Below are 115,343 nucleotides of genomic sequence, written 5' to 3' on the forward strand. Positions count from 1 at the left end.
CTAAATCAATACAAAATTTCATAGAATCTTGTTCATAACCAGTAGGAATCTTAGCAAAAATATAAAAGGCGCCATTTGGACGCGCAACCTCAAACCCCAATTGAGTCATCTGTTCATAAACAAAATCGCGCCGTTTCCGATACTCTTCTTTCATAATTTCAGCATCATGCATTCCTTCGATTAAGGCACGAACAGCCGCTTTTTGAGACACTGTTGCAGCCGCAGTAACTAAATACTGATGAACTTTAATGATCTCCGCTGTTAAAATCGCTGGTGCAAAAATAAAGCCAATCCGCCAGCCTGTCATGGCATGTGATTTCGACAAACCGTTAATTAAAATCGTTTGGTCACGTAACATTTCAGCAATCGAAACATGACTCTCATCATAAGTTAACTCACTATAAATTTCATCGCTAATCACAAAAATGTCGTATTTTTTTAGAACATCAGCAATTGCTTGCAACTCTTGGCGGTTATAGGTGACACCAGTTGGGTTGCTAGGATAATTTAAAATAATTGCTTTGACTTGTTCCCCATGCTCGGCCATTGCCGCTTCAATCATTTCAGGGGTCAAGACAAAATCGTTGTCTCGTGTGTCCAAATATACCGGCTCCGCCCCCGCCAATGTAATAATTGGTTCATACCCTGGGTAAATAGGTGCTGGCAATAGCACTTTGTCACCTTGTTCTAAAATTGCTAATAACGAAGCTGAAATCGCTTCTGTTGCTCCAACTGTTACTAAAATTTCTGTCGCAGGCTTGTAAGTCAAATGGTACTTTTCTTTCATAAAATAAGCGGCTGCTTCACGGACATCTAACAAACCAGACATCCCTGTATAATGAGAAAAATTCGCATCAATTGCTTCTTTGGCTGCTTTTTTGACATGCTCAGGTGTGTTAAAATCCGGCTCTCCTAGCGTTAATTTTAAAATACCTTCAATTCCTGAGACTTGTTCGTCAAATTGACGAATTAAAGAAACAGCAATTTTATTTACTTGACGATTAAAACGATTGGTTAAATCCATTTAGCTTCACTCCTTCAGTTGACGTTATAGTAGCACAAATTGACCGTAAAATGAATGATTTTCTCATTGTTTCGCTAGATTTTTATTATAAATATCTCAAAAAAACGAAAGAGAAGAAAATAGGAGAACTTTGCCCTTTTCAACAAAGTTCTCCTATTTATTTATTTTTCGAAACGCCATGTCCGAATTTCAAACGGACGTAATGGTGCATCAACTTCTATCGCCGGTGTCAACGGTTCTTCTAATACATTTGTTAAACAAGTCGCTGGTTGTGTCTCTTTGTGAAGTTCACAAGGAATATTTTGCGCTGTTAGATTAAAGCCACGAACGACTAAATGATTCGTTTGCTCTTGACGTTTAACGGCTGTCCAACCAATTGGTCCTTCTACCGTTGTCAAATAGACATGGTTCGGTGCTAGTTTACCTTCATGACGCGCAGTAGTAGCTGCAGTAAAAGGAATTTGTGCACTATAGGCTTGTTGATACGTAGCAAAGCGTTCTTCTGGTTTTCCATGCAATGACAAACCATATTTAAAGGTATATTCTCCTTGGCATTGTGCTTCTGGTGTCGCAAAATAGCCCCAATCACCTAGTTCGCCAACACAACGAATTAATGTGACCGCAATGGTTCCATCTGCTAAGACTTCATACTCATTTAAGCCTTCATTAAAGATAGTCACGCCTTTGTTTTGGTCATGAACATTCACAAACGCTTGTTGGTGCTGCGGGTTTGTTGGATTTTCCCATGTGTCGCTTACTTGATTTGGTCGTGTCACGACTTCATAAATACTATCCGCTTCATGTGTTTCTGTGACCATGCCAGTTGGGAAAAGCACGCGTAAACGATGATCTTTGATTTGATTATTAATGGTTGTTTCAAAGAACAATTGGTTACTTTCTTTGATCATTGTAACCACTGTCGTTATTTCGAACGGGCGAAGCGTCGTTGAACGTTGTGCATGGCGTTCTCTAAACTCACGAACAGCCTTTTGTTCTTCTTCTAATCGTTCATCTGCTGCAACTGGTAACATGACGGTTTGTTTAATTTGATAACTTGCTTTTACAGGGGAATTTTCTTTATTCGTGATTTCAGCCGTTACATTTTCGGTTGTAATTCCTTGGTCTTCGGTCGGTTTGAAAAAGATATATTCATTCCCAATGTCGCCAGTATCTTCAAATGTTAACAATTTTGAAAATGTTTCTCCTGTTTTTTTGTCAGCAATGGTTAAGCTACCATTGTTTTCAATTTTCACTTGAATAAATTCGTTTTCCATTTCATTTGTTGCTGGTTGAGCCAAAAGACTTCCTTCAAAAGCTTTCGTTTCTCCTTGAATCAATGCAAAGCTATCCCAAGAGAATGGCGCCATTTCTTTGACAGATAATTCGACCGTTAAGTATTTGGCCATGTACGGTTGACGGAAGGCATCTTTAGGTAAATCGTAACCAAAACGAACATCTTCTTTGACAATACGGCTTGCAACGGCTTGTCCTGTTGGATCAATCACTTGATAATCTGGGGTGGCTTTTTGTTTTAATTCATGATAAAGATCTTCAGGTTTTCCTGTATAAAATGGCAATCGTTCAATCTCCACTTCCACAGTGACAACCTCCGTTTTCTGATAGCCACTAGTATTAAATAAAACAAACGGGTGCGCTTTTTCTGGGAAAACACTTGTATCAATTGCTTCTGTTAATTGTCGTGTTGCTTCATCTGCTAAGAAATGCCCGACATCATTGGCATTTTCAAAGCGAGTCATCATGCCTCGGTGAACCTCGTCGACAGAACAGCCACAAATACTATCGTGCGGATGGTTTTGAAGCAATGTTTTCCAAGCATAATCAAATTGGTCATGTGGGTAGTCGCCAGTTACTTCGTAAGCCATCGCTGCTAAAGGTTCTGAGATATTTTCTAATTGGCGTTGGACTTTTGTGTTCCACTGTTTTAAATAGACGCGAGCAGAAGAAGTATTGGCTAATGTGTACCAGCCATCCGTTTCTTGACTCGTTAATTCACCTGTTACTGTTCCTAAATCTTCTGGTAACTCCTCTTGAACAGCTTTCAAATAGTCATCGAAATTGGAATGAATAAATTCATATTCTGGGAATAGTTCATTGGCTAAAGCGATGGCCTTAGTAATATCTCTTTGTACCGGTTGGTGGTCGACCCCATTCATCATCAATAAATGGTTTGTGGAAGCGTAACGTTCCACATCAGCCAATTTTTGTTTCCAAAAAGCGATTGCCGCTTCTTTTTCTGAAGGAATTTCGTTCCCGTTACTATACCAGTTTGCAAAAAGCAAGCCGAAAATTTTGGTTTGGTCCGGACCTTCCCACCACATTTCAGAATATTGTGAGCTATAGTCGCTTTCTAAGACTTGATTATCAAAGCCAATCGGTTTCACCCCGCGTCCAAAGGCAGCCGCAGGCAGATTTGCTAATTGCATCATTTGAGGTGTTTGACCCATGTTACCAAATGTATCTGGGAAGTAACCTAATTGAACTGGTGCTCCCCATTTTTGACTTTCTAAATGCCCAATCAGCATGTTTCGAACATTGGATTCAGAGCTAATTAAAAAGTCATCTTGTAAAATATAAAATGGTCCGATTTTTAGTTTGCCTGCTTGGACAGCTTTTTTCACGGCTTCTTTTTTCTCTGGGCGAACTTGTAAATAGTCGTCTAAGATAATCGTTTGTCCATCTAAATGGAAACTGTTAAACTCTGGATCATTTTCAATTAAATCTAATACATTATCCACTAATTCAATTAAGCGCATATGATGTTCTTCATAAGGAAGATACCATTCACGATCCCAATGACTATGGGAAACAATATAGACTTTTTTCTTTGTCATCACTTTTCCTCCTATTTTTCCACTCGGATGTCAAAATAATCCATAACTAATTCACAAAACATCATATTAGCCCATGAAAACCATTCTCTTGTATAATTTTCAGGATTATCTACATCAAAACCTTCATGCATCAAATGAGTCCCCGCATCTGTGGCAACCAATAAATCTAAAATTCGTTCTTTTTCTGCTTTATCTTTGGTTGTCATTCCTTCCATTGCTAAAGCAATCGGCCACACGTAATTTTCTGGTGTATGCGAGCTACCAATCCCTTTTGCGTATTTGCCTTCATAGAAGTAAGGATTTTCTTTACTTAATAAGGTTTGACGCGTTGTTAAATATTGTTCATCCTCTGTTGAACAATAACCCAGATAAGGGGCTGCTACTAAATTGGGAACATTACTGTCATCCATCACGCTTGCATTGCCTAAGCCATCCACTTCATACGCATAAATCGTTTCGTTATTTTGATTTTTTGTTCGTCCAAATGTTTGAATGCCTTCTTCAATCTCTTCTTGTAATTTTTTAGCAATCGCCACAATCGTAGCATCTTCTAAAACATCCGAGAAAATTTCTTGAATATAGCCTAAAATTACGACTGCAAACATATTAGAAGGAACTAAGTAACCATATTGGCAGGCATCATCACTAGGACGGAAGCCTGACCATGTCATCCCTGTTTTGCCAACTGGCGTTCCTTTCCCTGCTTCAACCAACGTATCTTCTTGACGCCACGTATCTCGTTCAAATAAATAAGGTGACTGTGCGTGATCTTGTTCTGTTGTGAAAACGTTGAGAATTTTTTTGACGCCTTCCACAAAATCTGAATTAAATTGTTCGGTCATCCCAGTATTTTTATAAAGTAAATAGGCTAATTGGACCGGGTAACATAATGAATCAATTTCATATTTCCGTTCCCAAATCCAGCCATTCATTTCGGTCTTATCAGTTTGATGGCCTGCATGATTATCTGTTTCATTAAACGCATTGGCATAAGGATCAATGCAAATATAACGAAACTGGCGTTTAACCAAACCAGCAATCATTTGAGCAAGGTCTTCGTCTTCTTTCGCAATCACTAAATAGGGACGAACTTGTGCTGTTGAGTCTCTCAACCACATTGCTGGAATATCGCCTGTTAATAAAAAGGTAGTACCATCTTCTTGACGTTTCACTGTTGTTAGTAAAGTATTGGCAAAGGCCGCCTGAAAGTTTTTTGCCCAATCTTGATGTGCTTCACCGCATTTTTCTGTAATTGTCTCCATAAATGTTGCTACGGATTTTGGAACTTCTGTATAAACCATTCTCGTCACCTCTTAAATTTGATATATCATTTCACAATTGAATTATAGCGTTTACATTTCACTTTGTCTAGTGATTTCGATCATTTTTTTCATTTTAAAACCAATTAATTTATGGTAAACTATAAATAAGATATATCTTATTGTGAGGTGAAATGAATGAAGCAACCATTATATCAACAAATTATTGATTATTTACAAAATGAAATTGATTCAGGGCGATTGCCTGTTGGAGCGCAAGTGCCTACCGAAAAAGAATTATCGGCTCAGTTTAACGTCAGTAGAATTACGTCCAAACGAGCGCTAACTGAGTTGGAAACGCAAGGCGTAATCCAACGTCACCAAGGAAAAGGAAGTTTTGTTCAAGCACCAAAGCATCCTCTCCATACTTCTTTAAATAAAGTTCTTTTTTTATTGCCTTTTGCAGACGATTTATCAGTAGGAAATTTCTATAGCGGTTTGGCCCCTACTATTCAAGCAGCTGGTTTAGAAGTCTTTATGACCTCGCCTAATTTTTTGAGAGAAAAAAATGCTGCGGACATTGTGAATGAGTTTGCTGGGCTTGTCTATTATGCTGCTACTAGTAATGACTACCTCGACTTACTGTTTGAGTTGGCTTTGATGAATTTTCCAGTTGTTGTCTTGGATAAAAAGATCCATGATTTACCTTTTGCAACCATTCAATCAGACAACTTTGCTGGTGGTAAAACAGCAACCGAACGCTTAATTGGCTTAGGACATACGAAAATTGGATATATCCTTTCAGGAAGTCCGGCCCTACAATCCGTTCGGCAACGTTATTTAGGTTATCTCCAAGCTTTAAAAGAAGCCAATCTGGCGTTCCATACAGCAATCACAGAAACCAATCTCTTAGATGAACACAACTTTAAACAGTATTTTGAGGCACACCAACTCACAGCCGTGGTCTGCGATAATGACTTCAGCGCGTTACATTGTTTACGAAACTGTAAAAACATAGGTATTCATGTGCCAAAAGAATTATCGATTATTGGTTTTGACGATATTCAAGCAGCAGCATTTGTCGAACCGCCATTAACAACCATGGCGCAAGACTTTAAAGAAATGGGAAAACTAGCTGGCGAAGTGTTATTACAAACGATGCAACAGGATGTTCAAGTCATAGAAGACATTCAAGTGCCTGTCACATTAATTGAAAGAGAAACCATTTCTACTGTTTCAAAATGAGCCAAAAAAGAAGGAACTATCAGTCAACTCACTGATAGTTCCTTCTTTTTATTCCTTAGCGCTAAATGTTTTGGTATCTACCTCTTTTTTAAACAACGCTTTTAGTTCTTTGATAAAGTAGCGACCAATCGGACTGATTTCCCGATTTTTGGGAAAGAGTAAACAAATACGATTTTCCAAAGCTGGCGCCAATGGCACTAACCGAATTTCTTTCTTCGTAAAACCCGTTACGACTCCTGAACCAGAAGCATAAGCATTGGTTTCTACCAACAAATTCATCAAGGTTCCACGATCTGTAGTATGAATGACCGATTCCTGTTCAGGAATTTCAACTAAATCTTCAGAAAAATAGGAAAAATTGCTTCCTTCTTGATTAAAGCGGACTTGTGGATAGGGAACTAATTCCTCTAAATGAATTTCTTTTTGCTTGGCTAAAGGATGATGATTTCCTAAAAAAATGTGTGTATTAAAAGTACTAATTACCTCGTAGGCTAGATTAGCTTGTTCTAAATACCGTTCAATACTGACACTATTTTGTTCATTTAAATAAATAATCCCCAACTCACTGTGAAATCCTTTGACGTCTTCAATTACTTTTAAGGTCGTGGTTTCAAAGACACGAAAATCTTTATATTGATCCCCATACTTTTTAAGAACTTTGGCAATTACCTCACCTAAAAAATCGTAATGTTGCGAAGAGATGGAGAATCGTTCGCTGGTCACTGTCTCGCGATAGCGATTTTCCAATAACTCCATTTGAACTAAGACTTTCTCTGCTTGTTCTAAAAAAACCATTCCTTCTTCTGTTAAAAAAGCGCCCTTATTGGTACGTAAAAAGAGGGAAATCCCTAGTTCTTCTTCTAATTCCCGAATACTATTTGACAAGCTAGGTTGTGTAATAAATAGTTTTTTGGCTGCTTCCCGAAAACTCCCATTGTTAGCTATGGCAGCAACATACTTCATTTGTTGAATATTCAACACTTTTTCCTCCACACACTAATCATTTGAAAAATAAATCTTACGCCCATTCAACGGCTGAAGGGGCCGATTGTTAAAGGCCAACATTCCTTCCTTGATCTTATTTAAAAAGGCTTGATCCATTTTTTGAATGGTATCAAATACAAACCATTTCACTGGACCCTTAGTTGGCGGTGTTGTTAACGAGCCTACATAATGGTAGTGTAGACGCTCCTCTGGTAAAAAGATTGACGGATTAAACCATTGTTGGTGCGTGCCGTTTTCCCAGTCCATCGGATGATTCGCTTCTGAAAAACGATTTTCTTCCTCTGTGATGGTAAACAGGCAACCGACAACTAAATTTTCGCCAGCATCGTTCATATGAACCAAATGGAATTCTAGCGGATACTGCTTTCCCGATAGCAAATGTTCGCTAGGCATATGAAAATGGATATCGGTTAAATGATACGCAACATTTTCAAACATTACGTAACTTTCCGTATTTGGTGGTACAAAATGAAACGTATTTTTGAATTCCTTTTCAGTGAATTCTTCTTTTTTATAATGAAACGTAATCTGAGAATTTATTGTCTCAGCACTTTCTTTTTCTAAAGCAATTGGCGATTGATAAGCAAACTTAGCACCTTCTGCAAACCAGTCACATAGCGTATGCCAATGTTCTGGTCCATCGTTGCCTGTATAGCTCCATTCAACGTCCATATTTTTTATTTTTTTCATACACTCTTCCTTCATTTCCACATAGTAATCAGGTAAAACTCATGTTAAAACTCTATCCTAACATCTTTTCTACGTCAAACAAAAGAACTTAGATCATTACGCTCCTCGGCAAATGACCTAAGTTCTCCTACCGTTAAATCTGGTTACTTAAAATGACACTAAAAATCAGACGACAAGAACTATCTTTAGTTCAACGGTTATTTGCCCCAGTTTTCAGGATCTTTTTTCCATTCTTGTAATAAGGTAACATCTTTTTCTTCGATATAGTTTGCTTCTAATGCAGCATCAATTAAAGTTGAATAATTGGTTAACGTTAGTAACGTCATCTGTTTATCTGCAAAATTTGCCGTTCCTTTGGGTAACTCATAAGTGAAGATTGCCGCAACGCCTAAAACCGTTGCTCCTTCACGTTCCGCCGCTTCTGCCGCTTCTAACACGCTACCGCCTGTTGAAATTAAATCCTCGATAACTACCATTTTTTGTCCTTCAGAAATTCGGCCTTCAATTTGATTCCCTTTGCCGTGATCTTTGGCTTTACTGCGGATATAAACCATTGGTAATCCTAAAATATCGGCTACCCATGCCGCATGTGGAATCCCTGCGGTAGCTGTCCCAGCAATCACTTCGACTTCTGGGAAAGTCTCTTTAATTTTTGCCGCTAAGCCTTCTGCAATTTCTTTACGCACAGCAGGATAACTCATCGTGATACGGTTATCACAATAAATCGGGCTTTTTATGCCACTAGCCCAAGTAAACGGCTCATTAGGGTTTAAAAATACCGCTTCAATATCTAATAAATCTTTGGCAATTTTTTTTGCTACTTTTGTCATGTTACTTTCCGCTCCAGTCTTTTTTGATTTCTTGATAGGCTTCATAAGGATTTTCTGCTTGGGTAATAGGTCGGCCAACAACGATATATGTGGACCCGATTTCGCGAGCATGTTGCGGCGTAACGACCCGTTGTTGGTCACCTACTGCACTTCCTGCTGGACGAATACCAGGTGTTAAACAAATAAACGTCTGCTTGGTTGCTTCTTGAATACCACGTGCTTCTAATGCTGAACAAACCACGCCATCCAGACCCGCTTTTTCCGCACATTTAGCATAATGAATGACACTTGTCTCTAAAGAAACGTTGATTAATTGATCATGGTGCATCTCTTCTTCACTAGTAGAAGTCAACTGGGTTACAGCAATTAACTCAGGAACCTTAGCGCCTGGCTGAGTCCCTTTGATTAGACCTTCCTTAGCTGCTTGCATCATTCGAACGCCCCCTGCTGCATGGACATTGGTAATGGCAACGCCTAATTTTGCTAAATTTGTCATCGCTTTTTCCACAGTATTCGGAATATCATGTAATTTTAAATCCAAGAAAACATCGTGCCCTTGTTCTTTAAGCCAGCGAACAATCGCTGGTCCTTCTGCGTAAAAAAGTTCCATCCCCACTTTAACAAACAAGGCTTCTTCCTTAGGGAATTTTTCTAAAAAAACAGCCACTTCTTTTTGCGTGGGAAAATCTAACGCAATAATTGGTCTATCGTGCATTTTGCTGCTCCTCTCTCACTTCTTTAATTAATTGTTCCAACGATTCAATACCTAACTCTTCCATTCGCTTAGGTAATCCGTCAATCAACTTCGGACAAATGTATGGATCTGTAAAGTTGGCCGTACCAACCCCGACAGCGCTAGCACCTGCCATGAACATTTCCAAGACATCGTCCACTGTTTGAACACCGCCCATTCCAATAATTGGCAACTGAGAAACACTGGCGACTTGTCGGATTAAGCGAATAGCAACAGGTTTAATGGCTGGTCCAGATAGTCCACCAGTTTGATTGGCTAAAATAGGTTTTCTCGTTTTTAAATCAATGCGCATCCCTAGCAATGTATTAATCATAGAAAAACCGTCTGCACCCCCTGCTTCAATTGCTTGGGCGATTGGCACAATGTCCGTTACGTTTGGTGATAGTTTAACATAAATCGGAACAGAGGCGACTTTTTTGACTGCTTGTGTTAATTGAAAAGCAACCTCTGGATCTGTACCAAAAGCTATGCCGCCATGTTTCACATTAGGACAGGAAATATTCAGTTCAATTGCTTTGACGTTAGGCGCTTGCCCAATTTTTGCGCAAACAGCCACATAGTCCTCTTCGCAAGCACCTGCAACATTTGCGATAATCGGTAAGTTAGGGTATTTTTCTAATTTCGGTAATTTTTCTTGCATAACCACGTCTAAGCCTGGATTCTGCAATCCAATGGCATTTAGCATACCACTAGGTGTTTCAGCTACACGTGGTGTGGGATTTCCATATCGTGCTTGGGGCGTTGTTGCCTTAATCATAATTGAACCTAATTGATCAAGGTCATAATAGTTAGCATATTCTTCCCCGAACCCAAAGCAACCACTGGCGGGAATAATTGGATTTTTTAATGTTAAACCTGGAATTGAAACAGCTAAAGGATTTTTCATCATAAGATAACCTCACTTGCTTTAAAAATCGGACCTTCATCACAGACCTTGACACTTTTTGCTCCAGTAGTGTCTCCTTTTTTATGGCAAACGCAGGCATAGCAAGCCCCAATTCCACAGGCCATCCGTTCTTCTAAAGAAAGGTAAACGTGTGGATGTGTTGGAAATAAAGAATCAATTGCTTTTAACATACCATTCGCACCACATGCATAAACTGCATCAGGGATCCGTCCTTTTGCTAACGCTTCTGACAATAAACGGCCCACGTTGCCATGAGCGCCAAACGAGCCGTCATCTGTGGCAAAATGTGTTTCTCCTAATGCCATAAATTCTTGTTGGTAATAAGCAACCTCTTTTGATGCATAACCAAGAAAATGAATCACTTTCACGCCTTTTTCATTAAGTTGCTTTGATAATTCATACAATGGGGGAATCCCGATTCCTCCGCCAACGATAAAAGCAGTCTGACCAGCTGCTACGGTAGTTATATCAAAGCCGTTTCCTAAAGGACCTAAAATATCTAATTGTTCACCAGCCTTCATGGTGGCAAACACTTCCGTTCCAGCGCCTTCGACTCGATAAATCAAACGACAGGTTTCGTTCGAATGATCAATTTGGTTGATGCTAATCGGTCGCCGCAAAAGTAAATCTGCACGCGGAACCTTGATATGCACAAACTGTCCAGGTCGTGTCATCTCTTTCACTAACTCGCCTTGTAAGTCTAACTGATAAATCCGTGGCGCTAACTGTTTTTGAGCTACAATGGTCATCATTTCTTGCTTTCTCTGCATCAGTATCCTTCACTCCTTTATTCTCTGATTCCCCTATAAATGATTTTCTATTTCTTCGTAAAAGAATCTGGAACAGTCCTCCTCAGACGATTGTTCCAGATTTTTGCTTAAATGGCTTCTGTCGTAAAGTCTCTTGATTCTAAAACTTTTAAAATCGCATTTGCTGTGTCAAGTGAGGTAAACAATGGAATCCCATGTTCGACTGCTTCCCGACGGATTGAAAACCCATCTTGGTTGGCACTGGAACGATTTTTATCCATGGTATTGATTACCACTTGTGCATTCCCATTACGAATGACATCCAGCACGGTTTCCCCTTCAGGATTAGAAATTTTCGTCACTTTCTTAACAGGCAACTGATGCTTCGCTAAAAAGTCAGCGGTTCCTTCCGTTGCGACTAAACTATAGCCAATTGCTGAAAAACGCTTAGCAATTTCTAACGCCTCTTCTTTTGTTTCATCAGCAATGGTGAAAAGTACAGCCCCATAACTTGGCAAATGCAAGCCAGATGCTTCAAAGGCTTTATACAAGGCTTTTTCTAAATAATAATCACTACCCATAACTTCCCCAGTTGATTTCATTTCAGGCCCTAAGTACGTATCTACTTTTTGTAGTTTCGTAAAGGAGAATACAGGGGCTTTCACATGAACTTGTTTACTTTCAGGATATAATCCATCTTGATATCCTAGGTCAGTCAATTTCTCACCAAGAATCGCTTTTGTAGCAACTTGGGCCATCGGAATCCCTGTGATTTTACTTAAGAAAGGAACTGTTCGACTCGCACGAGGATTCACTTCAATCACATAAACACGATTTTCATGAATAACAAATTGAATATTCATCATACCTACACAGTTTAAACCAAGTGCCAGTTTTTTTGTATAATCGGCAATCGTTGCTTGAATTTCTTGAGAAAGATACTGCGGTGGATAAACCGCCATTGAATCACCAGAATGCACGCCAGCTCGTTCAATATGTTCCATAATCCCTGGAATTAGTACTGTTTCACCATCACAAATGGCATCAACTTCACATTCCTGTCCCAATAAATAGCTATCAACCAAGACAGGATGTTCTGGAGAAGCTTTGACTGCGTGTCGCATATAATCTTCCAAATCCTTTTGATTTTCGACAATTTCCATTGCACGACCACCTAAAACATAACTTGGACGAACTAAAACGGGATAGCCGATACGATCAGCAATCACGACTGCTTCTTCTGCACTTGTGGCCGTATCTCCTGGTGGTTGAGGAATCGCTAACTCTTGCAAAGCTTGTTCAAATAAATCACGATTTTCCGCACGATCTAAATCTTCAATCGTTGTTCCAAGAATTTTAACGCCTTGTTTTGTGAGCGGCTCAGCTAAATTAATCGCTGTTTGTCCACCAAATTGGACGATCACGCCAATCGGATTTTCTAAATCAATCACATTCATGACGTCTTCTAAAGTTAATGGCTCAAAGTATAATTTATCAGAAACAGAGAAATCTGTTGAAACTGTTTCAGGATTACTATTCATAATAATTGCTTCATAACCAGCCGCTTGGATCGCTTTGACAGAATGAACCGTTGCATAATCAAACTCGACCCCTTGACCAATGCGAATGGGACCAGAACCTAATACTAGTACAGAAGGCTTTTTCGAAACATTGCTTTCGTTTTCTACTTCATACGTGCTATAAAAATAAGGCGTGTGTGATTCAAACTCTGCAGCACACGTATCCACCATTTTATAGACGGGCACAATTTGATTGGCTTTGCGGAAGTCAGCGATGGCTTGTTCTGTTTGTCCCCAAAGTGCTGCAATTTTTCGATCAGAAAAGCCATTTTGTTTGGCTTCTTTCAAGACAGCTACGTTGTCCACGTGACTTTCAAGGGCCGTTTCAATTTCGATAATGTGTAAAAGTTTATCCAAGAAGAATAAATCAATTTTCGTTAAACTTTGTAATTCTTCGATGCTATATCCTCTACGAATGGCTTCTGATAAGTAGAACAATCGATCATCTTGCGCATGGACCATTTTCTTCGTTAATTCTAAATCACTGACATGACTTAGTTCTGCTAACTCGTTGTGATAAGCACCAATTTCTAAAGAACGAACTGCTTTTAATAAGGATTCTTCAATATTGCGGCCAATTGCCATGACTTCCCCGGTTGCTTTCATTTGTGTTCCTAGTTCTCGAGCACCTTTTTCAAATTTGTCAAAAGGCCAACGAGGAATTTTGGAAACAACATAGTCCAAAGCGGGTTCAAATTCGGCATAAGTGGTTCCAGTAACTGGATTTTTCATTTCATCTAATGTTAAACCAACAGCAATTTTTGCGGCTAACTTCGCAATGGGATACCCTGTGGCTTTACTAGCAAGTGCAGATGAGCGAGAAACACGAGGATTCACTTCTATCACATAATAATTAAAGCTATGTGGATCCAAAGCTAATTGAACATTACAGCCACCTTCAATTTTTAATGCACGAATAATTTTCAAAGACGCATCTCGCAACATTTGGTATTCATAATCTGATAAGGTTTGACTCGGAGCAAAAACAATCGAATCCCCAGTGTGAATGCCGACAGGATCAAAGTTTTCCATGTTACAAACCACAATCGCATTATCAGCCGAATCACGCATCACTTCATATTCAATTTCTTTAAAACCAGCAATACTTTTTTCAATTAAACATTGTGTAACTGGTGATAATTTCAGACCGTTTTCGGCAATCTGACGGAGTTCTTCTTCCGTATCGCACATGCCGCCGCCTGTTCCACCTAAGGTAAATGCGGGACGAACGATAATTGGATAGCCAATTTGTTTGGCAAAAGCCACGGCTTGTTCCACCGTATTGACAATTTCACTTTCTGGAATCGGTTGTTCTAATTCTTCCATCAATTGTTTAAATAAATCACGGTCTTCCGCTTGGTCAATCGCACTGAGCTTTGTTCCTAGCAATTCTACATTTAGCTCATCTAAAATTCCTGATTCCGATAATTCCATCGCCATATTTAATCCAGTTTGACCACCTAATGTTGGTAGAAGAGCATCAGGACGTTCTTTTCGCAAAATTCTTGAAACAAATTCTAAAGTAATCGGTTCGATATAAACATGATCCGCGATTTCTTTATCGGTCATGATGGTCGCTGGATTTGAGTTTACTAAAACAACTTCATACCCTTCTTCTTTTAGCGCTAAACAGGCTTGTGTGCCTGCATAGTCAAATTCTGCTGCTTGTCCAATAATGATTGGTCCTGAACCAATCACCATGATTTTCTTAATGTCCGTTCGTTTTGGCATTAGTTTTGCTCCTTCCATGCATCCATTAATTCCATAAATTCGTCAAATAAATGAAGACCATCGTGCGGTCCTGGAGCCGCATCTGGGTGATATTGCACAGTAAAAGCTGGATAATCTCGATGACGCACGCCCTCAACTGTTCCATCATTGACTTCCACGTGGGTCACAAGTAATTTTTCTGGATCAATTGTTGCTTCATCTACGGCATATCCGTGGTTTTGTGAAGTGAAATCAATGCGTCCTGTTGCAATTTCTCGTACAGGATGATTCAAACCGCGATGTCCAAACTTCATCTTATACGTATCCGCACCATTTGCTAATGAAAATAACTGATGACCTAAGCAGATGCCGAAAATTGGAACTTTTCCTTGGATTGCTTGAATCATTTCAATAGCTTCAGGCACATCTTTGGGATCTCCAGGCCCATTTGTCAACATGACACCATCGGGACTTAATTCTAAAATCTCTTCGGCCGTTGTATTATAAGGCAACACGGTTAAGTTGCATTGCCGTTTTGATAATTCTCGCAAAATACTATGTTTCAACCCAAAATCAACGACGACCACATTACGCCCAACACCCGGACTCGGATAAGGCTTAGTGGTGGAGACTTGTGCCACTTGATTTTTCGGCATGACTGTCGCTTTTAATTGATCAAACGCATGCGGCAAATCATCCACGGCATCAATGATGCTCCCTTTCATTGTTCCAGCTGATCGTAACTTACGAGTCAGCGCACGCGTATCAATTCCTGAAATTCCCGGAATCCCTTTGCGCTTTAAAAATTCATCCAAGGTCATTTGTTGACGCCAATTTGAAGCAACCCGCGCATGCTCTTTAACAATGACACCTTTACAGGTTGGTGCAATGGATTCATAATCATCTCGGTTGACCCCGTAATTTCCAAATAATGGATACGTAAAAGTAATCATTTGTCCATTAAAACTTTGGTCAGTAATTGCTTCTTGGTAACCTGTCATGCCAGTAGTAAAAACAACTTCTCCTACTACATTGCCTTCTGCACCAAACGCTTTTCCTTCAAATACTGTTCCGTCTTCTAAAATCAATAACCTTTTCAAACCTACTGCGCCTCCTCCGACCAAGCTAATGCTCCGTCAACAAATGTCATAAGTGTCTTTCCTTTGACTGTCCACCCTGTAAATGGTGTATTGACAGCCATTGATTCAAATGCTTCTGCATCAATTGGTGCAGCTGTTGCTAAGTCAAAAACTGCAATATCTGCTGGTGCACCAATTGTTAGTGTTCCTGCGTTTAATCCAAAAATTTCTGCCGGTTTCACTGCCATCCAATCAATCACTTGTTCTAATGTGAAAATGCCTGTTTCGACAAAGTTCGTATAAATCAATTGGAAGGCCGTTTCACTACCGACAATACCAAAAGGTGCGTTTAAAAATGATTGTTGTTTTTCTTCTAAACCATGGGGCGCATGGTCGGTAGCAATACAATCAATCGTGCCATCTAACAAACCGTCAATCAATGCTTGTCGATCTGCTAAACCACGTAATGGCGGGTTCATTTTCCAAAACCCTTCGTCACCAGGAATATCCTCATCGACTAAAATTAAATGGTGTGGCGAAACTTCGGCTGTTACGTGAATCCCTGCTTTTTTAGCATCCCGAATAACGCGCACGCTTTCTTCTGTTGAAACATGACAAACATGATAATGAACGCCTGTTTCTTTTGCTAAAGTAATATCCCGAGCAATTTGTGAAGCTTCCGTTGCACTTAAAATCCCTGGTAGGCCTAATTTCTTAGAAACTTCTCCTTCATGCATCACACCACCAAATAATAAAGATTCATCTTCCGTGTGCGCAACAAGTGCCATATCTAATGCAGCCGCTTCTTTCATGGCTAAGTACATCGTTCCTGCCGTTTGGACACCAACACCATCATTCGTAAATGCAAAGGCGCCCGCTTCTTTTAAGGCCTTCTGATTGGTTAAAACTTCACTCCGTAGCTCTTCTGTAATGGGGGCATATTGTAAAACTTTCACGACTGCATCTTTTTGAATTAAGTCGTAAACCTCACTTAATTTTTCAGCCGTATCTGGTACTGGATTCAAATTGGGCATTGCGCAAACCGTAGTAAAACCACCGCGAGCAGCAGCTTTACTACCCGTTTTAATCGTTTCTTTATACGTAAACCCTGGTTCTCTAAAGTGAACATGCACATCCACCAAGCCTGGCGTGATTAGTTGCCCGTTCGCATCAAACACTTGCTCAAAATCTGCTTCGTCAAACGATTCTCCGATTGCGTGAATCACACCATTTTCTAGCCAAAGTGCTGCCTCAATCAATTGATTCTCTTTTTTGATGATTTTCCCATTCTTAATTAACGTCTTCATTTCTCCACCTAGGCCTTTCCATGTAAAATTGCTTCTAAAATTGCCATGCGCATAAAGACTCCGTTACTCATTTGCGCGACGATTCTTGATTGCAGACTTTCCACTAATTCATCTGCCAGTTCAACATCCCGATTGACTGGCGCTGGATGCATAATAATTGCGTGTTTCTGTAAACGAGTTGCCCGTTCGTTGGTTAAACCATATTCCAAATGATAGCCTTCTTTTGAAAAACTTTCCTTACCATCATGACGTTCGTGCTGCACGCGAAGCAACATCATCACATCGACTTTTTCAACAATTTCATCTAATGGCACATATTGTCCATAGACATCAAACTGATGATCGTACCACTCTTCTGGACCTGAAAAATAAATTTCAGCGCCTAAACGGTTTAATAACTGCATATTTGATTTAGCAACGCGAGAATGTGTAATATCTCCCACAATCGCCACTTTCAAGCCTTCAAATCCACCAAATTCTTCATAAATAGTCATCAGATCCAATAAACATTGTGTAGGGTGTTGTCCACTCCCGTCCCCACCGTTAATAATAGAACATTGAATCGTTTTACTTTGAATCAATTCATCGTAATAATTTTCTTTACCATGACGAATGACTGCTACATCTACACCAATTGCCGACATCGTTAGTACTGTATCGTATAACGTTTCTCCTTTTTGAACAGAACTTCTACTTGCTTCAAACTCAATCACTTCTAAGCCTAATTTTTTCTCAGCTACCTCAAAACTTTTATGTGTTCGAGTACTATTTTCAAAAAACAAGTTTGTTGCAAAATATTGACGTTCTTCTGGGTGCCATTTTGCCCCCTGTTTAAATTCTCCTGCGCGACGGATTAACCCCATGACTTCACGGTCGGTTAAAGCCTCAGCAGTTAAAAGATGTTTTAAACTAATTCGTTCAGATGTAATAATCATTCGTCCAGTCCTCCTACTGTTCTTCGCTACGTGCGTTTTCCGGTAAAATTAAATTCAAAACAATTCCTAAGACGGTTGCTAATGCCATTGAAGACAATTCAAAGGTTCCTACTTTGAAGACTAAGCCACCAATGCCGATGACTAAAATTACTGAAGCAATCAATAAATTCTTTTTCTTATCAAAATTAATCTTATTATCGATTAAGATTTTCAAACCACTTGCGGCAATCACACCGAACAAGACGAAACTAATTCCTGAAATAACTGGTCCTGGGATACTTAGAATCAAGGCACTTAATTTTCCAACAAAGCCTAAAGCTACAGCGAACACCGCGGCTCCACCAATCACGAAGACACTGTGTACTCTTGTAATTGCCAGCACGCCGATATTTTCACCATAACTTGTAACTGGTGGTCCACCAACAAAACCTGCTACAATTTGCGCTAAGCCATCTCCCATTAAAGTTTTAGATAAGCCTGGGTCTTGGAAAAAGTTGCGCTTGGTTAACTTATTCAAGACCATTAAATGACCAATATGTTCTGTCATTGTTACAAAAGCAATTGGTGCCATTGTTGTAATGGCATTTAAATACAATTTCGGTTCATATTGAACAAAAGGTACTTCAAAATTCGGTAAAGCAAACCAAGCAGCTTCTTTAATAGGGGTTAAGTCAATAATTCCGAAAGCTAAAGCGACTAGGTACCCACTGACAATTCCCAAAAGAATTGGAATTAATCCTAAGAAGCCTTTGAAAAACATGTTGTAAAAAATGGTTAAGCCTAAAGTAATCAAGGCTACGGCAATATATTTAAAATCATAAACGTTGTTGTTATACATTGCGTTATTTGCGGCATTAGCTGCCAAGCCTAAACCGATAACCATCACGACAGGTCCTACAACGATAGGCGGTAAAATTTTATCCAACCAGTCAGAACCAATTTTTTTAATGATTAATGAAACGATTAGGTATACCAAACCAGTTGTCATAGCACCTTGGGCAATGGCTGGATAACCATCACTCTTCATTAACATCTGCATCGCTGCAATAAAAGCAAAGCTACTGCCAAGATAAGCGGGGATTTTTCCTTTTGTAGTAATCAGATAGACCATTGTTCCTAATCCTGAACTGACTAACGCAATCCCTGGGTCAATTCCCACTAAGATTGGTACTAAAACCGTTGCGCCAAACATCGTAAATAAATGTTGTAAACTTAGGCCAACCCAGTGAAAAGCTTGCGGTCTGTCTTTAATATCTAAGACTGCATCCTCATTTCGAAATTCTTTTTCTGACAACGTTGTTCACTCCTTTTTATTCGTTTCCTTTACTGATCATAATACGATCTGCGCCGTCACGCTCTTCCATTTCCACAATAATTTCCTCAGTTTTTGATGTTGGAATATTTTTTCCTACATAATCGGCACGAATCGGTAATTCCCGATGCCCACGATCTACTAAGACTGCTAAAGAGATTTTTCTCGGACGACCTAAATCCATAACAGCGTCCATCGCAGCACGAATGGTCCGGCCCGTGTACAAGACATCATCTACTAAAATAACTTCTTTACCTTCAATTGAGACTGGTACGTCAGAAGAATGTAATTCAGGTTCCTCCATATCTTTCACATCATCACGATACAAAGTAATATCTAATTCACCAACTGGCACGTCAATATCTTCTAATTGTTTTAAGCGTTCGGCTAGACGTTGTGCAATGTATATCCCACGCGTTTTAATTCCTACTAAAACAATGTCTTGAATTCCTTTGTTTCTTTCAATAATTTCATACGAGATTCGAGTAAGCGCTCGTTTCATTGTGACTGCGTCAACAACTTCTTTCTTTGGCATAATAATTTCCTCCTCATTTCTTTTTTATCTACGTCCTCGCTGTCTTGGGGTCAGCGATTCTTCCTTCAATTGAGCAGCTGAAAAATAAGTGGATTTTTATTGAAATTGTCCTGTTATTTTTTCCAACAAAAAATCCTCCTACCCGTATGAGGATAGGAGGATGTTGGTTACAGTTTAAAAAGGTACAAGGGTACCATGTAGCCCACACAACTTACTAACTAAGCGCACCTAGTGTTCTTTTGCATGATTCCTTCTTAGCCTCACGGGACTAAACTTAAAGGTTACAGTTATTTAGTTATTTTTCTTCTTAAAAAAGAGTTTACCTCTTCTTCAGAAAAAAATCAATGATTATTTCTTAATTGGTGTAAAGTTTTTTCAAAAACTTCTGGTAAAGGTGCTTCAAAGACTAATTGTTCACCTGTAGTAGGATGTGTAAAGCCTAATAACTTCGCATGTAAAAATTGTCCATTGCCAGGCAATGTTTTTTTCGGTCCATATAATGGATCTCCAGCTAATGGATAACCGATATATTTCATGTGAACACGGATTTGATGTGTCCGGCCTGTTTCTAGTTGTAATTCAACTAAGGTAAATGCATCAAAACGCTCTAAAACAGTAAAATGCGTGACTGCTTCTTTACCGCCTTCAATGACCGCTTGCATTTTTCGGTCAACCTTGGAACGACCAATAGGCGCATTTATCTCTCCCTTATCGTGAGGAATAACACCGTGGACCAAGGCGACGTATTTGCGTAACGATGTTTTTTCTTTTAGCTGTTTCGCTAATGATTCATGGGCTTGATCATTTTTAGCCACCATCAATAGCCCCGAAGTATCTTTATCAATTCGATGAACAATTCCGGGTCGCACCACATCATTAATCGCCGATAAGTGATCCGCATGATGAAGTAATGCGTTCACTAATGTACCATTGGGATGCCCTGCCGAAGGATGAACAACCATGCCTTGAGGTTTGTTGACGACAATCACATCATTGTCTTCATAAACAATGGTCAAAGGAATATCCTCTGCTACCATATCTAGAACTTCTGGTTCAGGAATTGTTACCACAATTTCATCGCCTGCTGTAACTTTGTAATTTGCGCGGACCGTTTCACCGTTAACTGTTACGTGTTTTTCTTTTAACCATTGTTGAATTTGCGAGCGAGAATGATTGGGTAAATGTTCACTTAATACTTTGTCAATCCGGCCTTTTTCTGTTTGAATCGTTACGTTAATTTGTTCCATTTTTGCCTTCCTTTGCTGCTTTTTCATCTAAAATCAAATAAATAAATATACAAATAACGCCGACCACTAACGTACTATCTGCAACATTAAAAATAGGAAAATTCATAAAATCCGTTTGGAGCATGTCCACCACGTAGCCTAAACGTACACGATCAATAAAATTCCCAATGGCACCTGCTAAGACAAAAGATAAACCTACAGAATACCAGATACTTTTTTTATAATTCTTAATTAATAAATAAATAATCACGACACTAACAATTACTGTGATGACATAAAAGAATATCATCTTTCCTTCTAATAAGCTCCAAGCAGCTCCGGTATTTCTTAAATGGGTCAGCGACAAAAATCCAGGAATGAATTCTTTTGTTTCACCCAAAGAAATGTTTTGGACCGTCAAATATTTGCTCCATTGGTCAAGCCCTACTAATAAGGCACTGATTAAAAAATATACTACTAACAATCGCGTCATTCCTTTTCTCTATGAATACTTGCTAAATCTCTTGGTCGAACAATGCCTACTAACTCACCATTAGGATGGCCACTTTTACTAATAAGCACAGCTTCTAAGCGTGGCTGCTCCCGAAACATTTGTTCAACTTCAAAAACGGTTGCTTCAATTGAAACAAATTGATAGTTGCTGCGTTTATAATTTGATGCCAACAATTCTCGCACCGTTCGGTTGGCAATGTGAACTTCGCCTTTGGTGCTCTCAATGGCAAACCATACACCAATCCCTCGAACCGTGATTAATCCTTTAAATACACCTTTTTCATAAATCGGAAATTGAGAATATTGTTTTTTTGCAATAATCGTTAATAACGTTTCTAAAGAAGTGGTGATTTCAAAAGCTGTAACACGTTTCGCAAATTTAGGCACTACTTTTTCTGGTTTTGTTAAAGCTTGTTCAATCGTTTCAATTCGTTGAACTGCCCATTCGTTTGGCTCTGCAATTACAAAATCATCAGCAATTCGCTCATGAACGATGGCATTTCTTAACTGAGCCATTTGAAGCAAATCCTCTTCAAATTGAGCAATCTGTCCTTTTTCTTTTCGGGAAAGACGTCTTGTCATTTCACTGAATCCCATATTGACAGGATTGTTCAGTCTCTCTCTCATCCACTTTTCAATGCGATTAAAGTGTGCTAAAAATGTATCTGCTCGTTCCCCCATAGTCGTTGCTCCTTATAATAAACTACGCAATAAATTTCCGTCATTATTTTTTATTGAGCTACTTTTAAGTATATACTAAAAATAGGTCTCAGGAAAGAGCGGCTTTAAAAGAGACCGCTCGCTTGACCCGTTTCGTCCACATCCATATTTAACGCAGCAGGAACTTTCGGCAAGCCAGGCATCGTTAAAATGTCACCCGTTAACGCCACGATAAACCCTGCACCGATTTTTGGAACTAGCTCACGAATCGTAATCGTAAATCCTTCTGGCCGTCCTAATTTTTGAGGATCGTCAGAAAGTGAATACTGTGTCTTCGCCATGCAAATTGGTAATTGATCCCAACCATTTTTTGTAAAGTCTGCAATTTGCTTTTGTGCTTTCGGAGAAAAAATCGCCTGTTCCCCGCCGTAAATCGTTTGTACAATGGCTTGAATTTTTTCTTCAATTGTTTGGCGAGGGTTATATAAAGGTTGAAACTGTTTTGTATTGGCTTCAATCTCTGCTACTACTGTTTTCGCTAGATTCGTGCCACCTGCGCCACCTTGCGCCCAAACACTTGTTAACTCGACGGGCACGCCTAACGCTTGGCATGCTTCTTTCAATAATTGAATTTCTTTTTCTGTATCCTGTGTAAACTCATTAATTGCAACAACTACTGGTACATCATAACGTTGCATGTTTTGAATATGTTTTTCTAAGTTGGCAAAGCCTTTTTGTAACGCTGGTAAATTTTCTTCTGCTAACTGATCTTTCGCCAAACCGCCATGCATTTTCAACGCGCGAATCGTTGCCACAATCACAACGGCATCGGGTGCTTTCCCTAAAGAAGGTACTTTAATATCTAAAAATTTTTCGCCACCCAAGTCGCCACCAAAACCTGCTTCTGTTACGACATAATCCCCTAGATGCAAAGCCGTTTTTGTCGCTAAAATACTGTTACATCCATGAGCGATATTGGCAAAAGGACCACCGTGAACAAAAGCTGGAGTTCCTTCAATCGTTTGAACTAAATTAGGTTTTAAGGCGTCTTTTAATAATAAAGTCAGCGCACCTGCCACGTTTAAATCTTTAACCGTCACCGGCTCTCTTTGGTCATTATAGGCGACAATAATCCGACTTAAGCGTTCTTTTAAGTCCGTTAAATTTTGCGCTAAACAAAGAATCGCCATAATTTCGCTTGCCACAGTAATATCGAAACCGTCTTCTCTTGGTACACCTTGGAAAGGACCGCCTAAACCAACAACGACCTGTCTGAGCGCACGATCATTTAGATCCACTGCCCGTTTCCAAATCACCCGTCGAGAATCAATCTTTAATTCATTTCCTTGCTGTAAATGATTATCTAGTAACGCAGCTAAGGCATTATTGGCTGTCGTAATCGCATGCATATCACCAGTAAAATGCAAATTGATTTCTTCCATTGGTAATACTTGTGCGTAACCGCCACCTGTTGCGCCACCTTTAATCCCCATCACAGGACCTAATGATGGTTCTCTTAGGGCAATAACTGTTTTTTTATTGATTTGATTTAATGCATCTCCTAAACCAATGGTCACGGTTGATTTTCCTTCTCCTGCTGGTGTTGGATTAATCGACGTAACGAGGATTAATTTACCTTCTGGCTTCGCTTCTAAGGATTGAAGCGTTGGAAAATCTATTTTCGCTTTGTATTTTCCATAAAGTTCGAGCGAATCTTCTGAAAGACCGATTGTTTCGGCAATCTCTTGAATAGGTTTTAATGTTGCTGCTTGTGCAATGTTAATATCTGTCTTCATAACGGACCCCTTTTCAATTCTTTATCGTCTTTGTGACACATTGTTTCTTTTAAATTATAGCTTGTATTGAATAGAATGGCTAGAATAACCTTTTTTAAACAACCCAACCATTGACGTTTGGTAGCCTTTTCTCGTATAATGAAAGTGTCTTTACAAATCTAAAAGGAGCGTGAATTGGATGCAAAAAGGAATTGTCAAATGGTTCGATAACAGAAAAGGTTATGGTTTTATCGTTTACAACGAAGAAGATGAGATTTTTGTCCACTTCACTGCTATAGAAGGTGACGGATTCAAATCACTTGATGAGAATCAATCTGTAGAATTCGAGATAATGGAAGGCAATCGTGGGCTACAAGCAGCACATGTCAAAAAAATAGATAACTAAAAAAGCTGAACCAACAGCGCTTAGCTCCAAAAAGTAAGTAAACGTAGCGTTTGTTTCAGCTGATTATTTTAAGATTTTGAGAGTGGGTCACCAGTCGTTTCGACTTATGACTCACTCTTGTTTTTTTCTTCTTTTTTATGAAGGCCCAAAGAATGATCTTCTGCTACCTTCAATTCAGGCTTTTTTACCTTAAGTGCCTCAAGAAATAACGGAATCGTTTTCTTTTTCATTAAAAAGACTTTTGAGCCTTCCTTAAATTCTGAGGAAAAAATTTCGATGCTTTTTTCATTGTAGGTTACTTTTTCTATCTGAGAAAGCGGAAGTGCTTTTTTGCGAAACCACAAAACATCTCTGACAATTAAAGATGTTTCTGTCATATTAAAAGACCGCGCAATTCCTAGATAAGCAAACACAAAAAATGGAACCATCACCAGATTACTAATCAAGTAAGGACCATTATTTTCCAATGCTAAAATTAAACTAATAAATAATATACAAAATGTGCAAGACCAGTAAATAATTGTTGATGCTAATTCTGGCTGCCAATAAAATTTCTGTTTTTTCATAAAGTGCCCTCACTACTTCTGGATCAACGCCGCTAAATTTAAATATGTTATAATAGTAACATACTTTTTTTAAGAACAAAAAGAAATTAGGAGTAATTTTATGTTAAGAATTTATGTAGATGCGGCAACAAAAGGCAATCCAGGTGAATCTGGCGGCGGTATCGTTTACCTCACCGACCAATCGCGGCAACAATTGCATGTGCCTTTAGGCATTGTTAGTAATCACGAAGCCGAATTTAAAGTGCTGATTGAAGCTTTAAAACAAGCGATTGCCAATGAAGACAATCAACAAACCGTTCTTCTCCACTCAGATAGTAAAATTGTTGTCCAAACAATTGAAAAAAACTATGCTAAAAATGAAAAGTACCAGCCTTATTTAGCAGAATATCAACAACTAGAAAAGAATTTCCCTTTGCTCTTAATCAAATGGCTACCTGAAAGTCAAAACAAAGCGGCCGATATGCTCGCACGGCAAGCATTACAAAAATTTTATCCCAATAAAAAGTAGCACTGTTTACTTAATGCTTTTCCTTTATTAATTTGATAATTAAACACGTGGAGCAAAAATCCCTAGTGATTTTTGCTCCACGTTTAAAAACAGATAAACGGTTCTGTCTCAACCTCTTCTTATAACCACTTATTCTTCTGTCGTTATTCCCGCAAATTGTCCATTGGTTAGCGAAAGGATTGCTTCAGGAGCTAATTCAATTTGCATGCCACGTTTGCCTGCAGAAACAATAATTGCAGAATATTGTTGAGCTTCTTCAGCTAAATAGGTGGGAAATTGTTTTTTCATCCCAATTGGTGAACAGCCCCCACGAATATAGCCTGTGGTTGCTTCTAAATCTTTTAAGTGAAGCATTTCTACCTTTTTGTTGCCACTAGCTTTCGCTAATTTTTTTAAATCTAATTCTTGATTACCAGGAATGACAGCCACGACTGGACCTGTTTTATTACCTACTGTAACCAAGGTTTTAAAAATTCGTCCTTTATCAATACCTAAACTTTCAGCGACACTTTCTGCACTTAAATGATCTTCACTCCAAGCGAATTCATATTCTTTATATGGTACTTTATGTTGTTCCACCATGCGCATCGCATTCGTTTTTTGTTGTGTTTTTTTCTTTGCCACTTTTTTCACCTTCTGAATCACTTGTTTTGTTCGAATGTCTTTAAATAATTTCTTAATACTTGTACGGATAGTTGGCCTGGTGCAGACGCTTGCTGGGCGGAGCCAAAAGTTAGTGCCGATCCGAACAGTTGACCTGTTACGCGACTAATCATCCCTAACTGTCCCATTGACATAGTAACGATTGGGACGGATGCATAATGGGTGTACATTTCATTGGTTGCTGAAAGTAACGTAAGTACATCTGTCGCATCTTGTGGCATCACAGCTATTTTACAAATATCCGCCTGACGCATTTGCATTTGGCGTAACCGTGCGACAATCTCCTCTTGCGACGGTGTTTTCTGAAAGTCGTGATTACAGAGAACAATTTTAATCCCCGCCTTTTTAGCTTCGTGAATTAACGTATCTGCCGCCAGCGGATTCGCAAATAATTCAATATCTAATAAATCCAACGCACCTTTTTTCACTAATTCATGATACAAAGCAAAATAATTTTCCTCGGAAAAAGCCATTTCGCCGCCTTCTTTTTGTGTACGAAAAGTTAACAATAACGGTTTTTGCCCCAACCGTTCCATTACTTGTTGTGAAAGATTACATACATCGGAAAAATCAGCGACATTTTCATAATAGTCTAAACGCCATTCCACCAAATCACAATCTAGTGTTTGGCTCGCCGTTGCTTCGGCCAAAATATCCTCGGCTGTTCGAGCAACAATGGGCACCACAATTTTGGGATTGCCTTCACCTATTCGCACATTTTTGACTATAACTGGCTTCACAGTTCCACCTAACTTCCTCGTTTATTTTTCTCTCTTCATATCATACCATTTCTCTTCTTTTTTGCAATTTAAAGAGCTACAAAGACACCTAGAATTAGGAATTTCCTAACACTAAATGCCTTTGTTTGGGTTATTTAACTCTTTCTGTTGTTACGTTAAACTTCCGTACTTTGTAACTGATACATATCCGCATAAAGGCCCCCTTCTGCCAGTAACGTTTCGTGCGTTCCTCGTTCTACAATCTGCCCTTTGTCTAAAACTAAAATCAAGTTTGCATCACGAATCGTCGAAAGGCGATGCGCAATCGCAATTGTCGTTCTTCCTTGTCGCATTTTGGCTAATCCTTCTTGAATCAATCCTTCTGTTTCTGTATCAATATTAGCGGTTGCTTCATCTAAAACTAAAATTTTGGGATCAGTTACAATTGTTCGTGCAAACGAAATTAATTGACGTTGTCCGCTAGAATAACTCGCTCCTCGTTCAATGACTTTCGCATGATAGGTATTGGGTAACGTGTGAATAAATTTATCCGCCTGAACAAATTCCGCAGCCTGTTTAATTTGTTCATCTGTGATGTTTGGATTCAGTAAACGGATATTTCCAGCAATATCTCCATAAAACATGAAAGCATCCTGTAATACCAAGCCCATCTTTTCCCGTAATTCTGTCATGGGAAAATCACGAATGTCACGATCATCAATTAAAATCTGCCCTTCATAAAATTCATAGAAACGCATGAGTACATTAATAATTGAACTTTTACCACTTCCAGTATGACCGACTAAAGCGACGGTTTCCCCGGGATTTGCAACAAAGCTAATATTTTTCAATACTTCGTTTTTGCCGTCATAAGAAAAAGTAACATTACGAAATTCAATTTTCCCGCGAATAATTTCCCCATTCGCACCTACTGATTGTTGCGGTGTTAATTCTTCCGTATCCATAATTTTTAAAATACGACTACCTGCGACAATCCCATCTGTAAAGATACTTAGGAAGTCCATCATTTGTGTCATCGGATTAAAAAAAGCTTGGACATACGTTACAAAAGCATAAATCATTCCCGCTTCTACAGGAGAATGTAAAGCATCGATGCCAAACATAGTTAAGGCCAATGCAATCGCCAACGTATACAACAAATTAATGATGGGACTTAATAATAACGAATTCATACGAATCATTGCTACTCGTGTTTTTAAATAGTCATCATTGGTTTCTTCAAATTCTTTTTCCAAACGTTTTTCTTGGCGAAATTGTTGAATGATTTGCATACCAGAGATGTATTCATTTAGTTTGGTGTTTAATTGACTTAATTTTTCCCGCATACTGCGATATAATTTTGAACTAAATTTTTGGTAATACCAAATTACAACTAATAAAATTGGCAAGAAAATTAGACAATAAAATGAAATTTCTGGACTGAGTTGAAACATTGCAAAAAATGACGAGATTACGGCAAAAATTCCTGTAATCACCATTAGGAATACATACCAGAATTCAAACAATGTTTCTGTATCGTTGGTAACACGAGACACCGTCGAACCCGCTGGTGTTTGATCAAAATAACGCATACCTAAAGTGTGTAATTTTTCAAATAATTTCACTCGTATATATTGATACGTTTTTAAAGAAGCCATCGAATACAAATACCATTGGAAAAACCAAACAATACTTTTGACAATGACACCAAAAAAATAAATAGCAGCAAAAGTTAGAATCACTTGCATTGTAGCAGTTTTAGGCGTTAAATAATTATCCATAAAAACTTGAATGACTCTAGGCAAAAGAATATTGATAATTGATAAGCCAAATGCAAAGAGAATAGCTGTGTAAAACATGCGTCGAAACGGTTTGGCAAAACGAAACAAACGCTGAACAATCGTTAATTGTTCTTTCAGCGGTAACTCTCTGGACCATTCGGATTGATACTTTTCTTCCATTAACTCTCACTCCCTTCAATTTTCGCTTCTAATTGCTGTTTTTCCCACATCCGCTGATACCAACCCTTCTGAGTCAGTAACTCCTGATGTGTCCCCCGTTCAATAATTTTCCCTTCATCCAACACTAAGATTTCTTTTGCATGCATGACACTACTTAAACGATGCGCTGTAATAATAGTGGTTTTTTCTTGGCGCGTTTCTTTTAGATTTGATAAAATCGCCTCTTCAGTCTTCGCATCGACTGCAGATAAGGCATCATCTAAAATTAACAATTCTGGTTCAACAATCAAGGCCCGTGCAATAGAAATCCGTTGTTTTTGTCCTCCAGAAAGCGAAACGCCACGTTCCCCAACCATTGTGTCATAGCCTTCAGGGAATGCTTTAATTTCTTGGTTAATAAATGCTAATGCTGCCGCTTGTTCAACTGCTGCTTGTTCTAAGTCTGGTTTAGCAAAACGAATGTTATCTCGTACCGTCATGGAAAAGAGAAAATGGTCCTGTGGCACGTACCCCATTGCACCCATCAATGCATCTAATGTGTAATTTTTAATGTTATGTTTTCCAAAGGAAATCGTTCCTTGGTATTGGTCATATTCACGCATCAACAATTTCAAAATAGTGGTTTTACCAGCGCCTGTTTTGCCAACAATCCCCAAGGTTTCTCCTTCTTGCAACGAAAATTGGATATTTTCCAACGCCACCGTCTCTTCTTTTGGATAAGAAAAAGAATCAATCTTCATTGAAATTGTCCCTTGCGCCATTGTTTTGATGGCATCTTTTCGTTCGATAATATGCGTTTTTTCATGTAATAATTCGTTCACACGATCGTAACTAGCATTCCCACGTTCTAACACATTAAATAAGCGCCCAATCGCAAACATTGGCCAAACTAGCATCCCAATATAGGCAATGAAAGAGACCAACTGACCTAAACTAATCGTTCCTTCCATGATGAAACGACCACCAATAATAATTGTCAAAACATAAGAAACACCAATAATCAGCGTAATAAACGGATCAAATAGTGCATCTAAAAAGTTCGTTCGTTTATTTTTGACGATAGCATCATCAATTTTCTCTGTAAAATCAGCAAGATCTTCTTTTTCTTGCCCAAATGTTTTAATGACTTTAATTCCAGTGATACTTTCTTGTGTTTTATCATTAATCGCTGAAAAAGCAGCTTGTGAATCTCGAAAGGCATCATGCAACTTAGAACCTAGAACTCGTGAGGTGACCGCTAATAAAGGCAGCGGTAATAAAGCAATTAATGTTAAGCGCCAATCGACAAATAGAACCATTGCGATAATCGTTGTTCCTCCCGTAATCACAGAGTCAGCAAATGTTAAAATCCCAGCTCCAGCCACATTTTGGATGGCATTTAAATCATTGGTTGCATGCGCCATCAAGTCACCTGTCCGATATTTCTGATAAAAGATGCTATCCATTTTTGTGAAATGATGAAATAATTGAGTCCGTAGCTCTTTTTCCAAACGAGCGGCACTCCCCCAAATATGCATCCGCCAAATATAGCGAAAAAGATATTGGGCAAGCCCAGCACCAACCAAGAGTGCAACCCACACGATAATTTTCGTTAAGCGAATTTCTTTGTTAACGATTTCATCTACAACGACGCCAATAACTTTGGGCGGGACTAATTGAACAAGAGCGACCATCATTAATGAGAAAACCCCAATAATATAACTTTTTTTCTCTTGCTTAAAAAACCAGCCTATTTTTTTGAATATGGACATTCAGTTGTCCCTCCTTTACTTTGTTGTTCTACGAAGACTACTTTCGAGCTAGAAGGTTTCTTCGTTATTGTTGTTTTTGATTAAACGTTTCGCTCTTTTCCTCCTAGATTATCCTATTCTCCCGCAAAACAACAAAAAAACGGACTGAAAATCAGCCCGTTTTTACACTTATTCATGATTACCTGAATAACCTTTACTATTTTCCTTGGTTTTTCATTTGTTGCATCATTTGTCTAACCTTTTTCTCTGACGGTTTTTGACCCATTGATGCCATCATCATGCGTAACATATCCTCATTAACGGGAGGATTTTTTTTGAAATAATCTTGCATATATTTGCGTGCAAGGAAAAAGCCCCCTGCAGCGCCTACTAATAAAGCGATTACTGCGATTAATACTACCCAACCTGTTGCCATTGAAACTCTCTCCTCTCCGTATAGTTTTGCTCTCAATGAATTATTTTACTAGAAATAGCAAAAAAAGAAAAGTTCTTTTTGCGGGATTTCTCTTAAATAATGAAAAAAGTCTGATTTTTTTGCAAAATAGTGATTAAAAGTCAAAAATATACGCTCTTAAATGTCAATAGGACCTTTAAGAGCGATTGTTGCTTTAGTTTTGTCCTTGAATTTTTTCTAATAATTCTGGATCAAATGTTTGATTTTTTAACATCGCAATTTCAAAGCCGTAAGGGGCCTTTTTATTTTTTTTGTCTTCTCCGACATAAGGTGTTTCTAAAATTTTTGGTAAAGCAGTTAATTTTTCATGGTGAACCACACCGTTTAAAGCTTCAAAACCAATAGTGCCAAAACCAATATTGGCATGACGATCTTTATGTGAGCCCATAGGATTTTTAGAATCATTCACATGAATGACTTTTAAACGATCCAATCCGATAATTTTATCAAATTCAACTAATACGCCATCAAAATCATCTTTTACATTATAACCTGCATCATTAATGTGGCAAGTATCCAGAGTGACAGAAAGCTTATCATTTAGCGTAACTCCGTCAATAATCGCAGCTAGTTCGTCAAACGTACGGCCGATTTCGGTTCCTTTACCAGCCATTGTTTCTAAAGCGATTTGAGGGATTTGCTCTTTCCACAAGACTTCGTTTAGACCTTTAACAATTTGTTTGATGCCGGCTTCTGGACCTGCGCCAACATGCGCACCTGGGTGTAACGTGATTTGCGTTGCTCCCAACGCTTGTGCTCGCTCAATTTCTTGTCGCAAAAAGTCAACGGCAAAACCGAAATTTTCCGTTTTGATTGTATTGCCTAAATTAATAATATACGGGGCATGAACGACGATATTACTTAAATTGTGTTCCTTCATAAACGCTTGCCCAGCTTCAATATTCATTTCTTCAATCGGTTTCCGGCGCGTGTTTTGTGGCGCACCTGTATAAATCATAAAGGTTGTTGAGCCATAACTAGCCGCTTCCTCGGCAGAGCCTAATAGCATTTTCTTGCCACTCATACTAACGTGTGATCCTAATAACATGTGGTTCCTCCTAATAATTCTTCTTTTTCTTTTGGTAGTGTTGATACTGTTGCAGCCATTCTTCAAGCGTGATTTTTGTTACTAATTCGCCAATTAGTTCATAGGGTATTCGCTTAGGATTAGTGAAGCGAAGACAACTTTTCCCCATGTTTAGCTTTGTTGACACTTGTTCCTGATAGGCTTCTTGAAACCAACTTCGGACGGCTTCATTTCCCATTAATCCCATGTGATATAAAGCTACTTGCCTTTTAGTAGCGCCTAAACTGATAAATGGTAACGGCTCATCACCACGGTTGAGATAGCCTTCTGGAAATACTGAAAGCGGCACAACAAAGGTTGGCATGCCATATTGCATTGTTAATTCAAATCCTGCTGGCAAATTTTGCGAAACGGCGTCTAATACTTGCTGATAAGCAATTCGCCATTTTGGTTCGACTGTTTCGATGTATGCTGTAACTGTTTCAATTAACTGCGCCATTATTTCTTCCTTTGCTGATAAAGAGCTTTGGTTTTATAGCCTTCTTTTAAAATGGCTAACATTTCAGTTTGCCGCTTTTTCCGTGTCTCCGCTCGCTTTGCACTAAATACATACCGCGCCCACTCTTTTTGATAACCAGGCGTTAATGCAGCGAATGTCGCTGCAGCAGCTGGTTCTGTTTGTACCAACGCTTCAATTTCTGGTAAATATTGAACATAATCCCCAACAGCAGAACTGGTCTGATTCTTCGCTGGCTTTTTAAGAACATTCTTCATGCCGACAACCGTAAAAGTCTCATCTAAACTAACCATGCGATTAAATTTTAAGGTTGAGCCTTTAATATACCCATCTGCCTCGTTTACTTGTAATGTTGGAAAAATTTCATCTCGGTGGACAAAGGTTGGATACATTTTATTGCCTTTTTTCGGATAAGCCACATATAACAACCCATTTTCTACTAAATGTTGACCTTCAATCACCATTGAAACAATCTCTTGAAATTCCGCCATCGTTTTCACAAATGCAAAAATCAGCTCAACTGGTTCTGAGGGTAATTGCTGCGCGGCTGAAGCAAATTCAGATAGATACTCTCCCTGTGGTCTATTTAAAGTAACTAGTTGCTGATACTTCGTTAAGTTTAACTTTTCGACAATTGATTTCATAACCTACTCCTTATAGCGACTGCACTTTTTATTCTAGCATAGCACAAGTTATCTGTAATTGAATATGCCCAATAGTAAAAAAGAGTTTTTTGTAACATTTGTCCTTTTGATTTTCAGCTTTTTATTTCAATACTATCTTGACAAAGGACTTTTCTTACAGTCCTCCTTATTGTTGATACAACAATACCCACCCATTACTTTTCTAATATAGTCTATAACAAATTTGAATTTTTATTGTAGACTTTTGTGAACATTGATATACTATCTTTATCGTCTATATGCTTTAACCAATACTTTTCCTTAATGAATCACCATAGAGAGGAATAATAGTCTAACTTTATTAGTGATTAACACTTTGGACATTCACAAAAAGCTTGAAGCAATAAATATATTAGCAATAATAATTTTACTGGAAAGGTGGTGAAATAGAGTGGGAATGTTTACAAAAGGACAAAAAAGTGCTGCAGAATCTATTTATCAAAAAGAAATAAAAAAATTTTTAAAACCTAAAGATGGTTTAACTCATCTAGTTATGGTAAATAGTTTTAGTAAATGGATTAATCAAAATTTTGGCTGTGAGGACAAATACACTACGCAAATTGATGAAATAATATCTTCTATGCAGTTAGATGGTTATGAAATTGTTGATATAAAAATTGATTCACTACAAAATCAAGGTCTGTCAGGATCTATGGAAGGTTTCCATACAGTAATATTATACAAGTAAGGATTGGCTATCTGTAGTGAGACTTAAAAATTAGACAGAATACCGACCAGAGAAACTTGGTCGGTATTTTTATATAATAAACCGTTCAAGATAATGTTGGTGACTATTGATTCTAGTACTATAAGCAAAACTTTATAAAAAGACTTGCTTACATTAAGGTAAACAAGTCTTCCTAAAGCAAAATATTAAGCTAGTATTAACTGTTAACTATTATTTTTAATTTATAAACCGTATAAGATTGAAGTTCACAGTGTTTTAGTATTTTAACAAGAAATATTTTTTCTTCCCGCGACGAATCACAGTAAATTGTCCTTCAATTTTATCAGTTTCTGTCAATTCAGCTGCTAAATCTTGTCTACGTTCTCCATTGACGTAAATCGCTCCATTTTGAACATCTTCACGGGCTTGACGTTTGGATGGTTCTATTTTTGAGGTAACTAATAAGTCGACTAAACTTAATTGATCCTCTGGTTGCACCTCGTACGTTGGTACATCTTTAAAGCCTTGTTTAATTTCTTCTGCTGTTAAGCTTTGGATATCCCCGCTGAATAAAGCTTCTGAAATTTTAACCGCTTGATGATAGGCTGCTTCACCGTGGACTAAAGTAGTCACTTCTTTGGCTAACGCTTTTTGCGCAGCACGTTGACCTGGGTTCGCTGTAAATTCTTCTTCAATTGTTGCAATTTCATCCAATGTTAAGAAAGTAAAGTATTTCAAGAATTTCACGACATCACGATCATCTGTGTTAATCCAGAATTGATAAAATTCATATGGCGAAGTTTTTTCCGCATCTAACCAAACTGCGTTTCCTTCTGTTTTACCAAATTTGGTACCATCTGCTTTTGTAATTAAAGGCATAGTTAAGCCAAATCCTTGAACTTCTTGTTCTCGGCGTAATAATTCAATCCCTGAAGTAATGTTCCCCCATTGATCACTGCCGCCTAATTGCAATAAACAACCTTCTGTTTCGTACAATTTCAAGAAATCATACGCTTGTAATAATTGATACGCAAATTCAGTATAAGAAATTCCTGTTTCGATTCGGCGTTTCACGCTTTCTTTACTCATCATATAGTTAATTGTAAAGTTTTTTCCAACATCACGTAAGAAATCAATTAATGAAAGCTCTCCAAGCCAATCATAGTTATTTGCTAGAATCGCTGGATTTTTTTCATCTTCAAAATCGATAAAACGTGACAACTGGCCTTTAATACTTTCAGACCAAGCTTTCACTGTATCAAGTGTGTTTAAACTACGTTCTGCATCTTTGAATGATGGATCACCAATCATGCCAGTTCCGCCACCAACTAAAGCAATGGGCACATGGCCATTTTGTTGGAAACGACGTAACATAAGAATTGGCAGTAGATGCCCGATGTGTAAACTGTCTGCCGTTGGATCAAAGCCGATATATAATTTAACAGATTCTTCATTTAATTGTTTTTGTAAGGCTTCTTCATCTGTGACTTGGTAGACCAACCCACGGGCTTTTAATTCTTCAAAAAAAGCTGAATTCATGATTTTCCTCCTATAGTAAAACATAATAATAGATCAAATTCCCCTATTCATAGTAACCGATTCTGTCACACTTGAAAAGTCAAAAAATGAGATTTCCCTATTTTCTCTTAAGTTTTTTCAACAAAAAATGGCAATTGGTGTAGAAACTATTCATAGAAGCTTTTTTTTGCTATAATAACACAGAATGTATCATTTTATTGAGGTGAAGCTTTTGAAAAATAATTCAAGTAACAATAAGCAAAAACCAACGACCTCTTCTGGCGGCAATGTCTTTTTACTTATTTTAAATGTCATTATTCGCGTTTTTCAGTCATTAGTGGTTTTTGGGGTTATTCTGATTGTCTTAGGTGGCTCTCTTGGCTTAGGTATCGGAATGGGCTATTTTGCTTTTCTAGTTGAAGATACACAGCCCCCAACGAAGGAAGAATTGCAAAAAGAAATCAGTGATATTACCGAAGTGTCAAAAATGACTTACGCAGATGGTACTCCGATTGCTAACATCAAATCAGATTTAATTCGGACACGAATTAATGGCGATCAAATGTCTCCATTGCTAAAAAAAGCCATTATTTCAACAGAAGATGAATATTTTGAAGAACATCATGGGGTAGTACCAAAAGCGCTAGTTCGAGCGTTGATTTCTGATGCGACAGGTATCGGCGGTTCTTCTGGTGGTTCAACATTGACTCAGCAATTGGTAAAACAACAGATTTTAACTGACGAAACGACTTTTAAACGGAAAGCCAACGAAATTTTATTAGCTTTACGTATTGAAAAATACTTTTCTAAGGACGAAATCGTGACAACTTATCTAAATGTCTCCCCTTTTGGTCGTAATAACAAAGGTGAAAATATTGCAGGCGTGGAAGAAGCAGCCAAAGGACTCTTTGGTAAAAGTGCCAAGGACTTGAATCTTCCTCAAGCGGCCTTTATCGCAGGACTTCCCCAAAGTCCCATTGTTTACACGCCCTATACTAACACTGGTGCCTTGAAAGACGATTTGTCTTTAGGAATGAAGAGAAAAGATTTTGTTCTTTTCAGTATGTACCGAGAAAAAGCTATTTCGCAAAAGGAATATGAAGAAGCCAAAGCTTACGACTTGAAAAAAGACTTTTTACCAACTGAGCAGGCCAATGTCAATACAGAAGGCTATCTATACTATACGGTGTTAGATAAAGCAGTTGAGATTGTCATGGATTTAGATATGAAGAAAGCTAAAGTTAATCGTGATGATTTAGATCAAGTTGGTTTAAATCAATATAAAGAACAAGCACGTCGCGAAATCCAGTCGCAAGGCTATACAATCCAATCGACCATTGATCAGAATATTTACAACACGATGCAAACCGCTGTCGCAAATTATGGTTATTTGCTTGATGATGGCACTGCAGATGTCAATGGGAATACAATGATTGAAACTGGCAATATTTTAATGGATAACGCTACTGGTCGTATCCTCGGTTTTATCGGCGGCAGAAACTTCGATATTAATCAAAACAACCATGCCTTTAATGCCGATCGTCAAGTTGGTTCTACGATTAAACCAATTTCTGTCTATGGCCCTGCGATTGATCAAGGACTCATTGGTTCTGAAAGTCGTCTGGCCAACTACCCAACGACTTATGCTGATGGTCGTGAATTTGTTAACTCAACAACTGTGGATTTAAATCAATTCGTGACTGTTCGGAATGCCTTGAATTGGTCTTTCAATATCCCTGTCGTTCATGTTAATAATGAGCTAAGGAAAAAAATGGGTGATGATAATTTTTCTTACAATCACTACTTAAGTAAAATGAACTATCCAGCTTCAGATGCTTGGGCTTACGAATCTGCGCCATTGGGTCCAGTAGAAACAAATGTTGTAACTCAAACAAACGGTTTCCAAGCGCTTGCTAACAAAGGGAAATATCAAAAAGCCTACATGATTGAAAAAATTACAGACAATAGCGGACATGTGGTCTACGAACACAAAGATGAAGGAACGCAAGTTTATTCACCGGCGACCGCTTCTATTATGAATGACTTGTTGCGTTCAGTGGTGGATTCTGCGAATACGACAAAATTCAAACCAACGTTAGCTGGCTTGAATCCTCATTTAGCCAGTGCTGATTGGGTCGGAAAAACTGGAACAACTGATGAGTTTAAAGATTCATGGCTGATTGTCTCTACTCCAACTGTGACACTAAGTTCTTGGACGGGACATGATCTACCAGCGCCAATGACGACAACCAGCGGCGACAATAACGGGAATTATATGGCGAACTTAGCTAATGCGCTGTACTATGCGAATCCAGAATTGTTTGGCATTGGTCAAAAATTTGAATTAGACCCAAGTGTCATTAAATCAAAAGTTTCTGAATTTACTGGTGAAAAACCTGGCTCAATTACCTATAATGGTGCTAAGTTCAATACACCTGGCAAAACAACGACTTCATACTATGCCAAAGATGGTGCACCACAAAGTACCTATAAATTTGGAATCGGTGGAACAGACAGCAATTACGCTTCTTACTGGGGAAATCTTGCTCCACGAGCCACTACAAATAATAACAACAATAAAAACAACGATAATAAAAAGAATGATAATTAACTCGCTAAAATGAGCCAGAAAAATACGTTTTCTGGCTCATTTTTAAGTATCAAAAAAAGGCTAAACTAAGAGTTACCGCTCTTTGTTTAGCCGTTTAATTCAATTTATTTTGTTGAACCTTTTTGATCAATTCCATAAGGTAAAACAACTGTTTTTTCTTCAATTTCTTCTTTGTTCATTAGTTTTGTTAATAAGCGCATTGACACGGCACCGATATCATATAAAGGTTGTGTAATACTTGATAGACGTGGACGAGAGACTTCTGTAAGCAATGAGTTATTGCTTGTAATGATTTCAAATTCTTCTGGAACTTTCACACCAGCATCTAGCATCCCATCTAATAAACCAATCGCTAGCTCATCATCTGTAACAAAGGCAGCTGTTGCTCCACTGTTACGGACACGCTCAGCCAAATTAATACCTGCTTTAAATTTATATTCAGATTCAAAAACTAAGCCTTCATTATAAGACAAGCCATTTTCCGCTAAGGCTTCTTTGTAGCCTTTCATTCGGTTTTGACCATTAATTGGATCGATTAATGCACCACTAACAAAAGCAATTTTTTTGTTCCCATTTTTCGCTAAAGTCGCTGTTGCATCTTTCGTTGCTTCTGTGTAATCAATATTAACGCTACCAACTTGTTCGTCTGGATCAATTGAACCTGCTAAGACAACAGGTGTTTTTGAACGTGAAAATTCACCACGAATATCATCTGTAATGCGATGACCCATAAAGATAATCCCATCTACTTGCTTGGCAAGTAAATTGTTTAATACAGTAACTTCTTTTTGATCGTCTCCATCTGAATTAGCTAAAATGATATTATATTTATACATTGTAGCCACGTCGTCAATGCCACGTGCTAATGAAGCAAAAAATGCATTACTAACATCTGGAATAATGACACCCACTGTTGTCGTTTTTTTACTTGCTAAACCACGTGCGACTGCGTTAGGACGGTAATCTAAGCGATCAATCACTTCTAAGACTTTTTTACGCGTTGCTGGTTTTACATTGGGATTACCATTGACAACACGAGAAACAGTAGCCATAGATACATTTGCCTCTCTAGCAACATCATAAATTGTAATTGTTTGTTTTTCCATGTTTCTTCTCCTATAAATATGAATTTGTTCTCATTTTCTGAAAACACTGTTTACATTTCTTTCCTAGCCTAGAATATCAAAATTCTTCTATTTTTGCAACCGTTTTATCGTTTTTTCATGAAAATTTACTTTCCATTTCAAAAGGAACTTTTTGTCATTTCATGTTATGATAGTACTGTGATTCACTTCAGAATAAAAGAAAGAAGGATGTTTTATGAATCAAGAAAAAATTGCCGATTTAAAAAATTGGATGCACCAAGAAAAGATTGACTTCACTTATATTAGTGATCCTGGTCATATCGCTTACTTTTCCAGTTACGAAAGCGAACCTCATGAGCGCGTGTTAGCTTTGTTTATCGCTGCGGACGACCAATCATTTTTATTTACACCTGCATTAGAAGTCGAAGATGCCGAAAAGAGTAGTTGGACTTATCCCGTTTATGGTTATTTAGATAGCGAAAATCCTTGGGAAAAAATTGCGGCTTTATTAAATAAACGGACACAAGGCACACCACGCTTTGCTTTAGAAAAACAAGCTCTTTCTTTAGCTCGTTTCGATCAATTGAAAACCTATTTCCCAGCTAGCGATTTTTCGCATGATGTTACGCCTTTAATTGAAAAACTTCAATTAATTAAAACAGAACCTGAAATTCAACGTTTACTAGAAGCTGGTAGTTGGGCTGATGTCGCTTTTGAGATTGGCTTCAAAGCAATTCAAGCAGGCGTTGCGGAACAAGAAATTGTTGCAGAAATCGAGTATCAATTAAAACGTCAAGGTATTCGCTCAATGAGTTTTGATACGTTAGTCTTAACAGGAAAAAACGGAGCTAGTCCTCACGGGGTACCTGGCGAAACAAAAATTGAGCCCCATGACTTAGTGCTATTTGATTTAGGTGTCGTTCATAATGGCTATTGTAGTGATGCCACACGAACAGTCAGCTACTTGGAACCTTCTGATTTCCAAAAAGAAATTTATGGAATTGTTTTAGAAGCACAATTAGCAGCAACTGAAGCGGTGAAACCTGGTGTTACAGCAGGCGAATTAGATGATATTGCTCGAGGTGTAATCACAAAAGCTGGTTATGGTGAATATTTTAACCATCGCTTAGGCCATGGCATTGGAACCACTGTCCATGAATACCCATCGCTGGTTCATGGCAATGATTTAGTCATTGAAGAAGGTATGTGTTTCTCTATTGAGCCCGGTATTTACATTCCTGGAAAAGTAGGCGTTCGTATTGAAGATTGTTTACACGTAACGAAAACAGGCTCCGAACCATTCACTAAGACAACCAAAGAATTGCAAATTATTCAATAGCATAAAAATAAAATGAGGCCATCAGTCAACCGGACTGATGGCCTCATTTCTAAATTTTAAGGTAAGCCGCTGAACAAAAGCAACACGATCCGTTGCTAACTTTCATAAGCTAAACGCTTGTTACCCTTTAAATTCTTTTTTTACGTCTTTCGCTGCATCTTTAACATCTTCTTTTGCTTCTGCAGCTTTTTCAGGAACATCTTTGGTGGTTTCTTTTGCTTCATCGACACCAGCAGAAACAGTTTCTTTGGCTGCTGCCGCAGAATCTTTAACGTCAATATAGATATCTTCTGCTGCATCTTCGGCAATTTCACCTAAATCTTCTGCGTGATCTTGAGCATCGTCAGCTGCTTTTTTAAATTGATCAGATAAATCACCTGTTTGTTTTTTAAAGTTATCAAGCATGTCGCCAGAAACACCTTGTGCCTTATCTAATGAATCTTTTGTTTTTTCTTTGACAGAACCTGCCAAATCAGAGGCTTGATCTGATAAAACGCCGGCTTTTTGTTTTGCGATTTCTGTTAATTCTGTTCCTTTTTGAACAGCATAATCTGTGTAATCTTGCGCTTTGTTTTTTAAATCATCTGTTTGATTTGATAAATCATCACGTAATTCTTTACCTGATTTTGGTGCAAGTAATAATGCGGCAACGGCTGCTGCTGTTCCACCAATTACTGCTCCTAAGAAAAATCCGCCTTTTTTAGCCATAAAAATCTCCTCCAATTAGTTATTTGTTTTTTTATTTTTTGAACGCATTGCTCTAAAAGCAGAACCGCCTACTTTACTCACTAAACCAGCTTTCGCTGTGCTTTTCCCTACGGTTCCTACCTTTGTAATCAAATGTTTACTTGAGGTGTTCAATTCAGAGACACTTTCGCTTAAATCAGCAACGGCCGTAAACAACGGATCAATCGTTGCCACTTTTTGATTCACATCTGTCAATAGTTCATTGCTTTTAACAAGCAAGCCTTCCACTTGGCGACTCAATACATTCACATCGCTAGTCACGACTTTGATTGTTGTATTTGTTTCATCAATTGTATCTTCAATTTTTGAAACAACTTGAGAAACTTTATATAACACAAGTACTAAAAAGATGACTAAAACAACAAATGCTACCGCTGCAATTAAGGCAGCAATTTCCCCACCTGACATATCATTACTCCCCTCTGAAATTTTATTTATAATCTTAGGATAACACCAACTTATATTTTTCACAACTCATAAAGCTAAGAATGACAATTTATTTTATAAAATTCTCATGCCCTTTTCTTTAAGAAAATAAGCGTAAAATTTCCTTCTAACGAATTGAAATTTTACGCTTATTTTTATTTATTTTTCTTTTGGTTGCTCTTTTTTCGCTAATTGAGCACCTAAATTAATAATGTATTCTCGTAAATTATCTTTTACTTCTGGATGAGTCAAACCATATTCAATGCTTGTTTTCATAAACCCAAATTTATCGCCAACGTCGTAACGTTCTCCTTTAAACTCACGAGCAAAAACGCGTTGTGTTTTATTTAAAGTGTCAATCGCATCTGTTAACTGAATTTCGTTACCAGCGCCTGGCTTTTGATTTTCAAGTACATCAAAAATTTCAGGGGTTAATAAATAACGGCCGATAATCGCTAAATCACTTGGTGCTTCCTCAGGTTTTGGTTTTTCAACAAAGTTCTCGACATTGTATAGTCCTTTTTCGATTTCTTTTTCTGGATTGATAATACCATATTTTGAAGTATCTTCATGGGGTACTTTCATTACCGCAATTGTCGAAGCATGTGTTTGTTCGTAATCATCCATTAATTGTTTCGTTAATGGCACTTTATCTTCCATTAAATCGTCGCCTAACATCACGACAAAAGGTTCATTGCCAACAAATGCTTTCGCTTGTAAAACAGCGTGTCCTAAGCCTTTCGGATGGGATTGACGAATAAAATGTAAATTAACATCCGTTGTTTCTTCGACTAATTTCAATAAATCGGTTTTATTTTTTTCTTTTAAATTATTTTCTAATTCAACATTTGAATCGAAATGATCTTCAATCGGACGTTTGGCTTTGCCTGTCACAATTAAAATATCTTCGATTCCTGAAGCTAGTGCTTCTTCTACAATAAATTGAATCGTTGGTTTATCAACAATCGGTAACATTTCTTTTGCCATCGCTTTGGTAGCCGGCAAGAAACGTGTTCCTAACCCAGCTGCTGGAATAACTGCCTTTTTAACTTTCATCTTTTTTCCTCCTAAAAATCAAGTGTAAATTCGTTTTCGGTTTTGCCATCGCGCAACATGATTTCTTTTGCTGCTTGTTGTACATCTTCGTCATTGTACAAGACATTGTAGATTGTTTCTGTGATTGGCATTTCGACTTCTAGTTGTTGTGCCAATTCATAGGCTGCTTTAGTTGTTGAAACACCTTCCACAATCATGCCCATGTTTTCTAAGACTTCATCTAACTTATGGCCTTTTCCTAATAAATTACCCGCACGCCAATTTCGAGAATGGACACTTGTACAAGTAACAATTAAATCCCCAACACCACTTAAACCAATAAATGTTAATGGGTTTGCTCCCATCGCAACCCCTAAACGACTAATTTCTGCTAAACCACGAGTCATAATTGCCGCTTTGGCATTATCACCAAAGCCTAAGCCATGAATCGCTCCGGCGCCCAAAGCAATAATATTTTTTAAGGCCGCCCCTGTTTCTACACCAATCACATCATCATTCGTATAAATTCTAAAGTAATCATTCATAAACAACTCTTGCACATACACAGCGTCTGCTAAATTTTCGCTTGCTGCTGTAATGGTTGTAATGTCATGAACAGCGACTTCTTCTGCATGGCTTGGACCAGATAAAACCACAATCCCTTGCCGTTTTTCTGCTGGAATCTCTTCCGCTATCACTTCTGAAATCCGCTTATGTGTACCTTGTTCGAGCCCTTTACTTGCATGAATAATAATTGGTTTTGTTTTTAAATATTGGGCCACTTCTTGTGCTACTGAACGAATGGCTTTAGTTGGTACCACAAACAGTACCGCATCCACATCTACTAAAGCAGTGGCTAAATCAGTGGTTGCCTGAATTGAAGTAGGTAAGATTAATTCTGGTAAATAATGTTTGTTGGTATGTTTTGTATTTATTTCATCGATTTGCTCTGGTTTATTTCCCCAAATACAGACCTCGTGTCCATTTTCGGCTAATACTTGAGCTAAAGCTGTCCCCCAGGAACCTGGTCCTAAAACAGCGACTTTTTGTTTCATCGGTGAAACTCTCCTTTCGCTAAACAACGTTGCTTCTCTAGTTTACCATATTCTTCGATCAAGTTGGATTAAGAAGTTGTTATTTTTTTCTTTTGTTTCTCCCGATTGTAAAATTTCAAATTGGGATTTCTTCTACGAACGATCACAATAACAATTGCTGCCACGAACATCACTAAAGACAACAATTGTGAGACACGAATATTACTAAACGCATACAAACTGTCCATCCGTAACCCTTCGATGAAGAAGCGGCCGAAAGAATACCATATTATATAACCTAAAAAGACTTCGCCTTCTTTTAAAAAGTGTGGCTTTTTGCGTAATAACACTAAAACGATAAAGCCTAAAACATTCCAGACAGATTCATATAAAAATGTTGGTTGATGATACGTTCCGTTGATATTCATGTTATCAATGATAAACGATGGTAAATGAAGATTTTCTAAAAATTGTCTGGTGGTCGCTGGCCCATAGGCTTCATGATTCATAAAGTTGCCCCAGCGACCAATTGCTTGCGCTAAAATCACACTTGGTGCGGCAATATCTAAAAAAGTCCATGTAGAAATGAAACGATGACGCGTAAAGAAAAACAGCGCCAGTCCCCCACCAATAAGACCACCATAAATCGCTAAGCCACCATTTCGAGTAAAGAAAATTTCAATCGGATTGTCTACATAATCTTGCCATTGAAAAGCGACGTAATACAAGCGCGCGCCAACAATTGCTGCAGGTAATCCCCAGAGCATAAAGTCAAAGACATCATCTTCTTTTAAACCAACACGAACGGCTTCACGACTACTTAGCCAAACAGCTAAAGCAATCCCTGAAACAATAATAATTGCATACCAATAGACGGGAATACCGAAAAGGCGAAATGCAATTGAATTTACTTGAGCTAACATCATCACATCTTCTCCTTCTATTCTCCTGAATTTTCTTCAATCAAACGGGTTAAGCGCTCTTCGAACGTTTTTGTTGCATCATAGCCCATTGTTTTCGCGCGGAAGTTCATTGCTGCCACTTCAATAATAATGGCCACATTTCGGCCGGTCTTAACAGGAATACGAATCTGAGGGACATCAACGTTAGCTATTTCAACCATTGCATCATCACTACCGAGGCGATCATATTTCTTGTCTTTTTCCCACGCCTCTAAATAAACGACCAATTGAACTTGCATAAAGCCACGGACCGCACTAGCTCCAAACAGGTTCATGACGTCAATAATTCCAATACCACGAATTTCAATTAAATGCTGCAAAATTTTTGGTGGCTCTCCCACCACGGTTAATTCATCTTGCTGATAAACATCGACACGATCGTCTGCGATTAGCCGATGTCCACGTTTAATAAGCTCTAAAGCTGTTTCACTTTTACCAATACCGCTATCTCCTTGAATCAAAACACCAAGTCCGTAAACATCAACTAAAACCCCATGGACACTTGTCCGAACAGCTAAACGGCCATCTAAATAACTGGATAGTTCCCCTAGTAAACGGGAAGTTGAAATCGGTGAACGTAATACAGAAACCCCATTTTCTTTTGCTGCTGTAATTAATTCTTCGGGGATTTCTAGTCCTCTGGATACTATAAAGGCTGGAGTATCTTTCGCACATAAACGGCGCATCACTAATAAACGCTCTTCAGGCATCATTCGTTCCGCAAAGGTAATTTCTTTGCTCCCAAATAATTGTAAACGGTCATGGGAATAATAATTAAAATACCCAGTTAATTCTAAACCTGGCCGGGAAATTTCACCAGTTTTAATTGTTCTATTTAAGCTTTCTTCATCTCCATATACTACTTCTAAAGAAAGATTTTCTATCAGTTGATAAATCTTTACCACTTCTGTCATATCGAATGTCAGTCCTTTCTGCTACTTGTTATATTTTATCATTTAAAAATACAAGTTTCTAGCTATTCACTAGATAATTCCTAGAATTATCATATTTCAAAAAAATGAAACTATTTTTCAGTGAAATTACCTATGCTATTTCTGTTACTTGACTATTTCAGAAAACTTTGTATACTTGAAGCCGATCCTTTTAAGAAAAGAGGAAACTTATGAAAGAATATTTAAAGGAAAAAGCCCATCAATTACCGTTAACGCCTGGTGTTTATTTAATGAAAGACGCAACCGACACAATTATTTATGTGGGTAAAGCCAAAAAATTAAAAAATCGCGTGTCGAGCTATTTTATTAATAGTCATCAACATTCTCGAAAGACGATGCGTTTAGTCAAACAAATTATAGACTTCGATGTTCTCCATACTGACACAGAATTGGATGCGCTCCTCCTAGAATGTCAACTGATTCAACAGTATCGGCCGCGCTACAATCGCCAAATGAATGCTTATGAACAATATTCTTATGTATCGGTAGCCGTTAATGAGCGGCAATTAGAGATTAAACTCTTAAATATTCCCACTAAAGAGAACTGTTTTGGTCCTTATTCGATTCGCCGAAAATTAAACCGTTTAAAAATAATTTTGGATAGTATCTACGATCTCGTCCCAACCAACTATTGGCATCAAACCTTTCAAAAAGAGAGTGCCATTCCGACCGAACTATTTCAACAAGAATTGTTCGACTTTTTCCATAATCAAGGACGAGAACCAATCAAACGAATTGCTCAACAAATGCAAGAAGCTGCTGAAAAACAAGCCTTCGAAAAAGCGGCAAAACTCAAAGAAGATTGGCTCTTTCTGACGCGCTTTGCAAACCAAAATCAACGAATTAGTCAAGCTAACCAACGAGATTGGCAACTGATGTGGTTACCTTGTCAGAAAAAAATCAAATACTATTTAATTTACCAAGGCTTGGTGGTAGCAACACGTGTTGTAACTAAACAAACGTTTCAAAAATATTCATCGCTTGAACTAGCAAAAAAAATCATGCCCAAAAAACCACCGAAAACAATTGAGCATTACTCGAAGCAACAAGTTGATTTTTTAAACATTTTATATGGCTATATCAGCCGCCATCCAGAATGTCACCTAGAAAATTTAACCATCGAAAAAGCCTGAAGAACGCATTTTATGCTACGTTCTTCAGGCTTTTTTATTCATATTTAGATAAATTGTGATCCGTAACGATCGTATTGACAATTGACATAATTACAGCCATTAGCACCGCTGCCCAAAAACTTGAGAAGCCAAAGTTCATTTCCCCCACAAAAAACGAGGTCATTTGTAAAATCGCTGCATTGACGACAAAGCTAAATAGACCAAACGTTAATAAAGTAAATGGGAGCGACAAGATTGTTAAGACTGGTTTCACCAACATATTTAGGATTGAGAGAACAAAGGCGGCAATAATTGCAGGCATTATGCCTCTCACATGAATCATGCCAGGAAAAACAACTGATAAAGAAATGAATGTCAGTGTATTAACAACCAATCGCTGAAAATATGTCATTAAAAGTCACTCCATTCGTCATCATCAATTTTTTCCGCTTCTTTACGTTGCTTTTTATTGGAAGCATAAGGATTTTCATTGCGAACATTTCTATTATAAGGATTTTGATGGCCGTAGCCGCGATCGCTTCCTGTTCTTCCAGAAGGGATCAAGACTGCTAAGGCAATGTATAAGAGAATGCCTGGAAATCCTGCTGAGAAAAAGCTGAGCAAGACATAAACAACACGAATAATTGTTGGGTCAATTCCTAGCCAATCAGCAATCCCAGCTAAGCTTCCTGTTAAAACCACGTTATTCGGAGATTTTGTTAGTTTTCTTTTCATATGTTTTCACCTCGTCTACTAAATTTTACACTAGAAAGGCTGATTCGTCAGCCCATCTAGCTTAAAATTATTAATTATTTATCCGTATCTTTTAGGAAAATACTTCCCGTTGTTGTAGAAGCATTAATTTGAGCCATTGATTCTTCCAGTACACGTCTAAAATGTAATTGTTGATTGCCGCGATCTTTCTTTTCACGAACAACTTCAATATCTGTTAAACGGCTGTTAATACTACCTAAATTCGTTTTCACTTGCCCTTCAACGCCTAAGTCATTTGGCAAGGCCAACTTGATATTCCCATTTGCAGAGCTTGCTTCAACACGGCGAAGCGTTTTTTCTTTAGCTGTAATGCGGATATCTCCATTAATCAGAGAGACACTTAGACTTTCTGGTGCCGCGGAAATAGACACATCACCATTGACTGTTTCAATAATGTTATCTAAAATCGTTCCTTCTAGGACTTTAATTTCACCATTCACGCCTTCAATTTCTAACATAGTTGCATCAATTTTTTTAAACGTAATCGTCCCATTCGTTGATTTTGTGTAAACATCTTTCGCTGTTAACTCTTCTACTAAGACATTTCCGTTTAATAATTTAACAGATACATGATCGTAAGTGCGTTTTGGTAAATAGAACGTTAAATCTGCTTTCACCCGTTTGTTTGGCACTTGGAAAGAAATCGTTTCATCATCCACATCAATGTCACTTCGTTCTAAGAAAGCTTCCATTGGTGAATCTCCTGCCATTTTACCATATAATTTGATTTTTGCTTCGACTTTCACATCTTCTTGATCCCAAGTTTTGAAAACCACGGTACCATTTGCTACCTTGACATCAATTAAACTTGCTTGTGGATTTGGATAGTTAAACTCATGTTCAAACTTAGTTGTTGCCACACCAGGAACTTTCATTTTAATGTCTTTCCATTCCACATTATCATTCATGGTATCACTGAAAGAATTAAATGTTTTTTTCAAGAATTCTCCCACTTGGCCGCCAACTTCGGCAACTTTGCCGCCGACTTGGTTAAAGGTGTCTGTGGCTTGATCTTTCCACTCTTCAGAGAATTGAGAAGAAACTTTTTCTTTTGTATCATTCCATTGACCTTTCCATTGTTCTTTACGAATGTTTTTTAGTTCTTCTTCCAGTGCTGTTTTTTCAGTACTTTGAGTCGCTAATTTTTCTTCTAATTGTGCAAGTAAAACGTGCAAGTCTTTTCGTTGAACTTGTTCATCTTCTGTTAATGCATCTAATTCTTCTTTTGTATCTAATGTTCCAATTTCTTCTGCGACTTCTTTAATTTCTTCTTTGATGCCGGCAATTTCTGCGTTGACTTCGTCCAATTCAGCCGAAGCACGATTGGCTTTTGTTGCTAACTCATCAAGAATTCTTTCTAAGTTTTCACGATCTTTTTCTGCACTGTCCTGTGTATTTTCTTCAAACGAATCAACAGTAGGTCCTTCTGATTCGCCTTTTTCTAATGCATCCATTAAATCTGCGACTTGATCTTCTTTATTTGTTGTTCCAATATTTTGTGTATCAACTTTTTCAGCAGCTTTTTCGATTTGTTTTTCATCTTTTTCAGTTGCCATATTTTCTAATAAAATTAACGCTTCTTCTGACGTTAGAATACCTTTTTTCACTAATTCTAATACGCGTTCTCTTTCTTTCATGGATATTGCCTCCTTAGCAAATTTTTCACTCAATAGTGTTTTCCTTACATGCATTATTATGCCTTGTTTTTGATCATTTGTCATAGGACTTAAGAACGATTTCTTCTCATTAGTAAGGACTAGTTTTATAAAATCAGTTCATTTTATGCTAAAAAAACTAGGAATTGGTCTAAAAAAGGCCGTCTCCTAGTTTTTTTATTTGTTTTTCTTAAAATTGTTCGTCACGATTACTATTCAATTCGGTAATTTTACCAGTTGCCAAGTAAACAATCCACTCACAAATATTTGTGACATAGTCGCCAATTCTTTCCAAGTATTGTGCCACATGTAGATAATCAGTTCCGCTAATGACCGTTTCTGGATTAGCTTTCATTGCTTCTACGGCATGTTTGTAAATACTATCGAAATATTCATTAGTACGATCATCCATTTGTGCAATCATTCGTGCATCTTTTTGATCCGTTTTAACATAGGCGATTAAAACATTATCCACCATTTTTTTCACATAATCAGACATATCTGAAATTTCTTTTTCGATTTCAGGAATACGTGTTTCTCCTTTTAAGCGAATCGTTGATTTAGCAATTGAAACGGCATGGTCCGCCATTCTTTCTAAATCCGAACTAGCTTTCATAACAGTAATAATCATACGTAAGTCTGTTGTCACTGGTTGTTGTAACGCAATCATTTCAAAACTCTTTTTCTCAAGTTTGACTTCCATATCATTAATTTCAATATCGCGATCAATCACTTCTTGAGCCAATTTTTTATCATGATTAATATATGCCTTAACAGATTTATGGACGGCACTACTAACCATCATACCCATTTCATAAAATTGATTGTGCAGATTCAATAGTTCTTCTTCAAATTGTGTCCGTAACATTCTTTTTCCCCCTTTTAACCAAATTTACCAGAAATGTAATCTTCTGTTTGTTTTTCTTTTGGATTTAAAAATACTTTTTTCGTGTCATTAAATTCAATTAAATCACCTTGTAAAAAGAAGGCCGTTTTATCAGAGATCCGTGATGCTTGTGACATATTATGTGTCACCATAATCATGGTATATTTCTCTTTTAATGTTAACAGCATGTTTTCAATTTTACCACTAGAAACTGGGTCCAAGGCGCTAGTTGGTTCATCTAATAAAATAATATCCGGTTCCACAGCTAAAACACGAGCGATACAAACCCGCTGTTGTTGTCCACCAGAAAGTGAAAGTGCACTTTTGTGAAGTTTATCTTTGACATCCTCCCAAACGGCAGCAGCTTTCAAACTGGTTTCAACTGCTTCATCTAAGACTTGCTTGTCTTTGACTCCTTTTAGGCGCAAGCCATAAATAACATTTTCATAAACTGAAAATGGAAATGGATTAGGTTGTTGGAAAACCATGCCAATTTCTTTACGTAATTCAACGTTATCTGTTTTCGGTCCATAAATATCTTTTCCTTTATAGACAACACTTCCAGTAATAGTTACGTCTGGGATTAAATCATTCATACGATTCAAGCAACGTAAATACGTTGACTTCCCGCAACCAGAAGGACCAATCATGGCAGTTAATTCTCCTTGATTAAAAGTTAAATCAATGCCTTTCAATGCTTCTTTTTTCCCGTAATATAAATGTAAATCTTTTGATGAAATAATTTCTTTGCCCATCTTGCTCCTCCTAACCAAAATGTCCTGAAACGTAGTCTTCCGTTGCTTGAATTTTTGGTCGTGTAAAGATTTTTCTTGTATGGTCGTATTCAATGACTTTACCCATATAGAAGAAAGCTGTATAGTCACTAATCCGCGCCGCTTGTTGCATGTTATGTGTCACAATGATGATCGTGTAATCATCTTTTAAATTCACTAACGTTTCTTCAACCGTTCCTGTTGAAATCGGATCTAACGCGCTTGCCGGTTCATCTAACAACAGAATATCTGGTTTCATCGCAATTGCCCGAGCGATACACAAACGTTGTTGTTGCCCACCAGACAGAGCTAAGGCGCTTTTGTTTAAGTTATCTTTCACTTGATCCCAAAGTGCGGCTTGCTTCAAACTTGTTTCAACGATTTCATCTAATTTTTTCTTATCCTTTTCACCATGCTGTTTCAATGCGAATGTGATATTTTCATAGATAGATTTACTAAATGGATTGGGCCGCTGAAAAACCATGCCAATGCGTTTTCTCATTTCGTAGACGTCAACTTCTTTCGTATTGACATCGACATCTTTATACATGATTTTTCCAGTAACACGTGAATTGGCAATGCCATCGTTCATACGATTTAGCGAACGTAAATACGTGGATTTACCGCAACCAGAAGGTCCAATTAAGGCGGTTATTTTGTTCTTTTCAAATTGTAAATCAACACCTTTGATAGCCTCATTGTCCCCGTAAAAGACATGTAAGTCTTCCGTGTGTAACGCAATCGGGTCTTTTTGGCTATCTAGTTGAAGTAAATGGGTATCATTTAAATTGTATTCTTTCATGCTAATTCCCCTAACATTAAGCTGATGTCATTCTCTTATAAAGACGGTTGCCGATAAAACGAGCGCCGAAATTGAAAAGTAAAACTACTAAAATTAACACAGCGGAGGCACCTGCTGAGACCGCAGCGCCATCTGGCATCGTTCCTTCGGTATTAATTTTCCAAATATGCACAGCCAACGTTTCCGCTTGACGGAAAATGCTAATTGGACTTGAAACGCTCAATGGATTCCAATTACTGAAATCTAAGGCAGGTGCGCTTTGTCCTGCTGTATAAATTAACGCAGCGGCTTCACCGAAAATCCGACCAGAACTCAAAATAACACCTGTCAAAATTCCTGGTAACGCTTCTGGCAAAATAACTTTTTTAACTGTTTCCCAACGTGAAAGACCTAAGGCTAACCCCGCTTCACGCTGTGTATAATGAATGGCTTTCAAAGATTCCTCAACATTTCTAGTCAATAATGGTAAGTTAAAAAATGTTAATGCTAACGCACCTGATAAGATTGAAAAGCCATATCCGATTTGTACAACGAAAATCAAGAAGCCGAACAGCCCGACAACAACGGAAGGCAATGAACTTAAAATTTCAATCGAGGTACGAATTAAATCAGTTAACCAATTCTTTTTCGCATATTCCGATAAGTAAATTCCAGCACCCAATGAAATTGGAATACTAATAATCATTGTAATCAATAGTAAATATAGTGAGTTAAAAAGCTGAATACCAATCCCGCCACCAACTTGATAGGCTCTGGATGGTTGTGTTAAAAATTCCCACGAAATATGTGGAATTCCTCTAGCTAAAATGTAAATCAGTAAGGCCGCCAAAATTAAAACAATGACGCCAGATACGGCATATAAGATACCTGTTGCGATTTTATCTGCTTTTTTTGCATTCATTATTTTAAGGCTCCTCTCTTACCGATAATTCGGATAACAATGTTGAATAGTAAAGACATCAACAATAGAATTAAGGCTAAAGACCAAAGAACGTTGTTTTCTACTGTTCCCATAATTGTATTCCCAATCCCCATTGTCAAAATACTTGTTAGTGTCGAAGCTGGTGTCGTCAAACTAGTTGGCATCACAGCTGCATTTCCGATTACCATTTGGATTGCTAAGGCTTCACCAAACGCACGAGCCATACCAAAGACAACCGCAGTTAAAATACCAGGCACAGCTGCCCGCAAGACAACTTTATAAATCGTTTGCCAACGCGTAGCACCAAGCGCCAACGACGCTTCACGATAATGTCGAGGCACAGCTTTTAATGCATCTACGGTCATCGTAGTAACCGTTGGTAAAATCATGACAAATAGCACAAACGTACCAGCTAAAATACCGAAGCCAGTTCCGCCAAAGATTGAACGGACAAAAGGAACAATGACAGATAAACCAATAAATCCATATACAACAGAGGGAATCCCTACAAGTAATTCAATAACTGGTTGTAAAAATTTCGCTCCTTTTTTAGGTGAAATTTCTGTCATAAAAACAGCCGCTCCAATCGCAAATGGCGTCGCAACAATCGCTGACAAAAACGTTACAATAAAGGAACCCGCAATCATTGGTAAAGCCCCAACCATGGGTTTACCGTCTGCGCCGATATCACTTGGGTTCCAGTTTGTTCCAAATAAGAAATCAAACACATTAATCTTATCTTTAAAGAATGTAGCAAGTCCTTTACTTGCAACAAAATAGAAAATTGAAACAACCACTGCTACAATTAAGGCAATACATAGGAAACTAATAAATTTCCCTCGTTGCTCCATCTTGGCTCTTTTCGATTTTGTTAATAATTTTTTCTGTACATCTTCCAAGAATATTTCCTCCTCAAACAATCCAACTTTTACAGATAAAAATAGTGTACCTTTTTTACATCAATTTGTTTTTAATAACATGTAAATTTTATGTTAATTTTGTAAATTTTGTGTTAAGAGAATTATTTAATGACATTTCCTTGCCAATCCCGTTCAATTTCCATTTTCGAAACAGGAATATACCCTAATTGACCAATCACACGTTCTTGGATATCATCTGACAACATAAAGTCTAAAAACTCTTTGGTTAAATCACTTGGATTTTTACGAGTGTACATGTGTTCATAAGACCAAATAATCCATTTATTGTTCATTACATTTTCATCTGTTGGCTGAACACCATCAATGCTTAACGTAGCTACTTCATCAGTAACATATGAAAATGCGGTATAACTAATCGCTCCTGGTGTATCAGAAACAATGGAACGAACCATGCCGCTGGAATCTTGTTCTTGCGCACGAATGGCTGTTTTATCTCCCAAGACCCACTTTTCAAAAGTAGCGCGCGTACCACTACCGGCCGCTCTATTCAAAATAACAATTTTTTGGTCTTTCCCGCCAAGTTCTTTCCAGTTTGTTACTTCACCTAAAAAGATTTTCTTTAAATTTTCCATTGAGATATCTTTGACACCGACATTTTTGTTAACGATTGGTGTAATCCCAACGACAGCAACTTTATGATCAATTAAGTCTTCCGCTTTGATGCCCTTTTTCTCTTCTGCAAATAAATCAGAATTACCAATGTCTACCGCGCCAGATTGGACTTGACTCAAACCTGTTCCGCTTCCGCCACCTTGGACATTAATAAATCTTCCTGGATTTTGACTTTGATATTCCTCACTCGCTGTCTCTACTAATGGTTGTAAAGCTGATGAGCCTACCGCTGTGATGGATTCACCACGATCAATCCATTTTGCACATCCTGTTAAAGTAAGTATACTTGCCAAACCAATAAATAATAGCAATCTTTTTTTCATCGATTCATTATTCCTCCAATTAATTTCAATCTATTCTATTTTACCATTATATGTAGGACTTGAAAATTATAAGTTATCAATTTGTTGGTACAACTGAGAAAACTCTTAAATTAAATAACAAGTATTTTAAAACTAAAACAAAAAAAGCTCTCCAAAATGGAGAGCTTTTTTTCGTTTAAATTTTCAAGAAACGACGCATTGAAATAACTGAACCTAGTGATCCAATAATCATTCCTGTTGCAATCATTAATAGATTGACTTTCCAGATAAAATCTTCTGGACGAATTAATGAATAATTCGAACGCAATAACTGCGGGTTAAACATGTTATAAACTTGATGGTAGCCTAACGTCATAATAATGACTGGCACGATTGCGCCAATCAACCCAATCCAAGCACCTTCTAAGAAGAACGGCCAACGAATGAAACTGTTTTTCGCTCCTACAAGACGCATAATTTGAATTTCTTTTTGACGAGATAAAATCGTAATCCGAATGGTATTGGAAATTAAGAACACTGCAACGAATAAAAGTAATGCAGCAGCTGCTAAGCCCCAAGTTCGAACGGTTTGAGCGATTTTAAAGATTTTGTCTGAGTTTACACCACCGTAATCGGCTTTAAAAACACTTGGGAATTTAGCTGCTTGTTTCGCAATATCTTTCGTGTCTTCTGGTGTTTTTGCACGGACATAATACACATCGTATAATGGGTTACTGTCGCCTTCGAAAAGATTCCAGGCATCCCCCATTTGTTCTTGGATTTTTTTCAATTGTTGATCTTTGTTTGAATAAGAAATATCTTCAACATTGTCTAATCCTTTAAGTTGTTTTTCTAATGTTTTCATTTCATTTTGTTTTGTACCAATATCGACAAAAACTGACACTGTCACGTTTTTTTCGACATCATCAGCAAGTTTCGTTGCATTAAAAATAACGCCCATAAAAATACCAACTAAAACTAATGTAATTGTAACCGCACTTGCTGAGGCAACAGTCATCCAACCGTTCCGTTTTAAACTTTTGATACTTTCAAATAAATGAGAAAAGAATGTTCTAATCATCGTAGCCGTATTCTCCTTCCACTTGGTCACGGATAATGCGACCATTTTCAATGGCAATAACACGGTGACGAATCGTATTTACAATTGTGCTATTATGCGTTGCCATCACGACTGTTGTTCCTTGTGCGTTAATCCGGTCCAACAATTTCATGATTTCCCATGAATTCTCTGGATCTAAGTTTCCAGTTGGTTCATCGGCAATTAAAACTTTCGGTGTATTTACGATTGCTCGTGCAATGGATACCCGTTGCTGTTCCCCACCAGAAAGTTCGCTTGGAAAAACACGTACCTTATGTTTTAGACCGACTAAATCTAAAACTTCCATCACGCGTTTTTTGATTTCGCGAGGACGTCGTCCGATAACTTGCATCGCATAGGCCACGTTCTCATACACAGTTTTCTTTGGTAATAGTTTATAGTCTTGGAAAACGATGCCGATTTCACGACGTAAATAAGGAACTTCTTTATTTTTTATTTTCATTAAATCATGACCCGCAACTGTTAAATTACCTTTTGTTGCTTTTTCTTCACGATACATTAATCTAATAAAGGTTGATTTCCCTGCACCTGAGGGACCAACCACATAGACGAACTCGCCTTGGTCAATCTCTACTGAAATATTCCGAATCGCTGTTGTACCATTCGAATATTTCTTCATTACATCTTTCATTTCAATCATGGCGTTCTCTCCATCTCTTTTTTCTTCAATCCTACTCATTATAACATGTCAATATTGCAAACTTCTTGCATTAAGTTACATTTTTATTTCAATTTAATGAAGAGCTTAACTTAAGCGCTGTTTTAAGTAGGCATCAATGAAACCATCAAGGTCTCCATCCATCACAGCTTGTACATTGCCGGTTTCGTAATTTGTCCGATGGTCTTTGACCATTGAATACGGATGGAACACGTAAGAACGGATTTGTGAGCCCCAGCCAATTTCCATTTGTTCACCACGTAAACTTGCTGCTTCTTGGGCTTTCTTTTCCATTTCCAATTGATATAATTTGGCTTTTAACATACTCATTGCTTGCTCACGGTTTTTTAATTGAGAACGTTGTGCTTGGCTTGCGACAACGGTACCTGTTGGAATATGTGTGATTCGAACAGCCGATTCTGTTTTATTAATATGCTGACCACCAGCACCACTTGCTCGATAGGTATCAATTTTTAAGTCATCTGGATTGATCGCAATTTCTATTGTGTCGTCTAATTCAGGCATTACATCAACTGAACAAAACGAAGTATGACGGCGTTTAGCGGAATCAAAGGGCGAAATCCGCACAAGACGATGGACACCTTTTTCAGATTTTAGGTAACCATAAGCATTGTAACCTTTGATTAATAAGGTGACACTTTTAATCCCTGCTTCATCTCCAGCTTGGTAATCCAACGTTTCAACTTGGAAACCGTGACTTTCTGCCCAACGTGTGTACATTCGTAAAAGCATACTTCCCCAATCTTGTGATTCAGTACCACCGGCACCAGGGTGTAATTCAATTAGGGCGTTATTATGATCATATGGCTCATTTAGTAGTAAGGATAGCTCATACGTTGTTAAACGTTCTTGCAAGAGATGAATTCTTTCTTCCAATTCTTCTTGAATCTCTGCATCATATTCTTCTTGTTGTAATTCAAACATCACCGTTAATTCGTCAAGTTCCTCAGAGAGCTGATGAAATTGTTGATATTTTTCTTTCAAACTATTGGTTTCGTTAATTAGCTTTTGAGCCGTTTCTGTGTTGTCCCAAAAACCAGGTTCTCCCATCTGATTTTCCGCCTCGGCAATGTCTTCTTCTAACTGGTCTAAGTCAAAGAGACCTCCTGAAGCTAGTAATTTTTTGTGTCATTTCGTCTAATAATGTACGAATTTCTGGGTTTTCCAAAATGATTCCTTCTTTCTTTTTATTGTAAAAAGAGCAAAGGCGGGACAAATTGCCCCACCCTGCGTTTTTTCTTTAATTAAGCGTTTCTTCCATGACAATTTTTGAATTTTTTGCCACTTCCGCATGGGCATAAATCATTACGGCCCACTTTTTTATCTACACGCACAGGTTGACGCTTCGCACTTGTGTTGCTTTGTGCAGCTGCATCTTGTTCTGTTTCTGGATGTTCCGCTTGTCCTTGAGCTACTTGCTCACGTTGGACATTTTGGCGAATTTCCGATTTCATGAATAAACGTGTTACTTCATATTCGATTGAACCCACCATATTGTTATACATAGAATAACCTTCTGTTTGATATTCTACTAATGGGTTGTTTTGACCGTACGCACGTAAGCCGACAGATTGGCGTAATTGATCCATTGCATCAATGTGATCTGTCCATTTAGTATCGACGACACGCAAGATGACAACTTTTTCAAATTCTAGCAGTTGTTCTTGACCATTCAATTGTTGAGATTTTTCTTCAAATACTTCTTGCGCACGTGCCACTAAGTAGTCTTTGATTTCTTCAGCTGATTTATTTTCTAAATCTTTTTTAGAAATCGTATCTTCATGGACAAGTGTTGAGGCTGCAAAATCGACAATCCCATCTAAATTCCATTCTTCTTTTTCTAATTGTGTATGGCTATCCACCACTCGGCCAATCGTCCGTTTTACCATGCCCATCAATACATCAGACAAGTCATTTTCTTCCATAATTACTTCTTGTCGTTGCGCATAAATAACTTCACGTTGCTCGCGCATCACGTCATCGTATTGTAAGACATTTTTACGTGTGTCATAGTTATTTCCTTCCACACGTTTTTGAGCAGACTCTACTTGGCGAGTAAACATTTTACTTTGAATAACTGCATCTTCTTCTTGCACATTCATTCGTTCTAAGAATGTTTTAATTCGTTCTGAACCAAAGCGTTTCATTAAGTCATCTTCTAAAGATAAATAAAATTGTGAAACCCCTGGATCCCCTTGACGTCCTGCACGTCCACGCAACTGATTATCAATACGACGTGACTCATGACGTTCTGTCCCGATAACCGCTAGACCACCTAGTTCAAGTACACCTAAACCAAGTTTAATATCCGTTCCACGACCAGCCATATTTGTTGCAATTGTAACTGCGCCTTTTTGACCGGCATTCATAATGATTTCGGCTTCTTTAAAGTGATTTTTCGCATTTAATACTTCATGAGGAATTTTAGCTGCGTTTAATTTATCCGAAAGTAATTCTGACGTTTCTACCGCAACAGTCCCCACCAACACTGGTTGTCCTTTGTGGTAACGTTCTTTAATATCTTCCACCACTGCATTAAATTTACTTTCTAAGGTTGGATAAAGTAAATCTGGACGATCGTCACGGATAATTGGACGATTGGTTGGAATTTGAATGACTTGAATATTGTAAATTTCACGGAATTCTTCTTCTTCTGTTTTAGCAGTACCAGTCATCCCGGCTAGTTTTTTGTACATCCGGAAGTAGTTTTGGAACGTAATCGTCGCCATTGTTTTTGTTTCATCTTCAATTTCGACGCCTTCTTTTGCTTCAATCGCTTGATGCAAGCCATCAGAATAACGACGACCATCCATGATACGACCAGTAAATTGGTCAACAATTAAGACTTTATTGTCTTGAACCACGTAATCAATGTCTAATAACATGATATAGTTTGCCCGTAACGCTTGATCTAAATGGTGCGTTAATGCTGTATTTTCAATATCGTACAGGTTATCCAATCCGAAAGTTTGTTCAGCTTTTTCAATCCCTGCTTCTGTTAAACCAATTGTTTTAGACTGAATATCAATTTTGTAATCTTCGTCTTCTTTTAAGCGTTTGACAAAATTATCGGCACGCGTATAGAGTGCTGTCGATTTTTCAGCTTGTCCAGAAATAATTAATGGGGTTCTTGCTTCATCAATTAAGATTGAATCCACTTCATCGACAATTGCATAGTTTAATGGACGTTGAACCATTTGGCTGCGATAAACAACCATGTTATCACGCAAATAGTCAAATCCTAATTCGTTATTTGTACTATAAGTGATATCACAGTTATACGCTTCACGTTTTTCATCAGAAGATTTAGAGTTAATGTTTAAGCCAACGCTTAAGCCTAAGAAATTATATAATTCTCCCATTTCGTTAGAGTCACGGGTTGCTAAGTATTCATTAACTGTAACAACGTGTACTCCTTCGCCAGATAGTGCATTCAAGTATACAGGCATTGTGGCAGTCAAGGTTTTCCCTTCACCTGTTCTCATTTCAGGAATGTTCCCGTCATGAAGCACAATCCCACCCATTAATTGGACACGGTATGGGAATAAACCTAGTACACGTTTAGCAGCTTCACGGACAACCGCAAACGCTTCTGGTAATAGTTCGTCTAAGGTTTCCCCTTTTTGATAACGGGCTTTAAATTCATCTGTTTTTTCACGTAATTGTTCATCGCTTAGTTGTTCCATTGCACTTGCATGTGCATCAATTTTATCGGCGATTTTTTCTAATCGTCTTAATTCTTTTTTATCGTTTTCAATCATTTTTTTCAAAAAATTTGCCATTGGTATCTGTGTTCCTTTCAATTACCTCTTTTTATTTTTGTATCCTTTTTGTACAAGAAGCACAATCTATCCGTTTTATTTTATCATTACTTGACGAGAAAGAAAACCATTTCTCTCTATTTTACAGACATTTTCCTTTAAAAGAGGAACTTTTAAAGTTATTTTATGTATTTCTTTATTTTTTCTTTACTCCGTGCTTTAAAGATGTTTAAAGAGCTGAAATGCACGAAGGCATTTCAGCTCTTATTTTAAGCTTTAGTCTGTTTCAATCAAGCCATATTTGCCATCTTTACGACGGTAAACAATGCTTGTTCCATTTGTTTCAGCATCTTCAAAAATGAAGAAGTTGTGTCCTAACATGTTCATTTGTAAAACAGCTTCTTCACTGTCCATCGGTTTTAATGATAGACGTTTTGTACGAACGATGTCTAATTCTGAAGGTGTTTCTTCTGTTTCTTCACCAACTAAGAAGACAGCGGCTTTTGTATTGTTACGTCCTGTTTCACGAGATTTTCTGTTGATTTTTGTTTTAAATTTACGAATTTGTCGTTCTAATTTATCGACAACCAAATCAATACTTGCGTATAAATCAGGTGACGTTTCTTCAGCTCGTAAAACTAGATAAGGAAGAGGAATAGTAACCTCGACTTTGGCTGTTTTTTCAGTGTACACTTTCAAATTCACGTGAACCGTTGCTTCAGGTGAATCGCTGAAATATCTTTCTAATTTACCGACTTTTTTCTCAACATAGTCTCGAATCGCTTCGGTTACCTCGATATTTTCTCCACGTACATTATATCTAAACATAACAATTACCCCTTTCATCTACCAGTAAAGAAAAGATTAAAGGACCACTCTTTAATTCCCTTCTTCTTAATTTCATTATATCGAATAATCTGGGTTTTGCCAACAAAATAGTCATCAAATTTATGAATTCTTTTCTTTTTATCGCGCGAGAGTAAACGTATTCAAACTTTTAGGATAACAGTCATTGATAACAGCCGCTGCGTGAAAAAGAGTTCGTCCAGTGGTATAGATGTCATCCACCAAAATAACAGAACATTTTTTTAATTTTTTTTGGTTTTCTTTTTGGATGGCAAATGGTTGTTGCAACTGCATCCTTTCCTTTCTAGTTTTCTTAGATTGCGGAACATTTTCCTCTTTTCTAATTAAAAAAGGGCTGTACGGAACATCAGCCGCTTCTAGTAAGCCAATTACTTGGTTGAAGCCTCGTTCTTGCATTCGTTTTTCGGATAAGGGCACCGGAATAATATAATCCGCAGATTGTTGCTGAAAGTAAAAGTTGATTTCCTCGTTAAAACACATTCTTAAGCGATAGTCTCCTTGAAATTTATAGCGTTCCATCCACTCTTGCATTCCTTCATCATAATGAAACAACGCTGCATTATGAAAAGAATACTCTGGATAAAGCAGCTGCCACCTTCGACAATCAAAACAATAGCGCTCTTGGCTGACTCGACTACAGCCAAAACAAGTGCCTATCATTGGCAGTTTCTGGAACTTTGCTTGGCAGTGCTGGCAAAGTGAAGGCCTCGCCCATTTTTTAAAACGTAAGAGCATTTTTAATGTTATCTCCAAACGAATGGGCTCTGCGCAATTTTTACAATCCATCTAACATCCCTCGTTTGCTAGCCAAGCGATTCATTTGCTTTATTTGCCGAATCGCCTCTTTCATATCTCTTGTTTCCCCATCATGTAAAAATAAAACTTCGCCGTAATTGAATTCTTGTCTTCGATCGACTCGGCCCGCAATTTGGACAAGTGTTGAAGAAGTGAAGACTCGATGATTAGCACCATAAACAATAACTGAGACAGCATCAAAAGTCACACCACGTTCTAAAATGGTTGTAGTGATCAAAATATCCGTTTTCTGCTGACGCATTGCTTGAACTTTTTCTAGGCGAAGCTCATCACTACCATAAACGGCGACAACTTCTTTGTCGGAAAATCGCTCAGCTATTAATGCATGCAATTGGTGAATTAATGAAATGCTTGGGCAAAATAGTAAAACTGAATTACGCACCAATAAACGTTTCAAATGATGTGCAATGATTTTAATATTTTTGCTAGAAAGACGTTGCCACGACTGAACCCAAAATCGGCGTGGCACAGGTAATGGCCTACGATGATATCTTGCTGGCAAAATACTGGCTGCTAACTTTTTTTGCTGTAAAAGCTTCCGCAATTCTTTCGTAGGCGTTGCTGTTAAGTACACCAAACTACTTCTTTTTTTTCGTGCGTTACGCACTCCATAATAAAGATGTTCGTTATTAACAAAAGGAAAAGAGTCGACTTCATCAACGATAAGTAAATCAAACGCTTGATGGAATTTCAATAATTGATGGGTGGTGCAAATCACTAGTTTCGTATAACGATACGATTCTTGACTGTTTCCGTGGAGTAAAGCAATTGCTTCATGAGGAAAAACCGCTTGGATTCTGGGAAACAGTTCTAAGCAAACATCGACACGCGGCGAAGCCAGCGCAATCCGCCCCCCTTCTTGTAAGGTTTGGTGTAAAACAGCAAATAACATTTCTGTTTTGCCTGCACCTGTAACTGCCCACACTAAGCGATTCTCTCTTATTTTTGCTGTCTCACAAAGTTCAACCGAGATCGCTTGCTGTCCCTTTGTTAATTGTCCAGACCACTCAAAAAAGACAGTTCTTGGGCTATTGGGCCTTTCTGGTAAATGACAAAATTTTTGACAAGAAGTCACACGGTCTAATTGAATGCATGCATGACAGTAGTATGCATTTATCGCCAATCTGTTTTCTTTTTTGGATACGACTTCTCCGCACCGCTGACATTGAATTGTTAGGGGGGAACGCTCTAACATTGTTGGTAAATAAACCAGTTTTGTCTGTATTGAAGGTTCTGTTTCTTCAATAATTATTTTACGTCCATGCAAATCTTCCATGTTAACCACCTCATTTATAAAATACGCATTTCTCTAGCTTTTTTACGAAAAAGGAAATCTCCCACCGTTATCTTTCTATTCTTATCTAGTCGTTACCTACTAAACAAACTCTTGATACGCTTTATTGTTTACACGAATCTTCCACTTTCGACTTACCTATATGCAGATTTTTTATAACAAATTTATCTACCTTTAAAGAAAAATTAATGTTAAAGTATATCTAGTAATCCAAGCTTTAATTTGAAAAGACTAGAAAGGAGCAAGCTTTATCATGGAAAATATTTTTTTAAAAAGACTAGAACTCAAAGCTTTTGAAGAAGATTCTGTTTTTTCAAAAATTGAAGGGCTGAATAAATTTAATTCACTAAATTTTAAAAAACCTATTACTTTTTTTTCAGGTGAAAATGGAACTGGAAAATCCACTTTATTAGAAGCAATCGCAGTCAATTGGGGATTTAATCCTGAAGGCGGTAGTATTAATTTTAATTTCTCTACAAACGATACTCACTTGGATTTACATAATTATTTAACTGTTGCAAAAAGTGTAAAGCGTGCTACGGATGGCTTCTTTTTAAGAGCTGAAAGTTTCTACAATGTTGCTACATATGCAGAAAATATAGACTTAGATTTTTCTGAATATGGCGATAAATCCCTACATCATCAATCACACGGCGAAAGTTTTTTGAATCTGGTGAACCATCGGTTTAGAGGAAATGGTCTGTACCTGTTAGATGAACCTGAAGCGGCTCTCTCACCTCAACGCCAACTAGCCTTAATGATATCTATAAAAAAACTAATTGATGAGGGGTCTCAGTTTATTATTGTCTCTCATTCACCTATATTACTTGCAATGCCTGACTCACAAATCATTTCTTTTGATAAAGATAGTCCTTTAGAAATCACGTATGAAGAAAGTATGCCTTATGAAATAACCTCATTATTTTTAAACAACAAAAACAGAATTCTCTCTCATTTATTTGCTGAATAAGTCTGTTATTCGAAATGCTTATGCCATACTATAATGACTCGTATATAAAAATATTGTTAATCATTCTTTGAATTACAACTTTCAGACTACGGAAAAAGGCGTTCATTATTCAGAAAATAGATTGTTAAGTATGTTTTTTTAGTATCTAGATTAAAGTAAAAAATTAAAGACAGTTGTCTTTCTCTAGCTCACAGGACTAATTTCGGCTCTATAATTTATGGAACTGATAAACTAGAATGACTGTTTCAGCTCAATTCCAATTAACTAAAGTCATAAAAAAAGACAAGTTGCTTTTTCGAAAATTCTCGAAAAAACAACTTGTTTTTACTCTTTTTTATCTGCTTGTGCTAACAAACCCAAGGCTTGTTCCAACACTTTTTCCCCGTTCATTAAGCCGTAATCAGACATGCTAATGACATCTGTTGGGATACCTTTTGGTGATAGACGCTTTTCAAAATCACTCTTCATATAACGAACTTGTGGACCTAACAATAACACATCGACTGGATTATTTTCTAAATTCGTTTCTGCTTCCGATGCAGAAGCCGCAAATATATGGGCATCTAAGCCTTGATTAAATGCTGCTTTTTGCATTTTTGTAACAAGTAAACTAGTACTCATTCCTGCGGAGCAAACTAACATAATTGTTTTTTTTGACATTTTAACAGCCCCTTTTACCATTGCCTTTTTCAATTTTCAACATTATCTATTAAAAATATTATAGTGTAAAGTTAATTTTTGTCAATCATTCTTGTTTTTTAAAGCGGATACAATCCTGGTTTAAACGTACCATGCTGACTTCAGCAATTTATTAAATACCACATATTCTTTTTCCAAATTCACTTGAACTACTTGGTAACTCGCATTCAACCAACCATAAGCGCCCTTTTCTGGATGCTTATAATCGTTCGCCCACCAATCGACATCTGTCTTAGCAGTTTTTGGTAAACCAGAATGAGGGAATAACAATTCATCAAACTGGGTAAAGGTCAAGGTAACTTGGGAACCGCCATTCGTTTTCAAATAATGAGTAATTGTATCATATTTTTTCTGTCGTGTATGTACCATTTTCCAGCGCCTCCCTTTTCTCTATCATACCTTATTATAACGTTTTTTTCCAAAAATCTCACAAAAAAGATGAGAGAAAAAGTTGCTATTCAGTTGATTCTTTTTTATACTGACTTTATTACGAGAGAAAAGGATGCCCATATGTTAGAAAGCTATATTACAGTCAAACAAGATGGTTTCAGCGAGATTGAAATCAAGAAATCGCGGTTTATCTGTTCTGTAAAGCGCGTAACATCAGAAGAAGAAGCAAAAGCCTTTATCGCCGCAATAAAAAAAGAACATTGGAAAGCCAATCATAGTTGTAGTGCTTTTGTGATCGGCGAAAAAAATGACATTCAGCGGAGCAGCGATGACGGCGAACCTAGTGGCACTGCTGGTGTTCCAATGCTAGAAGTCTTAAAGAAAAAAGAGTTAATCAACGTAGTGGCTGTTGTCACTCGTTATTTTGGCGGAATAAAATTAGGCGCTGGCGGTTTAATCCGAGCATATAGTCATGCTCTTTCCCACACTTTAGATGAAATTGGTTTAGTCATTGGCAAATTGCAACAAGAACTATTGATTACGATCGCCTATCCTTTATTAGGAAAAGCCCAAGCCTTTTTGGAACATAGTCCCTACACGCTTAAAGAAACTATTTACACAGAGTCTATTCAGTTAATTTGTTTAGTAGATGAACAAGCAACAGAAACATTTATAGCTGAAATGACGGATCTACTTAACGGTCAGTTGACAATTGAAAAAGGCGCAACGAGCTATCACGAACTACCATTTAACGAAAAAGGAGCACAATCAAATGACATTTGAAGAAGTATTGCCACAGATTAAAGCAGGAAAAAAAGCCGTACGTAAAGGCTGGAGCGGTTTCGAACTTTTTATTGAATTACGTGATGAAATTGGCACCTCCGAAGGTGAATTTTTACAAGTTACCCCGTATTTTTTAATCAAAACTTCTGATGAAGGCTACAGCATGTTTTCACCAACACCTTGTGATGTCTTAGCAGAAGATTGGGTGATTGTTGAAGCATAACTACACACATAAGGTCTGGCAGATTACGGCGATTGCTCGTTCTTCCAGACCTTAATTTTTAAATGTTTAAAGGAGTTTTTCTTATGCCAAAAGAATTTGAAACAAAACGGGTGCTTGTAACCGGTGCAGCTTCAGGGATTGGCCAAGCACAAGCAATTGCCTTTGCTGAGCAAGGTGCTGAAGTTATTGGCATCGACCTAGACGAAACGGGGTTAAAGCAGACAGCCGCACTGGTTAACCCAGATTCTACTAAGCCATTTACTTATTTTGTCGGTGATGTGTCTTCTCCCTCATTTGTGCAAGCCACGATGAAACAAATTGTGAAAAACAACGGCCAAATTGATATTTTATTAAATACGGCAGGTATTTTAGATGATTATCGTCCTTCTCTAGAAACTTCGGAAGCTTTATGGGATCAAATTTTAGCAACCAATTTAAAAAGTGTCTTTTTAGTGACCAATGCTCTATTACCTTATTTCCTCCAACAAAAAAAAGGAGTAATCGTTAATATGGCATCTATCGCTGGCTTAGTAGCTGGGGGCGGCGGCGCAGCGTACACTGCCTCCAAACACGCAATCATCGGGTATACAAAACAACTTTCCTACGATTATGCCAAATTAGGCATTCGAGCAAATGCGATTGCGCCAGGTGCCATCCAAACACCCATGAACGCAGCTGATTTTGCAGGAGAAGGTGAAATGGCTACTTGGGTAGCACGTGAAACACCCGCGGGCCGTTGGGCGCAGCCACAAGAAGTAGCAAAACTTTCATTATTTCTAGCTAGTGATGACGCTGATTATATCCATGGCACAGTTATGACCATCGATGGTGGTTGGACCATGAAATAAAAAGACTTTACAGAGTGTCTGTTCTTCAGTAACATGTAACACAGTGAGGCAACTCACACCATAACACTTCAGTTGGCTTTACTGCCCTTCCTTTGGTTATGGTTATCACTAAAACACGTCGTTGTTTTATAAAGGAGAATCTTAAATGAATCATTCATCAAATCCACAAACCAGTACGTGGTCAGCTACGGCTTTGGCTAAAATGGCGCTAGTTACCGCTTTGTATGTCGTTGTCACTGTACTTCTCGCTCCGCTTAGTTTTGGTCCGATACAGCTTCGTCTTGCCGAATTATTTAATTATTTAGGCGTTTTTAACAAGCGATATATCTGGTCCATTACGTTAGGGGTTGCGATTGCCAATACCGCTTCGCCTCTTGGTATCATCGATATAGTCATCGGTAGCGCTGGGACGTGCGTAGTCTTATGGATTGCCTATTTTGCGACAAAAAATCAGCAAAATTTATTGATTAAACTGATGCTAACGGCCATTCTTTTTGCTTTGTCCATGTTCACTGTCGCCGGACCCTTAACGTTCTTTTATCAGTTACCTTTTTGGTACACATGGTTGACCGTTGGACTTGGTGAACTTCTTTCAATGACCGTCGGCGGTATCCTGATTTACGTATTAAATAAAAAAATACAGCTTGTAAAACGCATCGAAGAATAAAAAAGCGCTTGGGATTTAAATCCCAAGCGCTTTTTAGCACTATCCTTTAGGTTGAATGAAGTCTGCTTGCCATTTTCCAAGAGATGGATTGTAATCAAAATACCAAAGTTGTGAAAAATATTGTTTTTGATGCTTGTATCCCGATAAAACACGACCGCTTTGAGTATCTTCCTCGTAGTCAATACAAGAAAAATGAAGCATCAGTGAAAAACTGGTTTCACTAATAGGATGATAATTCGAAGCTGGCGCTACTTTCACTTTTTTTACATGATTTCTGATGCCCGCTTGTTGATTTTCTTGTAATACTGCAAGATGTTTTTGATAAAGTTTTTCTGTATAGTTATCTTTGACTACAGACAAATTTTCTTGATCCCACGCTTGTTGTATTTCTAAAAACGTTTGTTGTATTTCTTTTAAGAGTGCCTTTTTTTCTTTTGATGTTCCAGGTAATGCTGCCCACATTTCTTGAAAAGCGCCTTCATCGACTGGTTGATTTCTGCGGCGTCTTTGCCAAATCATCGCGCCCCCAAAAAGAACAAAAAACACTGTTGAAATTAAGCCTTCCAGTGGCGTTGTGTTGCTGGTCCCAGTCTCGTTATGATGAACATAACTTCTTGATCCATCACCGCTTGGCGAAAAACCATTCGAGGGATTACCCCCGCTAGGACTTTCTACACGTCCACCGCCGTAGCCACCAGCTACAGCCGCTGCTTGATTAGGCCATAAACAAAAGGCCATGGCACAACCCACAAAAACCAAAATTAACTTTCTCATTTTCTCACCTTTCGACCCCTTCAAACCAACAAATGAATAAATAGACGCAGAATACTAAACAAAGCGCCAAGATTAACAATGATTAATAATACCTTCAGCCATCTGCCATATGGTTGTACTGATTGATAACTTCGTTGATAAATACTCAAGCCAAACAGGACCGCTGGCCACATAAATATACTAGATCTTGGGCCAAACGAATTACCCTCGCCCCAAAAATTCACATGAATGGGCACATGAGCTGGTAAATCAGGATAGACCACCGCACTTAATAATAGTAAACTGACTGCTAAAATACTTGTAACAATAAACAACCGCTGACTAACTTTTTCAATCTGCTTCTCTCTCATTAATTTAGCTTTCTCCTCTAGTTTAATGATGGATATACTTTCAGTTTATGTCTCCCTATCTGAATTTGCAATAAAAAAAAGACAAGGAAACATTCGATTAAATGCCCTTGCCTCTGTTTTTGAAAATCCTAAATCAAGCCTTTCGCACCTATATCTTTTCGGTAGTACATTCCAGGAAATGAGTAATTATCCAATGTTTGATAAACTTTTTTGCGGGCTTCTTCAAGAGTCGAAGCAGTTGCTTCTGCTAAAAAGATTCGTCCGCCAGCCGAAACCAGAGCCTGTTCTGAACGAGTTACCCCTGCATAATAGATGGTTTCACCAGACATTTCGGGTAACGGTAGATTTGTCTTGTATTGATTAGGATAGCCTTCTGCTGCTACAACAACACCAACACTCGCTAACTCATTCCATACAATCGTTGGTTGCTCTTTCGCCAGCAATGAAGAAATTATTTCTGAAAGGGGACTCTCTAAACGGGCCAACACAACTTGTGTTTCTGGATCCCCAAATCGAGCATTAAATTCAATAACCTTGGGGCCAGTTGCTGTTTGGATTAAACCAGCATATAAAATCCCTTGAAACGGACGTTTTTCAGCCACCATTCCTTTAGCAGTCGGTTTCAGGACTTGGCTAATGGCTTGCTGAACCGCTTCTTCTGGGATCTGAGGCACTGGTGTATAAGCGCCCATTCCCCCTGTATTCGGCCCAGCATCCCCATCGAAAATCCGCTTATGATCTTGAGCAATCACCATCGGATATACCTTCTCATTAGAAACAAAAGCCATTAAGGAAAATTCTTCTCCTTGCAAAAATTCTTCGATTACAACCGTTTGACCGCTTGCTCCAAATTGTTGCTCCTCCATCATCGCAACTAGCGCCCGTTTTGCGGCTGCTTTTGTTTCGGCAACTACTACTCCTTTTCCAGCTGCCAAACCATCCGCCTTAATAACAATTGGTACTCCTTGCTGTTCAATATATTCTAAGGCAGGTGCCAAACGTTGAAAGACCCGATATTCTGCCGTTGGAATCTGGTATTTTTGCATAAAATCTTTCGCAAAACTTTTTGAACCTTCAATTATTGCAGCTGCTTTTGTCGGGCCAAAAATCAGTAATCCCGCTGCTTGAAAGGCGTCTACAATCCCTTCAATTAATGGCGTTTCCGGTCCGACGAATGTCCAATCAATCTGATTATCCTTCGCAAATTGAATTAGTTCCGTTTGTTGCTCTTCACTGATAGGTACAGTCCGAATATTATCACCACTCATACCAGGGTTACCTGGTGCACAATAAACAGTCTTGACTTTGTCTTCTTGTTGTAATTTTTTGGCGATTGCATGTTCACGACCACCACGCCCAATCACTAATATATTCATCGGTTTCTCCTTTAAAAATTAATGTTTGAAATGACGAGTCCCAGTAAAAATCATCGCAATGCCATAATGATTCGCTAGATCGATTGATGCTTGGTCTTTAATGCTCCCGCCTGGCTGAATAATTGCTTGAATGCCATGTTGTGCAGCATATTCCACGCTATCTGCCATGGGGAAAAAGGCATCACTTGCTAAGACGGCCCCTTGTAATTTTCCAGCTGCTTGGGCTTGATCAACTGCAATTTTTACTGACCCAATTCGATTCATTTGACCAGCGCCAATCCCCACCGTTTGGCTTTCATTGGCTAAAACAATAGCATTTGATTTTACATGCTTGACTGCTTTCCAAGCAAAGTTCAATGCGTCTCTTTCAGCTGGTGTGGGTTGGCGCTCTGTAACAACTTGCCATGCTTGGTCATTTTCAACAACTGTATCCTGTTCTTGAATTAATAACCCGCCCATAACAGAAACTAATTCCACCGCTTTTTTTTCTTGAGCATGAAAATCTAACGTTAACAAACGAAGATTCTTTTTCTGAGATAACAGTGCCAAAGCTTCTTCCTCAAAACTAGGCGCAATAATTATCTCTAAAAAGATTTGATGCATTTCAGCCGCAGTCGCTTGGTCCACTGGACGATTCAAAACAACAATGCCACCAAAAATTGAAACTGGATCTGCTTCAAATGCCTGACGATAGGCTGCCAAAATCGTTTTTCCTGTTCCAATTCCACATGGGTTCATATGTTTAACAGCGACGACCGTAGGTTCTGTAAACTCGCTAGCAATCCGGAGTGCTGCATCAGCATCTCGAATGTTGTTATATGACAGTTCTTTGCCATGAAGTTGTCGAGCGGAAGCAATGGATAATGATACAGGTACAACGGATTGATAAAAGGTGGCTTGTTGATGGCTATTTTCGCCATAACGCAATGTTTGCTTACGTTCATAAGTAAGCGTCTGTTTCTCTGGTTCAGTTTCACCCACTTGCGTCGTTAAATAGTCAGCGATAAGCGCGTCATAAGCAGCGGTATGACGAAAGACTTTTGCTGCTAATCTTTTTCTAGTGGCTAACTGGCTAGTTCCAGTGCTGCTAATTTCACTTAATACCTGTTCATAATCACTAGGATCAACCACTGCTGTTACGTCTTGATAATTTTTTGCCGCTGAACGTAACATGCTAGGACCGCCAATATCAATCATTTCAATCGCTTCTGCTTCAGAGATCGCTGGTTTTAAAATTGTTTCTTTAAATGGATAAAGATTCACTACTACAAGGTCAATAAAGTGAATGCCTTGTTCAGTCAGTGCTTTTTGATGCGCTTGGTTTCCCCTTTTTGCCAAAAGTCCGCCATGGATATTCGGATGTAACGTTTTGACACGGCCATCTAACATTTCTGGAAAGCCAGTGATGTCGTCAATAGCAAGTGTCGGTACCCCCGCTTCTTCTAAGACAGTCCTTGTTCCCCCAGTGGAGATAACTTCAAAGCCATTTGCAACTAAGCCTGCTGCAAATGTTGTCACTCCTGTTTTGTCTGAAACGCTAATCAATGCTCTTTTGGTCATTTCATTGTCTCCTTTACAATTTGTGAAATTATTTTTGGGTACCATTCGTGCTCAAGAGCATGAATTTTCTCTGCTAATGTGTCCAATGTATCTTCAGTATCAATCTTGGTGGTTGTTTGGAAAATAATCGGTCCTGTATCAACCCCAGAGTCAACATAATGGATAGTGATTCCTGTTATTTTCACTCCATAATGAAATGCCTCTTCAATTCCGTGAAGACCTGGAAAACTAGGTAACAGAGAAGGATGAATATTGACGATTCTCTTTGGATAAGCCTCCAGTAAAGTCTTGCCGATAATTCTCAAATAACCAGCTAACACGATTAAATCGATCTGATGCTCTTTTAAATGTTTCAATACTTGTTCTTCATACTGCCCACGAGATGGAAAATCAGATGGTGAAAAGCAAACAACGGGAATCTTGCGTTTTTTGGCACGGGTCAATACATAGGCTTCAGGCTGGTCACAAAAGACTAAGCTCAACTGCCCTGCGATTTTTTTTTGGGAAAAAGCTGCAGCAATCGCCTCAAAATTGCTACCATTGCCAGATGCAAAAACAGCTATCTTCATAAGGCTTCCTTAAAAATAACGGCTTTCGTTTTCCTAGGTACCAAACGACCAATTTCAAAAGCTTCTGGCAAAAGCTCCTGAACTTTTTCAACATGCTCTGGACTCACCGCTAAAATCATCCCTAAGCCCATATTGAAAATTTCATACATTTCTTCAGATGGAATTTCACCGTATTTTTGAAGCAATTTAAAAATTGGTAGCACTGGCCAACTATTTAATTGAATCTCTGCAGCTAATGAAGAAGAAAACATTCTTGGTAGATTTTCTAAAAACCCGCCGCCAGTAATATGCGCAGCCCCATGCACGAGTCCTGCTTTTAACAATGGCAATAATTCCTTCACATAAATTTTTGTTGGTGTTAATAATTCTTCCCCTAACGTTTTGGGTGCCAATTCTGGAAGCTTGTCCGTTGTTTTAAACGAATGTTTCTTAAAAAAAACATTTCTTACTAAAGAGTAACCATTAGAATGAAGACCACTTGAAGGAAGACCAATCAAGAAATCGCCTTCTTTTACGTTACTTGGTGTCAAGAGTTGACTTTTCTCAGCAATACCCACGGCAAAACCAGCCACGTCATAAGCATCTGCTTCATACATATCAGGCATTTCAGCTGTTTCGCCCCCAATTAAGGCTGCATTCGCCTCACAACAGCCAGTCGCAACACCCGCAACAATTGCTTCAACTTTAGCTGGATTAACGGTCCCTAACGCTAAATAATCTAAAAAATATAAGGGTTCGGCGCCTTGTGCGACGACATCATTGACACACATTGCTACACAATCAATTCCGATTGTCTCGTGTTTCTGTTCTTCAATTGCCAAGAGTAACTTTGTGCCTACGCCATCCGTTCCTGATACCAAAACTGGTTCTTTAAGCTTGTAACTACTTAAATCAAAACAACCACCAAAACCACCAAGCATGCCCAACGTTCCCGTCCGTTGTGTCTTTTGGCTATGCTTTTGAATTCGTTCCACTACTTCGTATCCTGCCTCAACATTTACGCCAGCTTTTGAATAGGCATTTTCCATGTCAATTCCTCCTAGTTTCTTTTTTCAAGGATGCTTGATATTGTTCTTCATAATCATACAAAGGCGTTGGATAGTCTCCATTAAAGTAAGCCATACACAGCCCAGAATAAGGAGCATCATAATTTAATTGAATCCCATCAATCAGCCCTGCTTCACTCAAAAAAGCCAGCGAATCTGCGCCAATCTGCTCTTTGATCTCTTCAATTGAATAGTTTGCCGCAATTAGTTCGTCCCTCGTCTGTATATCAATGCCATAAAAACACGGATATTTTAATGGCGGTGAAGCAATTCTGACATGAACTTCTTGCGCTTCTGCTTCTTTTAATAAATGGATAATGCGCCGAATAGTGGTCCCGCGAACAATCGAATCATCTACTAAAACGACTTTTTTTCCTTTGACCACGCCACGAACTGCCGATAGTTTCATACGGACACCTTGTTCTCTTAATTCTTGTGTCGGCTGGATGAATGTTCGAGCGACATATTGATTTTTTACTAAACCTAGTTCGTAAGGTATCTGTGCTTCTTCTGCATAGCCGCTAGCTGCAGACAATGACGAGTTCGGTACCCCAATTACCATATCAGCTGCGACTGGACTTTCGATCGCCAAGTTCTTTCCCATTCTTTTACGAGCTGTATGCACATTAACTCCAGCAATATTTGAATCTGGCCGTGCAAAATAAATATATTCCATTGCGCAAATCGCCGGTTGGACTTCCGTAGTGAAAACCTCTATTTTCAAGCCTTCATCAGAAATGATGACTACTTCACCAGGCGCCACATCTTGAATAAAGCGAGCCCCAACTGTTTCTAATGCACACGTTTCGGATGCCACAACGTACGCCCCATTGTTCATTTGTCCGATGGAGAGAGGGCGAAAGCCGTTGGGATCCAGTGCAGCAATCATCATCGTTTCTGTTAATAAAAGATAAGCAAAGCCACCCTTAACCAAATTCAAGCTCTCTTTTAATTTATCGAGAAACGAGGCAGCAGTGCTTTTTCGAATCAAGTGCATTAAAATTTCAGTGTCTGAATTGGAATGAAAAATAGCTCCTTCTCTTTCTAGTTGTTTTCGTAAACGCTTGGCATTTGTCAAATTGCCATTGTGTGCTAACCCAATTTGACTATCATAAAATTTAAATAAAAATGGCTGAATATTATCCACGCTACCCGTACCAGCGGTTGCATAGCGTACATGACCAATAGCCGCCGTTCCTTCTAACGCATTCAGTTGTTCTTGCTTTTGGAATACTTCTGCTAACAAACCTAAATCACGGTGGCCATCTAATTTCCCAGAATTGTTCGCCACAATTCCCGCGCCTTCTTGGCCTCGATGCTGCAAGCTGTGTAAACCAAAATAGGTCACTTGTGCCGCATCAGGATGACCCCAAATACCAAAAATACCACACTCTTCATTTAAGCTTTTTGCTTCATAAGACATGGAATCGCATCCTCCCATAAGGCTTTGGCTTCTTTTGTTGAACAATTGATCACATCATCTAACGCATGAATGACCAAACCAGTTTCAGTCACTTTCCCAATATGTTGAGCTTTTCTTCCGATAAGTGTTTCAAATGCTTCTTGATGCTGGGGACTAACTGAAAGAATAAAACGGGATTGCGTCTCCGCAAATAGATATTCTTTTTTTAATGGCAGTGTCACCTGTAACCCCAGTTCGTTAGCAAAAGCCGACTCGGCTAAAGCAACGGCAACGCCGCCTTCAGCGCAATCATGCGCGCTAGCAACTAGGCCTGCTTGAATTGCTTTTAAAACTAATTCTTGGTTTGCTTTTTCCTCTTTTAAATCAAATGAGCGTAATTGCCCTTCAATTCGACCCAGTTGCATTTTTTGAATTTCTGAGCCGTTAAAATCTGCGTGGGTTTCACCGATGAGATAAATTAAGTCATCCACTTGTTTAAACGCTTGTGTGGTAATTTGTGAAACATCTTCAATCACGCCCACCATGCCGATCATTGGCGTTGGATAAATGGCTTGACCATCTGTTTCATTGTAAAGAGAGACGTTCCCTGAAATCACGGGTGTTCCTAGCTGACGGCAGGCTGCGGCGATTCCATCCGCTGACGTCCATAATTCCCAAAAACTTTCTGGTTTATCAGGGGAACCATAATTCAAACAATCAGTGATAGCCAAAGGTTGTGCTCCACTTGCTACAATATTACGGGCTGCTTCTGCAACCGCAATTTGCCCACCTATTTCAGGATTTAAATACAAATAACGGCTATTACAATCTGTCGTCATCGCTAAGGCTTTATTGGTGCCCCGCACTCTTAAAACAGCTGCATCACTTCCTGGTTGCACCACTGTATTCGTTTGTACTTGACTATCATAGGTTTCGTAAACTGATTTTTTCGATGCAATCGTTGGCTGTTGCAATAGGCGTTTTAATAATTCCGTGCTATTCGTAATTTCTGGAATGAAGGGCGCTAATTTTTTAAAAGCACGCATCCGCTCTGGTTCTTGATAGGCTTTCTGGTAGACAGGGGCTTCTTCTGCCAAAGCATCTACTGGTACATCTGCGACTATTTTGCCACCGTGAAAGACACGATACTGTCCATCATCTGTTACGGAGCCAATCGCTACCGCTTCTAAGTCATACGTTTGAAACAATTCACAAACTTGCTGTTCTGCTCCTTTTTCCACACAGATTAACATCCGTTCTTGGGACTCAGACAAGAGCATTTCATAGGGGCTCATCTGCGTCTCTCTCTGCGGAACTTTATCCAGCTCTAGAATCAAGCCTGAACCTGCTTTTGATGCCATTTCAGCACTTGAAGAAACCAAGCCAGCCGCCCCCATATCTTGGATGCCGATTAAAATATCTTGATGATTTTTGATTAAATCAAGACAAGCTTCCAATAATAATTTTTCCATAAACGGATCACCTACTTGTACCGCAGATCGTTGCTGTTCTTCACCTTCACTAAATTCTTCTGAAGCAAAGGTCGCACCGTGAATTCCATCTCGTCCTGTTTTCGCACCTACGTAAAGAATGCTATTTCCGACGCCTTTTGCTTGGCCTTTTTGAATCTCATCATGACGAATCAATCCCACACACATAGCATTAACAAGTGGGTTTCCTTGATAACATGGCTCAAAAGCAATTTCACCGCCAACGGTTGGAATACCAATACAATTTCCATAACCGCTAATCCCCGCCACAACTTCTTGAAACAAATAACGTGTTCGTGCATCCGTCAGTTCGCCAAATCTTAGCGAATCCAGTAAAGCAATCGGCCGCGCCCCCATACTGAAAATATCGCGAATAATTCCACCAACGCCTGTAGCTGCTCCTTCGTAAGGTTCTACTGCAGAAGGATGATTATGGCTCTCTGCTTTAAAAACAACAGCTAATCCGTCACCAATATCGACAATCCCAGCTCCTTCACCAGGGCCTTGAAGCACTTGTGGCCCTTCCGTCGGAAACTTTTTTAAAACGGGCTTGGAATTTTTGTAAGAGCAATGTTCACTCCACATCACGGAGAATAAGCCAGTTTCTGTATAATTAGGTTCTCTTTGCAAAATGGTCTCAATCTGATGATATTCTTCATCTGTTAGTCCCCATTCTGCATACAACCGTGTCTCCTTGATTTCTTTTGGTGTTGGTTCATTCATCATTGGCTTAATTCCTTTCCAAAGTTTTTAATGATTGAAGCAAAAAAGCTGCGTCCATCTGTTGAACCTAACAATTCTTCCATCGCTCGTTCCGGATGAGGCATCATTCCTAGAACATTGCCCTGTTCATTACAAATACCAGCAATATTCTCAAGACTACCGTTCACCTTTTCTTGATACGTAAAAACAATTTGGTTCTTTTCTTTCAGCTCTTTCAACGTTTTTTCATCACAATAGTAATTCCCTTCGCCATGCGCTACTGGTAAATGTATCGAAACATTTTCAGGATACTCGCTTGTAAACTTTGTGTGCGTATTCACTTTCAATGGGACACTTTTACAAATAAAACGAAGCGAATCATTTCTTAACAACGTACCAGGAAGCAAGCCAATTTCTGTTAAAATTTGAAAGCCATTACAAGTACCAAAAACCATTTTGCCTTCTGTAGCAAAGCGAATCACCTCATTGATAATTGGCGAAAACCGAGCAATTGCACCACAACGTAAGTAATCGCCATAAGAAAAACCACCAGGCAACAATACGCCATCAAATTTTGCTAAAGAAGTGGCATCGTGTCGGACAAATTCTGCATCGACGCCCATCACCTCTTTGACAGCCCACAATAAGTCTGCATCACAATTGGATCCTGGAAAAACAATCACTGCCAATTTCATTTAAATTTCCTCCAAAGATAAAATTTCAAAACGATAGGATTCCATATTTACATTGGCTAATAGTTGATCACAAATTTGTTCAATTTTCTCTTCAATTGCTTCTGTCTGCTGGACGTGCATTTCAAAATACTTACCGACACGGATTTCGGCTACTTCTGTAAAACCAAGCCGATGGACTGCTTCCTTAACCGCTTCACCTTGGGGATCCAAAATTGATTCTTTATACGTAACATAGACTTTGACAAAATACATACGCGCTTCCTCCTCAATTAGCTGTTAGTAAACGTTGTAAAACTTCTTCATATACAGGAACTATTTCTCCTAATTCACGGCGATAAACATCTTTATCCAGATGTTCGTTTGTGTTTAAATCCCATAGACGACAGGTGTCTGGAGAAATTTCATCTGCCAGTAACAATTGATTGGCCTTCGTCCGACCAATCTCGATTTTAAAATCGATCAAACAAATATTGAGGCGTTGAAAGAGTTGACTAAGCGCCTGATTAATTTGTAAAGCCAATGCTTTAATTTCCACAATTTCAGCAGGAGTGGCTACTTTTAGAAATTGAATATGGTCTTCGTTAATAAAAGGATCATCCAGACGATCTTCTTTGTAATAAAATTCAATAATGGGCGTCACTAATTTAGTGCCCTCTTCAATCGCTAAACGCTTTGAAAAACTTCCTGCCGCATAATTACGTACGACAACTTCCAAAGGAATCATTTCTACGGCCTGAATTAATTGTTCGTGTTCAGATACTTTTTTGATAAAATGATTGGGAATCTTCTGTTGCTGTAAATGTTCAAAAATTAGACTAGTGATTTGATTATTTAAAGCGCCTTTCCCAAGAACTTTGTCTTTTTTTTGACCGTTTAAAGCTGTTGCTTGATCAAGATATTCCACAAAAAGAACCGCTGCATTTTCTGTTTGATACAACTTCTTCGCTTTTCCTGTATACACAAGTGCTTTCTTTTCCATTCTTTCCCTCTTCTCGTTAGCTTCATGAACGCTATTCTTTCTAAGTCAGCTGATTCACATCAGTTAAAAACTTACATTAGTTACAAAAAAACAACAATCGTTCGTGTTTGTTGAATGTAAAAATAAAAAACTTGCTTGGAGCAAGCATTTATTAAGTTACGTTCCAAATACCAACAGTCTCAATTTCCTTTAACGTTTCTGATAAACAAGGGGTTGTAATGGTGACGTGGCCCATTTTTCTGCCAACTTTTGATTCGGCTTTTCCATAGTAATGGACTTGCCAAGTGGGTTTTGACGTGCATAACTGGTAGCTTTTTTCTAAGTGTTCACCTAAGAGATTCACCATAACCACTGGTTGAAGTAACTGGGGTAACCCAATGCCCCAATTGCTAATCCCTCGAATATGCGCATCAAATTGACTAAATGAGCAAGCTTCAATAGAGTAATGACCTGAGTTATGAGGCCGTGGCGCTAATTCATTGACGTACAACTCTTCTGAATCCGTTAAAAACAGTTCGATAGCTAAAACCCCAGATAAATTTAATTCCTCAGCAATGTGTTGCGCCAATTCCGCTGCTTTTTGTTGCACATTCTCAGAAATTCGAGCTGGCACAATTGATTCATGCAAGATATTCTTTCGATGAATGTTTTCAGATACAGGAAAGCTTTGGTAACCATGCTTATTCCCTGCAACGATGATTGAAAGTTCTTTAGTGAAAGGCACCCACTTTTCTAATTCACAAGTGGCGTTAGCTAATAATTCAGTCGCTTGGGAGAAATCTTCTTCGCATTTTAAGACGACTTGTCCTTTTCCATCGTATCCACCTTGAATAGTTTTTAAGACACATGGAAAACCAATCTTTTCTGTTGCTTGTGGCAGCTCTTTCTGACTTTTCACTTCCGCAAAAGAAGCAATCTTACAGCCAATCGATTGAAGAAACGTTTTTTCAAGCAATCGATTTTGAGTAATTTTTAACAATCCTGTTCCTTGTGGCAGCTTTTCTAGTGGGATGGCCTTTTCTAGGGAGGCCACTTCAATATTTTCAAATTCATAGGTGATCACATCGCATAACTCTGCTAGTTCAGTTAAAGCAGATATCTGATCAAAGGCTGCCACAATTTGACGGTCAGCTACTTGACCAGCTGGACTATTGAGCATCGGGTCCAACACAATCATTTGGAAACCCATTTTTTTACCACTCATGACTAGCATTCGCCCTAACTGTCCCCCACCTATAATGCCAATAGTTGCTCCGACTTTTAAAGGTTTATTCAAGTTGTTCCCCACTTTCCATAACCGCTTTTTCCAATGATTGTCGTCTTGCTTGGATTCTTTCTGCTAACTGTAAATCATCAATACTTAGTATTTCTGCAGCTAATAACCCAGCATTGGTAGCACCTGCTGAGCCAATCGCAGTTGTTGCTACAGGAACTCCCCCTGGCATCTGCACAATAGACAACAGTGAATCAATACCGTTTAATGTTCGTGTTTTAACTGGAACACCAATGACAGGTAAGGTTGTCTTTGCAGCTACCATCCCTGGTAAATGGGCCGCTCCACCAGCGCCAGCGATAATAACCTTCAATCCTTTTGTTCGTGATTCCTCTGCAAAACGAAACATCAAATCAGGGGTCCTATGTGCTGATATCACTCGTTTTTCATAAGGAATTTCCAACTCTTCCAACACAAGACAAGCAGCTTTCATCGTTGCCCAGTCTGAGGTACTTCCCATAATCACAGCGACTAATGGTTTCATGAATGTAATAACTCCTTCCGCCTTTTTTCACTGTTATTCTAACAATGAGAAAAAGAGATGTCAAAGAAAAACCGAAATATTATAGATTAAAATTATATAATATTCGTGTTTATCAAAAAAAGAGCCATCGGAAAGATGACTCTTTTTTGCTATTTTTAGCGTTGCTTCCTCTTTAAGAAGAAACGTCGCCTGTATTAATAACTGGTTGTGTGCCCTTATCAGTAATGATTGAGACTAGTAAATTATTAATAAGTTGTACTTTTCGTTCGTCGGTAAAATTAATTTCTTGCCCTTCTTCAATCTGTTCTAAGGCCATTTGTGTCATGCTTACCGCACCTTCAACAATTGTTTGTCGAGCCGCTAAGATTGCTTTTGCTTGCTGTCTTTGCAACATGGAGCTAGCAATTTCAGTTGCATAAGCTAAATGATTCAACCGTGTTTCGATAACCTCTACACCAGCCACTGCTAAGCGTTCTTGCAATTCTTTGGTTAACTCCTCGGAAATTTGTTCGGTATTTCCTCGCAGAGTTACATCATTATCTGAAAAAGTGTCATAAGGATATTGTGTTGCTACATGCCGGATTGCCGTTTCGCTTTGAATTTCCACAAAGTCTTGATAATAATCGACATTAAATAACGCCTTAGCTGTATCGACTACCCGAAAAACGATGACCGCAGAGATTTCGATTGGATTCCCGTCAGAGTCATTGACTTTTAATAGAGAACTATTGAAATTTCGTACTTTCAAAGAAATGTTCATTTTTTGCGTAAATGGAATGGTAATAAACAACCCATTTTCTTTAATCGTACCTAAGTAGCGACCAAAAAATAAAATAGCTTTCGCCTGATTGGGACTAACAATGGTTAAAGAACTTAAAAATAAAATAGCCCCAATTAACAAAATAATACCTAAAACTACAAGAACTCCATTGGTATGACTCGCTCCATAAATAAATAAACCAATTCCCGCAATTAAAATAACTAATAAGCTCGCAATTCCTACGTAGCCACTCATATAAAATGTTTTTTTCTCTTCCATCTGTTTCACTCTCCTAACTCATTTATCTGGTCCTTATTATACACCTCATTGCCTTCAATAGAGTAACTTTTAACATTAAATAAACTGATTTTTTCGGGGCTCTTGTAGTATACTGAGAACAAAGAAATCCCAAGAAAAGGAGTGATAGAATGCGCTATTTAAGCAAGGACATTTTAGAGGAAGTCATCACTCAACGCCCCTCTGACTCTTATAAAAGTAATTTTGGGCGTGTTGTATTAATCGGAGGAAACCGACAATATGGCGGAGCCATCATCATGAGTACCGAAGCGTGTATCAATAGTGGCGCTGGTCTCACCACTGTGATTACTGATGTTAAAAATCACGGGCCTTTACATGCAAGATGCCCAGAAGCGATGGTCGTGGGCTTTGAAGAAACAGTCCTTCTGACGAACGTCGTAGAGCAAGCGGAGGTTATTTTAATTGGTCCAGGTTTAGGCTTAGATGCTACTGCACAACAAATGTTGAAGAGGGTGCTTGCCCAACATCAAAAACAACAATGGTTAATTATCGATGGCTCAGCAATTACCCTGTTTAGCCAAGGTAATTTTTCCCTTACCTATCCTGAAAAAGTTGTTTTCACACCTCATCAAATGGAATGGCAACGTTTGAGTCACTTACCTATTGAGCAACAAACACTGGCAAATAACCAGCGCCAACAAGCAAAATTAGGCAGTACGATTGTTTTAAAAAGTCATCGCACCACAATTTTCCACGCAGGAGAACCTTTTCAAAATACAGGCGGCAACCCTGGGATGGCTACTGGTGGAACTGGGGATACCTTGGCTGGCATCATTGCTGGTTTTTTAGCTCAGTTTAAGCCGACAATTGAAACCATTGCTGGCGCCGTCTACTTACACAGTCTCATTGGTGATGATTTGGCCAAAACCGACTATGTTGTTTTACCAACGAAGATTAGTCAAGCCTTGCCGACATATATGAAAAAATATGCCCAGCCCCACACTGCACCTGATTCTGAACTATTAGAACAGAAGCGTTCGAGATAAAACCCGAAAAGGCTAAATGGTGACAAATTTTGGGTTAAAAAGCAGGATTTAAGCCTGGGCCGAAAATCAAAAGCGATTTTCAGCCCAGGCTCTCTTTTTATTTTTCCTTATAAACATTTTTTAACGTTAATGGAGCGCCAAAGGTATGAAAATTCAAGCCTTTGACTTTATCATTTTGCAGGACTGTTTGTTCATTTTGGCTAAGTGGAATCATGCCAGCAGTCGTTTCAATCACTTCTTTTTCAGCTGCAATCAGTGTCGCCCATCTTTTTTCTGGCTCTAAGGCATAGGTTGTGGCTGCTTCATCTAATAATTTGTCATAGACAGGGTTCTGATAATTGCGATCATTGCCCTTGTATAAAGTCATCAGGGTAGAAATAGGATCTTGATAGTCTGGTGTCCAGTAAATTAAGAATAAATCATAGTCACTTTCTCGCCCAAAGTTCAATGCAGCTTCGGTCGGCAATGCGGTTAGCTCTATTGTCAAACCAGGAAACAGTTCTTGTAGCGAGCCTTGCAAACTTTCACCAATTTTTTTGTAAGAACCATCATCTGTTACCATCAATTCAACGTTAACCTTTTCTCCTAATTCTGCTTGTGCTTTTTTCCAATAACTTTGCGCTTTTTCTTTGTTATAAACCATTAAATTACCTGCTTCTTGACGAAAATCGAGACCCGTTGTGGGATTCGCCACAAAGCCTTCCGTAATCGCACCATGTAAAGCTTTAGAACCATCTGCAATAATATTATTGACTAGATTTTCTTTATCTATTCCTAAAGCCAATGCTTTACGCAGGTTTTCGTTTGCAAGCGGCGTTGCTTGCCCTTTCCGTTTTTGATTTAAGCGTAAGTAGTTCATTGTCGCTGTTGGGTACGAATGATACAGCGTATTATTTTTATTCTGTTGCGCCAGTTCACCACTTAGTGTAGCCACATCTAATTGTCCATCTTCAAAAAGATTCAATGCAGTAGATGTTTCTTTGATAACCGTATAATTGATAATGTCTGAGCGCACGTTCTGGCGATCCCAATAGCGATTATTCTTTGCTAGTTGCCAGTCCATCTTTGTTTGCTGCCAATCTTTTACCACGAACGGGCCATTATAGACGACTTTATCACTAGCAGTTCCATAGTCCGCACCAAATTGTTCGACTACTTTTTGATTTTGCGGGAAAAATGTAGGAAAAGCTAACAAGGACGTAAAGTACGGTTTTGGCTCTTTGAGCGTCACTTTTAATGTATAATCATCCACAGCTGTGACACCTAGTTCATTGGGTGCTAATTTCCCAGCTGAGATTTCTGCACCATTTTGAATTGTTTCAACGATGAGGAAGCTATAAACAAAGCCGTTTTTAGGATCAATCATTTTTTTCCAAGCATATTCAAAATCATGCGCTGTGACAGGATCATCGTTACTCCAAACCGCTTCTTTTCTCAAAGAAATCGTGTAGGTTTTTCCATCTTCTGAAATCGTCGGCAATGCTTTTGCTACGGCTGGTACCAATTGGTCTTGTTCATCTAAACTATATAACCCTTCAAACGCTGCTGTTTGGACAATAGCATCTGGAAAATCCAATAATACAGAGGTGTTGAGCGTTGTTAATTCCGAGGGTGACATCAGTTGGACGGCTTCTTTGGTATTTTTCTGTTTCTTTTTATTTTCATTTTTATTGGTACACCCAGCTAAAAATCCTACCAATAAAATACAAACCATTGTGATTTTTAAATACTTTTTCATCTTCTTTCTCCTATAACTCTTCATTTTTTATGCTCTTACTTACAAAAAGACAGCTCCCCTTTTATTCTGTCCTTTCCACAAGCATCCAGACAACGACCGCTGGCTCCACCCCATCATTATAATTAATGTGACCTTCACCAGCTTCAATTAATTGGGCTTGTCCAGCTTTTCCGACTAAGTCTTGACCATCTTCTAAAATCGTATGTGCTTCGCCAGAAATCACATAAGAATATTCATCTTGTTCATGGCGAGCATATCCAGCTAAAGGCCGTTTTTCACCAGGTTGTAATGTAATAATGCCCATTTGAACTTGTGCATTTGGTTGGTTTTCTTTATCAAAAAAAATCGTCATTTCTTCTGATTCTGCTGATTTAATAAGCAATAGCTTTCCCTCCTTTTTTAAATCTTGTATCTTCCATTATTCCTTTAAATAGAATCAAAGTCAATATTTTTATAGAAAATTCTGAATATTCTACACAAAAAAAGAGAGCATGAATTCTCTCTTTTTTGTCTCTTTAAACTTTTACAATCCAGCCTTCTGGCGCTTCTTTGTCACCAAACTGTATGCCAACCAGTTCATCATATAGTTGCTTAGTCACTGGTCCAACTTCCGTTTCACTATAAAATACATGGAAATCTGTGCCGTTTTGAATCCCACCAATAGGAGAAATAATCGCCGCTGTGCCACAAGCACCCGCTTCGGAAAAGTCCGCTAATCGGTCAATGTAAACATCTCCTTCAAGCGCCGTCATCCCTAAACGTTCTTTTGCTAGCGTCAATAATGAATATTTAGTAATACTTGGTAAAATAGACGCTGATTTTGGCGTAATAAAAGTACCCTCTTTGGTTATGCCAAAGAAATTAGCTGCACCAACTTCTTCAATTTTCGTATGCGTATACGGATCTAAATAAATGCAATCACTAAATTCTTTCTCATGTGCTTCTGCACCTGGTAAAAGACTGGCTGCATAATTGCCCCCCACTTTAGCGGCCCCAGTTCCTCGGCCCGCCGCTCGATCATAGTCAGAAACGATAAAGTTGGTTGGTGCTAAACCATTTTTAAAATACGAACCAACTGGCACACAAAAAATAGAAAAAATGTATTCTTTGGCAGGTGCTACACCAATATTATCGCCGACACCAATCATATAAGGGCGAAGATACAACGTGCCACCCGTTCCATATGGCGGTAAATAAGCAAGGTTGGCTTTCACCACTTCTTGGCATGCAGAAACAAAGGTTTCTACTGGCACTTGTGGCATCAGTAGACGCGCACAACTTTTTTGTAGCCGTTTGGCATTTTCATCTGGACGAAACAAATTGACAGAACCATCTGCACATTGATACGCTTTTAATCCTTCAAAACATTGTTGGCCATAATGTAGAGCAGGCGAACCTTCACTAATCGTTAACTGATTGTTATCTGTTAGCGTGCCTTCTTCCCACTTGCCATCTCGCCAATAACTAATATAACGAAAGGGCGTTTTAATGTAAGAAAATCCTAAATTATTCCAATCAAGATTGGCTTTTTCCATTGTCGTAGCACCTCAATTATTTTGATTTTTTATCTTAATTAGTGTAATTGTACCCACCAAAAACTAGAAAAGCAAGCCTTATTCTCATTCTTAACTTTTGTTATTTTTTCTTACTTGTCCATTTCTCCCTCGCCAAAAAAACCTTGATAGCCGTTTCTTCAATTGCAACGGAATATCAAGGTTTCGAAAAATTATTCAGTATACTCTTTAGTTTCTTGTAACGTCCCATCTTGCTTATAGATTTTCAGCTTTGTTTGTTTATTCCGAGCAATTTCTTGAGCTCGTTCAACCGCCTCTTGTTTGTGGGTAAATGTATTACTTGCTTTTTCAGCGCTGTCTGAAATCACCAACCATTGGTTGTCTTTATATTTAACGTTGACAGCTGCCGTTAATAATTTTCCAGCATGTTTATCCTGTTTATGCGAATCTTGTTTCGTAGGATTTGCTTCTTGTTCGAAGGCCTTTTTGTCTGCTGCACTTGCCTCTTGATACCATTTCTCCGCTTGACTAATCGCAATTGGAATGGCACGATCATCAGGGTAGCCATCCGCAAGCAACGCATTGCCAATATCTATCGCTTTTTTCCGAATCAAAGGTGCTAAATTTTTCATTGATGTAGGATAATCATTCATATTCCAAGGCATCAAAATCTCCTCCTTAAATTCTGTCTATTACTAGCTTACTACAGAAAAGGAACATTTGAAAAAGAAATGATTACTTTGAATATTTCCTGAACATTCTTGAGAGAATAAACCTAATTTCCCGTTGGCCAAACTTCTCAATCTTTGAGTGTATGATTACTCATTTCCCTTTGAATCAGTTATGATAAAGGAAGAAATAAATAAATTTTTTGGAGGGATTTTCATGAAAATGTCTAAAGTACTCACCACTGTTTTGACGGCAACTGCTGCTCTTGTGCTGCTTAGTGCTTGTTCATCTGATAAAAAAACAGATAGTAGTTCTAGTAGCAAAGAAACAGCTAATTCAAGTACAGAAGTAGTCTCTGGTGCTTCAATTAGTGCCAAGCCTGAAGAGCTCGAAATGGCGTTAAGTGATAAAGGAAATTGGATTGTCGCAGCTACTGACAATGTCACTTTTGATAAAGAGGTAACAGTTGCTGGTACTTTCCATGATAAGGGGAAAGATTCCAACGATGTCTATCGTAAATTAGCGCTTTATTCTCAAGATGATAATAAAAAAGTAACTGCTGAATATGAAATCACTGTTCCTAAACTAATCGTTTCTTCTGAAAATTTCAACATCGTTCACGGGACTGTCAAAGGTGATATTGAGGTGAAAGCAAATGGCTTTACTTTAAATGGTACCAAAGTTAATGGCAATATTACTTTTGATAAACAAGAATACAAAGATTCTGCTGACTTAGAAAAAGATGGCGCCACTGTTACTGGTGAAGTCACCGTAGCCAATAATTAAGTTCTTACCAGACAATTTTAACTAGTAAAAAACCAATGACAAATGTTCAATCAAATTTGTCATTGGTTTTAGTTTGTAAACACAGTGCCAGCATTGGTAGATAATTACAAAATGAACTCACTCTTTGCCATAAGCCTAAATAATTAAATGGTTTTACCTGTTGTAGCTGTGGAATCCTTGCTAAGCCATATAAGCCGGCTGCAAGTATACATAAAATAAACAAAAAGCCAAAAAGTTTTTTATTTTTTTGCGAACCGTCTTTACTATAGATAATGGTTAAGACGCCTGATAACAACAAAAAGCCTGTATAACCGACTGCTGATCCTCCGTTATGAAGCGCGGTAGCAACTGTGTCAGCGCTTGAAGTGTCTACGCTGAAGAGCCCACTGAAAATACAATCAAATAAACCATAAGCGCCAATCATTGCCACTACTAACCAAGCACCTTTTTTCGTTTTTCTGGAAAAAATAGCATATATCCTAGGTAAACTTGCTAACATCAACATTCCCGCAATGATAGTTAAATGATTAAAGGTTTCCCTAACTGGACTATTCACATCACCTAATAAGCTAATTACTTCTGTCAATTGATTGTAACCTTGATCTTTGAATCCGACATAATAAGGTGTAAAAAAATCAAGTAAGACCCCTAAAACTAAAAAATAGCCGCCATATTTTTTTAAAAACTGCATTTATTCACCTCAATTTTGATTTTCTATTTACTTCAAGTATAGCATATCAAAAATTCCAAATAATGAAACTTTCTTTCTCACTAAAAAACTTTTCGTCAACGCGAGACGAAAAGTTTTACTTTAGGATTCAATAGAATCTACAATCTTATCATTTTCTTTTGATTCATTTAGCCACTCCGAGACAATAATTTTAATGATTGCAGCAACAGGAACTGCTAAAAACATCCCTAAGACGCCGAAGTACGCTCCCCCAATCGTGATTGAAACAATAATTAAAATCGGATTGACATTTAGGGCATCTCCCATAATTCGAGGACCAATAATATTACCGTCAATTTGTTGTAAAATTAATAAAACTAGTAACACCGTAATGGCTTGAGTAACACCACCTGTGAAAAGCGTAATCACACCAGCAACAATTGACGCAAAAATCGAACCAAAATAAGGAATCATATTACAAATACCTAATAAAATCCCCAAAGTCACAGCAAATTTCACATTCAAAATACTTAACAAAATCGTTGATGAAACGCCAATTATACAAGCATCAAGAAATTGGCAACTGATAAATTTATAGAAAATTTTATTCGTTGTATTTAACCAGGTTTGTGTTTGCTTGTACACTTTTTCAGACAGCAATTTGTGGGCGGCCTTTTCAACAAATGTCAAAATAGATTGCTTAAATACCAGCGCATATATTGAGATAATCAACGTTAAAAATGCATTTAAAAAGAATGAGGAAACATTTTTAGTCAACGTTCCTAATGAAAATAACGCTTGTGTCCATTGATTTAAAAAACGTTCCGGCGACAAATCTTTAAGGACACTATTTAAATATTTTTCAATCGCGGCTGTTTTTAAAATCCCTTTATCTTCTAAACTCATCACAAACTGAACCATGTGATCATAAAAAGTGGGTAAAGAGTTTGCTAAATCTACTAAATTACTAATGAGTAGCGGAACGATATAGTTTAATGTCAAGACAAAAATAAACAAAATAATCAGGTACAAAAGGAGTACACTCAAGCCGTGTTTCGCTTTTTTAACGACTGGTAAAGGAACTCTTTCTAGTAATCCCTCGATTTTTTTCTGACTTCCACTCAATAAATAAGCAATCACGAACCCAGTAATGAATGGGGATAAGATGCCTAACAAACCCGAAACACTATGGACAAAGTGCTGATAATTCGTGATTAATAAATAGCCAACAATCAGCGCCATTACAAATAAAAAGCGGACAACCCAGTAATTCCAATCAACATTGTATTTCTTCAATCACTTCACCTCTAAATAAATTATGCCTATCATTGTAATTGTAAACGATTTGTGGCAAAAGGCAAGTTTGTCCATTCGTTCTTGATGAAATACACAAAGAAGCCAAACACTTTAAAAAATGTGTCTGTTTATTCTGCAGTATAAAAATGAGGCACTAGGCCTTTCTTCTTTTCATAAAAGAAGCAATTTGGGCTACAAGTACGTTTAACTTGTAGCCCAAGTTGCTTAGATAGACTAAATTTATTTTTTCGATTCCACTGTGACCGTAAAGTTATCCATAATGAAATCTTTATCGGCACCTGTTGTAAAAATACCAAACGTAGTGTTTCCTGAAGCATCCCCAATTATTTCTGCTTCATAATGCTTGGTTTGACCATCTGCTGCTGTCGAAGTCAACTCACCGACTGGCTTAAAGTCATTGTTATTTTTCAACTCCCCATTAATGGTCCCAGCAGTAAAGACATTTTCACCATCAGTTTGATAATCAAATTGGACCGTATATTTCTTGTTCGGTTCAAATTTAATATTTTGCGGAATTGTTTGAAGCATCAAACCTGCTCCTTGTTTATGGGCTTTCAAGGACCAGTTGCCTTCTAATACATCTGAAACAAGGTTTCCATTCCAACCATATTGTGTGTAAGGTTCATTTCTTTCTGATAAATGAATCCGTGGATCTTCTACACCACCAGCTGAGCCTTTAACAAACGGATATAACCCAACTGCTTGTGTGTCTTCAAAATCTTGCTTAATAACTGTTTGTTTGTCTGGGTTCATGATATCCGTTTGACGCTCAACAATTCGTAAATCATCAAATTTTGTAACGGAATTGCCTTTATCAACCGCTAACGTCACCGAGCCTTTTTTGGCATTATCTGGGATTTCAAAATCAATTCGCATATTTTGCATATACTGCGGATTTTTCCTGCTTGTATGGTTAATATCTGCCTGAATATAGTTTTGGGCAACCGAATTATTCACTGTCCGCGTATATTTTTTACCACCAATTTTAACAGTTACTGTGGCTTTGCGATCATGTGTTTCTGTGTTTAGATACAAACTATATTTTCCTGATTTAGGAAGATTGATGTCTTGTTTGATTTCGGTTCTTTCTTTTTCTGAACTAAAGACATAATCACCGTTAGCATCTTTTTTAACCTCTCCATCACCTCGGAAAACTTTCCAGTTATTTTTCAAGGTATTGGCTTCATTAAATCCAGGATCTTTAAATGGTGTTCCTGTTCCAAATGTCATCGGTTCAATACTGTCAGGTTCAGCAATGACATACGGTGTATTAGCCTCGGCTTGGATGGTCACTTGGTTATTTGTAGTGGCAATTGTGCCTTTGTCAATACGCCCTTGATCTGTTAATTCATATAAATGTAAATTCGTTTTTCCTTGCATTTTCTTATCCAATGACCAAGTGCTGGTACCGCCTTTTGGATTCCAGTGATATAGTTTGTCTTGACCATTGACATTCCAAGGCAGTAGATACGCATCACCTTTTAGAACTTCTGTCTCATTTAACGTAATGCTTCTTGGCGAATTAGCATCTGCTTGAGTAACGGTCACTTTTTCAGCACCGTTCGCTAATTTAATCGTGCCATAGATTTGACCATCTTCTGCTGTTGTAGTTTCCCAGTTCGTAATTTGGTAATGCTGTAAGAACTTAGTTGGGACATTAATGGCAAAAGTTTTTTGGCGGTAGGTATTAAAATTGGTTTTACCCACCCAACCTTCATAGGCTTCAAATTCAGCTCCACCTAACAAAGGGTTGTCGGAAATAATCCAAGTGTCTTTTTGGTGATTCCGAATAAAACGAACGATTGTACTGTTAAAGCCTTTCGTTGTTGTACCGCCGTAATCTTTTTCTGCAGACCAATGGTTCCAAACCGAGTCATACTCTAAAGCATTCGGAAATTCATTGGTTGTAAACCAACCGAGTGAATTAATTTCTTTACTTAGTTGACGACTTGCCCAACCTGATTCGCCTTGGTTGCCCCAAACATCAACATAAATATAATCTAGATTCGGTGCTTTTTGTTTTAATTCTTTAAAGCGCTCATAGCGACGACCACTCAATGCATCGGGTCTTTGTTTAATAAAATAAGACGGATCTAACCAATCCCAGCCACGCTTCGTTGGATCAACTAATTCCTCATTAAATCCTTTTGCTTCTGGGTAAGACTCGGTGTCATTAATATGCACACCGAAAACGGCATTTAATTTATGGCCTTCATCAATTAATTGATTCAACGCTTGTTCCCCACCAGGTCGCTGACCAATAGCACCGTAATCTGGATGCGCAGAATCATGTCCTTCATTTTGATACCCTTTTAGTAAATTCATTTGTCCTAATCCATCTGTTAAATTGTAAATACGTTTTGATTCGTCTAACGTCACTAAGAATGGATTTGTCGCCTGACTAGCAAAGTTAAAAGGAATCCGTTGGTTGACTAATTCAGGGACTTTTTCCGCGCCCATTGGGTTATTCATAATTGAACGGAACCCAATTGCCGCATCTTGCCAATCCACCCGATTGTCGTCGTTGCTATCTTTTGAGAATTTAACTTTCACTTCTGGCGTTTCTCCAGTTGTGTAATCTTCCGGTGCATCAAATGGTCGATAGGTCCATGCCCCACTTGACAAGGTTGTTACAAAACCAGTCGCCGCTTCTTTTGTTTGTTTATGGATTCGATTGTTGTCACTACCATCGACAGAGCCGTCTCCATAGGCGTTCGTCCAAAAACTTGCAGCATAATTCGCTGTATTTAAGAAACCATACATATATTTTTTCGTTTCTTCTTGGCTTGTTGTAGTTAAATCTTGGATAGTATCACCATTTTTATTTCCGTTATTTGCATTTGTCCCAGTATTCATCACAACGCCAGCAAAAGTCGCCCCTTCATCTGTACTATTGACAGAAATCAAGCCTTGATTTGGAATTGAAATTGTGTGTATTTTAGTTCCTTCTTCACGAATATCTGAGAGTTTCATAGCTAATTCTTGGCCTTCGGAAACAGTCAATGTCGTTGTGAAACGCAAACCAATTTCTGGGACAGCTACATTATAAACGGCTTGATTTGCTTCACTCTTTTGTTTTTCAGCAGTTGCTTTATATGCTTTGCCATCAATCATTACTTGGTCAATTTTCTCGTGTTGGCCATTAAAAATCACTTGATTACTCTGAGGGTCTTCGTAGCGAATAATTCGTGGAAATTGTGGATCAACCACGGCTGTTAAATCTGCGGAAGAGATTTTGTCGCCTTTTTCAGCTTCATTGTCTTTAGCAACAACAATGCTGGCTTTTGCTTTGATGTTTGTATTTTCCAAAGTACCGTCGACTTCAAAAGTTCCTGGTTCTTTGTATGCATCAGGATCGATTTCATCCCAACTGACTGCTTCATTGGCTTCTTTACCAGTATTATAGGTCACTTTTACTTGTTTCGGTAATTTTGGTGCGACACCAATTTTTGTAAAAACTTTGACTGGCGCAATTTGTGTCACTTCTGGCACAATTTCTGGAATGCTATCTACGGGGCCATTTTTAAAATAGTCATAATTGACAATTTTTTTGTCGTACCACAAACGGACACCCACATGTCCGGCTTCTGTTGGAATTTTGTCTCCGTTGGCCAAAACAGGTTCTCCTTCGTAAATCAACGTGGTGTTAAGCCAGATAGTAATTTTTTCACCAACATAACGTACTTTCAACAAATAATTCGTATCTTCATTTAACGTTGGCCCAGAAATCGAATCATTCCACGAATTAGGGCTTTCAACTAACCATTTGCCATTCGCGTTGTAGCCTACAAAAACCCAGCTATCTTTGGTATTACCACGAATAATCACACCCGTTCGACCGCTTCCAGCAGTGTATTTAAACTTTGTTTCTACTTCACCATCAGCTAATTTAGGGGAATCTAAATTTAAAGATACGGCATTATTACCTGCTGCTGCATCTCGTGAAATCGCCAATGACTCTCCTGCTAATTCTCGATTTGTTTTACCAATCACATCTTGCCACTCACCAATTTTCCCTCCTGGAAAATCAGATTGCCACAATTTTTCTTCTGTTGCGGCAGGTTCCACCATTGATGAGCTTGTTTCAGTGCTGCTGTTTGTTGTTTCTTCTGCAGACGTACTTAATGGTACTAAAATCGTTGCGCTTGCCAATAGTGTCAATGTACTAAATCGTTTTATTTTTCCATGTTTCATCTGATAAATCAGCCCCCTAACATTTTTTGAACACGCTTTCATTATTAACAATTAAAGGGGCGTTCCAAAAATAAATTCTTTTATTTTTGGAACGTCCATCTCTAAATCATTCTCTTAAAAACTTTGATTACTTACGACAACAAGTCAGAATTATTCATCCTCATCATCTACTGCAACATTTAGCAGCAATTCGTTGACTTTCACAATACTTTCTGCTGATTCCTTAACATAGTCACCTTCAATCGCTAATAAATTTGCATTTACATAGCTGATAACCATCGGTAAATTCATTCCAGTATATAAGTCAAACGAAGCACCTTGCATAATTTTTTTAGATAATATATTACAAGGTGTCCCCCCTAATAGATCAGCAAAGACAACAAAATCTTCTAACGATTCCGTAATCGCTTCAAATTTTTCTAAAAAGTCAGCTTCACCTTCTTCTGGTAATAAAGCAACAGTGGAAATTGTTTCTTGCGGTCCCATAATCATCTCCGCACTTTTTTTCAATTCCTCGCAAAAACGGCCATGACTTACTAAAACTAAATGTTCACTCATCGATTTTCTCCTGTCTTACTTATTTTGAAATAACACCTAACGCAGACAATGCGACACAGACAATTAATACGATAAAAATGGCTTTAGTAGACGTCATATTCTTTTTACCTAGCATCCAATAAACGCCACCGACAATTCCTGCAGGAAGTAGACGTGGTAAAATCATATCCAAGTTATTTTGCATGTTAAGTGTTACATCCCCAATACTTGGTGCCCATGATAGTTTGACATTAACCATCGTTGCCACTAAAGCGCCAACCATGAAGACCCCTAGTAAAGTTGCAGCATCTGTTAAGGCAGTTAAGCGGTGTTGCATAGTTGTTACCAAAGAAATTCCTTCGCGATACGCAAATTCCAATTGTTTCCAACGGAAGACCATCACGGCAATTTGAGCAACAATCCAGATAAAGATACCAGTTGGGTTACCATTAATCGCCATGTTAGCAGCTAGCGCCCCAAAAATAGTTGGAATTAAAGCTGCGAAAATTGAATCCCCAATTGCTGCAAACGGTCCCATTAAACCAGTTTTCAAACCTGAAACTGTTTGTTTTCCAGCAATGCCTTCTTTTTCTTCAATGGCCAAATCGATCCCTGTAATAATCGTATTAAAGAAGTTTGAAGTATTGAAAAATTGCGTGTGTGTTTTCATCACTTCTTTTAATTCAGGCGTATCATCCCCATAAATTTTACGCAATTGTGGCAAAATCGTATACAAGTAACCTGATCCTTGCATTCTTTCGTAGTTCCAACCTAATTGGAAAGTAAACAAGCTTCTGCGATTAATTTGTTTAAAATCTTCTTTCGTCAATTTATAATTAGATTTCGTCATCTTCAATCTCTCCTTCGTCTGAATCATTCGCTGCATGTTCTTTTTTGGCTGCTGGCCCACTCGGAATCATTTGACCATTTTTGTAGCTAATTGCGGCTAAAGCGAAACCAATTAAAGCGACTGCTAACATTGGTAGTGCGTTAAATACACCACTGAAGTCTTTCACAACGCTCGCAACAGATGTTCCTAAAAGTTGCATGTTTGTAAAGATTGTTCCTAGTAAAGCAGTTACAGTGAAACCAAGAATTAAATAAGGGAAATGTTTTTTCACTGGTAAGTAACGTAGTAAAATTGCAAAACCGACCGCTGGTAAGACCGCCCCAGCAACAGACAAGCCATCACCTAACCATTTCAAATCGCCATTTAGGACAGATACAACTTTTTGTACTAAACCACCACCAAAAGCAAGTGCTAAGAAGACTGGAATCATTCGAGAAAGAGACCAAGGTAAGGCACCCATTAAGAAGTTACGTTCAATTCCTTTGTAGTTCATATCTTCGACCATTTTATCAATTCGATGTGCAAAGTAGGTATTCGCAAAACGAGCCAAAATGTCTAATTGAATCATTAAACTAGCAACTGGTACTGCAATAGCAGCGATTGCTTGTTCAGGGTTCATTCCTAAAGACACAGAAAATGCTGTGGCAAGAATCGTACCTGAGTTAGCATCAATTTTGGAGGCACCCCCGAAAGTCCCAACTCCTAATACAGTTAATTGCATACTTCCACCAATAATAAGTCCTGCTTTAATATCCCCCATCACTAATCCTGCAAAAAGACCTGCAAACACTGGCGCACTTAATGAAGAATAAATTTGTAATTCATCTAAAATTTGGTATCCTGCGTATAATGTTAATAATAAGATCTGCCACCATAAGATATTCATTTTTTGTTCCCTCCTATTTTGTTATCAAACTCATAAAGTCTTCCGCTTTGTCACTTGGCACCATTTGAGCAATCAGATGGACACCTTTAGCATTTAACTCTTTAAAAACCTCAATATCTTGATCGACCACATTGATTGACTTAGTAATCGACCGTGTTTCGTTTGTTTGAGACATGTTCCCAACATTGATTTCTTTAATCGGCACCCCAAGTTCTACTAGTTTTAATAAACGATCTGGTTTCCGTACCACAATTAGTAAACGTTGTGAGTCGTATTTTCCTGCTAAAATATTTTGAGCAGCTTTTTCAACTGGTAACACGCTTAGTTTCACGCCAGCTGGTGTTGCTAATTTCAAGCCACTTTTTTCAATGGCATTCCCTGCAACCTCATCATCAACGACCATAATTCTGGAAATATTCAATTTTGTCGCCCATAAATTTGCCACTTGTCCATGAATCAAACGTCCATCAATTCTTACGCCAATAATACTCATTGTAATCCCTCTTTCATTTCTTTATATAGTGGTTCTTTTACTAACTGAATTTCTGGTTGGTACGTTCCTTCCGTTTCAAAAATGACGATCTCATTTTGCCCTTCTTTTAATAATCCTTTGGGAATATATAAGGAAAGCGTCGGACCAACATTCCAGAAACGACCAAGATTGGTTTGGTTAACAAAAACAATTCCTTTGCCGAATTTAGAAACATCAATAAATGTATCTTTCACTTCTGCTAACTCCACATGATACTGGTAAAAGCTTGGTTGATCAGGCTGCCATTCTCTTGAATAGTCTACCTGTTCACAGCTTGTCATAGATAAACAATATTGTTGCCATTGCGTCATAAAATGTAAATCTGCCATGACACCCGTTCGAATCCCTTTTTTCTGAGTATCTGCAAATAGTTTATGCCCGTAATTGACACGACCCATATTTTCCATTAAAATATCGATTTGATTATTCTCTTGCGGCAGTGTAACGTAAATATCTTCGCCAATTTCCGTTTGATATTGCGTTGCTTGATGTACCTGATTGACAAATAATTGCAGACGATCACGACCGTCAATCACTCTTAGCTTTTCTTCTGCAGCATCTTTTTCAATGCTTGTTCGGTAAAGAAGATAGCCGGTATTTTGTCCTAATTGTTCCATGGTTTGCGGATAAACGCTGACCACTGGCTGACTAATCGTTTCTAAAGTCGCAAACAAACTCACTTTGTTGGTTAAAGGAATTGCTGTTTGCGCAAAAGAATCTTTTACTAATGGTTCAGCTTGTGGTAACGCAGGGTACTCTTCGTGAAGCATTTTTTGTAACGCAAAATACTTTTCGGTTGGGTTCCCTTGTTCATCAAGAGGCGCATCATAATCATAGGAAGTGATTTGTGGTAAATCAATGGTTCCTCGTGCGGAGCAGCCATTCATAAACCCAAAATTGGTGCCGCCATGAAACATATATAAGTTGATACTGCCTAATGCTAATGCTTCTCTAACTGATTCAGCCAATTCTTGCGGATCTCGTTTAATAATTGGCTCTTTCCAACGATTAAACCAGCCATCCCAAAATTCCATACACATTAGCGGCCATTTTTTACCATGTTCTTCAAAAAAGGCTTGCATCATACCGAAATTTTCTTTGGCTTTTGAGCCAAAATTTCCGGTTACTAAAATATCATCTTCAATCATGCTGCCTGCCCGCAATGTTGCGCGCCATGGCCCGTCAGAAGTAAAAAATGGTGCTGTCACGCCGCGTGCAATCATCAAATCGCGAATCGCCCGTAAATACGCTTTTTCTTCGCCAAATGAACCATATTCGTTTTCGATTTGAATCATTAAAATATTGCCACCGTTAGCAAGTTGATGCGGAACAATTTTTTCCATTAAAACATCATAATATTCCGCAACATGCTTCAGATAGGTTGGATTATTCGAACGCATCCGTCCTGGTTCATTTAATAGCCAGGCTGGAAAACCGCCAAACTCCCATTCTGCACAAATATAAGGAGACGGCCGCACAATCGCATATAGTCCAAGTTCTTGTGCTAATTTTAAAAAGCGCTCCAAATCTAATATTCCCTCAAAATGAAATGTTCCTTTTTGCGGTTCATGTAAATTCCATGGTACATATGTCTCAACTGTATTGAAGCCTAAAGCTTTCAAGTTATAAAGTGAATGATACCAATCTGAGGGATCTACACGAAAATAATGAATGGCACCTGATAAAATTTTAAATGGTTGACCATTTAAAAGAAACTCCTCTTTAATTTCAAATCTTTCCACATTGCCACCCTTTCTAGTAAACGCTTTCAATTACTGGATAATTGCTAAATAAAGAAAGCTCTTTATTTAGCAATTTCGACTACTTGGATGTTCATAAGATGTTTCTTCACGTTCTCTACGTCTACATGCCCAGTCATTCTTTCTTGGGCATTAGCCATTCCAGCCGCCATGCCCCATTTTAGCAGTTCGGCCGCTGGGGCATCCTTCGCTAGTCCATATGCAAGACCAGCAATGGTTGCATCTCCTGAACCAACAGGATTTTTAGCTTGAATCGTTGGAATTTTTACACGATAGAACTGATCGTGATGTTTGGCAATTGCACCATCTTTTCCTAAAGATACGACAATCCATTCAATTCCAGCAAACATTGGTTTTGTTAAAGCTGTTTGCACAGCTGCTAATGGATTTTCTGAAAAATCTTGCTCTAGTAATCCTTCTAGTTCCTCTAAGTTAGGTTTAATTAAATACGGTTTCCATGGTCCTTGAAGAACTTGTCTTAAACTATCACCAGAAGTATCTAGTAGTACTTTAACCTCTTGTGCTTGAGCTTTTTGAACTAATTCTTGATAAAAATTTGATGGTAATCCTTTCGCTAAACTGCCAGAAATTGTGACAATTTCTGCTTGCTTAATTAATTGATCGAAATTTTCAAGGAAGTTACTGATTTCTTTTGGGGAAACAGTCGGTCCAGCTTCTAAAATTTCAGTTTGATTCCCCTCGTGCAAAATCGCAATCGAATCACGTGTTTCTTCTTTGATTGATGTAAATGCTTGGGGGATGTTTGCTTTCTTTAACTCGTTTGCAATAAACGCCCCATGAAAACCACCAAGAACGCCGGTAGCGATAACATCTCCACCTAAATCATGAATAACGCGAGTGACATTTAGTCCTTTGCCACCAGGGGTTTTGGTCACCTGACTGGTCCGATTAACGGTATCAAGCTTTAGATGATCTAATAGGTAGGAGATGTCAATTGACGGATTCATTGTTACTGTTACTATCACAGCTATGCCTCCCAATTACCCTTCGTTTACTTGAACTTTCGCATGCCAAGAGCTGGCGGTTGCCGCGATGACTTCATTTAAACTTTCAATGTTTTCTCGGCCTTCTGTTTTTAACCAATCACAAGCCGCAGTTTCTCCTGCTTCAACGAAAGGTTTCACGCCATTTTTCCACGTAGCACGGCCACATAAAACACCATTAAATGTTGAACCAGCTTCTTTAGCGAAACGTAGTGTTTCTTGGAATAGCTCTGTTGAGACACCGGCACTTAAAAAGATAAATGGTAAATCAGTGGCTTGACTTTGTTCTAAGAAATAATTCGCCGCTTCCTCTTTTGTATACGCTGTTTCAGCCGGCGCAAAACCTTCTACAAAATTCATATTAACTGGAACTTCCACTTTCAATACATCTACTTTATATTGGGGTTTAGAAAATTCTTTCATCATTTCATTCACTTTATGCGGTTTAACTTTTGCATATTCTAAAGAAGTTGCATCTGCTATTTGTGCATCATAAGAAACTAATTCTAAGTAAAATGGTAGGTCTTCTTCTGCACATTCACTCCCTAAGCGTTCAATAAATACATGTTTTTGATGATTGATTTCTGGATCCTCATCCACATCATAGTAGAGTAAAAATTTAATCGCATCTGCGCCTTCTTCTTTCAAGCGTAAAACAGACCAATCTGCTAGTAAATCAGGCAATCGTCCCGGAGTTGTTGCATCATAGCCCGTTTTTTCATAAGCGAGTAACAATCCAGCCTCGGTATCGCGTGCTTTTGCAGCAGGCAATCCATATTCTGGATCCAATAAAATGGCGGACGCATAAGGTGTCAATTCTTTCGAGACTAATTCTTTAAACGTTTCAATTTGTGCATCAGTTGGCTCTACATCTAGCGCTTTGATCATTTTTTTCAAGGCACCTCGTTGATCAATGGCTAATGCGCTAATGATTCCTTCTTGGGTTGACAAACGATCCATTGCCGCTTTTTTTCCAGCTGTTAACGTAAGCATAGTTCCTCCTCCAAATGTTGTATTATTTATAGTCATAAATCGTTACACCTTTAACCACACGATTCACTGTACCTGTCGGTGAAGGGGTATCCGGTTTATTTCCAACTTTAATAGATGTTAAAAGTGCGACTGTTTGGGCTACCATGATATCTGCTAATGCTAAATAGCCATCAGGTAATAGAGCAGTTTCTGCGGAATATTCAATAGTTGAACCTGAGAAATTACGTTTGCCAGGTTGAGCAATCGCAAAAACACCCGCCGCAATTTCGTCACCGTGAACTTCTTCTAAGATATCCAAGTCATAATCTCTTGTGTATGGTGTATTATTAACAAAACCAAACATTATTGTTTTTTCATTAATAAATGATTTTGGTCCATGACGGAAGCCCATAGAAGAGTCAAAAATTGTGGCAACTTTGCCGGCTGTTAGTTCTAAAATTTTCAATTGCGCTTCTCTTGTCAAACCAGCTAAACTTCCAGAACCAACATAAACAATGCGTTCAAAATCAAGGTTAACAATTTCATTTAATTCTTCTTCACGGGATAGCACTTCTTCACCTAATTTAATTAGAGCGGTTACATAATCTTGTTTTTGCTCAAAGGCTGTTTGATCAAAGAGTAGTAATGTACCCAAGGTCATGCAAGAAAAGCTACCAGTCATCGCAAAACCACCATCATTGGAACGTGTTGGCATTAAGAATAAAAAGCTGTTTTCTTCTTTTTGGCTTATTTGTGCCAGTTGTCCTTCTTCAGCACAAGTAATCGCTAAATGATGAATTGTTTCAACCACTTGATTAGCTACTTCAACTGCCGCTAAACTTTCAGGACTATTTCCACTTCTTGCAAACGAAACTAACAATGTTGGTTCGTCTTTAATCAGATAATCTTCTGGTTTGGCCACAATATCCGTTGTCCCAATACTTTCGAATGAAAAAGCTTGTGTGTCGCCGTGTGCTCGGAGATAAGGTACAACCGTATCACCGACATATTGTGAAGTCCCTGCTCCTGTAAAAATTACTCTTGTGCGTTTTCCTTGCGCTTTGGCTTGGACTTCTTTTAAAAAGTTTTCCAAAGCTGTTTGATTTTCATAATAAAGTGTCACGGTTTCTTGCCAAAGCTCAGGTTGCTGACGAATTTCACGTGTCGTGATTTCCGCTCCTAGTTGTTCTAGTTCTTCTTTTTCTGCTGTAAACATACTTAACTCTCCTAACTATTCCGAATATGGCGTATCTGATAATGAAATTGATCTGCTCGCGCCACACTCAACGTAAATTCAATAATTTCATTTTTCATGTTATATGTCTGGCGTGCTAAATGAAGGACTGGCGCTCCTTCCGGAATCATCAATAATTTGGCATCTTCTTTTGACGCAATGCTAGCGTATAATTCTTCATCAGCTAAACGAACGGTTTGCTTAAAATCTTCCGAAAATAGATCATATAATGGCTTGCTACGTAGTAATTGATCCGTGAGTGATAAGAAAAATTTCACAGGCAAGTATGTGTCTTCAACCATTAATGGCTCGTTATCAGCAATCCGCAACCGACTTAATTTAAAAACTGCCTCTCCTAACGAAAGATTCAAATGCTGACAAATAAATTTATCCGCTTCCAATTTTTCGAAGGATAATATACGGGTATGTGGTTTTCGACCCAGCCCTTTCATTTGTTCTGTAAAACTATATGCGCCAGCTAAATCAGCGGCCTCTTTTTTTATATCTGAAACAAATGTTCCTTTGCCATGACGACGATAGATGGAACCTCTATTTTCTAGTTCTTGTAGCGCTAACCGGACCGTCGTCCGACTCACTCCATATTGTGCAGTCAATTCACGTTCAGAGGGCAACTTGTCATGAGGAATCATGCATGTTTCGATTCGTTCCTGCAGCAAATCAACAAGTTGATGATACAAAGCTTTGTTTTTAAAGGCATTTTCCATAACTTTCTCCTTTACCCTAACTGGTTATAACCACAAACCAATAGTACGGTGGTTTTTTTTATTTTGTCAATAAAAAGTATTAATAAATATCTTCATACCGCTATAACCTTGAAATGATAACGTTTACATTTTTTTATTTTTCTTTATTGTAATATTTTTTCCCTCAAGAAATCATTTTTTTATAAAAAACCATCCTTAAATATGATACCAGTTGCTGGCTTTATTTTAAATAGACAAAAAAGAGTATGAGACAAAAATCACTTTAGATTTTTGTCTCATACTCAAAATCTGAAAAACAGTTCTATCCCGACTTCTTCCTTTCTATTGTTTGGTTCTGGCAACAACTAACAAGTAACTGATTTTACGAAATCCATGACAATATTCATTATTGAGCATATTCAATCCTTCTGCTAATTTTCGTATAAGATAAATATTGATTGAATGTGTTGACACAACGAAAGGCCGTCCTATTCGCATATTGATCATAATAACGCTTGGTATACCACTGAAATTCTTTCGTCCAAGGTTTGACATGGCCAGTAAAGTGGATAATGGATGGTGCTCTTCTCGTTTCGTCATATTGTCTTTCTCCATAAATAGTCGGATGTTTTTTCGCTTTTGACAGAATATAACCTTGGGCATTCCACTTAGGATGTAACTGGGTCCAACGGTCGTGTAAAACCGCATTCAATGCATCTTGATCATGGAAACGTAATTTATCTGGATTTTCTTCAATAAATCTTAAGACTTTAGTGGTTACATCTAAATTCAACCATTTTTTAACATCGATTAGCAACAAGCCTGAGTTAAAATAACACATAGATTCTGCAGGAATCGCCATTTTTTCCAAACGTTGATGGAACCCTGCATCTTCAACAGCGGCGATGATATTTTCACCTAAATCAACTGTCCATAATTTTGCGACATCATCTAAGGCAATCATGTCACAATCCATATACAACAGCCGTTCGATCTGGCTTCCTCTAAACAACTCTGGAATAGCAATCCTGTAGTAAGCTGTTTTGGGAATTCGTTCACTGGTTACAACATTTTTGAAAAAATGGGGGTTGATTTTTAAAAATGTTAACTCTGCATTGATTTGGGTATGTTTAATCGTAAAATACAGTAGTTGCTTGCTTTCAAAATTGATATTGTCATCAATCACATAAAAATGAACAGCTGCCGCTGAAGGACTATTTTCTAAAATTGAAACAAACATAGCAGCAAGATGCGGTACAAAGTTGGTATTGCAACATGAGACAATCGCTAATTCTTTTCTATTTTCCATTTCTTGCACCTACTTTCTTTAACTTGTTTAGATAAAGAGCTGTATAAGGATGATTTTCTAACGTATTCCAGGGTTTATCGTGACCAGTAAAATGAATAATCGCTGGCTCTTGATTTCCCGCTGCATATAATTTTTGATAGGCTTCATTAGGCGCTTCATGACGATTAAAAACTAAAGACGTCTGCATATTCCATCTTGGTTCTAGAGCTAGCCAATCTTCATAAAGAACAGCGTTTAAAGCATCTTGATCATGATAAACTATGCGGTCCCCATTTTCTTCTAGATACTGAATTGTTTTTTGAGTGATTGCTTTCTCGTTCCATCGGTCAATATCAATCATCATGACTCCTGAATTAAAATAATAATCGGAGGAATGGATGCCCAAACGTTTCAAGGCATATGCTTGACCAGGATCAATAACCGCGCCAATCGTTTGGTTCACTAATGGCGTATCATACAACTGGACAATATCATCTAAAACCAGCGTATCTGCATCTAAATAAAGAACCTTTTTATAGCTATATTTTTGTAAAAGTGACGGTAAAGAAATGCGTAAGTATGCGGTCGTTGTAATATGATCACTCACTAAAAAATTTTGATAGACTTCTTTGTCTGCTGTTAGAAATTCAACAGTCGCATTTTGTGAGTTACTACTAACCGTTTCTTGGAGTGCTTTTTTGCTAGATAGCGACAGCCCATCATCAATCACATAAAAATGAACAGATCTCTCCGAATGACAATTTTCTAAAACAGTTGTCATCATTACATTCAAATAAGGAGCATAATTTTCGTCTGAAGCTGTCACAATTGGCACAATCTTCTGATTTTTTCTCATCAAAACCACTCTCCTCTTTTATTTTTATAGCTAAGTTCCTATTCAGAATAGGCCCTGAAAAAATTATCTGCAAATCATATGCTCATTATTTTATAATATAATTATAATAAAAATATATTTTATGGCTATAAAATAATTTTGTTTTCCGTTAACAACTATTAAAAAAACAACATTTCTCTTACTTTATCCTCAAAAATACTATTTATTTAATACTTGTTTTACTAATTTTTTTATCTAAAATTCGCCTGTTGTATTTTCTGTTGATGGTAATTTTAAAATGTACAGCGAAACTTAATATAAATTCTAAACTGACTTCTTACTCAATAAAAGAGCGAAAAAACCTGGGACAAAAATCACTTTGGATTTTTGTTCCAGGCTCAAAACCTGATAAATGGTGGAAACAGAACCAATTGCTTCGAAAATAAACGACTCTGTTCTGACCTCTTTCACTTCATATATGATTCTCTTTCCCTTCCAAAAGTTATCCTTCTTAAATGATCTATGGCGTAGTCGGATAATTTTGGACTGTCGTTTGATTGCCATTTTGACTAAACAAGCTGGTTGATTGTGCATTTTTTTGTTTTTCTACTTCTAAGACTTTGTTTTTTTCAAAAGCCACATCATAGTTGTAGTCCTTTGGTTGCACTTCTTGGAATCCTTGTGGTTTATAAAAACGTAAAAGGTTTTCCTGATTTAATTTGTCAGATAAACTTAACGATTTTTTCACCCAATCGTTATCTTTCGTGACTTCTGCTTTTAAATCTGCTGGAACTTGGTCTAATTTTTTCCCTTGATTATTGTAGATTTCCCCACCTAGATAAGAAAATCGAGGCGTTACAAAATCGCCATTTCTAAAAGGAACCACTTGTTTATATTGAGGAGATAAAAGGTCCGTGCCAAAATGGATATAATTTTTATCATCGACACCTAAAAGATGGTACAGTGTCGGTAAAACGTCAATTTCCCCACCATATTCGTGCATGATTTTCCCTTGCGTATAGCCTGGCATGTAAAACATCAAAGGTACTCTTTGCAATTGCGCATTGTCATAGTTTGTCCACGTTTTTGGATCGCGGTTGAAAGCTTTACATAAGTCCTTGTTGTTCGCATCTGAAATACCGAAGTGGTCACCATAAATAACAAAAATAGAATGATTGTATAAACTTGTTGTTTGCAAGTAATGGAAAAATTGTTCTAGCGATTGATCCAAATAGTGCGCTGTTCGAACATAATCATCCACAATCGAATTGCCTGTGTTCAATTTAGGAAACGGGAAGTTTTGGTCATCCGTATAATAAGGGGTATGATTGGTCACAGTTAAAAACTTCGCATAGAATGGCTGCTGTAAATGTTCAAGCTCACTAGCTGATTCACGCAACAATTGTTTATCTAAAATACCGTAACCTAGCATTTTGTCATCTTTTGAAAAATATGACCGATCAAAAAAGTATTGATAACCTAAGTTTTTATACACATGGTCTCGATTCCAAAAACTCCCCACATTTCCATGGAAAACAGCGGTTGTATAGCCTTTTTGTCCTAAAACAGCGGGAGCCGCTTCGAAAGTATTGTCTGATCCTAATTGTGTAAAAAGAGAGCCTTGCGGGAGCCCGAATGTTCCTGTTTCTAACATGTTCTCCGCATCACTCGTTTTTCCTTGCCCTACTTCATGAAAGAAATTATCAAAACTGATTGTCGCTTTGTTTTGATAGAGCTGATTTAAAAACGGTGTAACCTCTTGGCCTTGGACTTTCATATTAATCAAAAATTGTTGAAAACTTTCTAAATGAATCACAAATACATTTTTTCCTTTGGCAATCCCGGCATACTGCGGATTAAGCGGTAAATTGTTTTGCTTGGTAAATTTCATGATTTCAGGTAATTCGTTTGAACTAGCTTCTGCTCTTACCTCATTTGACATGGCTGTTTTGACACCATCGATGGCTGTGAATGCATCCAAGCCAAGATATTTTACAATATAATTACGATCAAAAATTCTTTGAAGCAATTGAGGACGATCGGTTTCGCTTAAAAATAAGTTAACCGAAAAGAGCAAGACACTTAAACAACTAATTGAGATCGCCAATCTTCTGTTGATAGGTTTGGTCACAAAGACTTGATGATTCCGTCGCTGTTTAAAAGAGTAAAATACCAAAACGAGCAGCACTAAAGTATCTAGCCAATAAAAGACATCGTGGACTCTCATTAAAGCAAGTAAATCACCAGAAATCCCTTCTGAAACTTTTGAAAAGCCAAAAACAGATTGGATGGTAATAAAGTCAGTGAATTCACGATAAAAAATAATATTCAAATATAAAATTAATGTATTTAAAACATTTAAAAGAGTTAAGCTAAGCATAAATGTTTTATGCTTTTTAAAATACAAACTAAAACCAAATAATAACAGCGTAGTAGCAACTGGATTGAACCATAAAATTTCTCGCTGGAGACTGCCCTTAACGCCCAATGAGAAATCTAGGTAATACGCCAGAATCGTTTTTGCCCAAAAGAGTAAAACAAAAAATAAAAAGAGTCCTAATCGGTTATTTATTTTTTTCATCTAAGTTTGTCTTCCTTTCCCTTCAAAAAAATCTTGATTTGTTAAAAATAAAACCTAACTCTGCGCAATGACTTTTTCGCTAGCGGAGAATTGGATAAATAACTTAAAAAGATAATCGCAATGGCGCAACATCCAAATAAAAGCCATACGTTTGTAAAAGGTGTTCGAGTAAGCGAACTAGTAATAGGCTTTGTAATTAAAAGACTTGGTAGCGCAACCCCTAAAGAATTGCCAATTTGCTTACATGTCACCGCAATGGCTGCTGCCGTTCCTGACTGAGAAAGTGGCATTCCTTCAATCGCTGTAATGGTAATCGGTGAATTTAACATCCCAAACCCAATGCCTAAAAAGATATAAATAATAAATAAAATAATCATAGGCGTTGTTTTAGTTACAAATAATTGTAAAAAGCTAACAGCCAACATTGAAATACCACAAAGCATAATAGGACGTTTCGTCCCTATTCTCCCTACCATTTCGCCGGCTCTCGGTGCAACAAGAAAACTAACAAAAGCCAAAGGAATGGTTGATAAGCCAGCTTCCAACGGGCTGAAGCCTCTCATTTCTTGCAAATATAGCGTGTTTAAAAATAAATAGCCGTTATATATGATGAAGCCAAAAATAGCTAAAAAAGAAGCCGATGTAAATGGAATAGATAAAAAGAAACGCGGGTTGATTAACGGATTGTCAATGTTATATTCATAAATAAAGAAAATGACAATGGCTAAACAGCCGATTATCCCAGTACTTAAAATATCTGGCGCGAAAAGCCCTTTTCTAGGTAGTCCGATAATGGAATAGATAGAACTAAATAGAAAAAGAATCATCAATGCTTGACCAACAAAATCATTTTTCGCCGTTTTCTCTACTTTTGACTCAGGTACAAACTTTTGTGTAAGGATAATTGCCGCAGCAATGATCGGTACATTTACAAAAAAGACATACCGCCAGCTAAAATAAGAAACAATTAGTCCGCCAATAATCGGGCCCATGCCTAAGGAAATCCCTGTAACAGAGCCCCACAAGCCAATTGCTTTCGCTCTTTCTAACTTTTCGGTAAATACCTGTGTAATAATAGACATTGCTACCGGATTTAACATAGAACCGCCAATCCCTTGCAACATGCGAAACGCGATCAATTGCCCTGGGGTTTGCGAAATCCCACATAGGAAAGACGCTAAACCAAAACAGGCTAAGCCCAATTGAAGGACTCGTTTACGGCCAATTCGATCTGCTGTAGACCCAGACAACAATAATAAGGATGCTACCATTAAAGTGTAGCCATCTGTTACCCACTGTAATGTAGACAGATTCGTGTGAAAATCACTTTGAATGGATGGTAACGCCACATTGACAACCGTAACATCCATGGTCACTACAAACAAACTCATGCAACAAGTATACAAAATAACTTTTTTTCTATCGATCATAAAAACAGTCCTTTCTAGCAACTACATAAAACAGGAAAAGCAACAATGACACTTAAACTTCTAACGACACAGTTATCGCAAGTACTCACGTATCAACAGTTCTTTATATTCCTTGCCATTTAGTTATTTTATATTTAAAAAAGTAAATCTTTAGATAGCCAAACTATACACCAGAACCCCTTTAAATTGAACCGTAATAGATACGATTTATCGATTCTTAAGTTATTAAATAATTGAACATTCTGTTCAGAAATATCGAACAGCCCCATAATTGAGCATCTCTTTTAAACAATGAACAACAAAAATAGCCTTATCCGCAGCAGAAGTAAATCTAAGCGAATAAAGCTATTTTTGATAACTATTCCAAAGTAATTTTAATGGCTAAGTCTCTAGCAACTTTTGTAAAGTTGCCTTGATTTGACCAGGTTGGACAAAAACCGAACTGGAAACATTTCGGTATAAATAAAATTTTTGTTTTCGTTCAATCGGTAGAAAGAAGAGTTTAGAATCAATTTCCTGCAGTTGTTCTTTCCGAAGAGAGATTACCGCATAAACTCCTTTACTTTTTTCAATGAGACGAGTAAGCATCAACGTATCGTAGCAACAAACAAGCGGACTTGTTAATTGCAACATTTCTAGCACACTCTTGGTAGCTTCTAAATGATCTAAGTGATGCGGCAAAAATAGAAATGGATAGTTGGTCAAACAGCTGAAGCCTTCTTCCTCAATTTCTTGTTTAATTTCTCTTGAAACACAAAGATACATTTTTAGTTCAATTAATTGTTCTTTCTTTAAAACTGGACTATTCACATCTGCAGAAGTAATCACAAAATCCAACTCATGATTCTCCAATTTATTCAATAACTCAAACGATGAACCATGGTAACATTCCCAAAAACGATTCAGTTGATCCTCATTTTCTGTCACTTTATACATCAAGGACGTATTTCCAAAACCTAAACGCATCACTGGATTCTCAATCATTTCATGCAAATTAAGTTTCATTTTCTTGGCCTCGTTTAAAATGATATATACAGATTGGACGATTTTATCCCCATAGGAATTTAACGTCAAAGAATTACCGTTACGGTCAAAAAGTAAATGGCCCAATTCACTTTCCAAATCTTTTAATGACGCACTTAAGGTTGATTTACTAACATGGAGTTCAGAGGCTGCTTTGGAAATACTATTATATTTTGCAATGGTATAAAAATATTCTAATTTTTCAATAGTCATCTTTTGTCATCCCTTTTATTCAAATTCATTTGCCCACGTAACCTGTTCAAAACACGCCTCACTCTTTATCAATAGCGTAGTTATTTTTGCTCTAATAAGCTATGTCCATCTTGTTATTTTTCTATAACTAATAGCAGATGGATATGAAAGTGCCTTTGGTAAAACTTTTTCTCGGAAATAGCATGAACATTCGCAACAAATTCAGCTTATTAAAAAAGGCGTCTAGCTTTTTCTATTTTACGCAAATTTACTTAAGAAATTCCATTTCAATTCTTCTCTAAAAAAGGTAAGATGGACACAACAAATGTTTCAGTTTCCATGCCCATTTACTTTAAGGTTCAGCGTTATCTACTAAGTATGAAGAATGTCAAAGAAAGGTTAGGTACTCCCAATGAAAATCAACTATTTAGGTACGGGTGCAGCAGAACGGATTCCAGGAATTTTTTGTAATTGTAAATTATGTAAGTACGCTCGAGAGAAAAAAGGACGAGAAATTCGTACACAAACTCAATTAATTATTGATGATGTCCTACTGATTGATTTTCCAGGGGATTCTTATTTACACCTGTTGCAGTACGACTTGTGTTTTGCAGACTTTGACTCTTTACTAATCTCTCATTGGCATTCCGATTATTTTTACGGCGAGGATTTGGCTTATCGAATGTCTGGTTATGCATTAGATATTCCAAATCGTTTAACTGTTTACGGAAATGAAGCAGTTAAGACGTTTTATCAGCGCGCCTTTGATTTAGAAGGTCGTCAAGACGATACCCGATTACATTATCAGGTTATTCAGCCCTACAAATGTTTTACTATTGCGAACTATACGATTTATCCCCTTCCTGCACAACATGGAAATTTCAGCGAAGATTGTTTTATTTTCGTTATAGACGATGGTAAAGATGCTTTTTTATCCACCCATGATACAGGTTACTTTACGTCAGAAATGTTTGAATATCTTGAAAAGAGCCATTTACTTCTTAGTATTGTTTCTTTAGATTGTACTAGTCAAACAAACGAAACTGGCAATAGTCATATGAATTGGGAAGAAAATTTAAAATTAATTGCAGAATTAAAAGAAAGAAAACTCGTCACAGATAAAACGATTTACGTTGCCAACCATTTTTCTCACAATGGCGGCTTGTCTTATGCGGAGATGGCGGCTTTATCTCAAAAGCATGAAATCATTACGAGTTATGATGGTTTAGAAATACTAACTTAATCGGATTATTTGCCTTCTTTTCAGCACTATTATATGCTTTTAACCGATAATTACAAGGTACTTATATAGTAACTTACACTATCTTAAAAAACAAAAATACTCGAAATTTCCCGTGATCCTGGAAATTTCGAGTATTTTTATGGTTCTTTACGCTGCTGGCACAGCGGATAAACGTTTATTTTCTTCTTCATTCACTCGATTGACAATAAAGTTATAATTCACTTCATTTAGTCTTTGACCATGGTTTCCTGTTTGCTTAATGCCGCCATTGGAATGAACACCAACTACTTCAAACTGAGCATTATAGATTGGGGAACCAGATTGACCACCTGTTGTATCGATATCATAAAATAGTAATGGATTTTCTAAGTCTGTAAAGTTAGATGTAAACAAATCATTTTCATGCGACCATTGCGTGTGGTTTTTCTCACCTGGATAGCCTGATATTGTGACATGGGTATCTGAAGATTCAAACTTTTTCAAAACAAATGGCGTTAAAATTTCTCCCAACTCTGGGCCATCTGGACGATCGTTTTGTTTGCCGACAGTCACTACCGCAATATCCGCATTCGGGGAAAAAGCTACATCAATCACTTTGAATTTGCCAAATGGTGTCGCACTGCCATCTCGACCTGGATAAAACCAAGCATCATCTTTGGCATTCGGATTTAATACTTTGGCATTCTTAAAACTTTCAGCCACATGATTATTGGTGACAATTGTATTAGTTCCAACAACAAAGCCTGTTCCTAAAGAAATATAGCCTGGTTTACTGGCAGGGGAAATGATTCTTCCGATTGACGCAAAAGGCGCTTCGGTTGTATCTGCCACTTCTTGTCTTCTGTCTTCAGGGTCCAGTAACGATCTTTTTTGTCGTGAATGACTTTCGGCAGGAACGATATACTCTTCTGCATTTGCAGACAAGCTAAAACCGGCGATCAAAGTTACTAAAATCAGAAACAAAAAACCAGCACTAATTTTTCGTATGGAGAACTTTTTCATAAGATTATGCCACTCCTTATCCATTTTTATTTAATTGGGGAATTTTTTTTATTCATTGACTAGAACAGATTCACTTGGTTGGTTTACCTGAATGTCTTCTTTAGCTCCGATTCCAGCAGAGTTAAAGGCTGCTGACACCACTGAAGCTGCTTCATCGCCATATTGAACTTTTGCAGCAGCAAGCATCGCATCACGAGCATCACTGAATTGTGCTTTAGGTGTTAAGTAATTTACTAACGAGCTGTAGAAAATAGTCTGTGCTTTTTCAATGCCTAAGTTCTGGATAATGGTGTAACCAATCCGATTAATAATTCCACTATTATAATGAACACCGCCTTGATCATAATAAGGCGTTCCTTTATACCGTGCTCGATCGTCGTATTGAGCCATGGTTTCTGGTTGTCCGTGTTTACTTGGCGTTTGTAAATTTCGAATACCTGTTTTTCGGTCAACACTCTGAGTATCCGCACCAATTTCTGGATTAGATGCACCCGAAATAATATAACCCATCAAATCAGAATAAGATTCATTCAAGGCACCTGATTGTCCTAAATATTCTAAACCGGCAGTATGTTCCGTCACACCATGTGTCATTTCATGACCAACTACATCTAAAGAGGAAGCATACGTTTTTCCTGTTGGTGTACTTGTTTCACCATAACGCATTGCTTTTCCATCCCAAAAAGCATTGTCATAAGCATCTGGATGTTGTTCATCAACAACTGACAAGATGGGCATCCCTCGATCATCAATACTGTGTCGTTGGAAATGATCTTCATAATATGTTTTTACAAATTTTCCATGCGTATAGGCGTCAACAGCATTCTGATTTAATGCTGTTAGTGATGGTGCTTGAATAATAGAATAATTATTTTTGCCATCAACTACTGCATGGTAAACCCCTGTGTTATCCGTTCCGTGTAAAGCAATTCCCGTATTGCTTTTTTCAACTGGTACATTAAACGTTACTTGAAAAGAGTTTTTTAACGTTACTTCACTACCGACATGTTCCGTTAAATCTTGTTTTTCCATAATTGTTCCATCTGTAGCGTTCACTTTATAAACCAATGATACGGGGTCACCAGTTGGTGAAGAAGTTACTCTGACTTTATAAAATAATTGCCCCTCATTATTTACACGTTTGTCAATAGCTAAAAAGACAAGATCTTTATTTTCCGGATTATCAGAAGCAATAATTTTTTTAACTCCTTCTTCACCGATTGCATCAACCGATTGAATTTTCACAACTTGATCAACTGGATTTCCTGTAACACTTGTTACTGCACCGTTTTTATCTAAATGAATAATCACATTATCTGAATCAACAGTAACGCCTTCCGTTTGCTTTTCTAACTTAAGATGCTTCATCCCCCACGCATCTTCTTTTCGATCTACAACCGTATATTGTTCAGCAGCTGCCTCAGAAATTGCCTCCTTTTCCAACTTCGATAAAACTGTTGAAACTTCACTTTCTGAATAAACTTGTTCTTCTGCTGCTACAAAAAGTGAAGAAAATAGACATGAACTTCCAACAAAGATGCCTGTACCTAAAATGTATAAAATTTTATTTCCCTTCATCAAACGATTAACTCCTTCCCCAGTTTCCTTTTATTTCTTTTCCCAACAAAAGTATTGCTTTATCCTCCCTAATCTTTCCCGTTAAACGACCGCCCCTTTCCCTGCGTAAATATTTGTTGCTATTTTCATTATAGACAACTACCTAACCGGCACTATCTAAATTCCTTAATCAGCCGACATTTTTCCCTGTATTGCCCCTCATAACTCAATACCATAGCAAAAAAGTTGTTAACAAATTCATTCGTTAACAACTTTTTTACTATTATGATTTTTTTCAATAATTAAATGTTGAGTAACCGATCCTTCATTGAAGGACGTTTGCAAATCAAATTGATCTGAAAAATCAACAATTTCTTTTACATATAACAATCCCCAACCGTGCTCTTCTGGGTTACTTTTAGAACTAAATTTGGTTTTCTTCATAACCTTAAAATCAAATTCGGCTTGGACACTATTTGTTATCACAAACTCTTGTGTTTCATTTTTATTGAAAATTGAGATAGCGAACATTTTCAATTCTGATTTTGCACTGTTTTCAATCGCGTTATCTAATAGAATAGCCAACAAACGAATCACAACCACTAAGTCGATTGATGTATCAAGAATAAATACTTCTGGCACATCAACAATCACTTTTAGTTTTGCTTGCTTTGCGGTATTAATTTTCATACTTATGAGTGCCTTAAGTTCCATATTTTTCAAACGATTTAACTTCATAAGTTCAAATTCTTCATTATCAATAATTTTTTTGGTTGGTGCAATCGTTTCTTCATAAATTCTTTTGATTTCCAGAATATCTTCGTATGAAATAGCAATTTGTAAACTATACAATAAATTTTTATAATCATGACGAAACATCGCTAGCTCTTCGTTAATGGATTCTATTTTTTCAGTATAAATCGTTAAATTATTCAATAATTGAGTGTTGATACGTTGTTCTTCCAAATAAGCTTCAATGACTAAGCCAATCAGAATTAAAAATAAACCTACACTTATTAATAACTCCAATTTAGAACTATTTACCGTGACAAATCCTCGCATAAAGTCAGGTGAAATCTCTGGCGAAATCAAAAACACAAAAAGTAACAACAGAATCAACAATAAAAGTAAACAACCAAAAAAAATTCGGCTATTTTCTAACACACGATTTAATCTTAAAAAAACACTATTGGGAATTTTTAAAGCAATCCAGATATTTATAAGCAACAGAAGAACATTTGAGGCAATCCATAATAATTTATTTTGATAAATCTGTTGAAAAAAAACACTTAAAATCGTTTGCTCCGTGTAATTGATAAACGAAACCATAAGCAATGTAAAAACGGATAAAAATATCGCTTTAAAAATTGAGAACCTCTTTTTGTGAATGAGTAAAAATCCTGTAAAAACAACGACTGTCAGCGCATAAATCAACCAAGAGTAGCCCAACATTAATGCCGCAAACGAACAAAGATTAATGACAATAAGCAATGAAAGTAACGGTATTTTACATTCAATCTTGATCAATGTTACTCGTAAAAAGACAAAAACGATAAAGCTAGATGCCAGCAAAACGTTAGTAGCTAATAACGACAAAATCATTTTTCAATATTCTTTTTAGGTTTTTCAGTTTGTCCCATCCATTGTCCAAATATATTGGGCGAATTTTGATTTAATCTAGGCTTAGTTCCCACACCATCACTGACTTTTGCAACTCTTTTTTCAATAACATTTTTAATTATTTTTTTACCAAATTTCATAAAAACACTTCCTTCAATTAAATTTTTTGTTACAGGGAGTATCATCAGACCTTGGATGACGAGACCGTAGAGTATTACTGAAGCAATCTTTTCTTTGACAAACAGACTACATAAAATAAGTAAACACACCCTTATAAGGCTTTGCTTTTTGAGCACGTTTAAATCAGATGGCTGAACAGGTTCAATCGCTGTTCCTTGTGGCGCATACCAATAAAATAATACGACTAAGAGGCACATCAATAGAATTTTATAAATAAACGGTAAGCTCACAGAAGAATTTTTCAATACAAATGGTATGGCGACATAGATAACCATGCTTTCTAGACGACAGAGCCATTTGGTTTTTGCATGCCAGCCACCTGCGACAGGCCGTAAAAAAATCAGTACGACGTATACAATAAAGGTTTCGCTTAACGTCCCAAATAAAACTGATAAAATCAGAATCATCAGAAAATTAAATAAGCCAGAAAAATAAACGGTTAGATAATACTTTGTCCATTGTGTTTTTCCTGATTGATCTTCCTGATCCATATCCATAATATTTTTTAGAATCCAATCGATTAGCATATCGCCCTCCTCTTCAAGTATTGCACTAAATTATAACGAATATAGCGACTAATAGATAGATAATTCCTTAATTAGTCATTATCCCTCCCTAAGTAAGAAATAGTGCCTTGACCTGAGTATAATATCTTCTTGAGACTGGTACTTCCGTTCCGTCTCTCATAGTTAAAAGATGCGTTTTATAATTTAATTTTGACGCATATTTTTTATTGATGATGATTGATTGATGGACTCTAATCAAATCTGGATGCAGTTGTTCAAT

The 115,343-nt window shown here is 37.9% G+C and carries 109 protein-coding genes (2 of these 109 cut by a window edge); 15 read left to right on the forward strand and 94 right to left on the reverse strand.

The features are described 5' to 3' along the window. The 3 genes from IGM09_RS06985 to IGM09_RS06995 all read right to left on the reverse strand — a co-directional run. Positions 1-1,024: the 5' portion of a pyridoxal phosphate-dependent aminotransferase gene (locus tag IGM09_RS06985; protein WP_010708710.1), read on the reverse strand. The gene continues 155 nt to the left of window position 1, outside the view; only the first 1,024 of its 1,179 coding nucleotides appear in the window; its start codon is at positions 1,022-1,024; the stop codon falls past the left edge of the window. A gap of 161 nt (positions 1,025-1,185) precedes the next feature. Next, complete coding sequence (locus IGM09_RS06990; protein WP_033624993.1) at positions 1,186-3,876, reverse strand: alpha-mannosidase; 2,691 nt, start codon at positions 3,874-3,876, stop codon at positions 1,186-1,188. An 11-nt stretch (positions 3,877-3,887) separates the two neighbouring features. Continuing rightward, positions 3,888-5,177 (reverse strand): glycoside hydrolase family 125 protein, encoded by a 1,290-nt coding sequence (locus IGM09_RS06995; protein ID WP_002357422.1) that lies wholly within the window; start codon positions 5,175-5,177, stop codon positions 3,888-3,890. A gap of 156 nt (positions 5,178-5,333) precedes the next feature. Between IGM09_RS06995 and IGM09_RS07000 the strand changes: the two genes are divergently transcribed. Next, a complete protein-coding gene (locus IGM09_RS07000) occupies positions 5,334-6,380 on the forward strand; it encodes a GntR family transcriptional regulator (protein ID WP_033624994.1) in 1,047 nt (348 codons plus the stop codon). Between the two features lie 48 nt (positions 6,381-6,428). Here the strand turns inward: IGM09_RS07000 and IGM09_RS07005 are convergent, their stop codons facing one another. From IGM09_RS07005 to IGM09_RS07080, 16 genes are all read right to left on the reverse strand, one after another. Further along, complete coding sequence (locus IGM09_RS07005) at positions 6,429-7,358, reverse strand: LysR family transcriptional regulator (RefSeq protein ID WP_025190792.1); 930 nt, start codon at positions 7,356-7,358, stop codon at positions 6,429-6,431. 18 nt (positions 7,359-7,376) lie between these two features. Beyond that, the gene (locus IGM09_RS07010) at positions 7,377-8,090 is read right to left on the reverse strand and encodes a carbonic anhydrase (protein ID WP_002394492.1); all 714 of its coding nucleotides are present in this window, start codon (positions 8,088-8,090) and stop codon (positions 7,377-7,379) included. 182 nt (positions 8,091-8,272) lie between these two features. Then, entirely contained in the window at positions 8,273-8,905 is a 633-nt protein-coding gene (gene pyrE, locus IGM09_RS07015; RefSeq protein WP_002357418.1) for an orotate phosphoribosyltransferase, read from the reverse strand. Between the two features lies 1 nt (position 8,906). Further along, on the reverse strand, positions 8,907-9,620 hold the full coding sequence (gene pyrF / locus IGM09_RS07020) for an orotidine-5'-phosphate decarboxylase (protein WP_002365730.1): 714 nt from the start codon (positions 9,618-9,620) through the stop codon (positions 8,907-8,909). Then, positions 9,610-10,548 carry a dihydroorotate dehydrogenase gene (locus tag IGM09_RS07025; RefSeq protein ID WP_025188668.1) on the reverse strand — a complete coding sequence of 313 codons (939 nt, stop codon included), beginning with the start codon at positions 10,546-10,548 and terminating at the stop codon, positions 9,610-9,612. Before IGM09_RS07025 ends, pyrF begins: the two co-directional genes overlap by 11 nt. After that, positions 10,545-11,336: a dihydroorotate dehydrogenase electron transfer subunit gene (locus IGM09_RS07030; RefSeq protein ID WP_002365731.1), complete on the reverse strand. Its 792-nt coding sequence runs from the start codon at positions 11,334-11,336 to the stop codon at positions 10,545-10,547. The genes IGM09_RS07025 and IGM09_RS07030 overlap by 4 nt, the downstream gene beginning before the upstream one ends. 107 nt (positions 11,337-11,443) lie before the next feature. Then, positions 11,444-14,626, reverse strand: a complete 3,183-nt coding sequence (gene carB / locus IGM09_RS07035) for a carbamoyl-phosphate synthase large subunit (RefSeq protein ID WP_113826055.1) — start codon at positions 14,624-14,626, stop codon at positions 11,444-11,446. After that, complete coding sequence (locus IGM09_RS07040) at positions 14,626-15,705, reverse strand: carbamoyl phosphate synthase small subunit (protein ID WP_033624995.1); 1,080 nt, start codon at positions 15,703-15,705, stop codon at positions 14,626-14,628. Before IGM09_RS07040 ends, carB begins: the two co-directional genes overlap by 1 nt. Before the next feature lie 2 nt (positions 15,706-15,707). Beyond that, positions 15,708-16,991 carry a dihydroorotase gene (locus IGM09_RS07045; RefSeq protein ID WP_016616871.1) on the reverse strand — a complete coding sequence of 428 codons (1,284 nt, stop codon included), beginning with the start codon at positions 16,989-16,991 and terminating at the stop codon, positions 15,708-15,710. An 8-nt stretch (positions 16,992-16,999) separates the two neighbouring features. Further along, positions 17,000-17,926, reverse strand: coding sequence for an aspartate carbamoyltransferase catalytic subunit (locus IGM09_RS07050; protein WP_002357411.1), 927 nt, complete (start codon positions 17,924-17,926; stop codon positions 17,000-17,002). A 13-nt stretch (positions 17,927-17,939) separates the two neighbouring features. Further along, the gene (locus IGM09_RS07055; RefSeq protein WP_002357410.1) at positions 17,940-19,220 is read right to left on the reverse strand and encodes a solute carrier family 23 protein; all 1,281 of its coding nucleotides are present in this window, start codon (positions 19,218-19,220) and stop codon (positions 17,940-17,942) included. A 16-nt stretch (positions 19,221-19,236) separates the two neighbouring features. Next, positions 19,237-19,776 carry a bifunctional pyr operon transcriptional regulator/uracil phosphoribosyltransferase PyrR gene (gene pyrR / locus IGM09_RS07060; protein ID WP_301280621.1) on the reverse strand — a complete coding sequence of 180 codons (540 nt, stop codon included), beginning with the start codon at positions 19,774-19,776 and terminating at the stop codon, positions 19,237-19,239. Positions 19,777-20,114: 338 nt separating this feature from the next. Next, entirely contained in the window at positions 20,115-21,020 is a 906-nt protein-coding gene (locus tag IGM09_RS07065; RefSeq protein ID WP_002371061.1) for an RluA family pseudouridine synthase, read from the reverse strand. Continuing rightward, positions 21,007-21,483, reverse strand: coding sequence for a signal peptidase II (gene lspA / locus IGM09_RS07070; protein ID WP_002360174.1), 477 nt, complete (start codon positions 21,481-21,483; stop codon positions 21,007-21,009). Before lspA ends, IGM09_RS07065 begins: the two co-directional genes overlap by 14 nt. Before the next feature lie 5 nt (positions 21,484-21,488). Beyond that, entirely contained in the window at positions 21,489-22,193 is a 705-nt protein-coding gene (locus IGM09_RS07075) for a CBS domain-containing protein (RefSeq protein ID WP_002360173.1), read from the reverse strand. 104 nt (positions 22,194-22,297) lie between these two features. Then, entirely contained in the window at positions 22,298-23,968 is a 1,671-nt protein-coding gene (locus IGM09_RS07080) for a formate--tetrahydrofolate ligase (RefSeq protein WP_002371060.1), read from the reverse strand. Positions 23,969-24,146: 178 nt separating this feature from the next. On the opposite strand from IGM09_RS07080, the gene IGM09_RS07085 reads away from it, so the two are divergent. Then, positions 24,147-24,353 (forward strand): cold-shock protein, encoded by a 207-nt coding sequence (locus tag IGM09_RS07085; RefSeq protein WP_002357404.1) that lies wholly within the window; start codon positions 24,147-24,149, stop codon positions 24,351-24,353. A 104-nt stretch (positions 24,354-24,457) separates the two neighbouring features. Here the strand turns inward: IGM09_RS07085 and IGM09_RS07090 are convergent, their stop codons facing one another. Further along, positions 24,458-24,919 (reverse strand): EbsA family protein, encoded by a 462-nt coding sequence (locus IGM09_RS07090; RefSeq protein WP_002357403.1) that lies wholly within the window; start codon positions 24,917-24,919, stop codon positions 24,458-24,460. A 100-nt stretch (positions 24,920-25,019) separates the two neighbouring features. Between IGM09_RS07090 and IGM09_RS07095 the strand changes: the two genes are divergently transcribed. After that, positions 25,020-25,427 carry a ribonuclease HI family protein gene (locus IGM09_RS07095; RefSeq protein ID WP_002357402.1) on the forward strand — a complete coding sequence of 136 codons (408 nt, stop codon included), beginning with the start codon at positions 25,020-25,022 and terminating at the stop codon, positions 25,425-25,427. A 129-nt stretch (positions 25,428-25,556) separates the two neighbouring features. Here the strand turns inward: IGM09_RS07095 and ybaK are convergent, their stop codons facing one another. The 8 genes from ybaK to IGM09_RS07135 form a co-directional block, all read right to left on the reverse strand. Then, positions 25,557-26,072, reverse strand: a complete 516-nt coding sequence (gene ybaK / locus IGM09_RS07100) for a Cys-tRNA(Pro) deacylase (RefSeq protein ID WP_025186625.1) — start codon at positions 26,070-26,072, stop codon at positions 25,557-25,559. Then, on the reverse strand, positions 26,069-26,830 hold the full coding sequence (aroD, locus tag IGM09_RS07105) for a type I 3-dehydroquinate dehydratase (RefSeq protein WP_010712514.1): 762 nt from the start codon (positions 26,828-26,830) through the stop codon (positions 26,069-26,071). The genes ybaK and aroD overlap by 4 nt, the downstream gene beginning before the upstream one ends. A gap of 155 nt (positions 26,831-26,985) precedes the next feature. Continuing rightward, complete coding sequence (locus IGM09_RS07110) at positions 26,986-28,770, reverse strand: ABC transporter ATP-binding protein (protein WP_002374713.1); 1,785 nt, start codon at positions 28,768-28,770, stop codon at positions 26,986-26,988. After that, the gene (locus IGM09_RS07115) at positions 28,770-30,521 is read right to left on the reverse strand and encodes an ABC transporter ATP-binding protein (protein ID WP_033624996.1); all 1,752 of its coding nucleotides are present in this window, start codon (positions 30,519-30,521) and stop codon (positions 28,770-28,772) included. Before IGM09_RS07115 ends, IGM09_RS07110 begins: the two co-directional genes overlap by 1 nt. Before the next feature lie 196 nt (positions 30,522-30,717). Beyond that, positions 30,718-30,936, reverse strand: a complete 219-nt coding sequence (locus IGM09_RS07120) for a YneF family protein (protein WP_002357397.1) — start codon at positions 30,934-30,936, stop codon at positions 30,718-30,720. A gap of 193 nt (positions 30,937-31,129) precedes the next feature. Beyond that, on the reverse strand, positions 31,130-32,023 hold the full coding sequence (locus tag IGM09_RS07125; RefSeq protein ID WP_002357396.1) for a deoxyribonuclease IV: 894 nt from the start codon (positions 32,021-32,023) through the stop codon (positions 31,130-31,132). A gap of 10 nt (positions 32,024-32,033) precedes the next feature. Next, positions 32,034-32,501 carry a DUF1801 domain-containing protein gene (locus tag IGM09_RS07130; protein ID WP_010707518.1) on the reverse strand — a complete coding sequence of 156 codons (468 nt, stop codon included), beginning with the start codon at positions 32,499-32,501 and terminating at the stop codon, positions 32,034-32,036. After that, positions 32,501-33,163 (reverse strand): YdeI/OmpD-associated family protein, encoded by a 663-nt coding sequence (locus tag IGM09_RS07135; protein ID WP_010713352.1) that lies wholly within the window; start codon positions 33,161-33,163, stop codon positions 32,501-32,503. Before IGM09_RS07135 ends, IGM09_RS07130 begins: the two co-directional genes overlap by 1 nt. 436 nt (positions 33,164-33,599) lie before the next feature. Here IGM09_RS07135 and IGM09_RS07140 point away from each other — a divergent pair, with 436 nt between their 5' ends. After that, positions 33,600-33,890: a hypothetical protein gene (locus tag IGM09_RS07140; protein ID WP_002393362.1), complete on the forward strand. Its 291-nt coding sequence runs from the start codon at positions 33,600-33,602 to the stop codon at positions 33,888-33,890. Between the two features lie 255 nt (positions 33,891-34,145). On the opposite strand, the gene tyrS is transcribed toward IGM09_RS07140, so the two are convergent. After that, positions 34,146-35,408 carry a tyrosine--tRNA ligase gene (gene tyrS, locus IGM09_RS07145; protein ID WP_002357324.1) on the reverse strand — a complete coding sequence of 421 codons (1,263 nt, stop codon included), beginning with the start codon at positions 35,406-35,408 and terminating at the stop codon, positions 34,146-34,148. 184 nt (positions 35,409-35,592) lie between these two features. Between tyrS and IGM09_RS07150 the strand changes: the two genes are divergently transcribed. After that, entirely contained in the window at positions 35,593-37,998 is a 2,406-nt protein-coding gene (locus IGM09_RS07150; RefSeq protein WP_033624997.1) for a transglycosylase domain-containing protein, read from the forward strand. Positions 37,999-38,102: 104 nt separating this feature from the next. On the opposite strand, the gene ccpA is transcribed toward IGM09_RS07150, so the two are convergent. Further along, positions 38,103-39,104 carry a catabolite control protein A gene (gene ccpA / locus IGM09_RS07155; protein ID WP_002357319.1) on the reverse strand — a complete coding sequence of 334 codons (1,002 nt, stop codon included), beginning with the start codon at positions 39,102-39,104 and terminating at the stop codon, positions 38,103-38,105. Between the two features lie 214 nt (positions 39,105-39,318). Between ccpA and IGM09_RS07160 the strand changes: the two genes are divergently transcribed. After that, entirely contained in the window at positions 39,319-40,422 is a 1,104-nt protein-coding gene (locus IGM09_RS07160; RefSeq protein ID WP_033624998.1) for an aminopeptidase P family protein, read from the forward strand. Positions 40,423-40,542: 120 nt separating this feature from the next. On the opposite strand, the gene IGM09_RS07165 is transcribed toward IGM09_RS07160, so the two are convergent. The 6 genes from IGM09_RS07165 to hprK all read right to left on the reverse strand — a co-directional run bounded on the left by IGM09_RS07165 (position 40,543) and on the right by hprK (position 45,540). Continuing rightward, positions 40,543-41,130 carry a YtxH domain-containing protein gene (locus IGM09_RS07165; RefSeq protein WP_002381831.1) on the reverse strand — a complete coding sequence of 196 codons (588 nt, stop codon included), beginning with the start codon at positions 41,128-41,130 and terminating at the stop codon, positions 40,543-40,545. Positions 41,131-41,145: 15 nt separating this feature from the next. Next, positions 41,146-41,577 carry a DUF948 domain-containing protein gene (locus IGM09_RS07170; RefSeq protein WP_002364066.1) on the reverse strand — a complete coding sequence of 144 codons (432 nt, stop codon included), beginning with the start codon at positions 41,575-41,577 and terminating at the stop codon, positions 41,146-41,148. 177 nt (positions 41,578-41,754) lie between these two features. Beyond that, complete coding sequence (galU, locus tag IGM09_RS07175) at positions 41,755-42,651, reverse strand: UTP--glucose-1-phosphate uridylyltransferase GalU (RefSeq protein WP_002357314.1); 897 nt, start codon at positions 42,649-42,651, stop codon at positions 41,755-41,757. Positions 42,652-42,662: 11 nt separating this feature from the next. Continuing rightward, positions 42,663-43,685 carry an NAD(P)H-dependent glycerol-3-phosphate dehydrogenase gene (locus IGM09_RS07180; RefSeq protein WP_010713347.1) on the reverse strand — a complete coding sequence of 341 codons (1,023 nt, stop codon included), beginning with the start codon at positions 43,683-43,685 and terminating at the stop codon, positions 42,663-42,665. Between the two features lie 68 nt (positions 43,686-43,753). After that, complete coding sequence (gene lgt / locus IGM09_RS07185) at positions 43,754-44,587, reverse strand: prolipoprotein diacylglyceryl transferase (protein ID WP_016618333.1); 834 nt, start codon at positions 44,585-44,587, stop codon at positions 43,754-43,756. 17 nt (positions 44,588-44,604) lie between these two features. Beyond that, a complete protein-coding gene (hprK, locus tag IGM09_RS07190) occupies positions 44,605-45,540 on the reverse strand; it encodes an HPr(Ser) kinase/phosphatase (protein ID WP_033625000.1) in 936 nt (311 codons plus the stop codon). A gap of 209 nt (positions 45,541-45,749) precedes the next feature. Between hprK and IGM09_RS07195 the strand changes: the two genes are divergently transcribed. Next, positions 45,750-46,712 (forward strand): GIY-YIG nuclease family protein, encoded by a 963-nt coding sequence (locus IGM09_RS07195; protein WP_002374708.1) that lies wholly within the window; start codon positions 45,750-45,752, stop codon positions 46,710-46,712. 34 nt (positions 46,713-46,746) lie between these two features. Here IGM09_RS07195 and IGM09_RS07200 read toward each other — a convergent pair whose 3' ends face one another. From IGM09_RS07200 to IGM09_RS07275, 16 genes are all read right to left on the reverse strand, one after another. After that, entirely contained in the window at positions 46,747-47,103 is a 357-nt protein-coding gene (locus IGM09_RS07200; protein WP_002357307.1) for a phage holin family protein, read from the reverse strand. Continuing rightward, positions 47,103-47,426 carry a PspC domain-containing protein gene (locus tag IGM09_RS07205; RefSeq protein WP_033625001.1) on the reverse strand — a complete coding sequence of 108 codons (324 nt, stop codon included), beginning with the start codon at positions 47,424-47,426 and terminating at the stop codon, positions 47,103-47,105. Before IGM09_RS07205 ends, IGM09_RS07200 begins: the two co-directional genes overlap by 1 nt. Positions 47,427-47,500: 74 nt before the next feature. Beyond that, a complete protein-coding gene (gene liaX, locus IGM09_RS07210) occupies positions 47,501-49,102 on the reverse strand; it encodes a daptomycin-sensing surface protein LiaX (RefSeq protein WP_002360155.1) in 1,602 nt (533 codons plus the stop codon). Positions 49,103-49,310: 208 nt separating this feature from the next. Beyond that, the gene (phoU, locus tag IGM09_RS07215) at positions 49,311-49,988 is read right to left on the reverse strand and encodes a phosphate signaling complex protein PhoU (RefSeq protein WP_002357304.1); all 678 of its coding nucleotides are present in this window, start codon (positions 49,986-49,988) and stop codon (positions 49,311-49,313) included. A 14-nt stretch (positions 49,989-50,002) separates the two neighbouring features. Beyond that, positions 50,003-50,761: a phosphate ABC transporter ATP-binding protein PstB gene (pstB, locus tag IGM09_RS07220; protein WP_002357303.1), complete on the reverse strand. Its 759-nt coding sequence runs from the start codon at positions 50,759-50,761 to the stop codon at positions 50,003-50,005. A 10-nt stretch (positions 50,762-50,771) separates the two neighbouring features. Next, positions 50,772-51,581, reverse strand: coding sequence for a phosphate ABC transporter ATP-binding protein PstB (pstB, locus tag IGM09_RS07225; protein ID WP_002357302.1), 810 nt, complete (start codon positions 51,579-51,581; stop codon positions 50,772-50,774). A 16-nt stretch (positions 51,582-51,597) separates the two neighbouring features. Continuing rightward, entirely contained in the window at positions 51,598-52,482 is an 885-nt protein-coding gene (gene pstA / locus IGM09_RS07230) for a phosphate ABC transporter permease PstA (protein ID WP_002357300.1), read from the reverse strand. Further along, positions 52,482-53,402, reverse strand: coding sequence for a phosphate ABC transporter permease subunit PstC (gene pstC / locus IGM09_RS07235; protein ID WP_002357299.1), 921 nt, complete (start codon positions 53,400-53,402; stop codon positions 52,482-52,484). Before pstC ends, pstA begins: the two co-directional genes overlap by 1 nt. A 122-nt stretch (positions 53,403-53,524) precedes the next feature. Further along, positions 53,525-54,379: a phosphate ABC transporter substrate-binding protein PstS gene (locus IGM09_RS07240; protein WP_002357298.1), complete on the reverse strand. Its 855-nt coding sequence runs from the start codon at positions 54,377-54,379 to the stop codon at positions 53,525-53,527. A 175-nt stretch (positions 54,380-54,554) separates the two neighbouring features. Next, positions 54,555-55,439 (reverse strand): permease-like cell division protein FtsX, encoded by an 885-nt coding sequence (ftsX, locus tag IGM09_RS07245; RefSeq protein WP_002360154.1) that lies wholly within the window; start codon positions 55,437-55,439, stop codon positions 54,555-54,557. After that, positions 55,432-56,118, reverse strand: coding sequence for a cell division ATP-binding protein FtsE (ftsE, locus tag IGM09_RS07250; protein WP_002361935.1), 687 nt, complete (start codon positions 56,116-56,118; stop codon positions 55,432-55,434). Before ftsE ends, ftsX begins: the two co-directional genes overlap by 8 nt. Before the next feature lie 105 nt (positions 56,119-56,223). Continuing rightward, positions 56,224-57,325 (reverse strand): peptide chain release factor 2 gene (gene prfB, locus IGM09_RS07255; RefSeq protein ID WP_104662261.1). Its coding sequence is split into 2 segments (ribosomal slippage): positions 56,224-57,252 and positions 57,254-57,325, totalling 1,101 coding nucleotides; the frame shifts between segments, so codons are not numbered across the junction. Between the two features lie 76 nt (positions 57,326-57,401). Beyond that, on the reverse strand, positions 57,402-59,939 hold the full coding sequence (gene secA, locus IGM09_RS07260; RefSeq protein WP_002381826.1) for a preprotein translocase subunit SecA: 2,538 nt from the start codon (positions 59,937-59,939) through the stop codon (positions 57,402-57,404). Positions 59,940-60,194: 255 nt separating this feature from the next. Further along, entirely contained in the window at positions 60,195-60,746 is a 552-nt protein-coding gene (gene hpf / locus IGM09_RS07265) for a ribosome hibernation-promoting factor, HPF/YfiA family (protein WP_002357293.1), read from the reverse strand. 138 nt (positions 60,747-60,884) lie between these two features. After that, positions 60,885-61,571: a ComF family protein gene (locus IGM09_RS07270; protein WP_033625002.1), complete on the reverse strand. Its 687-nt coding sequence runs from the start codon at positions 61,569-61,571 to the stop codon at positions 60,885-60,887. Further along, positions 61,561-62,877, reverse strand: coding sequence for a DEAD/DEAH box helicase (locus tag IGM09_RS07275; protein WP_033625004.1), 1,317 nt, complete (start codon positions 62,875-62,877; stop codon positions 61,561-61,563). The genes IGM09_RS07270 and IGM09_RS07275 overlap by 11 nt, the downstream gene beginning before the upstream one ends. Positions 62,878-63,148: 271 nt before the next feature. Between IGM09_RS07275 and IGM09_RS07280 the strand changes: the two genes are divergently transcribed. Next, positions 63,149-63,865, forward strand: coding sequence for an AAA family ATPase (locus IGM09_RS07280; protein ID WP_010712529.1), 717 nt, complete (start codon positions 63,149-63,151; stop codon positions 63,863-63,865). Between the two features lie 324 nt (positions 63,866-64,189). On the opposite strand, the gene IGM09_RS07285 is transcribed toward IGM09_RS07280, so the two are convergent. Both IGM09_RS07285 and IGM09_RS07290 read right to left on the reverse strand, forming a co-directional pair. Continuing rightward, positions 64,190-64,525: a PTS sugar transporter subunit IIB gene (locus tag IGM09_RS07285; protein WP_002360150.1), complete on the reverse strand. Its 336-nt coding sequence runs from the start codon at positions 64,523-64,525 to the stop codon at positions 64,190-64,192. 120 nt (positions 64,526-64,645) lie between these two features. After that, positions 64,646-64,933 carry a DUF7662 domain-containing protein gene (locus tag IGM09_RS07290; protein ID WP_002357286.1) on the reverse strand — a complete coding sequence of 96 codons (288 nt, stop codon included), beginning with the start codon at positions 64,931-64,933 and terminating at the stop codon, positions 64,646-64,648. A 69-nt stretch (positions 64,934-65,002) separates the two neighbouring features. Here IGM09_RS07290 and IGM09_RS07295 point away from each other — a divergent pair, with 69 nt between their 5' ends. The 4 genes from IGM09_RS07295 (at position 65,003) to IGM09_RS07310 (ending at position 67,475) form a co-directional block, all read left to right on the forward strand. Next, the gene (locus tag IGM09_RS07295) at positions 65,003-65,737 is read left to right on the forward strand and encodes a YigZ family protein (protein ID WP_033625005.1); all 735 of its coding nucleotides are present in this window, start codon (positions 65,003-65,005) and stop codon (positions 65,735-65,737) included. Next, positions 65,727-65,960 carry a DUF2829 domain-containing protein gene (locus IGM09_RS07300; RefSeq protein WP_002357284.1) on the forward strand — a complete coding sequence of 78 codons (234 nt, stop codon included), beginning with the start codon at positions 65,727-65,729 and terminating at the stop codon, positions 65,958-65,960. The genes IGM09_RS07295 and IGM09_RS07300 overlap by 11 nt, the downstream gene beginning before the upstream one ends. A 62-nt stretch (positions 65,961-66,022) precedes the next feature. Next, positions 66,023-66,808, forward strand: a complete 786-nt coding sequence (locus IGM09_RS07305; protein ID WP_002394932.1) for a 3-oxoacyl-ACP reductase — start codon at positions 66,023-66,025, stop codon at positions 66,806-66,808. A gap of 145 nt (positions 66,809-66,953) precedes the next feature. Continuing rightward, positions 66,954-67,475 (forward strand): QueT transporter family protein, encoded by a 522-nt coding sequence (locus IGM09_RS07310; protein ID WP_010707505.1) that lies wholly within the window; start codon positions 66,954-66,956, stop codon positions 67,473-67,475. Positions 67,476-67,514: 39 nt separating this feature from the next. Here IGM09_RS07310 and IGM09_RS07315 read toward each other — a convergent pair whose 3' ends face one another. The 14 genes from IGM09_RS07315 to IGM09_RS07380 all read right to left on the reverse strand — a co-directional run bounded on the left by IGM09_RS07315 (position 67,515) and on the right by IGM09_RS07380 (position 81,214). Then, on the reverse strand, positions 67,515-68,249 hold the full coding sequence (locus IGM09_RS07315) for a TIM44-like domain-containing protein (protein WP_010707504.1): 735 nt from the start codon (positions 68,247-68,249) through the stop codon (positions 67,515-67,517). Between the two features lie 20 nt (positions 68,250-68,269). Continuing rightward, positions 68,270-68,599: a DUF1648 domain-containing protein gene (locus IGM09_RS07320; RefSeq protein WP_002371050.1), complete on the reverse strand. Its 330-nt coding sequence runs from the start codon at positions 68,597-68,599 to the stop codon at positions 68,270-68,272. Positions 68,600-68,727: 128 nt separating this feature from the next. Further along, on the reverse strand, positions 68,728-69,975 hold the full coding sequence (gene purD, locus IGM09_RS07325) for a phosphoribosylamine--glycine ligase (protein WP_033625006.1): 1,248 nt from the start codon (positions 69,973-69,975) through the stop codon (positions 68,728-68,730). Positions 69,976-69,993: 18 nt separating this feature from the next. After that, positions 69,994-71,580: a bifunctional phosphoribosylaminoimidazolecarboxamide formyltransferase/IMP cyclohydrolase gene (gene purH, locus IGM09_RS07330; protein WP_016616887.1), complete on the reverse strand. Its 1,587-nt coding sequence runs from the start codon at positions 71,578-71,580 to the stop codon at positions 69,994-69,996. Then, the gene (purN, locus tag IGM09_RS07335; RefSeq protein ID WP_002357276.1) at positions 71,532-72,104 is read right to left on the reverse strand and encodes a phosphoribosylglycinamide formyltransferase; all 573 of its coding nucleotides are present in this window, start codon (positions 72,102-72,104) and stop codon (positions 71,532-71,534) included. Before purN ends, purH begins: the two co-directional genes overlap by 49 nt. After that, complete coding sequence (purM, locus tag IGM09_RS07340; protein ID WP_010730797.1) at positions 72,101-73,132, reverse strand: phosphoribosylformylglycinamidine cyclo-ligase; 1,032 nt, start codon at positions 73,130-73,132, stop codon at positions 72,101-72,103. Before purM ends, purN begins: the two co-directional genes overlap by 4 nt. 1 nt (position 73,133) lies before the next feature. Then, the gene (gene purF / locus IGM09_RS07345) at positions 73,134-74,573 is read right to left on the reverse strand and encodes an amidophosphoribosyltransferase (RefSeq protein ID WP_002394511.1); all 1,440 of its coding nucleotides are present in this window, start codon (positions 74,571-74,573) and stop codon (positions 73,134-73,136) included. After that, the gene (gene purL, locus IGM09_RS07350; RefSeq protein WP_033625008.1) at positions 74,549-76,768 is read right to left on the reverse strand and encodes a phosphoribosylformylglycinamidine synthase subunit PurL; all 2,220 of its coding nucleotides are present in this window, start codon (positions 76,766-76,768) and stop codon (positions 74,549-74,551) included. The genes purF and purL overlap by 25 nt, the downstream gene beginning before the upstream one ends. After that, the gene (gene purQ, locus IGM09_RS07355) at positions 76,765-77,439 is read right to left on the reverse strand and encodes a phosphoribosylformylglycinamidine synthase subunit PurQ (protein ID WP_033625010.1); all 675 of its coding nucleotides are present in this window, start codon (positions 77,437-77,439) and stop codon (positions 76,765-76,767) included. The genes purL and purQ overlap by 4 nt, the downstream gene beginning before the upstream one ends. Next, positions 77,440-77,691, reverse strand: a complete 252-nt coding sequence (purS, locus tag IGM09_RS07360) for a phosphoribosylformylglycinamidine synthase subunit PurS (RefSeq protein WP_002357271.1) — start codon at positions 77,689-77,691, stop codon at positions 77,440-77,442. Positions 77,692-77,704: 13 nt separating this feature from the next. Beyond that, positions 77,705-78,418 carry a phosphoribosylaminoimidazolesuccinocarboxamide synthase gene (gene purC, locus IGM09_RS07365; RefSeq protein ID WP_002357270.1) on the reverse strand — a complete coding sequence of 238 codons (714 nt, stop codon included), beginning with the start codon at positions 78,416-78,418 and terminating at the stop codon, positions 77,705-77,707. 151 nt (positions 78,419-78,569) lie between these two features. Beyond that, the gene (gene purK, locus IGM09_RS07370) at positions 78,570-79,694 is read right to left on the reverse strand and encodes a 5-(carboxyamino)imidazole ribonucleotide synthase (RefSeq protein WP_033625011.1); all 1,125 of its coding nucleotides are present in this window, start codon (positions 79,692-79,694) and stop codon (positions 78,570-78,572) included. Further along, positions 79,687-80,175 (reverse strand): 5-(carboxyamino)imidazole ribonucleotide mutase, encoded by a 489-nt coding sequence (gene purE, locus IGM09_RS07375; protein WP_033625012.1) that lies wholly within the window; start codon positions 80,173-80,175, stop codon positions 79,687-79,689. The genes purK and purE overlap by 8 nt, the downstream gene beginning before the upstream one ends. Positions 80,176-80,347: 172 nt before the next feature. Beyond that, positions 80,348-81,214, reverse strand: coding sequence for an SPFH domain-containing protein (locus IGM09_RS07380; protein WP_002366818.1), 867 nt, complete (start codon positions 81,212-81,214; stop codon positions 80,348-80,350). A 149-nt stretch (positions 81,215-81,363) separates the two neighbouring features. Here IGM09_RS07380 and IGM09_RS07385 point away from each other — a divergent pair, with 149 nt between their 5' ends. Continuing rightward, a complete protein-coding gene (locus IGM09_RS07385) occupies positions 81,364-82,239 on the forward strand; it encodes an NAD(P)H-hydrate dehydratase (RefSeq protein ID WP_010707493.1) in 876 nt (291 codons plus the stop codon). A gap of 97 nt (positions 82,240-82,336) precedes the next feature. On the opposite strand, the gene IGM09_RS07390 is transcribed toward IGM09_RS07385, so the two are convergent. The 4 genes from IGM09_RS07390 to IGM09_RS07405 form a co-directional block, all read right to left on the reverse strand. Further along, positions 82,337-83,977: a peptide ABC transporter substrate-binding protein gene (locus IGM09_RS07390; protein WP_010828822.1), complete on the reverse strand. Its 1,641-nt coding sequence runs from the start codon at positions 83,975-83,977 to the stop codon at positions 82,337-82,339. Between the two features lie 61 nt (positions 83,978-84,038). After that, positions 84,039-84,359: a cupin domain-containing protein gene (locus IGM09_RS07395; protein WP_016616306.1), complete on the reverse strand. Its 321-nt coding sequence runs from the start codon at positions 84,357-84,359 to the stop codon at positions 84,039-84,041. 133 nt (positions 84,360-84,492) lie between these two features. Next, the gene (locus IGM09_RS07400; protein WP_010713328.1) at positions 84,493-85,512 is read right to left on the reverse strand and encodes a branched-chain amino acid aminotransferase; all 1,020 of its coding nucleotides are present in this window, start codon (positions 85,510-85,512) and stop codon (positions 84,493-84,495) included. 191 nt (positions 85,513-85,703) lie between these two features. Then, positions 85,704-86,156 carry a DUF2188 domain-containing protein gene (locus tag IGM09_RS07405; protein ID WP_002420103.1) on the reverse strand — a complete coding sequence of 151 codons (453 nt, stop codon included), beginning with the start codon at positions 86,154-86,156 and terminating at the stop codon, positions 85,704-85,706. 178 nt (positions 86,157-86,334) lie between these two features. On the opposite strand from IGM09_RS07405, the gene IGM09_RS07410 reads away from it, so the two are divergent. Beyond that, the gene (locus tag IGM09_RS07410) at positions 86,335-86,946 is read left to right on the forward strand and encodes a lipoprotein (RefSeq protein WP_002382413.1); all 612 of its coding nucleotides are present in this window, start codon (positions 86,335-86,337) and stop codon (positions 86,944-86,946) included. 46 nt (positions 86,947-86,992) lie between these two features. Here IGM09_RS07410 and IGM09_RS07415 read toward each other — a convergent pair whose 3' ends face one another. From IGM09_RS07415 to IGM09_RS07495, 17 genes are all read right to left on the reverse strand, one after another. Continuing rightward, entirely contained in the window at positions 86,993-87,637 is a 645-nt protein-coding gene (locus IGM09_RS07415; protein WP_016616896.1) for a DUF998 domain-containing protein, read from the reverse strand. A 120-nt stretch (positions 87,638-87,757) separates the two neighbouring features. After that, the gene (locus tag IGM09_RS07420) at positions 87,758-88,912 is read right to left on the reverse strand and encodes an AI-2E family transporter (RefSeq protein ID WP_002386882.1); all 1,155 of its coding nucleotides are present in this window, start codon (positions 88,910-88,912) and stop codon (positions 87,758-87,760) included. 240 nt (positions 88,913-89,152) lie between these two features. After that, on the reverse strand, positions 89,153-93,127 hold the full coding sequence (locus IGM09_RS07425; RefSeq protein WP_010713325.1) for an endo-alpha-N-acetylgalactosaminidase family protein: 3,975 nt from the start codon (positions 93,125-93,127) through the stop codon (positions 89,153-89,155). 150 nt (positions 93,128-93,277) lie between these two features. Continuing rightward, complete coding sequence (locus IGM09_RS07430; RefSeq protein WP_002365775.1) at positions 93,278-93,685, reverse strand: PTS sugar transporter subunit IIA; 408 nt, start codon at positions 93,683-93,685, stop codon at positions 93,278-93,280. Positions 93,686-93,704: 19 nt separating this feature from the next. Next, the gene (locus tag IGM09_RS07435; protein WP_002357254.1) at positions 93,705-94,514 is read right to left on the reverse strand and encodes a PTS system mannose/fructose/sorbose family transporter subunit IID; all 810 of its coding nucleotides are present in this window, start codon (positions 94,512-94,514) and stop codon (positions 93,705-93,707) included. Then, a complete protein-coding gene (locus IGM09_RS07440; RefSeq protein WP_002357253.1) occupies positions 94,501-95,400 on the reverse strand; it encodes a PTS mannose/fructose/sorbose/N-acetylgalactosamine transporter subunit IIC in 900 nt (299 codons plus the stop codon). Before IGM09_RS07440 ends, IGM09_RS07435 begins: the two co-directional genes overlap by 14 nt. Before the next feature lie 13 nt (positions 95,401-95,413). Further along, complete coding sequence (locus IGM09_RS07445; RefSeq protein ID WP_002361968.1) at positions 95,414-95,893, reverse strand: PTS system mannose/fructose/N-acetylgalactosamine-transporter subunit IIB; 480 nt, start codon at positions 95,891-95,893, stop codon at positions 95,414-95,416. Further along, on the reverse strand, positions 95,890-97,704 hold the full coding sequence (locus tag IGM09_RS07450) for a glycoside hydrolase family 35 protein (protein WP_016616898.1): 1,815 nt from the start codon (positions 97,702-97,704) through the stop codon (positions 95,890-95,892). Before IGM09_RS07450 ends, IGM09_RS07445 begins: the two co-directional genes overlap by 4 nt. Before the next feature lie 32 nt (positions 97,705-97,736). Further along, entirely contained in the window at positions 97,737-98,678 is a 942-nt protein-coding gene (locus IGM09_RS07455; protein WP_010707483.1) for a hexose kinase, read from the reverse strand. A 15-nt stretch (positions 98,679-98,693) separates the two neighbouring features. Next, positions 98,694-99,689 (reverse strand): tagatose-bisphosphate aldolase, encoded by a 996-nt coding sequence (gene lacD / locus IGM09_RS07460; protein WP_002357245.1) that lies wholly within the window; start codon positions 99,687-99,689, stop codon positions 98,694-98,696. A gap of 22 nt (positions 99,690-99,711) precedes the next feature. Further along, on the reverse strand, positions 99,712-100,884 hold the full coding sequence (gene agaS, locus IGM09_RS07465; RefSeq protein WP_010707482.1) for an SIS domain-containing protein: 1,173 nt from the start codon (positions 100,882-100,884) through the stop codon (positions 99,712-99,714). Positions 100,885-100,895: 11 nt separating this feature from the next. Next, positions 100,896-101,627: a GntR family transcriptional regulator gene (locus IGM09_RS07470; protein WP_002360115.1), complete on the reverse strand. Its 732-nt coding sequence runs from the start codon at positions 101,625-101,627 to the stop codon at positions 100,896-100,898. Positions 101,628-102,012: 385 nt separating this feature from the next. Next, on the reverse strand, positions 102,013-102,915 hold the full coding sequence (locus IGM09_RS07475; RefSeq protein ID WP_010713323.1) for a glycosyltransferase family 8 protein: 903 nt from the start codon (positions 102,913-102,915) through the stop codon (positions 102,013-102,015). Continuing rightward, a complete protein-coding gene (locus IGM09_RS07480) occupies positions 102,905-103,750 on the reverse strand; it encodes a glycosyltransferase family 8 protein (RefSeq protein WP_016616900.1) in 846 nt (281 codons plus the stop codon). The genes IGM09_RS07475 and IGM09_RS07480 overlap by 11 nt, the downstream gene beginning before the upstream one ends. A 499-nt stretch (positions 103,751-104,249) precedes the next feature. Beyond that, positions 104,250-106,310 carry an LTA synthase family protein gene (locus IGM09_RS07485; RefSeq protein ID WP_002360109.1) on the reverse strand — a complete coding sequence of 687 codons (2,061 nt, stop codon included), beginning with the start codon at positions 106,308-106,310 and terminating at the stop codon, positions 104,250-104,252. Between the two features lie 41 nt (positions 106,311-106,351). Next, positions 106,352-107,740: an MFS transporter gene (locus IGM09_RS07490; protein WP_002391405.1), complete on the reverse strand. Its 1,389-nt coding sequence runs from the start codon at positions 107,738-107,740 to the stop codon at positions 106,352-106,354. Between the two features lie 381 nt (positions 107,741-108,121). After that, positions 108,122-108,976 carry a LysR family transcriptional regulator gene (locus IGM09_RS07495; RefSeq protein WP_002361978.1) on the reverse strand — a complete coding sequence of 285 codons (855 nt, stop codon included), beginning with the start codon at positions 108,974-108,976 and terminating at the stop codon, positions 108,122-108,124. Between the two features lie 391 nt (positions 108,977-109,367). Here IGM09_RS07495 and IGM09_RS07500 point away from each other — a divergent pair, with 391 nt between their 5' ends. Continuing rightward, on the forward strand, positions 109,368-110,198 hold the full coding sequence (locus IGM09_RS07500) for an MBL fold metallo-hydrolase (RefSeq protein WP_033625013.1): 831 nt from the start codon (positions 109,368-109,370) through the stop codon (positions 110,196-110,198). A gap of 147 nt (positions 110,199-110,345) precedes the next feature. Here the strand turns inward: IGM09_RS07500 and sprE are convergent, their stop codons facing one another. The 5 genes from sprE to fsrA form a co-directional block, all read right to left on the reverse strand. Further along, positions 110,346-111,200: a serine proteinase SprE gene (gene sprE, locus IGM09_RS07505; RefSeq protein ID WP_002364098.1), complete on the reverse strand. Its 855-nt coding sequence runs from the start codon at positions 111,198-111,200 to the stop codon at positions 110,346-110,348. Between the two features lie 48 nt (positions 111,201-111,248). Continuing rightward, the gene (gelE, locus tag IGM09_RS07510; RefSeq protein WP_075578545.1) at positions 111,249-112,781 is read right to left on the reverse strand and encodes a M4 family metallopeptidase coccolysin; all 1,533 of its coding nucleotides are present in this window, start codon (positions 112,779-112,781) and stop codon (positions 111,249-111,251) included. Positions 112,782-113,015: 234 nt separating this feature from the next. Next, on the reverse strand, positions 113,016-114,359 hold the full coding sequence (fsrC, locus tag IGM09_RS07515) for a sensor histidine kinase FsrC (protein WP_033625014.1): 1,344 nt from the start codon (positions 114,357-114,359) through the stop codon (positions 113,016-113,018). Beyond that, positions 114,356-115,084: an accessory gene regulator AgrB gene (locus IGM09_RS07520; protein ID WP_033625015.1), complete on the reverse strand. Its 729-nt coding sequence runs from the start codon at positions 115,082-115,084 to the stop codon at positions 114,356-114,358. Before IGM09_RS07520 ends, fsrC begins: the two co-directional genes overlap by 4 nt. An 88-nt stretch (positions 115,085-115,172) precedes the next feature. Beyond that, positions 115,173-115,343: the 3' end of a response regulator FsrA gene (gene fsrA, locus IGM09_RS07525; RefSeq protein WP_075578546.1), read on the reverse strand. It continues 561 nt past the right edge of the window; only the last 171 of its 732 coding nucleotides appear in the window; the start codon falls outside the window, past its right edge; it ends in the stop codon at positions 115,173-115,175.

The organism is Enterococcus sp. DIV0167, from assembly GCF_050541555.1.
GTDB classification, from domain to species: Bacteria; Bacillota; Bacilli; order Lactobacillales; family Enterococcaceae; genus Enterococcus; species Enterococcus faecalis.

Excerpts from the sequence above, each read along its gene's own strand:
- IGM09_RS06990 (WP_033624993.1), bottom strand. The coding sequence starts at position 3,876 with ATGACAAAGAAAAAAGTCTATATTGTTTCCCATAGTCATTGGGATCGT.
- IGM09_RS06995 (WP_002357422.1), bottom strand. The coding sequence starts at position 5,177 with ATGGTTTATACAGAAGTTCCAAAATCCGTAGCAACATTTATGGAGACA.
- IGM09_RS07000 (WP_033624994.1), top strand. The coding sequence starts at position 5,334 with ATGAAGCAACCATTATATCAACAAATTATTGATTATTTACAAAATGAA.
- IGM09_RS07010 (WP_002394492.1), bottom strand. The coding sequence starts at position 8,090 with ATGAAGGAAGAGTGTATGAAAAAAATAAAAAATATGGACGTTGAATGG.
- pyrE (WP_002357418.1), bottom strand. The coding sequence starts at position 8,905 with ATGACAAAAGTAGCAAAAAAAATTGCCAAAGATTTATTAGATATTGAA.
- pyrF (WP_002365730.1), bottom strand. The coding sequence starts at position 9,620 with ATGCACGATAGACCAATTATTGCGTTAGATTTTCCCACGCAAAAAGAA.
- IGM09_RS07025 (WP_025188668.1), bottom strand. The coding sequence starts at position 10,548 with ATGATGAAAAATCCTTTAGCTGTTTCAATTCCAGGTTTAACATTAAAA.
- IGM09_RS07030 (WP_002365731.1), bottom strand. The coding sequence starts at position 11,336 with ATGCAGAGAAAGCAAGAAATGATGACCATTGTAGCTCAAAAACAGTTA.
- carB (WP_113826055.1), bottom strand. The coding sequence starts at position 14,626 with ATGCCAAAACGAACGGACATTAAGAAAATCATGGTGATTGGTTCAGGA.
- IGM09_RS07045 (WP_016616871.1), bottom strand. The coding sequence starts at position 16,991 with ATGAAGACGTTAATTAAGAATGGGAAAATCATCAAAAAAGAGAATCAA.
- IGM09_RS07050 (WP_002357411.1), bottom strand. The coding sequence starts at position 17,926 with ATGATTATTACATCTGAACGAATTAGTTTAAAACATCTTTTAACTGCT.
- IGM09_RS07065 (WP_002371061.1), bottom strand. The coding sequence starts at position 21,020 with ATGGAACAAATTAACGTAACGATTCAAACAGAAAAAGGCCGGATTGAC.
- IGM09_RS07075 (WP_002360173.1), bottom strand. The coding sequence starts at position 22,193 with ATGGGGGAACGAGCAGATACATTTTTAGCACACTTTAATCGCATTGAA.
- IGM09_RS07080 (WP_002371060.1), bottom strand. The coding sequence starts at position 23,968 with ATGAAGACAGATATTAACATTGCACAAGCAGCAACATTAAAACCTATT.
- IGM09_RS07085 (WP_002357404.1), top strand. The coding sequence starts at position 24,147 with ATGCAAAAAGGAATTGTCAAATGGTTCGATAACAGAAAAGGTTATGGT.
- IGM09_RS07090 (WP_002357403.1), bottom strand. The coding sequence starts at position 24,919 with ATGAAAAAACAGAAATTTTATTGGCAGCCAGAATTAGCATCAACAATT.
- IGM09_RS07095 (WP_002357402.1), top strand. The coding sequence starts at position 25,020 with ATGTTAAGAATTTATGTAGATGCGGCAACAAAAGGCAATCCAGGTGAA.
- IGM09_RS07110 (WP_002374713.1), bottom strand. The coding sequence starts at position 28,770 with ATGGAAGAAAAGTATCAATCCGAATGGTCCAGAGAGTTACCGCTGAAA.
- IGM09_RS07115 (WP_033624996.1), bottom strand. The coding sequence starts at position 30,521 with ATGTCCATATTCAAAAAAATAGGCTGGTTTTTTAAGCAAGAGAAAAAA.
- IGM09_RS07120 (WP_002357397.1), bottom strand. The coding sequence starts at position 30,936 with ATGGCAACAGGTTGGGTAGTATTAATCGCAGTAATCGCTTTATTAGTA.
- IGM09_RS07125 (WP_002357396.1), bottom strand. The coding sequence starts at position 32,023 with ATGTTATTAGGATCACACGTTAGTATGAGTGGCAAGAAAATGCTATTA.
- IGM09_RS07130 (WP_010707518.1), bottom strand. The coding sequence starts at position 32,501 with ATGGCGCAGTTAATTGAAACAGTTACAGCATACATCGAAACAGTCGAA.
- IGM09_RS07135 (WP_010713352.1), bottom strand. The coding sequence starts at position 33,163 with ATGAAATCAATTGTCGAAAAGTTAAACTTAACGAAGTATCAGCAACTA.
- IGM09_RS07140 (WP_002393362.1), top strand. The coding sequence starts at position 33,600 with ATGTTTACAAAAGGACAAAAAAGTGCTGCAGAATCTATTTATCAAAAA.
- tyrS (WP_002357324.1), bottom strand. The coding sequence starts at position 35,408 with ATGAATTCAGCTTTTTTTGAAGAATTAAAAGCCCGTGGGTTGGTCTAC.
- IGM09_RS07150 (WP_033624997.1), top strand. The coding sequence starts at position 35,593 with ATGTATCATTTTATTGAGGTGAAGCTTTTGAAAAATAATTCAAGTAAC.
- ccpA (WP_002357319.1), bottom strand. The coding sequence starts at position 39,104 with ATGGAAAAACAAACAATTACAATTTATGATGTTGCTAGAGAGGCAAAT.
- IGM09_RS07160 (WP_033624998.1), top strand. The coding sequence starts at position 39,319 with ATGAATCAAGAAAAAATTGCCGATTTAAAAAATTGGATGCACCAAGAA.
- IGM09_RS07165 (WP_002381831.1), bottom strand. The coding sequence starts at position 41,130 with ATGGCTAAAAAAGGCGGATTTTTCTTAGGAGCAGTAATTGGTGGAACA.
- IGM09_RS07170 (WP_002364066.1), bottom strand. The coding sequence starts at position 41,577 with ATGTCAGGTGGGGAAATTGCTGCCTTAATTGCAGCGGTAGCATTTGTT.
- galU (WP_002357314.1), bottom strand. The coding sequence starts at position 42,651 with ATGAAAGTTAAAAAGGCAGTTATTCCAGCAGCTGGGTTAGGAACACGT.
- IGM09_RS07180 (WP_010713347.1), bottom strand. The coding sequence starts at position 43,685 with ATGAAACAAAAAGTCGCTGTTTTAGGACCAGGTTCCTGGGGGACAGCT.
- lgt (WP_016618333.1), bottom strand. The coding sequence starts at position 44,587 with ATGTTAGCTCAAGTAAATTCAATTGCATTTCGCCTTTTCGGTATTCCC.
- hprK (WP_033625000.1), bottom strand. The coding sequence starts at position 45,540 with ATGACAGAAGTGGTAAAGATTTATCAACTGATAGAAAATCTTTCTTTA.
- IGM09_RS07195 (WP_002374708.1), top strand. The coding sequence starts at position 45,750 with ATGAAAGAATATTTAAAGGAAAAAGCCCATCAATTACCGTTAACGCCT.
- IGM09_RS07200 (WP_002357307.1), bottom strand. The coding sequence starts at position 47,103 with ATGACATATTTTCAGCGATTGGTTGTTAATACACTGACATTCATTTCT.
- IGM09_RS07205 (WP_033625001.1), bottom strand. The coding sequence starts at position 47,426 with ATGAAAAGAAAACTAACAAAATCTCCGAATAACGTGGTTTTAACAGGA.
- liaX (WP_002360155.1), bottom strand. The coding sequence starts at position 49,102 with ATGAAAGAAAGAGAACGCGTATTAGAATTAGTGAAAAAAGGTATTCTA.
- phoU (WP_002357304.1), bottom strand. The coding sequence starts at position 49,988 with ATGTTACGGACACAATTTGAAGAAGAACTATTGAATCTGCACAATCAA.
- pstB (WP_002357303.1), bottom strand. The coding sequence starts at position 50,761 with ATGGGCAAAGAAATTATTTCATCAAAAGATTTACATTTATATTACGGG.
- pstB (WP_002357302.1), bottom strand. The coding sequence starts at position 51,581 with ATGAAAGAATACAATTTAAATGATACCCATTTACTTCAACTAGATAGC.
- pstA (WP_002357300.1), bottom strand. The coding sequence starts at position 52,482 with ATGAATGCAAAAAAAGCAGATAAAATCGCAACAGGTATCTTATATGCC.
- IGM09_RS07240 (WP_002357298.1), bottom strand. The coding sequence starts at position 54,379 with ATGAAAAAAAGATTGCTATTATTTATTGGTTTGGCAAGTATACTTACT.
- ftsX (WP_002360154.1), bottom strand. The coding sequence starts at position 55,439 with ATGATTAGAACATTCTTTTCTCATTTATTTGAAAGTATCAAAAGTTTA.
- ftsE (WP_002361935.1), bottom strand. The coding sequence starts at position 56,118 with ATGATTGAAATGAAAGATGTAATGAAGAAATATTCGAATGGTACAACA.
- secA (WP_002381826.1), bottom strand. The coding sequence starts at position 59,939 with ATGGCAAATTTTTTGAAAAAAATGATTGAAAACGATAAAAAAGAATTA.
- hpf (WP_002357293.1), bottom strand. The coding sequence starts at position 60,746 with ATGTTTAGATATAATGTACGTGGAGAAAATATCGAGGTAACCGAAGCG.
- IGM09_RS07270 (WP_033625002.1), bottom strand. The coding sequence starts at position 61,571 with ATGGATTGTAAAAATTGCGCAGAGCCCATTCGTTTGGAGATAACATTA.
- IGM09_RS07275 (WP_033625004.1), bottom strand. The coding sequence starts at position 62,877 with ATGGAAGATTTGCATGGACGTAAAATAATTATTGAAGAAACAGAACCT.
- IGM09_RS07280 (WP_010712529.1), top strand. The coding sequence starts at position 63,149 with ATGGAAAATATTTTTTTAAAAAGACTAGAACTCAAAGCTTTTGAAGAA.
- IGM09_RS07285 (WP_002360150.1), bottom strand. The coding sequence starts at position 64,525 with ATGTCAAAAAAAACAATTATGTTAGTTTGCTCCGCAGGAATGAGTACT.
- IGM09_RS07290 (WP_002357286.1), bottom strand. The coding sequence starts at position 64,933 with ATGGTACATACACGACAGAAAAAATATGATACAATTACTCATTATTTG.
- IGM09_RS07295 (WP_033625005.1), top strand. The coding sequence starts at position 65,003 with ATGAGAGAAAAAGTTGCTATTCAGTTGATTCTTTTTTATACTGACTTT.
- IGM09_RS07300 (WP_002357284.1), top strand. The coding sequence starts at position 65,727 with ATGACATTTGAAGAAGTATTGCCACAGATTAAAGCAGGAAAAAAAGCC.
- IGM09_RS07305 (WP_002394932.1), top strand. The coding sequence starts at position 66,023 with ATGTTTAAAGGAGTTTTTCTTATGCCAAAAGAATTTGAAACAAAACGG.
- IGM09_RS07310 (WP_010707505.1), top strand. The coding sequence starts at position 66,954 with ATGAATCATTCATCAAATCCACAAACCAGTACGTGGTCAGCTACGGCT.
- IGM09_RS07315 (WP_010707504.1), bottom strand. The coding sequence starts at position 68,249 with ATGAGAAAGTTAATTTTGGTTTTTGTGGGTTGTGCCATGGCCTTTTGT.
- IGM09_RS07320 (WP_002371050.1), bottom strand. The coding sequence starts at position 68,599 with ATGAGAGAGAAGCAGATTGAAAAAGTTAGTCAGCGGTTGTTTATTGTT.
- purD (WP_033625006.1), bottom strand. The coding sequence starts at position 69,975 with ATGAATATATTAGTGATTGGGCGTGGTGGTCGTGAACATGCAATCGCC.
- purH (WP_016616887.1), bottom strand. The coding sequence starts at position 71,580 with ATGGTACCCAAAAATAATTTCACAAATTGTAAAGGAGACAATGAAATG.
- purN (WP_002357276.1), bottom strand. The coding sequence starts at position 72,104 with ATGAAGATAGCTGTTTTTGCATCTGGCAATGGTAGCAATTTTGAGGCG.
- purM (WP_010730797.1), bottom strand. The coding sequence starts at position 73,132 with ATGGAAAATGCCTATTCAAAAGCTGGCGTAAATGTTGAGGCAGGATAC.
- purF (WP_002394511.1), bottom strand. The coding sequence starts at position 74,573 with ATGTCTTATGAAGCAAAAAGCTTAAATGAAGAGTGTGGTATTTTTGGT.
- purL (WP_033625008.1), bottom strand. The coding sequence starts at position 76,768 with ATGATGAATGAACCAACACCAAAAGAAATCAAGGAGACACGGTTGTAT.
- purQ (WP_033625010.1), bottom strand. The coding sequence starts at position 77,439 with ATGAAATTGGCAGTGATTGTTTTTCCAGGATCCAATTGTGATGCAGAC.
- purS (WP_002357271.1), bottom strand. The coding sequence starts at position 77,691 with ATGTATTTTGTCAAAGTCTATGTTACGTATAAAGAATCAATTTTGGAT.
- purC (WP_002357270.1), bottom strand. The coding sequence starts at position 78,418 with ATGGAAAAGAAAGCACTTGTGTATACAGGAAAAGCGAAGAAGTTGTAT.
- purE (WP_033625012.1), bottom strand. The coding sequence starts at position 80,175 with ATGAAACCATTAGTCGCTGTGATTATGGGAAGTACCTCAGACTGGGCA.
- IGM09_RS07380 (WP_002366818.1), bottom strand. The coding sequence starts at position 81,214 with ATGGAAGAGAAAAAAACATTTTATATGAGTGGCTACGTAGGAATTGCG.
- IGM09_RS07385 (WP_010707493.1), top strand. The coding sequence starts at position 81,364 with ATGCGCTATTTAAGCAAGGACATTTTAGAGGAAGTCATCACTCAACGC.
- IGM09_RS07390 (WP_010828822.1), bottom strand. The coding sequence starts at position 83,977 with ATGAAAAAGTATTTAAAAATCACAATGGTTTGTATTTTATTGGTAGGA.
- IGM09_RS07400 (WP_010713328.1), bottom strand. The coding sequence starts at position 85,512 with ATGGAAAAAGCCAATCTTGATTGGAATAATTTAGGATTTTCTTACATT.
- IGM09_RS07405 (WP_002420103.1), bottom strand. The coding sequence starts at position 86,156 with ATGCCTTGGAATATGAATGATTATCCTACATCAATGAAAAATTTAGCA.
- IGM09_RS07410 (WP_002382413.1), top strand. The coding sequence starts at position 86,335 with ATGATAAAGGAAGAAATAAATAAATTTTTTGGAGGGATTTTCATGAAA.
- IGM09_RS07415 (WP_016616896.1), bottom strand. The coding sequence starts at position 87,637 with ATGCAGTTTTTAAAAAAATATGGCGGCTATTTTTTAGTTTTAGGGGTC.
- IGM09_RS07425 (WP_010713325.1), bottom strand. The coding sequence starts at position 93,127 with ATGAAACATGGAAAAATAAAACGATTTAGTACATTGACACTATTGGCA.
- IGM09_RS07430 (WP_002365775.1), bottom strand. The coding sequence starts at position 93,685 with ATGAGTGAACATTTAGTTTTAGTAAGTCATGGCCGTTTTTGCGAGGAA.
- IGM09_RS07435 (WP_002357254.1), bottom strand. The coding sequence starts at position 94,514 with ATGACGAAATCTAATTATAAATTGACGAAAGAAGATTTTAAACAAATT.
- IGM09_RS07440 (WP_002357253.1), bottom strand. The coding sequence starts at position 95,400 with ATGAATATCTTATGGTGGCAGATCTTATTATTAACATTATACGCAGGA.
- IGM09_RS07445 (WP_002361968.1), bottom strand. The coding sequence starts at position 95,893 with ATGAGTATTATTGGCGTAAGAATTGATGGACGTTTGATTCATGGACAA.
- lacD (WP_002357245.1), bottom strand. The coding sequence starts at position 99,689 with ATGCTTACGTTAACAGCTGGAAAAAAAGCGGCAATGGATCGTTTGTCA.
- agaS (WP_010707482.1), bottom strand. The coding sequence starts at position 100,884 with ATGTTTACAGCAGAAAAAGAAGAACTAGAACAACTAGGAGCGGAAATC.
- IGM09_RS07470 (WP_002360115.1), bottom strand. The coding sequence starts at position 101,627 with ATGGAAAATGCCTTTAAAAACAAAGCTTTGTATCATCAACTTGTTGAT.
- IGM09_RS07475 (WP_010713323.1), bottom strand. The coding sequence starts at position 102,915 with ATGGAAAATAGAAAAGAATTAGCGATTGTCTCATGTTGCAATACCAAC.
- IGM09_RS07480 (WP_016616900.1), bottom strand. The coding sequence starts at position 103,750 with ATGAGAAAAAATCAGAAGATTGTGCCAATTGTGACAGCTTCAGACGAA.
- IGM09_RS07485 (WP_002360109.1), bottom strand. The coding sequence starts at position 106,310 with ATGAAAAAAATAAATAACCGATTAGGACTCTTTTTATTTTTTGTTTTA.
- IGM09_RS07490 (WP_002391405.1), bottom strand. The coding sequence starts at position 107,740 with ATGATCGATAGAAAAAAAGTTATTTTGTATACTTGTTGCATGAGTTTG.
- IGM09_RS07495 (WP_002361978.1), bottom strand. The coding sequence starts at position 108,976 with ATGACTATTGAAAAATTAGAATATTTTTATACCATTGCAAAATATAAT.
- IGM09_RS07500 (WP_033625013.1), top strand. The coding sequence starts at position 109,368 with ATGAAAATCAACTATTTAGGTACGGGTGCAGCAGAACGGATTCCAGGA.
- sprE (WP_002364098.1), bottom strand. The coding sequence starts at position 111,200 with ATGAAAAAGTTCTCCATACGAAAAATTAGTGCTGGTTTTTTGTTTCTG.
- fsrC (WP_033625014.1), bottom strand. The coding sequence starts at position 114,359 with ATGATTTTGTCGTTATTAGCTACTAACGTTTTGCTGGCATCTAGCTTT.
- IGM09_RS07520 (WP_033625015.1), bottom strand. The coding sequence starts at position 115,084 with ATGCTAATCGATTGGATTCTAAAAAATATTATGGATATGGATCAGGAA.